The organism is Streptomyces venezuelae (assembly GCF_008642375.1).
In the GTDB taxonomy this organism is placed as follows: domain Bacteria; phylum Actinomycetota; class Actinomycetes; order Streptomycetales; family Streptomycetaceae; genus Streptomyces; species Streptomyces venezuelae_G.
The window spans coordinates 2,957,674-3,073,016 of sequence record NZ_CP029194.1 but is presented as its reverse complement, the minus strand read 5'-3'; the positions used below and the strand labels follow the sequence as shown (position 1 = coordinate 3,073,016).

101 protein-coding genes (2 of these 101 only partly in view) are annotated in these 115,343 nt (G+C 72.3%); 64 read left to right on the top strand and 37 right to left on the bottom strand.

Annotated features, from left to right (window positions below):
- The 3 genes from DEJ46_RS13595 to DEJ46_RS13585 all read left to right on the top strand — a co-directional run.
- Positions 1 to 57 carry the end of a (deoxy)nucleoside triphosphate pyrophosphohydrolase gene (locus DEJ46_RS13595; RefSeq protein ID WP_150266422.1) on the top strand. It extends 417 nt beyond the left edge of the window, so only the last 57 of its 474 coding nucleotides appear in the window; its start codon lies beyond the left edge, outside the window; it ends in the stop codon at positions 55 to 57.
- 143 nt (positions 58 to 200) lie between these two features.
- Positions 201 to 623, top strand: coding sequence for an ATP-binding protein (locus tag DEJ46_RS13590; protein ID WP_150266420.1), 423 nt, complete (start codon positions 201 to 203; stop codon positions 621 to 623).
- A 144-nt stretch (positions 624 to 767) separates the two neighbouring features.
- Positions 768 to 3,335 (top strand): SpoIIE family protein phosphatase, encoded by a 2,568-nt coding sequence (locus DEJ46_RS13585; protein WP_150266418.1) that lies wholly within the window; start codon positions 768 to 770, stop codon positions 3,333 to 3,335.
- Positions 3,336 to 3,358: 23 nt separating this feature from the next.
- On the opposite strand, the gene DEJ46_RS13580 is transcribed toward DEJ46_RS13585, so the two are convergent.
- On the bottom strand, positions 3,359 to 4,066 hold the full coding sequence (locus tag DEJ46_RS13580) for a PspA/IM30 family protein (RefSeq protein WP_150266417.1): 708 nt from the start codon (positions 4,064 to 4,066) through the stop codon (positions 3,359 to 3,361).
- Positions 4,067 to 4,128: 62 nt separating this feature from the next.
- A complete protein-coding gene (locus DEJ46_RS13575; protein WP_150266415.1) occupies positions 4,129 to 6,246 on the bottom strand; it encodes a TPM domain-containing protein in 2,118 nt (705 codons plus the stop codon).
- A 201-nt stretch (positions 6,247 to 6,447) separates the two neighbouring features.
- Between DEJ46_RS13575 and DEJ46_RS13570 the strand changes: the two genes are divergently transcribed.
- On the top strand, positions 6,448 to 7,467 hold the full coding sequence (locus DEJ46_RS13570; protein WP_223834610.1) for a hypothetical protein: 1,020 nt from the start codon (positions 6,448 to 6,450) through the stop codon (positions 7,465 to 7,467).
- A 508-nt stretch (positions 7,468 to 7,975) separates the two neighbouring features.
- On the opposite strand, the gene DEJ46_RS13560 is transcribed toward DEJ46_RS13570, so the two are convergent.
- From DEJ46_RS13560 to DEJ46_RS13545, 4 genes are read right to left on the bottom strand one after another with little or no spacing between them, the layout of a single operon-like run.
- On the bottom strand, positions 7,976 to 8,752 hold the full coding sequence (locus tag DEJ46_RS13560) for a succinate dehydrogenase/fumarate reductase iron-sulfur subunit (RefSeq protein ID WP_150266413.1): 777 nt from the start codon (positions 8,750 to 8,752) through the stop codon (positions 7,976 to 7,978).
- Positions 8,749 to 10,644, bottom strand: a complete 1,896-nt coding sequence (locus DEJ46_RS13555) for a fumarate reductase/succinate dehydrogenase flavoprotein subunit (RefSeq protein WP_150266412.1) — start codon at positions 10,642 to 10,644, stop codon at positions 8,749 to 8,751. Before DEJ46_RS13555 ends, DEJ46_RS13560 begins: the two co-directional genes overlap by 4 nt.
- A 17-nt stretch (positions 10,645 to 10,661) precedes the next feature.
- The gene (locus DEJ46_RS13550; RefSeq protein WP_150266410.1) at positions 10,662 to 11,492 is read right to left on the bottom strand and encodes a hypothetical protein; all 831 of its coding nucleotides are present in this window, start codon (positions 11,490 to 11,492) and stop codon (positions 10,662 to 10,664) included.
- A 16-nt stretch (positions 11,493 to 11,508) separates the two neighbouring features.
- Positions 11,509 to 11,736: a hypothetical protein gene (locus DEJ46_RS13545; protein WP_150266408.1), complete on the bottom strand. Its 228-nt coding sequence runs from the start codon at positions 11,734 to 11,736 to the stop codon at positions 11,509 to 11,511.
- A gap of 250 nt (positions 11,737 to 11,986) precedes the next feature.
- Between DEJ46_RS13545 and DEJ46_RS13540 the strand changes: the two genes are divergently transcribed.
- Together DEJ46_RS13540 and typA are read left to right on the top strand one after the other, a co-directional pair.
- Positions 11,987 to 14,404: an ABC transporter family substrate-binding protein gene (locus DEJ46_RS13540; protein WP_150266406.1), complete on the top strand. Its 2,418-nt coding sequence runs from the start codon at positions 11,987 to 11,989 to the stop codon at positions 14,402 to 14,404.
- Positions 14,405 to 14,718: 314 nt separating this feature from the next.
- Entirely contained in the window at positions 14,719 to 16,620 is a 1,902-nt protein-coding gene (gene typA / locus DEJ46_RS13535) for a translational GTPase TypA (RefSeq protein WP_150266404.1), read from the top strand.
- Between the two features lie 277 nt (positions 16,621 to 16,897).
- On the opposite strand, the gene DEJ46_RS13530 is transcribed toward typA, so the two are convergent.
- Complete coding sequence (locus DEJ46_RS13530) at positions 16,898 to 17,482, bottom strand: hypothetical protein (protein ID WP_150266402.1); 585 nt, start codon at positions 17,480 to 17,482, stop codon at positions 16,898 to 16,900.
- 645 nt (positions 17,483 to 18,127) lie between these two features.
- Here DEJ46_RS13530 and DEJ46_RS13525 point away from each other — a divergent pair.
- The 11 genes from DEJ46_RS13525 to DEJ46_RS13475 all read left to right on the top strand — a co-directional run bounded on the left by DEJ46_RS13525 (position 18,128) and on the right by DEJ46_RS13475 (position 31,085).
- A complete protein-coding gene (locus DEJ46_RS13525) occupies positions 18,128 to 19,768 on the top strand; it encodes an ABC transporter substrate-binding protein (protein ID WP_150266400.1) in 1,641 nt (546 codons plus the stop codon).
- A 90-nt stretch (positions 19,769 to 19,858) separates the two neighbouring features.
- On the top strand, positions 19,859 to 20,785 hold the full coding sequence (locus DEJ46_RS13520) for an ABC transporter permease (protein WP_150266398.1): 927 nt from the start codon (positions 19,859 to 19,861) through the stop codon (positions 20,783 to 20,785).
- Entirely contained in the window at positions 20,778 to 21,728 is a 951-nt protein-coding gene (locus DEJ46_RS13515) for an ABC transporter permease (RefSeq protein WP_150266396.1), read from the top strand. The genes DEJ46_RS13520 and DEJ46_RS13515 overlap by 8 nt, the downstream gene beginning before the upstream one ends.
- A gap of 17 nt (positions 21,729 to 21,745) precedes the next feature.
- The gene (locus tag DEJ46_RS13510) at positions 21,746 to 22,804 is read left to right on the top strand and encodes an ABC transporter ATP-binding protein (protein WP_150266394.1); all 1,059 of its coding nucleotides are present in this window, start codon (positions 21,746 to 21,748) and stop codon (positions 22,802 to 22,804) included.
- A complete protein-coding gene (locus DEJ46_RS13505) occupies positions 22,797 to 23,885 on the top strand; it encodes an ABC transporter ATP-binding protein (protein ID WP_150266393.1) in 1,089 nt (362 codons plus the stop codon). The genes DEJ46_RS13510 and DEJ46_RS13505 overlap by 8 nt, the downstream gene beginning before the upstream one ends.
- A gap of 195 nt (positions 23,886 to 24,080) precedes the next feature.
- Positions 24,081 to 25,709, top strand: coding sequence for an ABC transporter substrate-binding protein (locus DEJ46_RS13500; RefSeq protein ID WP_150266391.1), 1,629 nt, complete (start codon positions 24,081 to 24,083; stop codon positions 25,707 to 25,709).
- A 216-nt stretch (positions 25,710 to 25,925) separates the two neighbouring features.
- Positions 25,926 to 26,849 (top strand): ABC transporter permease, encoded by a 924-nt coding sequence (locus DEJ46_RS13495; RefSeq protein WP_150266388.1) that lies wholly within the window; start codon positions 25,926 to 25,928, stop codon positions 26,847 to 26,849.
- Positions 26,842 to 27,828: an ABC transporter permease gene (locus DEJ46_RS13490; RefSeq protein WP_150266386.1), complete on the top strand. Its 987-nt coding sequence runs from the start codon at positions 26,842 to 26,844 to the stop codon at positions 27,826 to 27,828. Before DEJ46_RS13495 ends, DEJ46_RS13490 begins: the two co-directional genes overlap by 8 nt.
- A 6-nt stretch (positions 27,829 to 27,834) precedes the next feature.
- Positions 27,835 to 28,818: an ABC transporter ATP-binding protein gene (locus DEJ46_RS13485; RefSeq protein WP_150266385.1), complete on the top strand. Its 984-nt coding sequence runs from the start codon at positions 27,835 to 27,837 to the stop codon at positions 28,816 to 28,818.
- Entirely contained in the window at positions 28,811 to 29,944 is a 1,134-nt protein-coding gene (locus DEJ46_RS13480) for an ABC transporter ATP-binding protein (RefSeq protein ID WP_150266383.1), read from the top strand. Before DEJ46_RS13485 ends, DEJ46_RS13480 begins: the two co-directional genes overlap by 8 nt.
- A 190-nt stretch (positions 29,945 to 30,134) precedes the next feature.
- Entirely contained in the window at positions 30,135 to 31,085 is a 951-nt protein-coding gene (locus DEJ46_RS13475; RefSeq protein ID WP_223834609.1) for a hypothetical protein, read from the top strand.
- 1 nt (position 31,086) lies between these two features.
- Here DEJ46_RS13475 and DEJ46_RS13470 read toward each other — a convergent pair whose 3' ends face one another.
- Positions 31,087 to 33,246, bottom strand: a complete 2,160-nt coding sequence (locus DEJ46_RS13470; protein WP_150266381.1) for an alpha/beta fold hydrolase — start codon at positions 33,244 to 33,246, stop codon at positions 31,087 to 31,089.
- A gap of 169 nt (positions 33,247 to 33,415) precedes the next feature.
- On the opposite strand from DEJ46_RS13470, the gene DEJ46_RS13465 reads away from it, so the two are divergent.
- The 4 genes from DEJ46_RS13465 (at position 33,416) to DEJ46_RS13445 (ending at position 37,357) form a co-directional block, all read left to right on the top strand.
- Positions 33,416 to 33,610, top strand: coding sequence for a hypothetical protein (locus tag DEJ46_RS13465; RefSeq protein WP_046911704.1), 195 nt, complete (start codon positions 33,416 to 33,418; stop codon positions 33,608 to 33,610).
- A 36-nt stretch (positions 33,611 to 33,646) separates the two neighbouring features.
- Positions 33,647 to 34,537: an N-acetyl-1-D-myo-inositol-2-amino-2-deoxy-alpha-D-glucopyranoside deacetylase gene (gene mshB / locus DEJ46_RS13460; protein WP_150266379.1), complete on the top strand. Its 891-nt coding sequence runs from the start codon at positions 33,647 to 33,649 to the stop codon at positions 34,535 to 34,537.
- Complete coding sequence (locus tag DEJ46_RS13455; protein ID WP_150266378.1) at positions 34,534 to 34,971, top strand: DUF6113 family protein; 438 nt, start codon at positions 34,534 to 34,536, stop codon at positions 34,969 to 34,971. Before mshB ends, DEJ46_RS13455 begins: the two co-directional genes overlap by 4 nt.
- A 73-nt stretch (positions 34,972 to 35,044) precedes the next feature.
- Positions 35,045 to 37,357: a hypothetical protein gene (locus tag DEJ46_RS13445; protein ID WP_223834608.1), complete on the top strand. Its 2,313-nt coding sequence runs from the start codon at positions 35,045 to 35,047 to the stop codon at positions 37,355 to 37,357.
- Between the two features lie 99 nt (positions 37,358 to 37,456).
- Here DEJ46_RS13445 and DEJ46_RS13440 read toward each other — a convergent pair whose 3' ends face one another.
- The 6 genes from DEJ46_RS13440 to DEJ46_RS13415 all read right to left on the bottom strand — a co-directional run bounded on the left by DEJ46_RS13440 (position 37,457) and on the right by DEJ46_RS13415 (position 43,404).
- Entirely contained in the window at positions 37,457 to 37,681 is a 225-nt protein-coding gene (locus tag DEJ46_RS13440) for a hypothetical protein (protein ID WP_150266375.1), read from the bottom strand.
- Positions 37,682 to 37,793: 112 nt separating this feature from the next.
- Positions 37,794 to 38,156 carry a DUF1304 domain-containing protein gene (locus tag DEJ46_RS13435; RefSeq protein WP_150266373.1) on the bottom strand — a complete coding sequence of 121 codons (363 nt, stop codon included), beginning with the start codon at positions 38,154 to 38,156 and terminating at the stop codon, positions 37,794 to 37,796.
- A gap of 100 nt (positions 38,157 to 38,256) precedes the next feature.
- On the bottom strand, positions 38,257 to 39,825 hold the full coding sequence (locus tag DEJ46_RS13430) for a serine/threonine-protein kinase (RefSeq protein WP_223834607.1): 1,569 nt from the start codon (positions 39,823 to 39,825) through the stop codon (positions 38,257 to 38,259).
- On the bottom strand, positions 39,822 to 41,387 hold the full coding sequence (locus DEJ46_RS13425) for a serine/threonine-protein kinase (protein ID WP_150266371.1): 1,566 nt from the start codon (positions 41,385 to 41,387) through the stop codon (positions 39,822 to 39,824). Before DEJ46_RS13425 ends, DEJ46_RS13430 begins: the two co-directional genes overlap by 4 nt.
- A gap of 123 nt (positions 41,388 to 41,510) precedes the next feature.
- Entirely contained in the window at positions 41,511 to 42,395 is an 885-nt protein-coding gene (locus DEJ46_RS13420) for a transglutaminase-like domain-containing protein (RefSeq protein ID WP_150266369.1), read from the bottom strand.
- 7 nt (positions 42,396 to 42,402) lie between these two features.
- Complete coding sequence (locus DEJ46_RS13415; RefSeq protein WP_150266368.1) at positions 42,403 to 43,404, bottom strand: GNAT family N-acetyltransferase; 1,002 nt, start codon at positions 43,402 to 43,404, stop codon at positions 42,403 to 42,405.
- A gap of 112 nt (positions 43,405 to 43,516) precedes the next feature.
- Here DEJ46_RS13415 and fdxA point away from each other — a divergent pair, with 112 nt between their 5' ends.
- Together fdxA and DEJ46_RS13405 are read left to right on the top strand one after the other, a co-directional pair.
- Entirely contained in the window at positions 43,517 to 43,837 is a 321-nt protein-coding gene (gene fdxA, locus DEJ46_RS13410; protein ID WP_015035968.1) for a ferredoxin, read from the top strand.
- Positions 43,838 to 43,922: 85 nt separating this feature from the next.
- Positions 43,923 to 45,017, top strand: a complete 1,095-nt coding sequence (locus DEJ46_RS13405) for a bifunctional succinyldiaminopimelate transaminase/glutamate-prephenate aminotransferase (RefSeq protein ID WP_150266366.1) — start codon at positions 43,923 to 43,925, stop codon at positions 45,015 to 45,017.
- Positions 45,018 to 45,124: 107 nt separating this feature from the next.
- On the opposite strand, the gene DEJ46_RS13400 is transcribed toward DEJ46_RS13405, so the two are convergent.
- The gene (locus DEJ46_RS13400) at positions 45,125 to 45,577 is read right to left on the bottom strand and encodes an ATP-binding protein (RefSeq protein ID WP_150266364.1); all 453 of its coding nucleotides are present in this window, start codon (positions 45,575 to 45,577) and stop codon (positions 45,125 to 45,127) included.
- A gap of 302 nt (positions 45,578 to 45,879) precedes the next feature.
- Complete coding sequence (locus DEJ46_RS13395; RefSeq protein WP_150266362.1) at positions 45,880 to 46,878, bottom strand: hypothetical protein; 999 nt, start codon at positions 46,876 to 46,878, stop codon at positions 45,880 to 45,882.
- A 29-nt stretch (positions 46,879 to 46,907) separates the two neighbouring features.
- Between DEJ46_RS13395 and dapE the strand changes: the two genes are divergently transcribed.
- Together dapE and DEJ46_RS13385 are read left to right on the top strand one after the other, a co-directional pair.
- Positions 46,908 to 48,002 carry a succinyl-diaminopimelate desuccinylase gene (dapE, locus tag DEJ46_RS13390; RefSeq protein ID WP_150266360.1) on the top strand — a complete coding sequence of 365 codons (1,095 nt, stop codon included), beginning with the start codon at positions 46,908 to 46,910 and terminating at the stop codon, positions 48,000 to 48,002.
- An 84-nt stretch (positions 48,003 to 48,086) separates the two neighbouring features.
- Positions 48,087 to 48,836, top strand: a complete 750-nt coding sequence (locus DEJ46_RS13385; protein ID WP_017239929.1) for a TIGR00730 family Rossman fold protein — start codon at positions 48,087 to 48,089, stop codon at positions 48,834 to 48,836.
- A gap of 121 nt (positions 48,837 to 48,957) precedes the next feature.
- Here the strand turns inward: DEJ46_RS13385 and folP are convergent, their stop codons facing one another.
- Complete coding sequence (gene folP / locus DEJ46_RS13380) at positions 48,958 to 49,818, bottom strand: dihydropteroate synthase (protein WP_150266358.1); 861 nt, start codon at positions 49,816 to 49,818, stop codon at positions 48,958 to 48,960.
- Positions 49,819 to 49,920: 102 nt separating this feature from the next.
- On the opposite strand from folP, the gene DEJ46_RS13375 reads away from it, so the two are divergent.
- Both DEJ46_RS13375 and DEJ46_RS13370 read left to right on the top strand, forming a co-directional pair.
- Positions 49,921 to 50,247 (top strand): hypothetical protein, encoded by a 327-nt coding sequence (locus tag DEJ46_RS13375; protein ID WP_150266357.1) that lies wholly within the window; start codon positions 49,921 to 49,923, stop codon positions 50,245 to 50,247.
- Positions 50,244 to 50,831: a DNA-3-methyladenine glycosylase I gene (locus DEJ46_RS13370; RefSeq protein WP_150266355.1), complete on the top strand. Its 588-nt coding sequence runs from the start codon at positions 50,244 to 50,246 to the stop codon at positions 50,829 to 50,831. The genes DEJ46_RS13375 and DEJ46_RS13370 overlap by 4 nt, the downstream gene beginning before the upstream one ends.
- Positions 50,832 to 50,864: 33 nt before the next feature.
- Here the strand turns inward: DEJ46_RS13370 and DEJ46_RS13365 are convergent, their stop codons facing one another.
- A complete protein-coding gene (locus DEJ46_RS13365; protein WP_150266353.1) occupies positions 50,865 to 51,668 on the bottom strand; it encodes an enoyl-CoA hydratase/isomerase family protein in 804 nt (267 codons plus the stop codon).
- A 312-nt stretch (positions 51,669 to 51,980) separates the two neighbouring features.
- Here DEJ46_RS13365 and DEJ46_RS13360 point away from each other — a divergent pair, with 312 nt between their 5' ends.
- On the top strand, positions 51,981 to 52,148 hold the full coding sequence (locus tag DEJ46_RS13360; protein WP_017239934.1) for a DUF3117 domain-containing protein: 168 nt from the start codon (positions 51,981 to 51,983) through the stop codon (positions 52,146 to 52,148).
- A 92-nt stretch (positions 52,149 to 52,240) separates the two neighbouring features.
- Here DEJ46_RS13360 and DEJ46_RS13355 read toward each other — a convergent pair whose 3' ends face one another.
- The gene (locus tag DEJ46_RS13355) at positions 52,241 to 52,906 is read right to left on the bottom strand and encodes an O-methyltransferase (protein WP_150266352.1); all 666 of its coding nucleotides are present in this window, start codon (positions 52,904 to 52,906) and stop codon (positions 52,241 to 52,243) included.
- Between the two features lie 142 nt (positions 52,907 to 53,048).
- On the opposite strand from DEJ46_RS13355, the gene sigE reads away from it, so the two are divergent.
- The 5 genes from sigE to DEJ46_RS13330 all read left to right on the top strand — a co-directional run bounded on the left by sigE (position 53,049) and on the right by DEJ46_RS13330 (position 57,819).
- Positions 53,049 to 53,807, top strand: coding sequence for an RNA polymerase sigma factor SigE (gene sigE, locus DEJ46_RS13350; protein ID WP_150266350.1), 759 nt, complete (start codon positions 53,049 to 53,051; stop codon positions 53,805 to 53,807).
- A 29-nt stretch (positions 53,808 to 53,836) separates the two neighbouring features.
- On the top strand, positions 53,837 to 54,700 hold the full coding sequence (locus DEJ46_RS13345) for an anti-sigma factor family protein (protein WP_411757748.1): 864 nt from the start codon (positions 53,837 to 53,839) through the stop codon (positions 54,698 to 54,700).
- 77 nt (positions 54,701 to 54,777) lie between these two features.
- Entirely contained in the window at positions 54,778 to 56,553 is a 1,776-nt protein-coding gene (locus DEJ46_RS13340; RefSeq protein WP_150266346.1) for a trypsin-like peptidase domain-containing protein, read from the top strand.
- A 91-nt stretch (positions 56,554 to 56,644) separates the two neighbouring features.
- Positions 56,645 to 57,118, top strand: coding sequence for a sec-independent translocase (locus tag DEJ46_RS13335; RefSeq protein ID WP_150266344.1), 474 nt, complete (start codon positions 56,645 to 56,647; stop codon positions 57,116 to 57,118).
- Between the two features lie 74 nt (positions 57,119 to 57,192).
- A complete protein-coding gene (locus tag DEJ46_RS13330; protein WP_150266342.1) occupies positions 57,193 to 57,819 on the top strand; it encodes a hypothetical protein in 627 nt (208 codons plus the stop codon).
- Positions 57,820 to 57,942: 123 nt separating this feature from the next.
- On the opposite strand, the gene DEJ46_RS13325 is transcribed toward DEJ46_RS13330, so the two are convergent.
- The 3 genes from DEJ46_RS13325 to DEJ46_RS13315 are packed head-to-tail and all read right to left on the bottom strand — an operon-like array spanning position 57,943 to position 60,963.
- Positions 57,943 to 59,076 (bottom strand): Mrp/NBP35 family ATP-binding protein, encoded by a 1,134-nt coding sequence (locus tag DEJ46_RS13325; RefSeq protein WP_055641473.1) that lies wholly within the window; start codon positions 59,074 to 59,076, stop codon positions 57,943 to 57,945.
- Between the two features lie 44 nt (positions 59,077 to 59,120).
- A complete protein-coding gene (locus DEJ46_RS13320; RefSeq protein WP_150266341.1) occupies positions 59,121 to 59,690 on the bottom strand; it encodes a DUF1003 domain-containing protein in 570 nt (189 codons plus the stop codon).
- On the bottom strand, positions 59,680 to 60,963 hold the full coding sequence (locus tag DEJ46_RS13315) for a magnesium transporter MgtE N-terminal domain-containing protein (RefSeq protein WP_150266339.1): 1,284 nt from the start codon (positions 60,961 to 60,963) through the stop codon (positions 59,680 to 59,682). Before DEJ46_RS13315 ends, DEJ46_RS13320 begins: the two co-directional genes overlap by 11 nt.
- Before the next feature lie 296 nt (positions 60,964 to 61,259).
- On the opposite strand from DEJ46_RS13315, the gene DEJ46_RS13310 reads away from it, so the two are divergent.
- A complete protein-coding gene (locus DEJ46_RS13310; RefSeq protein WP_150266337.1) occupies positions 61,260 to 62,021 on the top strand; it encodes a hypothetical protein in 762 nt (253 codons plus the stop codon).
- 16 nt (positions 62,022 to 62,037) lie between these two features.
- Here the strand turns inward: DEJ46_RS13310 and DEJ46_RS39115 are convergent, their stop codons facing one another.
- Positions 62,038 to 62,544, bottom strand: a complete 507-nt coding sequence (locus DEJ46_RS39115) for a hypothetical protein (protein WP_190622617.1) — start codon at positions 62,542 to 62,544, stop codon at positions 62,038 to 62,040.
- 52 nt (positions 62,545 to 62,596) lie between these two features.
- Complete coding sequence (locus DEJ46_RS13300) at positions 62,597 to 63,724, bottom strand: magnesium and cobalt transport protein CorA (RefSeq protein ID WP_150266335.1); 1,128 nt, start codon at positions 63,722 to 63,724, stop codon at positions 62,597 to 62,599.
- A 428-nt stretch (positions 63,725 to 64,152) separates the two neighbouring features.
- Between DEJ46_RS13300 and DEJ46_RS13290 the strand changes: the two genes are divergently transcribed.
- The 4 genes from DEJ46_RS13290 (at position 64,153) to DEJ46_RS13275 (ending at position 67,451) form a co-directional block, all read left to right on the top strand.
- Positions 64,153 to 64,737, top strand: coding sequence for a suppressor of fused domain protein (locus DEJ46_RS13290; RefSeq protein ID WP_150266333.1), 585 nt, complete (start codon positions 64,153 to 64,155; stop codon positions 64,735 to 64,737).
- A 109-nt stretch (positions 64,738 to 64,846) separates the two neighbouring features.
- Positions 64,847 to 65,485, top strand: coding sequence for a DUF6758 family protein (locus tag DEJ46_RS13285; protein ID WP_150266331.1), 639 nt, complete (start codon positions 64,847 to 64,849; stop codon positions 65,483 to 65,485).
- Between the two features lie 96 nt (positions 65,486 to 65,581).
- Positions 65,582 to 66,445, top strand: coding sequence for a PHP domain-containing protein (locus DEJ46_RS13280; protein WP_150266330.1), 864 nt, complete (start codon positions 65,582 to 65,584; stop codon positions 66,443 to 66,445).
- 400 nt (positions 66,446 to 66,845) lie between these two features.
- Positions 66,846 to 67,451: a MarC family protein gene (locus DEJ46_RS13275; RefSeq protein WP_150266328.1), complete on the top strand. Its 606-nt coding sequence runs from the start codon at positions 66,846 to 66,848 to the stop codon at positions 67,449 to 67,451.
- An 88-nt stretch (positions 67,452 to 67,539) separates the two neighbouring features.
- Here DEJ46_RS13275 and DEJ46_RS13270 read toward each other — a convergent pair whose 3' ends face one another.
- A complete protein-coding gene (locus tag DEJ46_RS13270) occupies positions 67,540 to 67,692 on the bottom strand; it encodes a hypothetical protein (protein WP_099054331.1) in 153 nt (50 codons plus the stop codon).
- Positions 67,693 to 68,023: 331 nt separating this feature from the next.
- Between DEJ46_RS13270 and DEJ46_RS13265 the strand changes: the two genes are divergently transcribed.
- Positions 68,024 to 68,857, top strand: coding sequence for an NYN domain-containing protein (locus tag DEJ46_RS13265; RefSeq protein WP_223835462.1), 834 nt, complete (start codon positions 68,024 to 68,026; stop codon positions 68,855 to 68,857).
- A gap of 21 nt (positions 68,858 to 68,878) precedes the next feature.
- Here DEJ46_RS13265 and DEJ46_RS13260 read toward each other — a convergent pair whose 3' ends face one another.
- Together DEJ46_RS13260 and DEJ46_RS13255 are read right to left on the bottom strand one after the other, a co-directional pair.
- Complete coding sequence (locus DEJ46_RS13260; RefSeq protein WP_150266326.1) at positions 68,879 to 69,769, bottom strand: alpha/beta fold hydrolase; 891 nt, start codon at positions 69,767 to 69,769, stop codon at positions 68,879 to 68,881.
- Between the two features lie 136 nt (positions 69,770 to 69,905).
- A complete protein-coding gene (locus DEJ46_RS13255; protein ID WP_150266324.1) occupies positions 69,906 to 72,587 on the bottom strand; it encodes a DEAD/DEAH box helicase in 2,682 nt (893 codons plus the stop codon).
- Between the two features lie 488 nt (positions 72,588 to 73,075).
- On the opposite strand from DEJ46_RS13255, the gene DEJ46_RS13245 reads away from it, so the two are divergent.
- Positions 73,076 to 73,798: a ferritin-like fold-containing protein gene (locus DEJ46_RS13245; protein WP_150266320.1), complete on the top strand. Its 723-nt coding sequence runs from the start codon at positions 73,076 to 73,078 to the stop codon at positions 73,796 to 73,798.
- 157 nt (positions 73,799 to 73,955) lie between these two features.
- Here the strand turns inward: DEJ46_RS13245 and DEJ46_RS13240 are convergent, their stop codons facing one another.
- From DEJ46_RS13240 to DEJ46_RS13225, 4 genes are all read right to left on the bottom strand, one after another.
- Positions 73,956 to 74,225 carry a hypothetical protein gene (locus DEJ46_RS13240; RefSeq protein WP_055641460.1) on the bottom strand — a complete coding sequence of 90 codons (270 nt, stop codon included), beginning with the start codon at positions 74,223 to 74,225 and terminating at the stop codon, positions 73,956 to 73,958.
- Positions 74,226 to 74,402: 177 nt separating this feature from the next.
- Entirely contained in the window at positions 74,403 to 74,630 is a 228-nt protein-coding gene (locus DEJ46_RS13235; RefSeq protein WP_150266319.1) for a DUF3107 domain-containing protein, read from the bottom strand.
- Between the two features lie 168 nt (positions 74,631 to 74,798).
- Entirely contained in the window at positions 74,799 to 75,458 is a 660-nt protein-coding gene (locus DEJ46_RS13230; protein ID WP_150266317.1) for a TetR/AcrR family transcriptional regulator, read from the bottom strand.
- A gap of 146 nt (positions 75,459 to 75,604) precedes the next feature.
- Positions 75,605 to 75,820: a hypothetical protein gene (locus tag DEJ46_RS13225; RefSeq protein ID WP_150266315.1), complete on the bottom strand. Its 216-nt coding sequence runs from the start codon at positions 75,818 to 75,820 to the stop codon at positions 75,605 to 75,607.
- Between the two features lie 141 nt (positions 75,821 to 75,961).
- On the opposite strand from DEJ46_RS13225, the gene DEJ46_RS13220 reads away from it, so the two are divergent.
- The 12 genes from DEJ46_RS13220 (at position 75,962) to moeZ (ending at position 90,720) form a co-directional block, all read left to right on the top strand.
- Positions 75,962 to 76,927, top strand: coding sequence for an alpha/beta fold hydrolase (locus DEJ46_RS13220; protein WP_150266314.1), 966 nt, complete (start codon positions 75,962 to 75,964; stop codon positions 76,925 to 76,927).
- Positions 76,928 to 76,935: 8 nt separating this feature from the next.
- Positions 76,936 to 78,480, top strand: a complete 1,545-nt coding sequence (locus tag DEJ46_RS13215; RefSeq protein ID WP_150266312.1) for a DUF3152 domain-containing protein — start codon at positions 76,936 to 76,938, stop codon at positions 78,478 to 78,480.
- Positions 78,481 to 78,626: 146 nt separating this feature from the next.
- Entirely contained in the window at positions 78,627 to 78,722 is a 96-nt protein-coding gene (locus tag DEJ46_RS40760; RefSeq protein ID WP_317598890.1) for an Ms4533A family Cys-rich leader peptide, read from the top strand.
- 201 nt (positions 78,723 to 78,923) lie between these two features.
- Complete coding sequence (locus DEJ46_RS13210) at positions 78,924 to 80,657, top strand: ABC transporter substrate-binding protein (protein ID WP_150266311.1); 1,734 nt, start codon at positions 78,924 to 78,926, stop codon at positions 80,655 to 80,657.
- Complete coding sequence (locus tag DEJ46_RS13205; RefSeq protein WP_190622614.1) at positions 80,654 to 81,628, top strand: ABC transporter permease; 975 nt, start codon at positions 80,654 to 80,656, stop codon at positions 81,626 to 81,628. Before DEJ46_RS13210 ends, DEJ46_RS13205 begins: the two co-directional genes overlap by 4 nt.
- Positions 81,629 to 81,653: 25 nt before the next feature.
- Positions 81,654 to 82,643, top strand: coding sequence for an ABC transporter permease (locus tag DEJ46_RS13200; RefSeq protein WP_150266309.1), 990 nt, complete (start codon positions 81,654 to 81,656; stop codon positions 82,641 to 82,643).
- Entirely contained in the window at positions 82,640 to 84,292 is a 1,653-nt protein-coding gene (locus tag DEJ46_RS13195) for a dipeptide ABC transporter ATP-binding protein (protein ID WP_150266307.1), read from the top strand. Before DEJ46_RS13200 ends, DEJ46_RS13195 begins: the two co-directional genes overlap by 4 nt.
- Before the next feature lie 190 nt (positions 84,293 to 84,482).
- Positions 84,483 to 86,144, top strand: coding sequence for a glycosyltransferase (locus tag DEJ46_RS13190; RefSeq protein ID WP_150274386.1), 1,662 nt, complete (start codon positions 84,483 to 84,485; stop codon positions 86,142 to 86,144).
- A 13-nt stretch (positions 86,145 to 86,157) separates the two neighbouring features.
- A complete protein-coding gene (locus DEJ46_RS13185) occupies positions 86,158 to 87,627 on the top strand; it encodes a hypothetical protein (RefSeq protein ID WP_190622612.1) in 1,470 nt (489 codons plus the stop codon).
- Between the two features lie 145 nt (positions 87,628 to 87,772).
- Entirely contained in the window at positions 87,773 to 88,744 is a 972-nt protein-coding gene (locus DEJ46_RS13180; protein WP_150266305.1) for an NAD-dependent epimerase/dehydratase family protein, read from the top strand.
- Positions 88,732 to 89,478, top strand: a complete 747-nt coding sequence (locus tag DEJ46_RS13175) for a spherulation-specific family 4 protein (RefSeq protein WP_150266303.1) — start codon at positions 88,732 to 88,734, stop codon at positions 89,476 to 89,478. The genes DEJ46_RS13180 and DEJ46_RS13175 overlap by 13 nt, the downstream gene beginning before the upstream one ends.
- 63 nt (positions 89,479 to 89,541) lie before the next feature.
- Positions 89,542 to 90,720: an adenylyltransferase/sulfurtransferase MoeZ gene (gene moeZ, locus DEJ46_RS13170; protein ID WP_150266301.1), complete on the top strand. Its 1,179-nt coding sequence runs from the start codon at positions 89,542 to 89,544 to the stop codon at positions 90,718 to 90,720.
- 84 nt (positions 90,721 to 90,804) lie between these two features.
- Here the strand turns inward: moeZ and DEJ46_RS13165 are convergent, their stop codons facing one another.
- From DEJ46_RS13165 to DEJ46_RS13155, 3 genes are all read right to left on the bottom strand, one after another.
- On the bottom strand, positions 90,805 to 92,373 hold the full coding sequence (locus DEJ46_RS13165) for an alpha/beta hydrolase (protein WP_190622610.1): 1,569 nt from the start codon (positions 92,371 to 92,373) through the stop codon (positions 90,805 to 90,807).
- A gap of 69 nt (positions 92,374 to 92,442) precedes the next feature.
- On the bottom strand, positions 92,443 to 94,017 hold the full coding sequence (locus DEJ46_RS13160) for an alpha/beta hydrolase (RefSeq protein ID WP_150266299.1): 1,575 nt from the start codon (positions 94,015 to 94,017) through the stop codon (positions 92,443 to 92,445).
- An 81-nt stretch (positions 94,018 to 94,098) separates the two neighbouring features.
- A complete protein-coding gene (locus DEJ46_RS13155; RefSeq protein WP_150266297.1) occupies positions 94,099 to 96,831 on the bottom strand; it encodes a lysylphosphatidylglycerol synthase transmembrane domain-containing protein in 2,733 nt (910 codons plus the stop codon).
- A 174-nt stretch (positions 96,832 to 97,005) separates the two neighbouring features.
- On the opposite strand from DEJ46_RS13155, the gene DEJ46_RS13150 reads away from it, so the two are divergent.
- The 7 genes from DEJ46_RS13150 (at position 97,006) to nudC (ending at position 108,849) form a co-directional block, all read left to right on the top strand.
- Positions 97,006 to 97,371, top strand: coding sequence for an MGMT family protein (locus DEJ46_RS13150; protein WP_150266295.1), 366 nt, complete (start codon positions 97,006 to 97,008; stop codon positions 97,369 to 97,371).
- A gap of 242 nt (positions 97,372 to 97,613) precedes the next feature.
- Positions 97,614 to 101,081: an ATP-dependent helicase gene (locus DEJ46_RS13145; RefSeq protein WP_150266293.1), complete on the top strand. Its 3,468-nt coding sequence runs from the start codon at positions 97,614 to 97,616 to the stop codon at positions 101,079 to 101,081.
- Positions 101,082 to 101,209: 128 nt separating this feature from the next.
- Positions 101,210 to 101,965, top strand: a complete 756-nt coding sequence (locus DEJ46_RS13140; protein ID WP_150266291.1) for a hypothetical protein — start codon at positions 101,210 to 101,212, stop codon at positions 101,963 to 101,965.
- An 80-nt stretch (positions 101,966 to 102,045) separates the two neighbouring features.
- Positions 102,046 to 102,942 carry a hypothetical protein gene (locus DEJ46_RS13135; RefSeq protein WP_150266289.1) on the top strand — a complete coding sequence of 299 codons (897 nt, stop codon included), beginning with the start codon at positions 102,046 to 102,048 and terminating at the stop codon, positions 102,940 to 102,942.
- Between the two features lie 63 nt (positions 102,943 to 103,005).
- A complete protein-coding gene (locus DEJ46_RS13130; protein ID WP_150266287.1) occupies positions 103,006 to 106,419 on the top strand; it encodes an ATP-dependent DNA helicase in 3,414 nt (1,137 codons plus the stop codon).
- Positions 106,420 to 106,429: 10 nt separating this feature from the next.
- Complete coding sequence (locus DEJ46_RS13125) at positions 106,430 to 107,848, top strand: dipeptidase (protein ID WP_150266286.1); 1,419 nt, start codon at positions 106,430 to 106,432, stop codon at positions 107,846 to 107,848.
- A gap of 35 nt (positions 107,849 to 107,883) precedes the next feature.
- A complete protein-coding gene (gene nudC / locus DEJ46_RS13120; protein ID WP_223834606.1) occupies positions 107,884 to 108,849 on the top strand; it encodes an NAD(+) diphosphatase in 966 nt (321 codons plus the stop codon).
- 68 nt (positions 108,850 to 108,917) lie between these two features.
- On the opposite strand, the gene DEJ46_RS13115 is transcribed toward nudC, so the two are convergent.
- Positions 108,918 to 109,160, bottom strand: a complete 243-nt coding sequence (locus DEJ46_RS13115) for a mycoredoxin (RefSeq protein WP_055641439.1) — start codon at positions 109,158 to 109,160, stop codon at positions 108,918 to 108,920.
- 147 nt (positions 109,161 to 109,307) lie between these two features.
- Here DEJ46_RS13115 and DEJ46_RS13110 point away from each other — a divergent pair, with 147 nt between their 5' ends.
- The 5 genes from DEJ46_RS13110 (at position 109,308) to DEJ46_RS13090 (ending at position 113,146) form a co-directional block, all read left to right on the top strand.
- Entirely contained in the window at positions 109,308 to 111,485 is a 2,178-nt protein-coding gene (locus DEJ46_RS13110; RefSeq protein WP_190622608.1) for an ATP-dependent DNA helicase UvrD2, read from the top strand.
- Between the two features lie 176 nt (positions 111,486 to 111,661).
- Positions 111,662 to 111,988, top strand: coding sequence for a hypothetical protein (locus DEJ46_RS13105; protein WP_223835461.1), 327 nt, complete (start codon positions 111,662 to 111,664; stop codon positions 111,986 to 111,988).
- 172 nt (positions 111,989 to 112,160) lie between these two features.
- Complete coding sequence (locus tag DEJ46_RS13100) at positions 112,161 to 112,529, top strand: WhiB family transcriptional regulator (RefSeq protein WP_055641437.1); 369 nt, start codon at positions 112,161 to 112,163, stop codon at positions 112,527 to 112,529.
- Positions 112,526 to 112,849: a hypothetical protein gene (locus DEJ46_RS13095; protein ID WP_150266282.1), complete on the top strand. Its 324-nt coding sequence runs from the start codon at positions 112,526 to 112,528 to the stop codon at positions 112,847 to 112,849. Before DEJ46_RS13100 ends, DEJ46_RS13095 begins: the two co-directional genes overlap by 4 nt.
- Before the next feature lie 114 nt (positions 112,850 to 112,963).
- Complete coding sequence (locus DEJ46_RS13090) at positions 112,964 to 113,146, top strand: hypothetical protein (protein WP_150266280.1); 183 nt, start codon at positions 112,964 to 112,966, stop codon at positions 113,144 to 113,146.
- A gap of 21 nt (positions 113,147 to 113,167) precedes the next feature.
- On the opposite strand, the gene DEJ46_RS13085 is transcribed toward DEJ46_RS13090, so the two are convergent.
- Positions 113,168 to 114,529, bottom strand: a complete 1,362-nt coding sequence (locus DEJ46_RS13085) for an ABC1 kinase family protein (RefSeq protein WP_150266278.1) — start codon at positions 114,527 to 114,529, stop codon at positions 113,168 to 113,170.
- Positions 114,530 to 114,570: 41 nt separating this feature from the next.
- Positions 114,571 to 115,343, bottom strand: partial view of a TOMM precursor leader peptide-binding protein gene (locus tag DEJ46_RS13080; RefSeq protein ID WP_150266276.1) — the 3' portion only. The gene runs 478 nt beyond the window's last position; only the last 773 of its 1,251 coding nucleotides appear in the window; its start codon lies off the right edge, out of view; its stop codon occupies positions 114,571 to 114,573.

Below are 115,343 nucleotides of genomic sequence, written 5' to 3'. Positions count from 1 at the left end.
GTCGCCGAGGCCGCGCTGCGGCTCCCGGAGGCTCCCGCCGACGGGGCGCGCGACTGAGTCTCTACGCCGTTCGTGCCACCGTGCGCCCATGGCTGCGCCCGACACGATATCCCGCACCAAATAGCGGGTATGTCCTGATTGATCCCCTGGAAGGGGACGTGGGCCTTCCTGCTGACGCACGGCTGGGGAAGTGATCGGGTGTGATCGACACCGACGGCGACTGTGCCGAGTGGACCTTCCCGGCAGAGGCCAATGCCGTGCGCACCGCCCGCCACGCGGTGCGCGAGACCCTGCGGGCCTGGGAGCTCGACGCGGCCCTCGGCGATGTGACCGTCCTGCTGGTCAGCGAGCTGGTGACCAACTCCCTGCGGTACGCCTCCGGACCGATCGGCGTCCGCCTGGTCCGCCCCCGCCTCGACGGCGCCGAGCCCGCCCCGCACTCCGCGCTGCTCGTGGAGGTTTCGGATCCACTTCCGGATCCCCCGACGGAGCGGCCCGCCGGACCGGAGGACGAGGGGGGCCGCGGACTCGGTCTGGTGGCCTGTTCCGCACGGCGCTGGGGGACCCGTAAAGGAAGGACGGGCAAAACCGTATGGTTCGAGCTGGCTCTCCCTGGTGAGTAAACAGGGTGGGACAACGATCACCGGCACTCGGCCCGAAGCGAACGAGACCACCCTGTGATCGTGAACGTCGTGCCGTCGGGGCCTGCCGTATTGAATACTGCGGGCATGGCCGGTCCGGTGCGGTGAGCTGGAGGGGACGGTCGCGTGAGCGAGATATCCGAGACGGCGAGCGGCTTCGTGTGGCAGAGCAGCCCGCCCGGCTCCATCTATGACTACATCCGGGTCGCATCCTTCTCGATCGGGCCCGACGGCCTCGTCGAGCAGTGGAGCAGGCGAGCCGTGGACCTCTTCGGTGTCACCGCCGAGGAGGCCAGGGGCAAGGACCCGGTCGAGGCCTTCATGCCCGCCGACCTGCGCGAGCGCGGGCACCGACGGGTCAAGGAGATCCTCGACGGCAAGGAATGGACGGGCCTCGTCCCCTTCCGGATGCCCGGCGAGGAGCAACCCCACGGCATCGCCGAGATGTACGTCATGCCGAGCGAGACCGAGTCCGGTGAACGGGCCGCGCTGTGCATCGTCGTCGACGTGCGCGCACTCCGCCGCATCGAGACCGACCTCGCGGCCTCCCAGGCGATTTTCGGCCAATCCCCCTTCGGCTTCCTCCTCTTCGGCACCGACCTCACCGTGAAGCGGGCCAACCAGCGCTTCGCCACCGTCTTCGGCGGCTCGGCCGACGACCACCGCGGCCGGACCGTCCACGACTACCTCGCCCGCTCCGAGGCCGACCGGATGACCGGCGCCCTCCGCCGGGTCCTGGAGACCGGGGAGTCCGTCACCGACCTCCAGATCGTCGGCGCCGCCCCCGGCGCCCGGGACCGCCGGCACTGGTCCATCAACCTCTACCGCGTCCACAGCGGCTCCGGCCGGCCGATCGGCGTCGCCGGCCTCGGCATCGACGTCACCCGCCGCCACAACGCCGCCCGCGAGGCCGCCAGCGCCCGCCGCAACCTCGCCCTCCTCAACGAGGCCGGTGCCCGCATCGGCAACTCCCTCGACCTGGAGGCCACCGCCCGCGAACTCCTCGACGTCGCCGTTCCCGGCTTCTGCGACCTCGCCTCCGTCGACCTCTACCAGGGCCTGCTGACCGGCGACGAGGCACCGCCGGGCCGCTGGGGCAGCTCCCACGACGTCGGCTACGGGGCGGGCAGTGCCGAACTCCGCAGGGTCGCCTTCGCCAGCGCCGTCGCCGACACCCCCCTCAGAACCGACGAGGGGCACGGGGCCGGCGGCGGCTGTTGCGGACCCGTACCGATCGAGGTCGGGGCCGTCCACCGCTACCCCTTCAACTCGCCGTGCGCCGGTGCGCTGCGGACGGGACGGATCCGGACGGTGCCGGGCACCGAGGGCGAACTCGCCCAGTCCACCCTGGTCGTCCCGATGGTCGCCCACGACACCGTCGTCGGCCTCGTCCAGTTCTCCCGGGCGAAGGGCAGCGAGCCCTTCGGGGAGCGCGACCGGGCCCTCGCCGTCGAACTCGCGGCCCGCGCCGCCGTCTGCATCGACAACGCCCGCCTCTACCGCCGCGAACACGAGCGGGCCCTCATCCTCCAGCGCAGCCTGCTCCCGCCCGGCGACCCCGAGGCCGCGGGACTCGACATCGCCTGCCGCTACCTCCCCGGCACCACCGCCACCGAGGTCGGCGGCGACTGGTTCGACGTCATCGAACTGCCCGGCCACCGCACCGCCCTCGTCATCGGGGACGTCATGGGCCGCGGCCTGCGCGCCGCCGTCGCCATGGGCGAACTGCGCACCGCCGTCCGCACCCTCGCCCAGCTCGACCTGGAACCCGCCGAGGTCCTCTCCCACCTCGACGAGATCGCCCGCGGCCTCGGCGCCCCCATCGGCACCCAGCAGTCCCGCACGCACAAGTCCCGGGGCCCGGAACTCTCCGAGGTCTACCTCGCCACCTGCGTCTACGCGGTCTACGACCCGGTCACCCGACGCTGCACCTTCGCCAACGCCGGCCACCTCCCGCCCGTGCTCGTCGAACCAGGCGAGGAGGCCCTGCTGCTCGACGTACCTCCCGGGATGCCGCTCGGCGTCGGCGGCGAACCCTTCGAGGAGGTCGAGGTCGAACTCCCCGAGGGCGCCCTCCTCGCCCTCTACACCGACGGGCTCGTCGAATCCCGCGACCACCCCCTGGACGAGGGGCTCAGCGCCTTCCGACGCGCCCTCACCGACCCCGCCCGCCCCCTCGAAGACGTCTGCGACCGGGTCCTGAACAGCCTCGACACCGGACACGGCGAGGACGACATCGCCCTCCTCATGGCCAGGATCCAGGGCCTGCCCAGCGAGGCCGTGGGCGACTGGTCGCTGCCCAGGGAACCCCGCTCGGTCGGCCGGGCCCGCGAACTGGCCCGCGCCCAGCTGAAGGCCTGGGACCTCGAACCGCTCGTCGACACCGTCGAACTCCTCGTCAGCGAACTCGTCACCAACGCGCTCCGCTACGGCGAGGGAGAGATACGGCTGCGCCTGCTGCGCGACCGCACCCTCGTCTGCGAGGTCTGGGACGCGGGCCTGGTCCAGCCCCGGCGCCGACGGGCCCGGGACACCGACGAGGGCGGCCGCGGCCTCCAGCTCGTCGGGCTGCTCAGCTCCTCCTGGGGGTCGCGCCGCACCCCGCGCGGCAAGACCGTCTGGTTCGAACTGGCCCTGCCCGACGGCGACGACGCGGGGGAACCCACGGTGGAACAGCTCCTCAGCATGTTCTGACCAGCGCGCGAGGAGACGCCCGATCAGCCCTTGAGCGCGGCCAGTCGGGCCTCGATCTCCGCGCTGTCGCCGAGCGCGTCCAGCTGCTCGAACTGGGCGTCCAGCGAGGAGGCGGCGAGCTCCTGCTTGCCCATCGCCTTCGCCTCCTCCCGGCGCACCTTGTCCTCGAAGCGGCTCAGCTCGCTCGTCGGGTCGAGGACGTCGATGCTCTTCACCGCGTCCATCATGCGGTTCTGCGCCTGCGCCGACTTGGCCCGCGCGACCAGTTCGTCGCGCTTCGCCCGGAGCTCGCCGAGCTTGGCCTTCATCTGGTCGAGACCCGCCCTGAGTTTGTCCACCACCTCGGTCTGCGAGGCGATCGTCGGCTCCGCCGTCCGCGCCTCCTTCTCCGACTGGAGCTGCCGGCCCAGCGCCACCTTCGCCAGATTGTCGAACCGGTCCGCCTCCGCCGCCTGCCCGCCGGCCCGCAGCTCGTCCCCCTTGCGGCTGGCGGTCAGCGCCTTGCCGCCCCACTCCTTCGCCGCCTCCACGTCCTCCTGGTGGTCCTGCTCCATCAGCCGGAGGTTGCCGATCGTCGCGGCCACCGCCTCCTCGGCCTCCGAGATGTTGCTCGAGTAGTCGCGGATCAGCTGGTCCAGCATCTTCTGCGGATCCTCCGCCTGGTCCAGCAGCGCGTTGATGTTGGCCTTCGCCAGCTGGGTGACCCGGCCGAGAATGGTCTGCTTGCTCATGGCACTTCTCCTTGAGAGGGACAGAGAGAGGGACAGAAAACGGGACGCGGAACGTGCGGTCCTCAGAACCGGCCGCCTCCGCCCAGCCGGCCGCGCGTGCCGCTGCCGCCGAAGCTGCCGGGCCCGCCGCCGAAACCTCCGCCCCCGAAACCCCCGCCACCCCGCCCCGAACCGCCACCGAAGCCCCCATGTCCGCCTCCCCTTCCCCCGCCGAACAGTCCGCCGAGGATGATGCCGCCGAGCACGGCCCCGCCGAGCCCGCCGCCACCACTTCCTCCCACCCCTGTTACACCGCCCAGGCCGTTCGGGTTCCCATACGTCCGGACGTCCTGCTCGGCGAGCTCCTGCGCACGCCGGGCCAGCGCGTCCGCCCGCTGGGCCTCCGCGAGGGCGGCCTGCGGGTCCTCGGCACCGGCGAGGACCCGCGCCTTCTCCCAGTGGCGCTGGGCCTCGGCCAGGCGCGTACGGGCCTCGGAGCCCACGGCGCCCCGATGCGTGGTGATGTAGTCGGCGGCCGCTCCGATCGTCGACCGGGCCGTCAGCATCGCCTGATCGAGGAGCGCGCGGGCGCGCCGAGTGCCCGACTCGCGCTCGCGTGCGCCCTCCAACGACTCGTCGAGGGCCGCATCGGCCTCCTGGACCCGGCGCAGCGCGTCGATCGGGTCGTACCGCCCGGCCTCCACCCCGCGCCGCACCTCGGCGACCACCGACTCGGCCCGGGCGATCCGGCCCTGGAGGTCGGCGGTGGAGACCCCTTCGGCGGTGCCCTTCAACAGGCCGCGGGCATCCGCGAGATCCGCGTCCGTCTCGGACAGCGCGCCCGGCAGCTTGCCCACCGCCTCGGCCAGCTCCTGCGCCCGTCGGTCCACGGCCTCGACGAGCCGGGCCGCCTGGTCCACCGCGCCCTCGGCCGCCCGGATGTGCACCGCGGCCCCGCCGTTGTCTCCCGCGTCGATCTGCTGGCGCGCCTGGTTGATGTGGGTCGTCGCGAACACGAGCCGGTCCTTCGCCTGCTCGATGTCGCCCGCGACCGGGGCCGCGGCCGAGTCCGCGTACCGCTCGCGCATCGCGGTCAGCGCCGCCTCGGCCAGGCCCATGCGCCCGGTCCGCTCGCGGAAGGCGGCCTCGACCGTGGCCAGCGCCTCGGGAGCGGTCCGCTCCAGATCCCGGAGCCGGTCGAAGGCCTCGCTCTCGGCGTCGAGCCGGGCGTCCGCCTCACCGCAGCGCCGGAGGATCTCGTCGAGCATGCCCCGGCGGGTCTGGTCGTCCTCGGGAAAGGAGTCGTCGAGCTTCTGCCGCAGCCGGAACGAAGCCGTCAGCTGCTCCTTGGCGAAGGCGACCGCCTCGGTGAAGGGCCGGACCGCCTCCTCGCCGAACTGGGCGGTCGCGAAGCCGAGCTCCTCCTTGCTGGTGCGGACCGCGTCGTCGGTGGCGACCAGCGTCAGCCGCGCCTGCCCGTCGAGTTCCTCCAGGGACGGCGGCGCGGGCTCCCTCGGCCGCCCCCAGCCCTGACCGCCCTGCGGAGTCGTGCGGGTCTCGGCCCGCTTGCGCCGCTTGGTGTACGCGTAGGCCGCCACGGCACCCGCGCCGCCGACCAGCACCACCGGCAGGACCAGATCGGTGGCCGAGGTGCCCTGGTCGGCCGGGCCGCCGGGGTCGGCGGGCCCGGGGGTGATGTCAGGAACGGGGACGGGCAGGCCGGCGAGGACGGCGCCGTAGCCGTCGGCCGCGCCGATGGCGGCGCCCGCCCAGTCGTTCTGCCGCAGGGCCGGTTCGATCGCGGTCCTGGCCACGTCGTCCAACTGGTCCTGGGTGAAGCGTGAGGCCGGGTCGGCCGAGTAGCCGTACTGCCGGTCGTGGGTGGCGACGGCGAGCAGCAGGTCCTCGACGCCGAGACCGTTGCGCTCCGCGGTGGCGTCGGCCCAGCTCTGCGCCGGGCTCCCGGAGAAGTCCCGTACGTACACGACGAAGAGCTGCACGCGCCGGTCGTCGTAGAGGCGGTCGAGGGCCTGGACCACGGAGGCGCGGCGATCGCCGAGTGCCCCCACGCGGTCGGTGATCTGCCCCTCGCGGGACAGGACGACGGGGTCGTCGGCGTGGGCACCGTGAACGGCGGGCACGAGGAGCCACCACGCCGCCACCAGTACCGCGAGAAGGGCTCGGGTGGCTATTCGCGTCACAAAGGGGAGGTTATGTCCCGCTATGCAGCTCCGCGACCGGGCCGACGGGGCCGAACGGACCGACAGGGCCGACCGGCCGACGGGGCCGAACGGACCGATGCCATCCGGAAACCGTTCGAAGCCGTCCGGCGTCACTGTCTGTGGTCGCCTCTACGGTGGCAACAGCGGCATGAGTGATACGACGGCTCTTGGGGGGCTCGCGTGAACGGACGGTTGAAGGGCATCTGGAGGCGGGGACGCTGGTTCGTCCTCGGGCTCGTCCTGGTGCTCGTCGTGCCCCTGGTCACGGGAGCGGTCGCGCTGCGCCTCAACTTCACGGGCGACGTCAGGGAGGACGCGCGGACCCGGGGCAAGGACGCCATCTGGCTCGGCCACGCCTGGGTCGACGGACGGAAGAAGGACGCCGACCTCGCGGCCTTCGCGACCCGGATCAAGGGCACCGGCATCCGCGACCTGTACGTCCACGCCGGACCGCTGCGGCACGACGGCACCCTGCCGGCGGCCAAGTACCCCCGGGCGAAGTGGCTGATAGACGCGGTGCACCGCACGATGCCCGGCATACGCGTGCAGGCGTGGCTGGGCGACGTCCTCGTCACCGAGGGGTCGAACGGACTGCGCCTGGACAAGGCCGGGTCCCGGGCGGCCGTGGTCACCTCGGCCCGGCAGATCCTGGACGCCGGCTTCGACGGGGTCCACTTCGACCTGGAGCCGCTGCTCTCCGACGACGCGAACTACCTGTCGCTCCTCGACGACCTGGGGGAGCTGACCCGCGCCCGGAAGGTGCCGCTCTCGGTCGCCGCCCACCAGATCGACCCGGTACCCGCCGCCCACTCGGTGAACAGCGTGATCACCGGCAAGGAGAAGTGGTGGTCGCAGGAGTTCTTCGGGCAGGTGGCCCGCCGCGTGGACCAGATCGCCGTCATGTCGTACGACACCTGGATGCCGCTGGAAGGCCTGTACGGCGGCTACGTCGCCCAGCAGACGAGCCTCGCCCTCGAGGTGACGCCCGAATCCACCGACCTGCTGATGGGGCTCCCCTTCTTCCACGAGGACGACCTCGGCCACCACGAGAACGCGGAGACCGTCGCCGCCGCGATCCGCGGCACGCGACTCGGCCTCGGGCGCACGGACCACGACCGTCAGCGGTTCGGTGTCGCGCTGTACGTCGACTTCGCCGCGGAGGAAGGGGACTGGACGGCCTACCGGGAGGGCTGGCACTGACCCGCCCCCGGGCGCGCACGGCGCCTCCCCGAGGAGGAGGATGAGGCCGTCGGCCCGTTGTGCGGCCGCGCCCAGGGGGGAGTGCGTCATGACCAGCCGCCTGCTGATGCCCGTCAGGACCGCCGGTGCGGGCAGGGGCCCCGGCCTCACGCCAGAGTCCACCGGGTCCACCGGGTCCACCCGGCCCACGCCGATCCTGGACCTGGAGCACCCGCGGGTCGTCGCCTTCGTGGCGAGGGTCCTCCGGGAGGCGGACGAGCGGGGCGCGGTCACGGCGCGCGACCGGCTCCGGACGGCCCACGGGATCATCGTCCCGACCGTCAGGCCGGTGTACTCCGTGGAGGACCGGCGCCGCGTGTCCCGGACGCTGCGGCTCGGCCGCGGCTCGTGCAGCCTTCGACTCGCGCGACGAGCTGTTCACGCGCCACGGCCAGACGCTGTGCCGCCCCGCCCGCACCCTCGCCGAACCCGTACTCGGCCGATGGAGCGCGGGCGCGGTGGCCTGACGTCAGGGCCTTCGCCGCCTGATCGTGTTGCCCAGCCACACCAGCGGGTCGTACTTCCGGTCCACGACCCGCTCCTTCAGCGGGATCAGCGCGTTGTCGGTGATCCGGATGGACTCCGGACACACCTCCGTGCAGCACTTGGTGATGTTGCAGTAGCCGAGCCCGTGCTCCTCCTGCGCGCTCCGCCGCCGGTCGATGCCCGCTTCCTCCGCCGCGTCCAGCGGGTGCATGTCGAGCTCCGCGACCCGCATGAGGAAGCGGGGCCCGGCGAAGGCCTCCTTGTTCTCCTCGTGGTCACGCACCACGTGGCAGGTGTCCTGGCACAGGAAGCACTCGATGCACTTCCTGAACTCCTGTGAGCGGTCCACGTCCTCCTGCCGCATCCGGTACTCGCCGGGCCCGACCCCGGGCGGCGGCACGAAGGCCGGGATCTCCCGCGCCTTCGTGTAGTTGAAGGAGACGTCCGTGACCAGGTCGCGGACGATCGGGAAGGCACGCATCGGGGTCACGGTGATCACCTCGTCCCGAGCGAAGACCGACATCCGGGTCATGCAGAGCAGCCGGGGCCGGCCGTTGATCTCGGCCGAGCACGAACCGCACTTGCCCGCCTTGCAGTTCCAGCGCACGGCGAGGTCCGGCGCCTGGGTGGCCTGGAGGCGGTGGACGACGTCGAGGACGACCTCCCCGTCGTGCACCTCGACCGTGTAGTCGGTCAGTCCGCCGCCGTCGGTGTCGCCCCGCCACACCCGGAACCGCGCGTCGTACGTACTCGTACTCATCGGCCCAGCTCCCCTTCCAGCTCCGCGTCCGCGAGGTACTTCGCCAGCTCCTCCTGCTCGAAGAGGGCGAGCAGGTCCGCCCGGATCGGCTCGGTGCGGACGCGTTCGAGCCCGATGCCCTCGCCCTCGGCGTGGCACAGCAGGTTCACCGGGCGCCACTCCCGCACCATCGCGGGGTGGTCCTCCCGGGTGTGCCCGCCCCGGGACTCGGTGCGCTCCAGGGCGGCCCGGGCCACGCACTCGCCGACGAGGAGCATGTTCCGCAGGTCGAGGGCGAGGTGCCAGCCCGGATTGAACTGCCGGTGCCCCTCGACGGCGATCCGCCGTGCCCGCTCCCGCAGGGCGGCGATCCGCTCCAGGGCCTCGGCCATCTCGCCCTCCCGCCTGATGATCCCGACGAGGTCGTTCATCGTCTGCTGGAGCTCCTGGTGGAGGGTGTACGGGTTCTCCGGCGTGCCGCCCGACGGCCCGCCGAACGGCGCGAGGGCCTCCGCCGCCGCGGCCTCGATGTCGTCCGCCACGACACTGGAGCCGGCCCCGGACACCGCGTACTGCGCCGCGTAGAGCCCGGCCCGCCGGCCGAAGACGAGCAGGTCGGAGAGCGAGTTGCCGCCGAGCCGGTTGGAGCCGTGCATGCCGCCCGCCACCTCGCCGGCCGCGAAGAGCCCCGGCACGCCGACCGTGGCCGCCGTCTCGGAGTCGACCGCCACACCGCCCATCACGTAGTGGCAGGTCGGCCCGACCTCCATGGCCTCCGCCGTGATGTCGACATCGGCCAGCTCCTTGAACTGGTGGTACATCGAGGGCAGCCGCCGCCGGATCACCTCGGCCGGCATCCGCGTCGACACGTCGAGGAACACCCCGCCGTGCGGCGAGCCGCGGCCCGCCTTCACCTCGGAGTTGATGGCCCGCGCCACCTCGTCACGGGGCAGCAGCTCGGGCGGGCGCCGGTTGTTGTCCGGGTCCTCGTACCAGCGGTCGCCCTCCTCCTCCGTCTGCGCGTACTTCTCCTTGAAGACGTCGGGGACGTAGTCGAACATGAACCGCCGGCCCTCGGAGTTCCGCAGCACCCCGCCGTCGCCGCGTACGGACTCGGTGACGAGGATCCCCTTCACCGACGGCGGCCAGACCATCCCCGTCGGATGGAACTGCACGAACTCCATGTTCACCAGCGGCGCGCCCGCGAGCAGGGCCAGCGCGTGGCCGTCGCCCGTGTACTCCCAGGAGTTCGAGGTCACCTTGAAGGACTTGCCGATGCCGCCGGTCGCGAGGACGACCGAGGGCGCCTCCAGGACGAGGAAGCGGCCGCTCTCGCGCTCGTAGCAGAAGACCCCGGCGACCTGGCCGTCCGCGCCCTTCAGGATCCGGGTGACGGTGAACTCCTGGAAGACCTTCAGCCGCGCCTCGTGGTCGCCGGTCTCGCGGTGGTCCTCCTGCTGGAGGCCGACGATCCGCTGCTGGAGGGTCCGGATGAGTTCGAGGCCGGTCCGGTCGCCGACGTGCGCGAGCCGCGGGTACTCGTGCCCGCCGAAGTTGCGCTGCGAGATCCGGCCGTCCGCGGTCCGGTCGAAGAGCGCGCCCCAGGTCTCCAGCTCCCAGACCCGGTCCGGAGCCTCCTGGGCGTGCAGCTCGGCCATCCGCCACTGGTTGAGGAACTTCCCGCCGCGCATGGTGTCGCGGAAGTGCGTCTTCCAGTCGTCGTGCTCGTTGGCGTTGGCCATGGAGGCGGCGATTCCGCCCTCGGCCATGACGGTGTGGGCCTTGCCGAAGAGGGATTTGCAGATCACGGCGGTACGGGCGCCCGCCCGGCGCGCCTCGATCGCGGCCCGCAGCCCGGCCCCGCCGGCCCCGACCACGACCACGTCCCACTGCTGTCGTTCCACCACTGCCATCTCAGAAGAACCTCACGTCAGAAGAACCTCGGGTCGTCGAAGGTGCCGGTCGCGAGCAGGTACACGTACAGGTCACACACGGCGACGCTGATCAGCGAGGCCCACGCGAGCTGCATGTGCCGCCGGTTCAGCCGTCCGGTCCAGGTCCACAGCCGGTAGCGGACGGGGTGCTTCGAGAAGTGCCGCAGCCGGCCGCCGACGACGTGCCGGCAGGAGTGGCAGGACAGGGTGTACGCCCAGATGAGCGCGATGTTCACGAGGAAGATCAGCGTCCCGAGCCCGGCGTGCCCCCAGGCGTACGAGGCGTCGCGGAAGGTCAGCACGGTGTCGTACGTGAGGATGCCGGCGACCGGCACCGCCGCGTAGAAGAAGTACCGGTGGAGGTTCTGCAGGAGCAGCGGGAAGCGGGTCTCGCCCGTGTACGTCCGGTGCGGCTCGGCGACCGCGCAGGCCGGGGGAGACGCCCAGAAGCCCCGGTAGTACGCCTTGCGGTAGTAGTAGCAGGTCAGCCGGAAGCCGAGCGGGAAGATCAGGATCAGCAGGGCGGGGGAGAGGCCCCACCAGCTGCCGAAGATCTCCCAGTTCGGCCCGCCCTTCATGGGGACGCAGTTCGACGCCAGACAGGGCGAGTAGAACGGCGAGACGTAGGGGGCCGCGTAGTAGTCGGCGGCGGCGAAGGCCCGCCAGGTCGAGTACGCGACGAAGGCGAGCAGTCCGGCGGCGGTGGCGGCCGGCGAGAGCCACCACCGGTCGGTCCGTAGATGGCGGGCGGCGATGGCGGCGCGCCCCGGGGAGCGCACCCCCGTCGCAGATCTGTGGCTCGTCGGGGGTTCTGTACCTGTGGCCAACAGGGCCTCCTCGGCTCTACGGCGCGTGGCGGTCGCGTGCTCCCAGTCCCTCGTCGTCGGTGTCCGTCCACAGCCCGGAGTCGTACGGGGTGTCGGGGATGGTCACCAGGCTCTCGGAGCGGTCCCCGGACGGCGGCCGGGGCGCGCCCCGCTCCGTCCCGACGCGGCGTTCCAGCTCTTCGACCGTGCTCTCCAGGTCTTGCAGGCGACGCTTGACGGCCGCCAGATCGTCCTGAACGGACATGGTTGCCCTCACTTCCGCGAGCGCGGGTCACACGCGAGTGTCGCGCGTCACATCCCGCTTGTGAAGCCGTGCGTACGTGATTCCACTCGTCCGGAGCGCCCCGGTCTCCGGCGGGTTGGGCCGCACGAGTGGGGTTTCCCGGACGTGCCGCCGTGTCGCCGTGGCCGGATCCGCTCCGTCCTTTTCAGTGTATGAGCAATAGGTCTGATCATCTCCAAATGGAATAAATCTGGACGAAGGGGTACAAGTCATGTCCCAGTTCGGCGCCCCTCGCGGGAGGACATGCTCCAGGAGCCCCCGCTCCCGCACGCTCCGCTCCGTCGCCACCCTCACCAGTGCGGTCCTCGCCGTCACCGTGCTCGCCGGCTGCAGCTCCGACGGGGCCGACGAGGCCCCGGCCGCCGCGCAGGACAACGCCCCCGCGGCACGCGACAAGGTGGCCGACGGGGGCACCCTCCGCTGGGCCGTCGACGCGCTGCCCACCACCCTGAACACCTTCCAGGCCGACGCCGACGGCACCACGGCCCGCATCGCCGGGGCCGTGCTCCCCTCCCTCTACACGCTCGACGGGCGGGGCCGGCCGCAGCTGAACCCGGACTACCTGGAGTCCGCGCAGGTCGTCGAGACCGAGCCCAAGCAGGTCGTCCTCTACAAGCTGCACCAGCAGGCGGTGTGGAGCGACGGGCGCGAGATCGGGGCCCCCGACTTCGTGGCCCAGTGGCGGGCGCTGAGCGGCCGCGACACCGCGTACTGGACCGCCCGCAACTCCGGCTACGAGCGGATCGAGAAGATCGAGCGGGGCAAGGACGACCTGGAGGTACGGGTCACCTTCTCCAAGCCCTACGCCGACTGGAAGTCCCTCTTCACCCCGCTCTACCCCAAGCAGGTCATGGGGTCCCCGAACTCCTTCAACGACGGGGCGCGCACCACCCTCAAAGCCACTGCAGGACCGTTTCTGCTGAAGACGATCGACCGCAAGAGCGGCGACGTCACCCTGGCCCGCAACCCCCGCTGGTGGGGTCAGTCCGCCAAGCTCGACAGCCTCGTCCTCAAGGCCGTCCCCCGCGCCGACCGGGCCACCGCCCTCGCCGCGGGCAAGCTCGACCTGGCCGAGATCGACCGCTCCACGGCCGAGCGGATCGCCCTCGCGCTCAAGGACGCACGCGCGGGCAGGAACGGCGCGCAGGCGGCCCTCGCCCACGGCCCCGGCTCGGCGATCACCCCCTCCAAGGCCCTGAAGTCCTGGGCCCTCGCCCACGGCTCCGACGAGGAGAAGGCGGAGGAGGTCCAGGCCGCCCGCCAGAAGAACCAGCAGGCCGTCACCCGGTACGCGAAGGAGCAGGACGTCCTCGCCGGCTTCGTCGTCCGCAAGTCCCTGGAGCCCGCCTACACCCAGCTGTCGCTGAACGGCGAGTCCGGCGCGCTCGCCGACGAGCGGGTACGCCGGGCCGTGGCCCGCGCCATCGACCGCCAGGAACTGGCCGAATCCGTACTCAAGCCCCTCGGCCTCCCGGCGACGCCCCCCGGCAGCCACCTGGCCCTCGCCGGGCAGGCGGCGTACGCGGACAGCAGCGACGCGCTCGGCGACCAGGACACCAAGGAGGCGCGGGCACTCCTCGCCGACGCGGGCTGGGTCCCGGGCGGGGCGGTCAAGAAGCCGGCCGGCGCGAAGGACGGTGCCGAGGCCGGGAGCGAGGCGGAGAAGGACAAGAAGGGGAACAAGGAGAGCAAGGGGAAGGAGAAGGAGAAGGGGCAGTCCGGCGCGAAGGCCGACACCTCCTCCACCGACGCCAAGAAGAAGGCGGACACCGCGTCCGACGAGGGCCTCTACATCGTCGGCGACGACAAGCCGGGCGCCCGCAAGGCCCTCCCCGCCCCCGTCATCGGCGCCGCCGGCCCCGAGAACGGCACCGACATCCTCGCCCCGGCCCCCGCCGCCGCCCGCCAGAGCGCCGCGCTCCTCGCCCGCGCCGAGGCGCTCGACACCGGCACGGGACCCGGCCGCGCCGCCCACTCGGTCACCAAGCCGGACCGGGGAGTGGCCGGGGCCTACGCCCCGCGCGGCACCGCGGCCCCCGTCACCGCGCCCGAGGCGTCCCAGGTCCTCGGCAAGGACGGCAAGGCGCTCAGCCTCCGCTTCGTCCTGCCCTCCGGGCCCGGCTCGGAGTCGCTGCGCGCCGTCGGCGACCGGATCGTCCGGATGCTCGACGCGGTGGGGATCCGTACGCAGGTCACCAAGGTCGCGGACGACAGCTTCTTCAAGGACCACGTCGCCGCGGGCGAATACGACCTGGCGCTCTACTCCTGGCCGGCCTCCGCCTTCCCGGCGACCGACGCCCGGCCCATCTTCGCCAAGCCCGAGCCCGCCTCGGACGGCTCGCTGCTCGTCGAGCAGAACTACTCGCGGGTCGGCACCGACCGCATCGACCAGCTCTTCGACCAGGCGGCCGGGACGCTCGACGAGGAGGAGGCCCGCGAGCTCGTCCGCCAGGCCGACGCCCGGATCTGGGCCGCGGCCGGTTCCATCCCGCTCTACCAGCGTCCGCAGCTCGTCGCGGCGAAGGCGGAGATCGTGAACGCGGGAGCCTGGGGCCTCGCCGCACCCCGCTACGAGGACATCGGCTTCAAGAAGCCCGAATCCTCCAACGGAGCAGAGCGAAACCGCTGAAAGCTCCAAAGGCACCGAAACCGCTGGTCACAACCTCAGAAGCAGCTCAATTTCCTTGCCCGCCGGTGATCCCGGCGGGCAGGATCGCGTCGGCCGCGTGACCCGGCCAGTCCACTGTCCTACCGAGGTGCCCGGGGCGTCCCCCACGCCACCGGGCACACACCGAAAGTTCCCAGTAGACCCTCTCGGATCCGGGCGGGGAAGCCCCTTGCGCGGCTGCCCCGTACCATAGGACATAGCCGTGGCGCGTCCGCCCGGCGGGCGTAAGAGGAATTGACGCCGCATCCCACGATCCGAGAGAAGCGCAAGCACCCATGCCCACGCGCCACGACATCCGTAACGTCGCCATCGTCGCCCACGTCGACCATGGCAAGACGACCATCGTCGACGCCATGCTCAAGCAGGCCGGTGCCTTCGCCGCCCACCAGCAGCTCGACGACCGCATGATGGACTCGAACGACCTGGAGCGTGAGAAGGGCATCACGATCCTCGCCAAGAACACGGCGGTGAAGTATCACCCCAAGGACGGCGGGGCCCCGATCACGATCAACATCATCGACACCCCCGGCCACGCCGACTTCGGTGGCGAGGTCGAGCGCGGTCTGTCGATGGTCGACGCGGTCGTCCTCCTCGTGGACGCCTCCGAGGGTCCGCTCCCGCAGACCCGCTTCGTGCTGCGCAAGGCGCTCCAGCAGCGCAAGCCCGTCATCCTCTGCATCAACAAGACGGACCGCCCGGACTCCCGGATCGACGAGGTCGTCAACGAGACCTACGACCTCTTCCTCGACCTGGACGCGGACGAGGACCAGATCGAGTTCCCGATCGTCTACGCCTGCGGCCGTGACGGCATCGCCTCGCTGACCAAGCCGGAGAACGGTACCGTTCCCGCGGACAGCGACAACCTGGAGCCGTTCTTCTCCGCGATCCTGGAGCACGTCCCGGCCCCGGTGTACGACGAGGAGGCGCCGCTCCAGGCCCACGTCACCAACCTGGACGCCGACAACTTCCTCGGCCGTATCGCGCTCCTCCGCGTCGAGCAGGGCGAGCTGCGCAAGGGCCAGACGGTCGCGTGGATCAAGCGTGACGGCACGATCTCCAACGTCCGCATCACCGAGCTGATGATGACCGAGGCGCTCACCCGCAAGCCGGCCGAGGTCGCGGGCCCCGGTGACATCTGCGCCGTCGCCGGCATCCCCGACATCATGATCGGCGAGACCCTGGCCGACCCGGAGAACCCGATCGCGCTTCCGCTGATCACGGTCGACCAGCCGGCCATCTCCATGACCATCGGCACCAACACCTCGCCGCTCGTCGGCCGCGGTGGCACGGGCAAGGGCGCGGACGCCAAGGCCGCGGTCAAGAACCGCAAGGTCACCGCCCGCCAGGTCAAGGACCGTCTGGACCGCGAGCTGATCGGTAACGTCTCGCTCCGCGTCCTCGACACCGAGCGCCCGGACGCCTGGGAGGTCCAGGGCCGTGGTGAGCTCGCGCTCGCCATCCTGGTCGAGCAGATGCGCCGCGAGGGCTTCGAGCTGACCATCGGCAAGCCGCAGGTCGTCACCAAGCTCGTCGACGGCAAGGTCCACGAGCCCGTCGAGCGCCTCACGGTCGACGTCCCCGAGGAGCACATGGGCGCCGTCACGCAGCTCATGGGCGTCCGCAAGGGCCGCATGGACAACATGTCGAACCACGGCTCCGGCTGGGTCCGCATGGAGTTCGTCGTTCCGTCCCGTGGCCTCATCGGCTTCCGTACGGAGTTCCTGACCAACACCCGCGGTACGGGCATCGCCCACTCGATCCACGAGGGTCACGAGCCCTGGTTCGGCACGCTGACGACCCGTAACAACGGTTCGCTGGTCGCCGACCGCGCCGGTGCCGTCACCGCCTTCGCGATGACGAACCTCCAGGAGCGCGGCGTCCTGTTCACCGACCCCGGCACCGAGGTGTACGAGGGCATGATCGTCGGCGAGAACTCCCGCTCCGACGACATGGACGTGAACATCACCAAGGAGAAGAAGCTCACCAACATGCGCTCCTCCTCGGCCGACTCCTTCGAGGCGATCGTCCCGCCGCGGAAGCTCTCCCTGGAGCAGTCCCTGGAGTTCTGCCGCGACGACGAGTGCGTCGAGGTGACCCCGGAGGCCGTGCGTATCCGCAAGGTCATCCTCGACCAGAACGCGCGTGGTCGTGCGACCTCCCGCGCCAAGAACGCCTGATCCGGCCCACCAGCCGGTGAAGCCGCCTCTGCGGGATCTCCCGTAGGGGCGGCGCCCTGAGCGTCCACGCCGAACGCCCGGCCGGAGATTCCCGGCCGGGCGTTCGGCGTGCGTGCTGATGTGCTCATGTGCCTACGTGCTCATGTGCTGACGTGCGTGCGGCGAGGCGTCCCCCGCCTTGTGGTGCTGTGCTTTCCCCCTGCCGGTGGTGCATCCCCCTGTCGCCGGATGGTCGGTCCGGCTCGACGCGTCGGGTGGTCGGCCCGGCGCGCCGTGGTCAGCAGTAGCGCTTGGCGTACGCGGCGAGGCTGCCGGCCGGGACGGTGGTGCCGCACTTGAGGCCGCCCTCGGTGGCCACGGTGAAGCTGATCGCCTTGCCGTAGTTACCGGTGTTCACCCAGCGGGTGCCGCGGTCGCAGCGGAACTGGGTGTAGTAGCCCTGGGTCTTGACGGTGCCCGCGTACAGGACGTACTTGCCGCGGGAGGACAGCCGGTGAGTGATGGACTCGGCCGTGGTCTTGGTCTTCGACCCCTCGGCCTTCAGCTCGAGGCCGACCTTGCCGCTGAGGCTGGCCATCGCGACGCTGCCGCTGACCTCGACACCGGAGGTGGCGGTGACGGAGGCCGTGATGCTGGTGACGGACGAGGCGCTGACGGTCTTGGTCACGACGCCGCCGGTGTAGTGCTCGATGGCCTTGCGGTGGGTGACGACCGGCGCCTTGCTGACGGTGGACCACGTGTACTTGATGGATCCCGGGCTGCACATCATCTCGGCGGCCTGCGCGTTGCCGGCGGGCAGCAGGGCCAGCGTGGCCGCCGACAGACAGGTGGTGACGAGGCCCGCCGTGAACTTGTTGCGCATGATGTTCCCCTCGTGTAGTGCCGCCCCGTCGGAGCGGCTGTGCGACCCGTGGTCAGCGGGTCGGAGGGGAGTCTTGCGGCTCGACCGAGACATAGGACACAGTTTTGAGCAACTTCTGAGCTTCGCAGGCGTGTTGGGGAGTTGCCGTGGCCCGGCGTGGGCAAGCATGGGGCCGGGATCACCGGCCCGGGGGAGCCGGGACCGACGGCTCGGGGGAGCCGGGACCGACGGCTCGGGAGGCTGGGAGCGACGGCCCTGGAGGCTGGGAGCGACGGCCCTGGAGGCCGGGATCGATCGCCCGGCCGAGTCAAACCGATTTCCCTGCGAGACGTCCGGATTTCGAACGTCGCTCTCCGGTACGTGTGTTAACAGTCCGTTTCGGGTGTGTCTGTCTGTGCTCGCTTTGTCCGGATTTCGGTCACCCACGGCTTGGTGATGTTGTCAAACCGAGACCACTTAAGTGTGGTTTACAGCCCGGACGTACTTAATAGTTGGCTCCATTGAGCTCGGGTCAATGGGTCACGCACTGTGGGGAGTGCCGACTCACGAGCACACTCGGGGCACTGGAGTCCCGGACCGTCAGGGGTGTCGGTCCGCTCCGTAAGCCCCTCTCGTAGTGACAAGTGGACTCATGAGGAGGAACCCATGCGTGGTGCCAAGAGCGCCAAGTGGGTAGCGGGCGCGATCGTCGTCGCCCTGGCAGCAACCGCCTGTGGCGGCAAGGACAAGGCGGAGGAGGGTGAGGGCAAGGCCAAGGCCGGCGGCGCGGTGAGCGTCGGTATCTCCGAGCCGAAGCGCCTCATCCCGCAGACGACGACCGAGTCCGAGGGCTCGCAGGTGCTGGACGCGCTGTTCCGTCCGCTCGTCAGCTACGACGCCAAGAACCAGCCGGTCGAGGACGCGGCGGAGTCGGTCACCACGACCGACAACCTGACGTGGACCATCAAGATCAAGCCGGGCCAGAAGTTCCACGACGGCACCCCGGTGACCGCCAAGAGCTACGTCCAGGGCTGGAACTGGGGCGCCTACGGCCCGAACGCGGCCGACGGCAACTACTTCTTCGCCACCATTGACGGCTACGACGCCCTCAACCCGGCGGACCCGGACGGCGAGGAGGGCCCGAAGAAGGCCCCCGAGCCGACCGCCAAGGAGCTCTCGGGTCTGAAGGTCGTCGACGAGACCACCTTCACGGTCAAGCTGGCGAAGCCCTTCGCCGACTACAAGACCGTCCTCGGCTACACCGTGTTCTACCCGCTGCCGGACGCCGCGATCGCCAACATCAAGGCGTACGAGCAGGCTCCGATCGGCCAGGGTGCCTTCAAGATCGAGGGCAAGTGGGACCACAACAAGTCGATCAAGGTCGTCAAGAACCCTGACTACACGGGCACCAACAAGCCGCTCGTGGACTCGGTGACGTACAAGATCTACCAGAAGCAGGAGACGATGTATAAGGACGTCGTCGCCGGCGCCCTGGACGTCATCCCGCAGGTTCCGAGCTCCGAGCTCGCGAACGCCCCGAAGCAGTTCGGTGAGCGCTTCAAGTCCTCCCCGGCCTCGACCTTCCAGTTCGTGTCGTTCCCGACGTACGACAAGAAGTACTCGAAGCCCGAGGTCCGCAAGGCGATCTCGATGGCCATCGACCGCGAAGAGATCACCAAGGTGATCCTCAACGACTCGCAGTCCCCGGCCCGTTCGTTCGTCTCCCCGGTCGTCGGCGGCTACCGCGACAACACCTGCGGTGACTCCTGCAAGTTCGACCCGGCGGCTGCCAAGGCTCTCCTCGCGAAGGCCGGCGGCATCGAGGGCAACAAGATCAACATCGGCTACAACGGCGATGGCGGTCACAAGGAGTGGGTGGACGCCACCTGCAACCAGGTCAAGAAGAACCTCGGCGTCGAGTGCGTCGGCCAGGCCGTCCCGCAGTTCGCCGAGCTGCTGACCCAGGTCGAGCAGAAGAAGTTCTCCGGCATGTTCCGCATGGGCTGGATCATGGACTACCCGTCCATGGAGAACTACCTCGGCCCGCTGTTCACCACCGGTGGTTCCTCGAACTACTACGGCTACAGCAACAAGAAGTTCGACAAGCTGGTCGAGGACGGCCGCGCCGCGAAGACGTCCGCCGAGGCCATCAAGCTGTGGCAGCAGGCCGAGGACGTCCTCGTCCAGGACATGCCCGTGATCCCGCTCCGCTTCGGCAAGAACGTGTTCGCGCACAGCAAGAACGTGTCGAACGTCGAGATGGACCTCTTCAACCGGGTCGACGTCACCAAGATCTCCAAGGCCTAACGGCCTCAGGCATCTGACCCACTTTTAAGAGTCGAGAACGGCGGCGGGGGCCGGCACACCAGCCCCCGCCGCTTCTCGCGAGGAGGATCCATGGGCCGGTTCGTCATCCGACGAATCCTTCAGATGGTGCCCGTCTTCATCGGCACCACGTTGATCGTCTACTTTCTCGTCACGCAGATGGGTGGCGATCCCATCCAGAACCTGTACGGCGAGAAGCCCGTACCCGACAACATCAGAGCGACGCTCACCGCTCAGTACCACCTGGACGAGCCGTTCTTCGTCCGCTACTGGTACTACTTCAGTGGGCTGCTCCAGGGCGACTTCGGCGAGTCCATCGCCCAAGGCCGGCCCATCTCCGAGCTCCTCGTCGAGGCTTGGCCGGAGACGCTGAAGGTCGCCGGTGTGGCCTTCGTCTTCGAGCTCGTCATCGGCGTCGTCGCCGGTGTGCTCGCGGGCATGCGCCGCGGCAGCTTCATCGACAACCTGGTGCTCGTCTCCACCCTGACCGTCATCGCCATCCCGATCTTCGTGCTCGGCAATGTCGGCCAGACCTTCCTGGGACAGGAATGGGGACTGTTCCCCGTCGCCGGTACCGACGACGGATTCATCAGCTACATGCTTCCGGGTATGGTGCTCGGCTCGGTGTCGCTCGCCTATATCGCGCGCCTCGCACGGGCCTCGGTCGCGGAGAACCTCCGCGCCGACTACATCCGGACCGCGAAGGCCAAGGGCCTGCCGAAGAGCCGGGTCATCGGCATCCACGTGCTGCGCAACTCGCTGATCCCCGTGGTCACCTACCTGGGCGCCGACCTCGGCACCCTCATGGGCGGCGCGATCGTCACCGAGGGCATCTTCAACATCCCCGGCGTGGGCTTCCAGCTGTTCAGCTCGCTGAACGTGGAGGACGGTCCGGCCGTCGTCGGATTCGTCAGCCTGCTGGTGCTGGTCTACCTGATCACCGCACTCGTCGTGGACATGCTGTACGCCGTGCTGGACCCGAGGATTCGCTATGAGTAACACGACCAAGTCGCCCGAAGAGGCCTTTGCCGAGGGCATGGCCGGGACCGTCATGCCCGACGTGTCCGCCAAGCAGGACAAGACGCGCAGCCTTGCCCAGGACGCCCTCCGGGACCTGATCCGCCGTCCGATGTTCATCGTCTCGGGGGTCCTGATCCTCGCGATCCTGACCATCGCGACCTTCCCGACCCTCTTCACGAGCGTCGACCCGCTCGCGTGCGACCTGAAGCACTCGATGGAGGGTCCGAGCGGCAGCGCCTGGTTCGGCTACAACTTCCAGGGCTGCGACGTCTACTCGCAGACCATCTACGGCACCCGCAACTCGATCATCGTGGGTGTGCTGACGACCATCTTCTCCCTGATCATCGGCGGTCTCGTCGGTGTTCTCGGTGGCTTCTTCGGCAAGTGGACGGACGCCCTCCTCTCGTTCGTCACCAACGTCTTCTTCGGACTGCCGCTGCTGCTCGCCGCGATCGTCATCCTGAACAACTTCCGTGACGAGAAGGGCATGCGCAACGCCGGCGTGATGGCCGTGGTCCTGACGCTGAGCGTGGTCGGCTGGATGTCCATGGCCCGCGTCATGCGAGGCGCCGTCATGCAGGTCAAGCAGGCCGACTACGTGGCCGCCGCTCGCTCGCTCGGTGCTTCCACCTCGCGGATGATGTTCCGTCACGTACTGCCGAACTCGATCACCCCGCTCATCGTGGTCGCCACGATCTCGCTGGGTGCCGTCATCGGCGCCGAAGCAACCCTGAGCTTCCTGGGTATCGGCATCAGGCCCCCGGCCATCTCCTGGGGCGTGATGATCTCCGAGGCGCAGGGACGTATCTCGCAGGGTCTGCACCCGCTGCTGTTCCCGTCCGGAATGCTCACCATCACGGTCCTCGCCTTCATCATGCTCGGCGACGCGGTCCGTGACGCCTTCGACCCGAAGCTGCGCTGAGAGTAAGGACGAACGCAGTGACCACCATCGACAAGACCGCGAGCGTTCCCGCGCCGCGTGACGGCGCGACCTTCGACGGTCCGCTCCTCGACGTGCGCGACCTCCACGTGGAGTTCCGCACCCGTGAGGGTGTCGCGAAGGCCGTGAACGGTGTCTCGTACTCCGTCAAGGCCGGCGAGACCCTGGCCGTCCTCGGCGAGTCCGGTTCCGGCAAGTCCGTGACCGCTCAGGCCATCATGGGCATCCTCGACACCCCGCCGGGGTTCGTGACCAAGGGAGAGATCGTCTTCCGTGGTCAGGACATGCTCAAGATGTCCGACGAGGAGCACCGCAAGGTGCGCGGCAGCAAGATCGCGATGATCTTCCAGGACGCGCTCTCCTCGCTCAACCCCGTGCTCAGCGTCGGCTACCAGCTCGGCGAGATGTTCCGGGTGCACCAGGGCCTCTCCAAGAAGGAGGCCAAGGTCAAGGCGATCGAGCTGATGGACCGGGTGAAGATCCCGGCCGCCGCCGCTCGCGTCAACGACTACCCGCACCAGTTCTCCGGCGGTATGCGCCAGCGCATCATGATCGCGATGGCGCTCGCCCTGGAGCCGGACCTGATCATCGCGGACGAGCCCACCACGGCGCTCGACGTGACCGTTCAGGCCCAGGTGATGGACCTCCTCGCGGAGCTCCAGCGCGAGTACAACATGGGTCTGATCCTGATCACCCACGACCTCGGCGTCGTCGCCGACGTCGCGGACAAGATCGCCGTGATGTACGCGGGCCGGATCGTCGAGCAGGCGCCGGTGCACGAGCTGTACAAGCGCCCGGCCCACCCCTACACCAAGGGGCTCCTCGAGTCGATCCCGCGCCTGGACCAGAAGGGCCAGGAGCTGTACGCGATCAAGGGCCTGCCGCCGAACCTGCTCAAGATCCCGTCGGGCTGCGCCTTCAACCCGCGCTGCCCGAAGGCGGACGACGTCTGCCGTACGGACATTCCGGCCCTCGTGCCGGTCACCGAGCAGGACGGCACGGATCTCCCGGGTCGCGGCAGCGCCTGCCACTTCTGGAAGGAGACGATCCATGGCTGAGCTCAGCAAGAACGACGAGGCCGTGGCCGCCGCTGTCGAGGCCCCTGTCGGCCGTGGCGAGCCGATCCTCCAGGTGCGCAACCTGAAGAAGCACTTCCCGCTGACGCAGGGCATCCTGTTCAAGCGCCAGGTCGGCGCGGTCAAGGCCGTGGACGGGGTCTCCTTCGACCTCCACCAGGGCGAGACCCTCGGCATCGTGGGCGAGTCCGGCTGTGGCAAGTCCACGGTCGCCAAGCTCCTGATGAACCTGGAGAAGGCCACCGCCGGCGAGGTCTTCTACAAGGGCCAGGACATCACCAAGCTGTCCGGGCGCGCGCTGAAGGCCGTCCGCCGCAACATCCAGATGGTGTTCCAGGACCCGTACACCTCGCTGAACCCGCGCATGACGGTCGGCGACATCATCGGCGAGCCCTTCGACATCCACCCCGAGGTGGCTCCGAAGGGCGACCGGCGCCGCAAGGTGCAGGAGCTCCTCGATGTCGTCGGTCTGAACCCCGAGTACATCAACCGGTACCCGCACCAGTTCTCCGGCGGTCAGCGCCAGCGCATCGGCATCGCCCGAGGCCTCGCGCTCAACCCGGAGATCATCATCTGCGACGAGCCGGTCTCGGCCCTGGACGTCTCCGTCCAGGCGCAGGTCATCAACCTGATGGAGAAGCTCCAGGACGAGTACAACCTGTCCTACGTCTTCATCGCGCACGACCTGTCGATCGTCCGGCACATCTCGGACCGCGTCGGCGTCATGTACCTCGGCAAGATGGCCGAGATCGGTACGGACGAGCAGATCTACGAGCACCCGACGCACCCGTACACGCAGGCGCTGCTCTCCGCGGTGCCCGTGCCGGACCCGGAGGCCCGCGCGCACCGCGAGCGGATCATCCTCACCGGCGACGTCCCCTCGCCGGCCAACCCGCCGTCGGGCTGCAGCTTCCGCACCCGCTGCTGGAAGGCGCAGGACAAGTGCTCCCAGGAGGTTCCGGTCCTCGCGATCCCGGAGGTCTTCCAGGGGAAGGACACCCAGGCGGCGCACTTCTCGGCGTGCCACTTCGCCGAGGAGAAGAACGTCGTCCACTCCGGATGACGATCTGACGCTCTGACGTCCCGTCGGATGTCTTGACGTGCGAAGAGGGGCCCGGCCGTTTCGGCGGGGCCCCTCTCTCGTATGCCCGCGCCTCGGGCGTCCGGTCCACCGATGGGTGCCGACAACATGCACGCCTCCTGATTTCGGGTCATATTGAGCCCTAAGTCACACTTAGGGACATATGGGAGGCACTCCATGCGCGGAGCCACGCACGCCAAGTGGGCCGCTCTGGCCACAGCAGTCGCCCTCGCGGCGACCGCTTGCGGCGGCGGCGACGACAGCGGCGGCGGCGGAGGGGCCGACGGCATCGTGACCTCCTCGTGGGGAGACCCGCAGAACCCACTGGAACCCGCCAACACCAACGAGGTGCAGGGCGGCAAGGTCCTCTCCATGATCTTCCGGGGGCTCAAGTACTACGACCCGAAGACCGGCGAGGCCAAGGACATGCTCGCCGAGAAGATCGAGACCACCGACTCGACCAACTTCACCATCACGGTCAAGGACGGCTGGACCTTCTCCAACGGCGAGGCGGTCACCGCCAAGTCCTTCGTCGACGCCTGGAACTACGGCGCCCACCTGAAGAACAACCAGAAGAACGCCTACTTCTTCGGCCAGATCGAGGGGTACGACAAGGTCCACCCCGACACGGGCGAGCCGACGGCCGAGACCATGTCCGGCCTCAAGGTCACGGGCCCCCAGACCTTCACGGTCAAGCTCACCCAGAAGTTCTCGACCTGGCCCATCACCCTGGGCTACGCGGCCTTCTCACCGCTCCCCAAGGCCTTCTACGACGACCACGCCGCCTGGCTCTCGAAGCCCGTCGGCAACGGCCCGTACACCATCGACTCCTACACCAAGGGCTCCGAGATGGCCCTCAAGCGGTGGGACGGCTACCCCGGCACCGACAAGGCGCAGAACGGCGGCATCACCCTCAAGGTCTACACCGACAACAACACCGCCTACACCGACCTGACGGCCGGAAACCTCGACCTCGTCGACGACATCCCCGCCGCCCAGCTCAAGAACGTCTCCGCAGACCTCGGCGACCGGTACATCAACGTCCCCGCCGGCATCATCCAGACCCTGGCCTTCCCGTTCTACGACGCGGCCTGGAACAAGCCCGGACAGGAGAAGCTCCGCCAGGGCATCTCCATGGCGATCGACCGGAACCAGATCACCGAGACGATCTTCCAGAAGACCCGCACCCCCGCCGTCGACTGGACCTCCCCGGTCCTCGGCGAGGAAGGCGGCTTCAAGGACGTCTGCGGCGACTTCTGCAAGTACGACGCGGCCGAGGCGAAGAAGCTCGTCGCCGAGGGCGGCGGCATCCCGGGCGGCACGATGAAGATCTCGTACAACGCCGACACCGGCTCCCACAAGGAATGGGTCGACGCGGTCTGCAACTCCATCAACCGCGCCCTCGGCAACGACAACGCCTGCGTCGGCAACCCGATCGGCACCTTCGCCGACTACCGCAACCAGGTCACCACGCAGAAGCTCAAGGGCCCGTTCCGCGCCGGCTGGCAGATGGACTACCCGCTCATCCAGAACTTCCTCCAGCCGCTGTACTACACCAACGCCTCGTCCAACGACGGCAAGTACACCAACCCCGAGTTCGACAAGCTGGTCGACCAGGCCAACGCCGAGTCCGACATCCCCAAGGCCGTCGGACTCTTCCAGCAGGCCGAGGGCATCCTCCGCGACGACATGGGCGCCGTCCCGCTCTGGTACCAGAACGGCAGCGCCGGCTACTCGGAGCGCGTCTCCAACGTGACGCTGAACCCGTTCAGCGTTCCGGTCTACGAGCAGATCAAGGTCAACTGACGCCGTAGGAGGTCGGCGGCGTACGGCCCGGCCAGCGGACACCACCGCGCCGGGCCGTACGCCTTCCCCACAGCCCTCCCCGGAGCCGGCCCCTCCCCGGAGCAGCTCTTCCCCGGAGGGCCTTCTCCCCGGAGCGCCTTCTCCCCGAGCGCCTCCTCCCGGAGCGCCTCCTCCACGGAGTCCACCCCTACCCGGAGCCAACCCCCGGAGCCCCCCATGGGTCGTTATGTGATCCGGCGACTGCTGCAGATGATCCCGGTCTTCTTCGGCGCCACGCTGCTGATCTTCCTGATGGTGAACGTGATGGGCGACCCCATCGCCGGTCTGTGCGGCGACCGCCAGTGCGACCCGGCGACCGCGGCGCAGCTCGAAAAGGAGTTCGGGCTCGACAAGCCCGTCTGGCAGCAATACCTGACCTACATGGGCAACGTCTTCACCGGCGACTTCGGCACCGCCTTCAACGGCCAGGAAGTCACCGAGCTGATGGCCAGCGCCTTCCCGGTCACCATCCGCCTCACCATCGTCGCCATCTTCTTCGAGATCGTCATCGGCATCAGCCTCGGCGTCCTCACCGGCCTCAAGCGCGGCCATCCCATCGACACCAGCGTGCTGCTGCTGACCCTGATCGTCATCTCCATCCCGACCTTCGTCACCGGCCTCATCCTCCAGCTCCTCCTCGGAGTCGAGTGGGGCTGGATCAAGCCGGCCGTCTCCAGCGACGCACCGCTCAACGAACTGATCGTCCCGGGCCTCGTCCTCGCCTCGGTCTCCCTCGCGTACGTCACCCGGCTCACCCGGACCTCGATCGCCGAGAACAAGCGGGCCGACTACGTCCGCACCGCCGTCGCCAAGGGCCTGCCCCGCCACCGGGTCATCACCCGCCACCTGCTGCGCAACAGCCTCATCCCCGTCGTGACGTTCATCGGGACCGACGTCGGCGCGCTGATGGGCGGAGCCATCGTCACCGAGCGGATCTTCAACATCCACGGTGTCGGCTACCAGCTCTACCAGGGCATTCTCCGCCAGAACACCCAGACCGTGGTCGGCTTCGTGACCGTCCTCGTCCTGGTCTTCCTGGTGGCGAACCTGCTCGTCGACCTCCTGTACGCCGTCCTTGACCCGAGGATCCGCTATGCCTGAGCAGCCTCAGCCGTTCGACGACGGCCGCGCGATCAACCACACCGGAGCCGGAGGCGGGACCGACCTCGCGATGGACGAGGGGGAGAGCCTGGAGAAGACCCCGGGCGGCCCCGAGGGCACCGGCCCCGACAAGAAGCCCCGCTCCCTCTGGTCCGACGCCTGGCACGACCTGCGCCGGAACCCGATCTTCATCATCTCCGGCCTGATCATCCTGTTCCTCGTGGTCATCGCCATCTGGCCGCAGCTCATCGCCAGCGGGAACCCCCTCGACTGCGACCTCTCCAAGGCGCAGGAGGGCTCCCAGCCCGGCCACCCCTTCGGCTTCAACGGCCAGGGCTGCGACGTCTACACCCGTACGGTCTACGGGGCCAGGGCCTCCGTCCAGGTCGGCGTCTTCGCCACCCTCGGCGTGACGATCCTCGGCTCCGTCCTCGGCGGGCTCGCCGGCTTCTACGGCGGCGCCTGGGACGGCGTCCTCTCCCGGATCACCGACGTCTTCTTCGCCATCCCCGTCGTCCTCGGCGGCCTCGTCCTGCTCTCCGTCGTCAGCAGCAACAGCGTCTGGCCCGTCATCGGCTTCATGGTGCTCCTCGGTTGGCCGCAGCTCTCCCGCATCGCCCGCGGCTCCGTCATCACGGCCAAACAGAACGACTACGTGCAGGCCGCCCGCGCGCTCGGCGCCTCCAACAACCGCATGCTGCTCCGGCACATCGCGCCCAACGCCCTCGCGCCCGTCATCGTCGTCGCGACCATCGCGCTGGGCACGTACATCTCGCTCGAGGCCACGCTCTCCTTCCTCGGCGTCGGTCTCAAGCCGCCCACCGTCTCCTGGGGCATCGACATCTCCTCGGCCGCCGCCTACGTGCGCAACGCACCGCACATGCTGCTCTGGCCCTCCGGCGCGCTCGCGATCACCGTGCTCGCCTTCATCATGCTCGGCGACGCCGTCCGCGACGCCCTCGACCCGAAGCTGAGGTAGGGACCCATGCTGCTCGAAGTGCGCGACCTGCACGTGGAGTTCCACACCCGGGACGGGGTGGCGAAGGCGGTCAACGGCGTCAACTACTCCGTCGACGCGGGGGAGACCCTCGCCGTCCTCGGCGAGTCCGGCTCCGGCAAGTCCGTGACCGCCCAGGCCGTCATGGGCATCCTCGACATCCCGCCGGGCAAGATCAGCGGCGGCGAGATCCTCTTCCAGGGCCAGGACCTCCTGAAGCTCAAGGAGGACGAGCGGCGCAAGATCCGCGGGGCCAAGATGGCGATGGTCTTCCAGGACGCGCTGTCCTCCCTCAACCCCGTCGTCAGCGTCGGCGACCAGCTCGGCGAGATGTTCCAGGTCCACAAGGGCATGTCGCGCAAGGACTCCCGCGCCAAGGCCGTCGAGCTCATGGACCGGGTCCGCATCCCCGCCGCCAAGGAGCGCGTCGGCCAGTACCCCCACCAGTTCTCCGGCGGCATGCGCCAGCGCATCATGATCGCGATGGCGCTCGCCCTCGAACCCGAACTGATCATCGCCGACGAGCCGACCACCGCCCTCGACGTCACCGTCCAGGCCCAGGTCATGGACCTCCTCGCCGAGCTCCAGCGCGAGCTCAACATGGGGCTCATCCTCATCACGCACGACCTCGGAGTCGTCGCCGACGTCGCCGACAAGATCGCCGTCATGTACGCGGGCAAGATCGTCGAACAGGCGCCCGTCCACGAGATCTACAAGGCGCCCGCCCACCCCTACACCCGAGGCCTGCTCGACTCCATCCCGCGCCTCGACCAGAAGGGCCAGGAGCTCTACGCGATCAAGGGTCTCCCGCCCAACCTCCTCGCCATCCCGTCCGGCTGCTCCTTCAACCCGCGCTGCCCGCTCGCCCGGGACCGGTGCCGCACCGACGAGCCCCCGCTGTACGACGTGACCGAGTCCCCGGTACCGCGCGCCAGCGCCTGCCACTTCTGGAAGGAGTGCCTCCATGGCTGAGGCGATTCTCGAAGTCCGGGACCTCCACAAGCACTACCCGCTGACCCAGGGCATCCTCTTCAAGAAGCAGGTCGGCGCGGTCAAGGCCGTCGACGGCGTCGACTTCGACCTCGCCGCCGGCGAGACCCTCGGCATCGTCGGCGAGTCCGGCTGCGGCAAGTCGACCGTCGCGAAGATGCTGGTCAACCTGGAGCGGCCGACGTCCGGAACGATCCGCTACAAGGGCGACGACATCACCAAGCTGTCCCCGCGCGCCCTCAAGGCCGTCCGCCGCAACATCCAGATGGTCTTCCAGGACCCCTACACCTCGCTCAACCCGCGCATGACGGTCGGCGACATCATCGGCGAGCCGTACGAGATCCACCCCGAGGTCGCGCCCAAGGGCGACCGGCGCCGCAAGGTCCAGGACCTCCTGGACGTCGTCGGCCTCAACCCCGAGTACATCAACCGCTACCCGCACCAGTTCTCCGGCGGGCAGCGCCAGCGCATCGGCATCGCCCGCGGCCTCGCGCTCCAGCCCGAGATCATCGTCGCCGACGAACCCGTCTCCGCCCTCGACGTCTCCGTCCAGGCCCAGGTCGTCAACCTCCTGGAGAACCTCCAGACCGAGTTCTCCCTCTCGTACGTGTTCATCGCCCACGACCTCTCGATCGTGCGGCACATCTCCGACCGGGTCGGCGTCATGTACCTCGGCCGGATCGTCGAGATCGGCACCGACGCCCAGATCTACGACCACCCGACCCACCCCTACACCCAGGCCCTGCTCTCGGCCGTCCCCGTCCCGGACCCGGAGGCGCGCGCCCACCGCGAGCGCATCATCCTCACCGGCGACGTCCCCTCCCCGGCCAACATCCCCTCCGGCTGCCGCTTCCGCACCCGCTGCTGGAAGGCCCAGGAGCGCTGCGCCCTGGAGGTTCCCCTGCTGGCCGTCCCCGCGGTCTTCCGGCTCACGGACAGCCCGGCGAAGCACGACTCGGCCTGCCACTTCGCGGAGGAGAAGCACGTGGTCCCCACGGAGGAGAACGGCGGGAACGGCGGGAACGGCGGGAACGGCAGGGAAGGCACGGAGGTGAACGGCGCGGGAGGCAAGGAATCGAACGGCGGGGAAGGTCCCAAGTCGCTTTAACCCGCGGGCAATCCGGCCGACTCGCCTCCGATATACGGACACGGCACGATCGTCGACGTACGGCCGTGCGGGTGCCGTGAGCCGGCCGGGGCGCACCATGCCGCCCCGGCCGGCTCTTCACACACCCCCGTCACCCCCGCCCATGCGGAACCGCTTGTTTCGGCGGGTCGCGACCGTGAGTATCGAGTCCGTGACTGTGACCCGACCGGCACGACTCACGGGCGCCGCGCTCTGCGCCGCGCTCGCCCTCATAGCCGCCGTGTGGATCCTCGAGGACCTCGCCGAGCTCGGCTCGCCCGCCGACCTCGCGTGGTCCTGGACCGGGGACCCCGGCTCCCAGTACTTCGTGAGGGGGCGGGTCGCCACCTCCCTCGCCGACCCCCTGCTCCTCGCCGTCTGCGCCGCCACCGCCGTCGCCGCGCTGCGCTCCCGCCACGCGGCCTCCGCGCTCGTCGCCACCGGCGCCGTCACCCTCGCCCTGCGCCTGCCCGGACTCTGGGCGCCGGGGAGCGGCGCGCTCGTCACCGCCCTTCTCGAACTGGCCCTCGCCGCCGGCCTCGTCGTCACCGCCGCCGCGGGCCGCCGCCGGGCCGACATCCCGCACGAACAGCTCCCCACCCGCCCCCGCACGGGCCCGGCCGTCACCGCCGGACTCCTTCTCCTCGCCGGGATCGTCCCCGTCGTTTCGTGGGAGGTGCACACGGCCGCCCAACTGCCCCCGGAGATCACCGTCGACCGGTTCCTCGGCGGCCGGTCCCTCATGGGACCGGCCCTCGCGCCCCCGCCCGGCTGGGTGGCGGTGATCCTCGTCGCGCTGTACGGCACCGCCGCCGTCTCCGCCTTCGCCCGCGCCCGCCACACCCGGGCCTTCGGACTGCTCGCCGGGGCGTTCCTGACGGCGACCGGCCTCGCCCTCCTCGCGAGGGTCGTCCGCTTCGAGGTGATCCCGCACTTCGCGGAGGCCCGCACCATCGAGCAGATGTACGTCCTCACCGCCGTCTTCGGGGTGTTCGGCGGCCTCGCGGTGCTCGTCCTCCTCGCCGGGCGCGGCGTCCCGGTCGCCGCGCCCGCCCCCTACGGCCCCTACGGCTCGTACGGACCGCCCCCGGCCCCGCCGTACCCGCCGCCGCCCGGCTGGTGACTCACAGCGCCATGCCCAGCGCCCTCTTCAGGAAGTCGACCTGGAGCAGGAGCAGGTTCTCCGCCACCTGCTCCTGCGGCGTCATGTGCGTGACCCCGGACAGCGGCAGCACCTCGTGCGGCCGGCCCGCCGCGAGCAGCGCCGAGGAGAGCCGCAGGGCGTGCGCGAACACGACGTTGTCGTCGGCGAGACCGTGCACGACCATCATCGGCCGCGCCGGCTCCTCCGGGGCCGTCAGACCGTCGTCGCCGAGCAGCGACTGCGCCGCGTACACCTCCGGATCGTCCTGCGGGGTGCCGAGGTACCGCTCCGTGTAGTGCGTGTCGTACAGCCGCCAGTCCGTCACCGGCGCCCCGGCGACCGCCGCGTGGAAGACGTCCGGCCGCTGGAGCACCGCCCGGGCGGCGAGGTAGCCGCCGTAGGACCAGCCGCGGATCGCCACCCGGTCCAGGTCCAGCGGGAGGTGCTCGGCCAGTGCGTGCAGCGCCTCCACCTGGTCGTCGAGCGTCGGCGACAGATCGCGCAGGATCGCCTTCTCCCAGGCGGGGGAGCGGCCGGGCATGCCGCGCCCGTCCGCCACGATCACCGCGAAGCCCTGGTCGGCGAACCACTGGGACGTCAGGCAGGCCTGTTGCGCGGCGAGCACGCGCTGCCCGTGCGGACCGCCGTACGGATCGAGGAGCACCGGAAGCGGCCCGTCCCCCTCCGCGTACCCCGTGGGCAGCAGCACCGCGCACGGGATCCGCCGGGCGCCCGCCTCCGTGAGCCGCACCCGCGCGGAGATCACCGGCTCCTGCGCGTACGAGCCCACCACGGCGGCCTCCTCGCCGTCCCGCAGCACCCGCGCCACGCTCCCCGGCGCGTCCGGCCGCGCCGAGACCAGCACCGTCACCGGACCCGAGGCCACCGCCCGGTGCACCCCGGCTCCCTCGGAGAGCCGCTCCACGCCCCCGTCGGTCACCCGGTACACATGGATCTCGCCGGTCTCCGGAGTCTCGGCCGCCTCACCCGCCGAAGCCGATACGAGGATCTCGCTCTCCCCGAAGCCGAGCACCGCCCTGACGTGCAGCGTCCCGTCGGTGAGGAGCCGCTCCCCGACGGCGAGGGCCCGCACCCCGCTCTCGTCCGTGACCCGGACGAGCTCCCCGTCCGGCGACCACGCCGGCACCCCCGGCAGCAGCTCCAGCCAGGCCGGATCCTCCTCCGCCCGCACGGTCGAGGTCTTCCCTGACTCCGGGTCCACCGCGAGGTTCAGCTGGGACCGCTGGTCCCGCGCCTGGACGAGCAGCAGCGGAGCCCCGGCCGCCGACCAGTGCACGCGCGCGAGGTACGGATACCGCTCCCGGTCCCACACCACCTCCGTACGCGCTCCGTCGAGACCCACGAGGAAGAGCCGCACGTCCGCGTTGTCCGTCCCCGTCGCGGGGTACGCGACCTCGTGCGGCGCCCGCCCGGGATGCGCCGGGTCGGCGATCCACCAGCGGCGTACGGCCCGGTCGTCCGCGCGGGCGACGAGCAGCCGGTCCGAGTCGGGGGACCACCAGAAACCGCGGTCCCTTCCCATCTCCTCGGATGCGATGAATTCGGCCAATCCGTAGGAGACGTGCCCGTCATCCGGAACGGCAAGCTCCCGATCGCCGGAACCATCCGCTCCGACCACTCGCAGCGCACCCTCCGCCACATACGCGACGAGCCGCCCGTCCGGCGAGGGACGCGGGTCGATCACCGGCCCCGGCACCGGGAGCTCCCGCGCCGTCCCCGCCCGCAGCTCCGCCGTGAAAAGCCGCCCCGACAGGGCGAACGCCGCCAGTTCCACGGCCGCGTCCACCGCGTACGCCACGATCCCGCCCGAGCCCTCACGGCTCCGCTCCCGGCGCGCCCGCTCCTCCGGAGACAGCTCCTCCGCGGCTCCCGCGAGCAGCGTCGAGGGATCGGCGGCCACCCGCTCCACCGGCGTACCGGCCGCCGGAAGATCGAGAACCCACAGCTTGTGCGAACGATCGGTCCCGGAGGCGGATCTGACGAACACGACGCGTTCCCCGTCGGGAGAGACCGAGAAACCGCGCGGAACGCCCAGCGTGAAGCGCTGGGTCCGGGCCTGCTGGCGAGGGAAGGAGAGCGCGGCCCGGGGTGCGGCCGAAGGCTGTCGAGGCGAGGTCATGCGGCTGAAACTAGCGCCGTGCGCCCCCCTCGTGCCCCTGTCCGCCGATCGATGCGATGGCACGGATAGTTATGATCCGTAGCGCTAGGTGGGTATGTACCCGACTGGCACATGCTCGTTGACCGAACCGCTCGAATATCCGACCGAAGAAGTGTGGAGGTGGACCGCCGTGGCACTCTCGATTTCGGTGGTGGTGCTGCTGGCGATCGTCGTCTTCCTGCTGATCCGGAAATCGGGACTGAAGGCAGGACACGCGGCGATCTGCGCGCTCCTCGGCTTCTACTTGGCGAGCTCCTCCATCGCCCCGTCCATCAGCACGCTCACGACGAACGTGGCGAGCATGATCGGCGGCCTGAAGTTCTGACCTCGTAGGCCGCGGCGGGTCTCGTAGGCTGGGGCCATGACCGATCTTCCCGCCCGTCGTCTGCTCCTCGTGCACGCGCACCCGGACGACGAGTCGATCAACAACGGCGCCACCATGGCCAGGTACGCGGCCGAGGGCGCCCTTGTCACGCTGGTCACCTGCACACTCGGCGAGGAGGGCGAGGTCATCCCGCCCGCCCTCGCCCACCTGGCCCCCGACCGCGAGGACCGGCTCGGCCCCCACCGCGTCGGCGAACTCGCCGCCGCGATGGCCGAGCTGGGGGTCACCGACCACCGCTTCCTCGGCGGCCCCGGCCGCTTCCGCGACTCCGGAATGATGGGCGCCGAGCAGAACAAGCGCGAGAACGCGTTCTGGAACACGGACGTCGACACCGCCGCCCCCCACCTCGTCGAGGTGATCCGCGAGACCCGCCCCCAGGTCCTCGTCACCTACGACCCCGACGGCGGCTACGGCCACCCCGACCACATCCAGGCCCACCGGGTCGCCACCCGCGCCGCCGAACTCGCCGCCGACCCGGACTACCGCCCCGACCTCGGCCCCGCCCACGCGATCGCCAAGATCTACTGGAACCGCGTCCCCCGCCCCGTCGCCGAGGCCGGCTTCGCCAGGCTGCGCGCCGAGGGCTCCGTCTTCCCCGCCGTCGCCGCGATCGACGACGTCCCCGGAGTCGTCGACGAGGACCGGATCACGACCGAGATCGACGCCGGCCCGGAGCACACGGCCCGCAAGAGCGCGGCGATGGCCGCGCACGCCACCCAAGTCGCGGTCGACGGCCCGTTCTTCGCCCTCTCCAACGACCTCGGCCAGCCGATCTTCACCACCGAGTACTACGAGCTGGTCCAGGGCACCCCGGGCGCCCCCGCCGGCGTCCGCGAGACGGACCTCTTCGCGGGGGTGACCGCGTGAGCGCCGCCTCCCGCGCCCCCCGGGCCTCCTCGGGCGGCTCCCCCCGGACCCCCGCCCAGGCCCCGGCACCGGCCGCCCTCCCGACCTCCCGAGGCGCCCGATACGCCTGGTACGGCGCCCTGGTCGCCCTCGGCGCCCTCGTCGGCACCGCCGGAGCCCTCGTCCAAGCCGCGTGGTTCCCCGCGGGCTTGCTCCTCGCGCTCCTCGCCAGTGCCGCCGTCTTCTACGGAGGGCTCCGCGCCACCGGCACCCAGGTCGGCGTCGTCGCCGCGGGCGTCGGCTGGCTCGTCGCCGTCATCCTGCTGAGCTTCGGACGCCCCGAGGGCGACGGGGTGTTCGGCGGAGGCGGCGGAGAGCTGCTCTTCCTCTTCGGCGGCATGGCGATCGCTGTGATCTGCGCCACGTTGTCCCGGCTCTCGCGACCGACCCCGTGAACAGGACGACTTGAGGCCGGGGACGCCCTGACTTCGGCCGGATTGCCCGTCGTCCGTCACCCAGGGGTCGGGTATGCGGCGGCGCTGCCCAGTATGGTGGTGCGCGCCGCCGAACCGCCCGGGTTACACGAGCATCTGCAAGAGCGGGCGGTGGAGCCAACCGGGAGATCCTGCTTTGAGTCGTGAAACTGGTCGAGAGACTGACAGTTCGTCCTCCGGCGCCCAGGGGCGCGGTGGAGCCGCGTACCCCTCGGGTACACCGCCGTACGGATCCCGCCAGTATCCGTCGCTCCACCCCTCGCAGGACGCGCCGGAGGGCACCCCCGCCGCGCCCGCGCCGCCGGAGGAGCCCAAGACCGAGACGACGCTGACGACCCGGATCCGGATCAACATTCCGGGTTCGCGTCCGATCCCGCCGGTCGTCGTCCGCAAGCCGGTCGCCGAGACGCCCGCCGCGGAGAAGGCACCGGAGCCCGCGCCCGTGGCCGCGCCCGTCGCGGAGGCCGTGCCGACGGCAGCGCCCGAGCCGGTCGCCGCTCCGGAGCCGTTGAGCGCCGAGGAGGCGCCGAAGGGCAAGGGGACGAGCGACTGGTTCGCCCCGCGCAAGGCGTCCGCCGCCCCCGCTCCGACCCCGGCCCCGCCCGCCGCCCCGGCGACGCCCGGCCCGCTCACCGCGGCGCCGGACGCCCCCGGCACGGGCTTCGCGGGCTCCGCCACCTCCGGTGTCCCGACGGTCGGCACGACCCCGTCGAGCCGGCCGGTGACGGCGCACCCCGGCGCCGGCAACCCGCTGTACGAGAGCGGCACCCCGGCCGGCGGCACGCCCAGGTACGAGGGAACGCCCGGCTACGACGGCCCGCCCACGGGCGGCATGCCGATCTACGACGGCACGCCCTCGGCCGGGACACCCATGTACGACGGGACCCCGGCGGCGGCGGGCACGCCCCAGTACGACGGGACGCCCTCGGGCGGCACGCCCGCGTACCGCGGCCCCTCCGGCCCCACCACAGGACCGGTCACCGGCACCGCCTCCCTGGGCGGCCCGGCGCCGGCCGCGCCGTTCCCGGGCGCACCTCGCGTACCCGGCACGCCCGGCGGCGCCCCGCGCATGTCGGACGACACGGCGATCCTGACCCCGCAGCCGCCCGCCCCGAAGCCCGCCCAGGGCCCGGGCCAGGGCCAGGGTCCGGGCCAGCGACCCGTGCCGGGACCGATGCGCCCGCAGAACCCCGGCGGCCAGGGCATGGCACCCGGCCAGGGCATGGCCGCCGACGGCAGTGGCCATGTCTCCGGCGACACCCTCACCAGCGGCATCCCGGTCGTCCCGCCGTCGGCGGCCCGTCCGAACCTCACCCCGCGCATCGAGGAGGCCCCGGCCCCGGCACCCGCGCCCGCCGCTCCCCGCCCCGCCCCCGCGCCGAGCCGCGCCCAGGCGAAGAAGGGCCGCTCCAAGCTCGTCCTCGCCGCCGTGGGCGTCGTCGGCCTCGCGGGCGTCGCCTACGGCGCCGGACTGCTCCTCAACCACTCCGACGTGCCCAAGGGCACCACGGTGCTCGGCGTGGACATCGGCGGCGGCACGAAGGAGGAGGCCGTCAACAAGCTGGAGGCCGCCCTCGGCAAGCGCGCCGCCGCGCCGCTCCAGCTCAGCGTCGGCGGCAAGAAGGTCCAGATGCCGCCCGAGAAGGCGGGCCTGGCCCTCGACAGCCAGGAGACCGTCCGCGCCGCCGCAGGCAGCGACTACAACCCGGTCTCCGTCATCGGCTCCCTCTTCGGCGAGGAGCGGATCGCCAAGCCGGTCTTCCCCGTCGACGAGGAGAAGCTCGCCGTCGCCCTCCGGGACCTGGCAGGCGCCTCCGCGTCCGCCACCGAGGCGACGATCCGCTTCGCGCCGAACAAGGTCACCCCCATCGAGGGCAAGCCCGGCAACGGCATGGACATCCAGCGCTCGATGATCTTCGTCCGGGACGCCTTCCGCGCCCAGGTCGAGACGGGCCAGGGCAAGGTCGTCGAACTCCCCGTCACCACGCTCAAGCCCTCGGTCTCGAAGGCCGAGCTGGACCGGGCGATGAGGGAGTTCGCCCAGCCGGCGATGTCCGACCGCATCACCATCAAGGCGGGCGGCAAGGAGATCCAGTTCGGCCCCGCGAGGTCGCTGCCGCAGATCCTCTCCATGAAGGCGGTCGACGGCCGCCTGGTCGAGGTCTACGACAAGAAGGCGATCGAGCGGCTCCTCGACGGAGCCTTCGACGGCATCATGATCACCAAGGGCGACGGCACCAAGCACCAGGTCTCCGCCGACGACGTGGCCTTCGTGATGCGCGACGCCCTCATGGGCAAGACGAAGGCCGAGCGCACGAAGACGATCGACCTGTCCGGCAACGGCTGACGCCTGAGCCGTGACCTCGGCCCCGCACCCCCGTCCGACGACCGCCGGACGGGGGTGTCGCGCGTTCGGACCGCCGACGCGGGAGACCCGCGGGCGCGGTCACCAGTCGCCCCCGTACCGCTGCTTCCTGGCACGCAGCCAGGCCTGGACCTCCCGCGTCTCGGCGGGGGACGCCGAGCGGAGGTCGTCGGCGGGGATCGTCGCCACGAACCGCGTGAACCGCACCCGCCGGTGCGCTCCGTCCACGCCGATGACCTTGCCGGGGCCGTAGACGTCGGTGCCCGTGTGGGCGACGAAGGCGCCGGGGCCGTGAGGGGTGTGCATCGCCAGCCTTTCGCTCTGTGTGTTGCCTCGGTCACACAGTGCCGTGGCTCACGTTAGCGCCGACAGGGGTGCCCGCGTGACAACGCGACCGGCACGCGGGGCCCTAATGGCTTCAGCCCGCGACGATGACGGCGGAGAGGGCGAGCGCGCCGGGCAGGGCCTGGGCGAAGAGGATGCGGCGGTTCGCGGTGACGGCGCCGTAGAAGCCCGCGATGACGACGCAGGACAGGAAGAAGATCTTGACGTGGTAGCCGGTGGGGTCGTCGGCGACGATGCCCCAGACGAGCCCCGCGGCGAGGAAGCCGTTGTAGAGACCCTGGTTGGCGGCCATGGGGGCGGTGGCGCGGGCCATCTCGGCGTCGAAGCCGGAGAAGCCGCGACCGGTCTCCTTCTCCCACAGGAACATCTCCATCACCAGGATGTAGAGGTGGAGGAGGGCGATCAGGGCGACGAGGATGTCGGCGGTCAGATCCATGGGCGCATTGTGTCGCCGGGGGCGGGGAAAGACGGCTTGCGACGCGGTGGCCGGGCCTGACGGCCTCCTGCGCGGTCGCCTCCGGCCGCCCCGGCGGTGCTCACGCGCTCGGCATCGCCGCGAAGGCCTCCTGCGAGATCGTCCTGGCCTCCTGCTCGCACGTCTCGGCCGGGTGCCGCTCGCCGCCGAGGGACACGAACACGATCAGGTTTCCCTTGCGGGCGTAGAGCGTGCAGGTCGTGTCGCCGCTGCTCGGGGCGCTCCAGAAGGCCTCGTCGGCGAAGGGGAGGCTCGTCTCGCGTTCGCCCTCCGCGACGTCCGCGAACTCGTCCTCCTGGCGCTTCGTCGCGTTCTCGTCCGTGCCCGCGCTGCGGCGCAGTTCCCAGCGGACCATGGCGTGGGAGTAGAAGCTCCAGCCGTCCTTCTGCGTCTCGTCCTTGTCGTTCCAGGAGCAGCTGGTCGTCGCCGAGTCCGAGTACTCGGTGTACGTGTCCCGGGTCGGGTTGCGTCCCGGGAGCGGGATCCTCGGGGCGACCTCCGCGCAGACCGGCATCACCAGGTACGTGTCCGGCGGGCCGGCCACCAGCTCGGTGTCCTTCAGGGACCACCACGCGCCGGCGCCGAGGACGCACAGGGCGACGGCGGCGGCGACGGCGACCGGGCCCCGGCTGCGCCGCCCGGGGATCGTGGGGGTGACCTGGGTGACGACCGCCGTCGGGGTCGCGGCCCTGCCTCCGCGGGGCGGGACGACCACCGTGCGCTCGGGGTCGTCGTGGTCGGCGAGCAGGTGGCCGACGGAGCGCTGCTGGTCGTCGATCATCGCGTGGACGGCGGGCGGCCACGGCCGGGTCGTCGGGGCCGCCGGTCCGAGTGCGGCGAGGAGTTGCGCCGGGGTGGGACGGGCCGCCGGGTCCTTCGCCAGACACCGGGCCAGGAGGCCGGCCAGTTCCGGCGGTACGGCGGCGAGGTCGGGTTCCGTGTGGACGACGTTGTAGAGGGACTGGAGGGTCGAGGGGGCCGCGAACGGGCTCGTGCCCGTCGCCGCGAGCGCGAGGACCGATCCGAGCGAGAACACGTCGCTCGCCGGGGTCAGCTCCTTCCCCTCGGCCTGTTCGGGCGACATGAAGGCGGGGGAGCCGACCACGAGGCCGGTGCCCGTGAGCTCGGTGACGTTCCCCGTCTCGGCGATCCGGGCGATGCCGAAGTCGATGACCCGGGCGCCGTCCCCCGAGAGCAGGACGTTCTCCGGCTTCAGGTCGCGGTGGACGATCCCGGCCCGGTGGATCTCGTCCAGGGCCGTCGCGAGCTGCACGGCGAGGCGACGCACGGTCTCGACGGGCAGGCTGCCGGACCGTTCCACGGCCGCCCCGAGAGAGGGGCCGGCGACGAAGACGGAGGCGAGCCAGGGGACGGGCGCGTCGGCGTCGGCGGCCAGCACGGCCGCAGTGCAGGCGCCGGACACCTTCCGCGAGGCGTCGACCTCGCGCCGGAACCGGGCGCGGAAGTCCTCGTCGTGGGCGAACCGGGCGTGCACCTGCTTCACGGCGGCGAGCCGCCCGTCGGGCGCGGCGCCGAGGTAGACGCGGCCCATGCCGCCGCGGCCGAGCTCGGCGAGAAGCCGGTAGGGGCCCGCGTCGCGGGGGTCGGTGGGGCTCAGGGGCCTCGTCACTGTGCCGCCGCCTTCGTCGCCACGAGCGCGAGGGCCTGCTTCGCGCTCTTCTCGGTGAGGGCCTCACAGGTGCCCAGGGGGTAGCCGGGGCCCTTCACCTGGACGAAGAGCTCCAGGTTGACGTCCCGGGCGTACAGCACGCAGTGGCCGTCGGGCTTGTACCAGAGGGCCTCCTCGACGAAGTCGAGGTGGGAGACCCGCTGGGTCTTGCCGCGCATGTACATGCCCTCGTAGTGCCTCTTCGAGCCTTCGGCGCCGGTCGGGCCGCCCGGCTTGCTCCGGTAGAGGCTCCAGACCACGACGATCTGGTCGCCGGAGCGGGTGCTCCAGGTGCACTGGTTCGACACGGTGCCGTCGTCCTGGGTGTGCGGGGGCCCGCCGTCCTGGACCGGCTGCCGGGTGAACCCGGCAGGCGCCTTCATCTTCGGGGCCAGCGCCTCGCAGGAGGGGAGCGTCCCCGTGTACGTGTCGGTCACCTGGCTCAGCGGAACGTTCCCCGGCGTCGGGACGGGCTCGTCGACGAACGCGTAGTACGCGTCGGCCGCCCAGCCGTTCACCGCGAACACCACCCCGGTGACCGCGAGGACCCCGGCGGTGACGGCGGCGGCCGTCCAGCGCCGGCGGCCCCGGCTCCGTACCCGGGGGAGCGCGGGCGGCGTGGGGGCGGCCACCGGCGGCGCCGCGCTCACCAACCGGGCGGTCTCCGCCGCCCGCTCCGCGATCCGCCGGTGCACGGCCTCCGGCCACGGCCGCGCCGAAGGCGTCAGCGGCCCGATGAGGGCGAGCAGGTCCTGCGGGGAGGGGCGCGCCCCCGGGGCCTTCGCGAGGCAGGCCGTGAGCGGTCCGCGCAGCCCCGGCGGTACGCCGTCGAGGTCGGGTTCCTCGTGGGCGATGCTGTACATCAGCGCGGGGGCCGAGGTGCCGTTGAACGGTGTCTTCCCCGTACAGGCCACGGCCAGGGTGGCGCCGAGCGCGAAGACGTCGGCGGCGGGCGTGGGTGTCCCGCCGGTGATCTGCTCGGGCGCCATGAACGCGGGGGAGCCGATGAGCGCGCCCGTGTGCGTGAGCTTCGTCAGGTGGTCGCCCGCCCGGGCGATGCCGAAGTCGATCACGCGGACGCCGTCGTCGGTGAGCATCACGTTCGACGGCTTCAGGTCCCGGTGGACGAGGCCCACGCGGTGGATGTCGGCGAGTGCCTGGGTGAGGCCGGCGGCCAGCTGCCGTACGGCCGCCTCGGGCAGCGAGCCGTCCGCGAGGACGTCGCTCAGCGGGAGCCCGGGGAGGAAGAGCGAGGCGAGCCAGGGCGTCGGGGCGTCCGGGTCGGCGTCGACCACGGGCGCCGTGTAGGCGCCGGACACCCGCCGCGAGGCGTCGACCTCGCGGCGGAACCGGGACCGGAAGCCCTCGTCGTCGGCCAGCTCGGCGTGCACCTGCTTGACGGCGACCAGGCTGCCGTTCGGCGCGACACCGAGCAGGACCCGGCCCATGCCGCCCTGCCCGAGCACCGCGACCGTACGGAACGGCCCCACCTGTGGCGGGTCGTTCGGCGTCGATGGACGCATGTGATCACCTCCCCCGTGAACGGGAAGGGATCCTAGTCGCGGCGGTCGCGGATCACTGCGGAATCCCTGCGTGATCCGCAAGACACCCACGGGCGTGGCCAGTTCGGCGCAAAATGGTCGTGTTCAGTTCAGACGGGCCCTCGCCGCCTGGGCCCGGCGGCGGATCGTCGTCGCCGACTCCGGGTCCACCGCGTCCATCACCCGCGCGTACGCCTCCATCTCCGCCGCCCCCGAGAGGAACTCGCCGCGCTGGACGAGCAGTTCCGCGCGCTCGTAGCGCAGCCGCGCCGGGTGGGAGGGCAGCAGCAGCGCGAGCTCCACGGCCCACAGGCCCACGTCGGAGCGCTCGGGGCGGGGGGCCGCCCAGGCGCGGATGTTGTTGAGGACGCGCAGCACGATCGCGCCGGGCTCGGCCGGCCGGAGCATGGAGCGGTCGAGGGCCTCGCCCGTCGCGCTCGCCACGAGCAGCTCCGCGTCCGCGCCCGTCAGGGGCCGGCCGCCGGAGAAGGGGTCGGCGAGGTTCAGGTCGGCGGGGTCGCCGAACCCGACGACGAAGTGACCCGGGAGGCCGAGCCCGTACACAGGGGCACCGGCCCGGCGGGCGACCTCCATCCAGACGACGGAGAGCAGGATCGGCAGGCCCCGGCGGCGGCGCAGCACCTCGTGCAGGAGCGAGGACTCCAGACGCTGGTAGTCGGCGGGCACGCCCTCGAAGCCCTCCCGGTGGCCGAGGAGCGCGGCGAGCTCGGCGGCCCAGGCGCCGGTGCTGCGGGTGGCGTACGGGATGAGCCCGGCGAGCCGGTCGAGTTCGATCTCGGCCTCGTCGATGACGTGCCGGGTGACGGTCGGGTCGGCCACCGCTCCGACGAGCAGACAGAGCCGGGCGAGGTCGGGCCGCTCGGCCCGGGCCTCTTCCGCGAACTCCCGACGCCAGTCGGGTTCGTCCTCCGGCGGTCCGTCGCCCGCCCGTGCGTCCGGTCCGTCGGACCCGGCTCCGTGCTCGGTCACGCCTCCGTCACGCCTCCGCCCATCGGTAGTGGTGGTAGTGGTGGTGGACCGCGAAGCCCATCCCGTCGTACAAGGCCCGGGCGCCGTCGTTGTCCGCCTCCACCTGGAGCCAGGCCGCCGACGCGCCCTCGTCGAGCGCCTGCCGGGCGAGTGCCGTCATGACGGTCGTCGCCAGGCCCTGCCGCCGGAGGGCGGGGTCGACCTCGACGGCCATGAAACCCGCCCAGCGGCCGTCGACGACGCAGCGCCCGATGGCCGCCGGTACCTCTCCCGTGCCCGCCACGGACGCGAACCACACACTGGGGCCGGAGGTGAGGACGGGCCGCACCGCCGGGCTCGGCTGCCCGAAGCGCTGGTAGCGGCCCAGCCACGGCTCGTCGAGCGTGCGGGAGAGGCGTACGGCGGAGACGTCGGCGTCCTGGTCGCCGATCGGGGCGAGCGCCGCGATCCGGACCTCGGCGGATACCTCGCGCCGCCAGCCGTGCCGGTCGAGCGCCGCGCCCAGCAGCTCCTGCGTGCCCTCGGCGCCGGTCGCCGTCTGGACGTACGCGGGGAGGTTCCGGGCCGCGTACCACTCGCGTACGCGGGTCAGGGCGTCCGCCACGGGGAGTCCGGGATCGCCGAGCGGCAGCGCGGAGTTGGCCCGGCGGGTGAAGCCGCCGGCGGCCCGCAGGGTCCACTCGCCGAGCGGCTCGCTCTCGACCGGCTGCCAGGCGCGCGCCGTGGCCCGGGCCAGCTCGGGGAAGGTGGCCGAAGGGCCCCTGCGGCGGGCCGGGGCGGGGGGTACGACCTTCCCCGCGACGAGTGAGGTTTCCGCGATACGGACGGTTTCCCCGCTCTTTCGTGTGATCACCGCCACACCGGAGTGCCACGATGTGAGCACTCCGACTGCGTCGGTGAACGTCGCTCCACCGGCGCTCGAGTCTGTCACGTACCGAACGGAGACACGTTTTCCCACGTCAGCGCTGGTGATTCGGACCTTGAGAAGTCCTCCGCCGGTCAATTCCACAGCTTCTCCGCCCCTCCTGTTCGGATCGCCCCCAAGAACGGAGATACTAGGTGCGGGCATCGACGACGCCGCGCTCCCGCGCAGACCAGCCCTATCGAGGAGGAACGACAGCGTGACCTACGTCATCGCGCAGCCTTGTGTCGACGTGAAGGACAAGGCGTGCATCGAGGAGTGCCCCGTCGACTGCATCTACGAGGGCAAGCGGTCCTTGTACATCCACCCGGACGAATGCGTCGACTGCGGGGCCTGTGAGCCGGTCTGCCCGGTGGAGGCGATCTTCTACGAGGACGACACCCCGGAGGAGTGGAAGGACTACTACAAGGCGAACGTCGAGTTCTTCGACGAGCTCGGTTCGCCCGGTGGTGCCTCCAAGCTCGGCGAGATCGAGCGTGACCACCCCTTCATCGCCGCCCTGCCGCCGCAGAACGGCTGATCGACCGCTTCCGGTCCCGTACGGCGTCGGTCGCTGTACGGGACCGAGGCGTTTCCCGTACGTAAGAGGAAGTGAGAGCCAACCCGTGAGCGCAGTCTCTTCGCGCCTGCCCGTCTTCCCCTGGGACAAGCTGGAGCCGTACAAGAAGACGGCCCTGGCGCACCCGGACGGAATCGTGGACCTCTCGGTCGGCACGCCCGTCGACCCGGTCCCCGCGCTGATCCAGGACGCCCTGGTCGCGGCGGCGGACTCGCCGGGCTATCCCACGGTGTGGGGGACGAAAGAGCTGCGGGACGCGCTCACCGGCTGGTGCGAGCGGCGTCTCGGCGCGGTCGGCTTCGCCCACGAGAACGTGCTGCCGGTGGTCGGCTCCAAGGAGCTGGTCGCCTGGCTGCCGACGCAGCTGGGTCTCGGTGCCGGGGACAAGGTGGCGTACCCCCGCCTGGCCTACCCGACGTACGAGGTCGGCGCGCGGCTCTGCGGCGCCGAGCCGGTCGTCTACGACGACCCCACGGAGCTCGACCCGGCGGGCCTGAAGCTGCTCTGGCTGAACTCGCCGTCCAACCCGACCGGCAAGGTCCTGGGCAAGGACGAGCTGACCCGGATCGTGGCCTGGGCGCGCGAGCACGGCGTCCTCGTCTTCTCCGACGAGTGCTACCTGGAGCTGGGCTGGGAGGCCGACCCGGTCTCCGTCCTGCACCCGGACGTCTGCGGCGGTTCGTACGAGGGGATCGTCGCCGTCCACTCGCTCTCCAAGCGCTCCAACCTGGCCGGCTACCGCGCCGCTTTCGTCGCGGGCGACGCGGCGGTCCTCGGCGAGCTGCTGCTGATCCGCAAGCACGGCGGCATGATGACCGCTGCCCCGGTGCAGGCGGCGACGGTCGCGGCGCTCGGCGACGACGCGCACGTGGCCGAGCAGCGCGAGCGGTACGCGGCCCGGCGGGCGGCGCTGCGGGCGGCCCTGGAGGCGCACGGCTTCCGGGTCGAGCACAGCGAGGCGAGCCTGTACCTGTGGGTGACCCGGGACGAGCCGTGCTGGGAGACCGTGGCGTACCTGGCGGACAAGGGCATCCTGGTGGCGCCCGGTGACTTCTACGGCGAGGCCGGGGAGCGGTTCGTGCGGGTGGCGTTCACGGCGACGGACGAGCGCGTCGAGGCGGCCGTGAAGCGCCTCGGCTAGGACGTGCACGCGGGAGGGCCCGGGGAGCAGATGATGCTCCCCGGGCCCTCGTGCGTTCCGTGCGGAGTCCGGCCGTACCGGTGCGGGCCGGCCGTCCCCGTGCGGGGTCAGCCGCCGAGCGGCAGGCCGCCCAGCGACGGGGCGGCCGGGAGGCCGCCGCCCAGGGCACCGGCGGCCGGGCCCTGCGCGCTCTCGCCGGCGGCGCCGGCGGTCTTGCCGACGACCTCGCCGGTGCTGCCGGCGGCCTCGCCGGCCACCTGCTGCGCGGCCGGGGTGGCGGTCTTGCCGGCCGCGCCGACGGTCTTTCCGGCGGCCGGGACGGCCGTGCCGACGGCCTCGCTGCCGGTCGCGCCGACGACGCCGGTGGTGGTCTGGGAGGCGCTGTCGACGGCGGTGCCCGCACCGGCGGCGTCCAGGGCGGTGACGCCGCCGAGGGCGCCGGTCGGCGCGATGCTGTGGTCCAGGGCGCTCGCGGAACCGGCCGCACCGACCACGGGGGCTGCGCCGGCCGCGATGAGGAGGGCGGCGCGGGCGATCCGACGGGTCAGGGGGAGGGACATGGTGCTCCTTCGACGGGGTGCGACGAGTGGTGTTCGGACGCAGTGACAACCGGCCCCGGGGTGGGAGAGGTTGCGGCGGTCGAAGGTAAAGGATTGGTAATGCGTCGTATTGTCGGGTGGGGAGGAAAACGGACGAACGCGTCATTGCGAGAACGTCTGGTGAACCGTCACTTCCCTTGCGTGACAAGGGAGTTGGGGTGTCCATGAAGGGTGAGGAAAAACCCGCTCGAAGTGCGCGCGAATTTCCCGGGATTTCTTCCGGGTGCATGCCACGGGCGGGTGAACGACCGTACGCGTGATCGCTACCGTGCGAGCCGGATGCGGACCGATTCCGCCTCCGGGGCCGTGCCGGAGCCGGCATCGGAAGCCGCGCCGGCCGAGGTCGCGGAGGACTTCTCCCAGCCGCCGGACGGTTCGCTCGCGCGCCAGACCCGGCCCCCGTACGAGACCTCCGTGACGCGCAGCTCGTCCGCCCGCGCCACGGCCCACTGCGCCAGCTCCCAGCCGCGCCGCTCGTCCGCACCGGCCACGGGCGCCGTGCCCGTGTCCGCGGTCGCCCGGACCGGCACCACGAGCACCGGCGGCTCCGAGGCCGACCGGCCCGCGCTCGACCCGCCGGTGACCGCCTTGGGCGCCGCCGTCTTGCCGAAGGCCCGCACCAGCTCCTTGCGCACCTTCTCCGGATCGCCGGGCGGGCCCTCCAGATCGCTCGCCGTACAGGTCAGCGCGGCCGGCGACCGCCCGGTCAGCGCCGCCGAGAGCAGCGTCGCGTCCGGCTCGTGCTTCGCGTACGCCGTCGGGAAACCGCTCTTCTGCACCTTCTGCGCCGCCACCGTCAGCGGCAGCCTCGAGTACCCCGGAACCTTCTCCAGACCCTCGTAGAACTTCCCCGCCGAGTACACCGGGTCCATGATCTGCGCCGGAGTCCCCCAGCCCATCGAGGGCCGCTGCTGGAACAGACCGAGCGAGTCACGGTCGCCGTGCTCGATGTTCCGCAGCGCCGACTCCTGGAGCGCCGTCGCGAGCGCGATCGTCACCGCGCGCTCGGGGAGCCCCCGGGCGGTGCCGACCGCCGAGATCGTCGCCGCGTTCGACGCCTGGTCCGGCGTGAACTCGTACCGGTTCTCGCCACTGCCGACACTGCACCGCGGCGTGCCCCGGCTGCCTGTCACCTGGTGGAAGGCCACGTACGAGGCCAGGCCGAGGAGCGCGGCGAAGGCGGCCGCGGAGCGGGCGAGACGGCCGCGGCGGGCGGGGCGGCCGCGACGGACGGGGCGGGTGGGCTCGGACACGGGGCCCACCGTACTGGAGGCCGGGTTAGGGTCGGCACATGGCTGACATCACTCCGTACGAGACCCGGCTGGACCTCTCCCAGGACGGTGCCGCGCTCACCGCCACCCTCGTCGACTTCCCGTCCGTCAGCGGGACGGAGCAGCCGCTCGCGGACGCCGTCGAGCAGGCCCTGCGCGCCCTGCCGCACCTCACCGTCGACCGCTACGGCAACAACGTCGTCGCCCGTACGCACCTCGGCCGCGGCGAGCGGGTCGTCCTCGCCGGCCACATCGACACCGTGCCGATCGCCGACAACCTCCCGTCGCGGCTCGACGAGAACGGTGTCCTGTGGGGCTGCGGCACGACGGACATGAAGTCCGGCGTCGCCGTCCAGCTCCGCATCGCCGCGACGGTGCCCGAGCCCAACCGCGACCTCACCTTCGTCTTCTACGACAACGAAGAGGTCGCCGCCGACCTCAACGGCCTCGGCAAGATCGCCGCCGCCCACCCCGACTGGCTGGAGGGCGACTTCGCCGTCCTCCTGGAGCCCTCCGACAACCAGATCGAGGGCGGCTGCCAGGGCACCCTGCGGGTCATCCTGCACACGGCCGGGGAGCGGGCCCACTCCGCGCGCTCCTGGATGGGCTCCAACGCCATCCACTCCGCCGCCCCGATCCTCGCCCGCCTCGCCGCCTACGAGCCGCGCAAGCCGGTCATCGACGGCCTGGAGTACCACGAGGGCCTCAACGCGGTCGCGATCCAGGGCGGCGTCGCCACCAACGTCATCCCCGACGCCTGCACCGTCACGGTCAACTACCGCTACGCCCCCGACCGCTCCCCGGCCGAGGCCCTGGCGCACGTGCGCGAGGTCTTCGCCGACTGCGACATCGCCGAGTTCGTCGTCGACGACGAGAGCCCCGGCGCCCTGCCCGGCCTCTCCCACCCGGCGGCCGAGGCCTTCATGAAGGCCGTCGGCGGCAGCGCGCACCCCAAGTTCGGCTGGACCGACGTGTCCCGCTTCAGCGCCCTCGGCGTGCCGGCCGTCAACTACGGCCCCGGCGATGCCTTCTACGCGCACAAGCGCGACGAGCACGTCGTCGTCGACAAGATCCACCACTGCGAGGCGCGTCTCCGCGACTGGCTGACTGCCTGACTTCCGTAATTTCGCGTTTCGTCACCTGTGTCGTCCTACTCTGACCGGACCAGAAGATCAGTGGATCGGCGGAGGGAGCAGGCCATGGGCATTCCCGAGGGAATGGCGAAGCCCGAGGAACAGCGTCTGGGGCCGGTGCTGAGGCGCAGGGACCAGGTCCAGCCGGGCACCACGGACCAGCGGCTGCTCGACACCGAGGGCGACTCGGAGTGGGTGCACACGGACCCCTGGAGGGTCATGCGCATCCAGTCCGAGTTCGTCGAGGGCTTCGGAGCCCTCGCCGAACTGCCGAGCGCGATCAGCGTCTTCGGCTCGGCCCGCACGAAGCCGGACTCGCCCGAGTACGAGGCGGGAGTCCGGATCGGCCGGGCGCTCGTGGAGGCCGGCTTCGCGGTCATCACGGGCGGCGGCCCGGGCGCGATGGAAGCGGCCAACAAGGGCGCCAGGGAGGCCAAGGGCGTCTCCGTGGGCCTCGGGATCGAGCTCCCCTTCGAGCAGGGGCTCAACCAGCACGTCGACATCGGCGTGAACTTCCGCTACTTCTTCGTCCGCAAGACGATGTTCGTGAAGTACGCGCAGGGCTTCGTCGTCCTGCCCGGCGGACTCGGCACCCTCGACGAGCTCTTCGAGGCGCTCACCCTGGTCCAGACCCGCAAGGTCACCCGCTTCCCGATCGTCCTCTTCGGCACTGAGTACTGGAAGGGACTCGTCGACTGGCTCCGCGACTCGGTCGTCGCGGGCGGCAAGGCGAGCGAACGAGACCTCCTCCTCTTCCACGTCACGGACGACGTGGAAGAGGCGGTGGCCCTCGTGACCAAGGAGACGGGTAAGTAGGAGAAACCAGCCCGTCCGGCGTTTGAGGACCGGGGTCCGGGGCAGAGCCCCGGTTTCGGGAAGGGGCGGGGTGGGGGAGCGACCACCGCGGGGGCCCCCACCCCCTCCCGCACCGGCCCGACTACGCCAGCCCGCGCCGGGCCACGGCGGGCGGCCGGTGCCCCGCGATGGACGCCACCATGTCGAGCACCTGACGGGTCTCCGCGACCTCGTGCACCCGGTACACCTGCGCCCCGAGCCACGCGGACACGGCGGTCGTCGCCAGCGTCCCGAGCACCCGCTCCTTCACCGGGCGGTCCAGCGTCTCCCCGACGAAGTCCTTGTTCGACAGGGACACCAGCACCGGCCACCCCGTCTCCGCCATCTCCCCGAGCCGCCGCGTCGCCTCCAGGCTGTGCCGGGTGTTCTTCCCGAAGTCGTGCCCCGGGTCGATCATGATCGCGTCGCGCCGGACGCCCAGCGCCGCCGCACGCTCCGCGAGCCCGACCGTGACGCGCAGGATGTCGGCCATCACGTCCTCGTACTCGACCCGGTGCGGCCGCGTCCGCGGCTCCGCGCCGCCCGCGTGCGTGCAGACGAGCCCCGCGCCGTACTTCGCGGCCACCTCCGCGAGCCCGGGGTCGACCCCGCCCCACGCGTCGTTCAGGACGTCCGCCCCGGCCTCGCAGACCGCCGCGCCGACATCCGCCCGCCAGGTGTCCACGCTGATCACCACGTCGGGGTGGCGCCTGCGGACCTCGGCCACGAAACCGACCGTCCGCCGGGCCTCCTCCTCGGCCGTGACCTCCTCGCCGGGGCCCGCCTTCACCCCGCCGATGTCGATGATCGCCGCGCCCTCGGCCACGGCCTGCTCCACGCGGGCGAGCGCCGGCTCGTCGCGGAAGGTGGCGCCCTGGTCGTAGAAAGAATCCGGGGTCCGGTTCACGATCGCCATGATCACCGGCTCGTGCGGCCCGAATTCACGCCGTCCCAAGCGCAGCATCCCTTTTGTCCTCCCTCGCGTACGTTCGCTGCGACCCTAACCGTCAGTGGCGCATGGCACGATCGGCACGGGACGAATTCCACTCCGGGAAGAGGCGCGCAGGTGTTCTGGTTTCTGCTCATCACGATGGTCGTGGTCGTGGCCGCGGTGACTCTGGCGGTGGTCGGCGGAGGCGACAGCGAGGTGCTGCCGGAGGTGGCGCCCGAGCAGCTCGTCGACCCCCTCCCGGTGGCCCGCCCGGTCGACCGCGCCGACGTCGAGGCGCTCCGCCTCCCCGTCGCGGTCCGCGGCTACCGGATGGCGGACGTGGACGACGTCCTGGTCCGCCTCGGCGCCGAGCTCGCCGAGCGGGACGCGCGGATCGCCGAGCTGGAGGGCGCGCTCGCGGGCGCCGCCGGCGGCGGTGACGGAGAGGACGACCACTCATGACGGAGGGCGGGGCCGTCCCCGGCCCGGACGGGCGACCGCGCTGCCCCTGGGGCCTGTCGACCGAGGACTACGTGGCGTACCACGACGAGGAGTGGGGCCGCCCGGTCCACGGCGACGACGAGCTCTTCGAGCGGCTCTGCCTGGAGGCCTTCCAGTCCGGCCTGTCCTGGATCACGATCCTGCGCCGCCGCGAGGGCTTCCGGCGCGCCTTCGACGGCTTCCGCATCGCCTCCGTCGCCGGCTTCGGCGAGTCCGACCGGGAGCGGCTCCTCGCCGACGAGGGAATCATCCGCAACCGCGCCAAGGTCGACGCGACCCTGGCCAACGCCAAGCTGCTCGCCACATGGTCCCCGGGCGAGCTCGACGCCCTGATCTGGTCGTACGCCCCCGACCCGGCGGGCCGCCCCGCCCCGCGCTCGGTCTCCGAGGTCCCGGCGGTCACGGACGAGTCCACGGCCCTCGCCAAGGCCCTCAAGAAGCGCGGCATCCGCTTCGTCGGCCCCACCACGGCCTACGCCCTGATGCAGGCCTGCGGCCTCGTCGACGACCACGTGGAAGGGTGCGTGGCCCGGGGCGGCAAGTAGCCCCCGGGCCAGGCGGGACTTTCCGGACACCCTTTAGCGGCCCAGGTACTTCGGCTTCTCCTTGGCGATGAAGGCGCTGACCGCGATCGTGTGGTCCTCCGAGGCGCCCGCGAGGGACTGGAGCTCGTCCTCCTTCTCCAGGGACTCGGCGAGGGAGTGGTCCGCGCCGTAGGCCAGGGACTCCTTGAGCGCCGCGTACGCCACCGTCGGGCCCTCCGCGAGCTTGCGGGCCACCTTCGCGGCCTCGGCGGCGAGGTCGGCGGCCGGGACCAGGCGGTTCGCGATGCCGAGCTCGTACGCCTCCTGGGCGGTGATCGAGCGCGGGAAGAGCAGCAGGTCCGACGCCCGGCTCGCGCCGATCAGCCGGGGCAGCGTCCAGGACATGCCCGAGTCCGAGGTGAGCGCGACGCCCGCGAAGGACGTGTTGAAGGCGGCCGTGTCCGCGACGACCCGGTAGTCCGCCGCGAGCGCGAAGCCGAAGCCGGCACCCGCCGCGACGCCGTTCACGCCCGCCACGACCGGCTTCCGCATGCCGGTGAGGGCCCTGACGATCGGGTTGTAGTGGTCGCGGACCGTGTTCATGGTCTCGCGCGTGCCGGACTCCCGGTCCGCCATGAGCAGCCCGACGTGCTCCTTGAGGTCCTGGCCGACGCAGAACGCCCGGTCGCCCGCCGCCGTGAGCAGGACGGCCCGTACGGCGGTGTCCGCCGCGGCCGTTTCCGCGGCGTCCCGGAGAGCGACCTTCGCCGTCACGTTCATCGCGTTCATGGCCTCGGGCCGGTTGAGCGTGATGGTGGCGAGCCCGTCGCTCACCTCGTACAGCACCGTGTCGGCCATGGGGTTCCCTTCGCCTCTTTGCGTGGTTGACGTGCCCAGCATGGCGGAGATCACCGGCACCGCACATGTGAGCTGCGTCAAAGAAATCCGGCCGTCGCTACGATCCGAAGCGGCGCAGTATCGCAGCCGGATCCCCGAAATGTGGGGTTTTGAGAGAGCGCGTTGCGCAAGCGATGCAGATCGATGTTGGTCATCGGGTCCTGCGATGCGGGATAATGACCTGGAAGCAATGTGTTCGAAGCCGGTGAAGCGTGCTCCGCATCAAAGAGCTGCCCGGCTGACGATGAGCTGGTTTCAGGAAGGGGAACAAGCATGGCGGCCATGAAGCCGCGGACGGGTGACGGCCCGCTCGAGGTGACCAAGGAGGGGCGGGGCATCGTCATGCGCGTTCCGCTCGAAGGCGGCGGTCGGCTTGTCGTCGAGCTGACCCCGGGTGAGGCCGAGGCGCTGGGCGACGCCCTGAAGAAGGTCGTCGGCTGACCTGACCCTCGATGATTCCTCGCCACTGCCCCGGACGGTCCCGACCGTGCCGGGGCAGCGGTGTGTCCGGGGCGGGGGAGGAGGAGCGGCCGTCAGCCTCGGCGCACGGCGCAGAGCAGGCCGTCGCCCACCGGCAGCAGCGAGGGCAGCAGCTCCTGGCTCTCCCGCACCGCGCGCAGCAGCTCGCGGACCCGCAGGACCTCCGCCGGCTGGGCCGCCGAGTCGACCGTCCGGCCGTCCGCGAAGACGCCCTCGAAGCAGACCAGACCCCCAGGTCGCAGCAGGCGCAACGATTCAGCGAGGTAGTCCAGGTACTCCAGACGGTCGCCGTCGCAGAAGACGAGGTCGTATCCGCCGTCCGCGAGCCGCGGGAGGACGTCGAGGGCGCGGCCGGGGATGAACCGGGCCCGGTTGCCGGCGAAGCCCGCCGCACGGAACGCCGTCTTCGCGAGCTGCTGGCGCTCGGGCTGGAGGTCCACCGTCGTCAGGACGCCGTCCGGCCGCATCCCCAGCAGCAGGTAGATGCCCGACACGCCCGTGCCGGTACCGATCTCCGCCACCGCCTTGGCGTCCGCCGTCGCCGCGAGCAGGCGCAGCGCGCCACCGGTGCCGGGCGACACCGAGGGCAGCCCTGCCTCCCGGGCCCGGTCCCGGGCCCAGCGCAGAGCTTCGTCCTCGGCGACGAAGGCGTCGGCGAACGACCAGCCCGTCTGCCGGTTGGCGGTAATGGCCCTCTCCTGTCCCCGTAGTTGACGCAACGGTGACTGTATCCGCTGTCAGCGGGAACCCGCAGATGGGACCGCGCGTTCACCAGGGGCGGGACGCGACCTGCGGCAGCCGGGCGAGCGGGTTCCAAATTCGCGTAAAGATTCTTATCCGGAGCTAACGGGCGAGGTGGCTATGGTAGGGGCTCCACTGGACACCACCAGAGCCGACAGGGGAGGTGCGGCTGCGCCTGTGGATCGGGGAGGAGTGCTTCGGCGTCTTCTCAGGTCGGCGGGTGAGCCGAAATCCGTGACCGACACCGCTGACCGAAGCCGCTCCACCGACTCCGCTCCCACCACCGCGACCTTCGCATCGGATGCGGAATCGCAGGCGTGGACTCCGCCCACCTGGGAGGAGATCGTCAGCACGCACAGTGGCCGGGTCTACCGCCTCGCCTACCGCCTCACCGGCAACCAGCACGACGCAGAGGACCTCACCCAGGAGGTCTTCGTCCGCGTCTTCCGCTCGCTGTCGACGTACACGCCGGGCACCTTCGAGGGCTGGCTCCACCGCATCACCACCAATCTCTTCCTCGACATGGTCCGCCGCAAGCAGCGCATCCGTTTCGACGCGCTCGCCGACGACGCCGCCGAGCGGCTCCCCAGCCGTGAGCCGTCGCCGCAGCAGGTGTTCAACGACACCCACTTCGACGCCGACGTGCAGCAGGCCCTCGACACGCTCGCGCCCGAGTTCCGCGCCGCGGTCGTCCTCTGCGACATCGAAGGACTGTCGTACGAGGAGATCGCCGCGACCCTCGGCGTGAAGCTCGGCACCGTCCGCAGCCGGATCCACCGCGGGCGCTCCCATCTGCGCAAGGCGCTCAAGCACCGCTCGCCCGAGGCCCGGGCGGAGCGTGCGTTCGCCTCCGTGGGCTGGGAGGCGGGGACAGCGTGAGCAGCACCCGACCCTCGTCGCGGCCCCCCGTGGAACACCACCTCGGGGACCGGCTCGCGGCACTCGTCGACGGCGAGCTCGGCCACGACGCCCGCGAGCGCGTGCTCGCGCACCTCGTGACCTGTGCGCGCTGCAAGGCCGAGGCCGACGCGCAGCGCACCGTGAAGAGCGTCTTCGCCTCCGCGGCGCCCCCGCCGCCCTCTGAGGGCTTCCTCGCCAGGCTCCAGGGGCTCCCCGGGGGGCCAGGTGAGCCTTCGGGCGGCTCCGGCGGGCCCGGAGCGCCGCGAGGGCCCCTCGAAGAGCTTCTCGGCGCGGCGGCGCTGAAGTCCGACGGCTTCGCCACCGCGGCGGTCGTCACCCCGAGCTCCCCGCACACCGGCACCGGCTTCCGCATCCACGACGTCGGCGACCGCACCTCCGGCACGTCCGGGCGCGGCCGGCGTTTCGCCTTCGTGGCGGCGAGCGCGGTCTCGTTCGCTGCGATCGCCCTCGGCGGCACGATGCCGGTCGAGACCTCGGTCAGCGCGAGCGGACGCGGCGGCCAGGGCACGGGCAGCGCGGTCACCCCGCTGCGCGCCACGGCCACGGGCGGCGCCGCCGGCACCACCGGCGCCACACGCGGTACGCGCTCCGGGGAGCGTTCGGGCGCCCAGTCCGTCGCCGAGGAGCCGCTGACGCCGTCGAAGCCGCTCGCGGCCCGTACCGGCACCCCCGCCGACCGGGCTCCCGCAGGGCCGCTGGTGGCGGTGCGCCTCCAGAACCAGGCCATGCAGTCGTTCTTCGCGCTCTCGCCGTTCATACGACCGACGGGCCCGGCCCTCGATCTGGCGGTCGCCCCCGGTCCCAGCCCGGCGGCGAGCCCGACGAACGCACCGCTCGGCTCCCACCGCTGACCCGCGACCTGGTTGAATCCAGGGACAGGGGCGCCCGAGCCAGGGGCGCGGACGGGTCAGCGGGTTGCGGGGAGAGCATGAACGACGGGAAGCCGAACTGGTGGAGCCGGCCTTCGACGACACCGGAGGCGGCGCGGATACCCTCGCCGCCTCCGGCCGACAGAGGTGACGACGGCGACGGTGACTTCCCCCTGCCCGCGCCCCAGCCGCAGGCCGAGGCCGACGTCGTGGCCGAAGCCGATGCCGGCACCGGCACCGCGGAGATGTCCGACGCGCCCCGCCCGGAGACGCCGGAGCCGGAGACCGTGACCGCCCCCGGGCCCGCGCCGACCGTCCTGCTGACGAAGGACGAGCCGGCCGCCGCGCCCGCCACCGAGGCTCCCGTTTCCGAAGCTCCCGTGGGCGACGTGCCCCCGGCCGCCGCCCCGGAAGCGGTCGCGCAGCCCGCCCCCCAGCCCCTGCACGCGCCCGACGAGTACCGGACGCCGCCCTACGGCGAGCCCGGCCCGTGGGCGCCCGCACCGCCCGTGCAGCACCCGGCGGCCTCCGTGCCGCCCCAGGCCCCCGTACCGCCGCAGGCCCAGCCGCAGGGCCCCGTGCCCCCGGTAGCCCCGCAGCAGGCCGCCGTGCCCCCCGTACCGCCGCAGCACGGCGGGACCGCCCCGTGGATGCAGTACGACCCCTGGGGCGGGGCCGTCGGTGGCGTCGGGCTCGCTCCGGCGCCCGTGAAGAAGAAGTCCCGGAAGGGCCTCGCGCTCGCCGGAGCCCTGGTCTTCGCCCTCGTCACCGGCGTCATCGGCGGCGGCATCGGCGCCTACGTCGAGCGGAACGGCGGGCTCACCACGGTCGAGCTGCCCCAGGCCGACGGCGGGGACACCGACCGCGCCCCCGAGAGCGTGGCCGGGATCGCCGCCGCAGCGCTGCCCGGCGTCGTCACCCTGCACGTCAGCGGCGGCGGCTCCTCCGGCACCGGCACCGGCTTCGTCCTGGACACCAAGGGCCACATCCTCACCAACAACCACGTGGTCGACGCGGCCGAGTCCTCCGGGGACATCACCGTGACCTTCTCCAGCGGTGAGACCGCCGACGCCAAGATCGTCGGCAAGGACACCGGCTACGACCTCGCCGTCGTCCAGGTCACCGGCGTCTCCGGCCTCAAGGCGCTGCCCCTCGGCAACTCCGAGAACGTCCGCGTCGGCGACCCCGTCGTCGCCATCGGCGCCCCCTTCGACCTCTCCAACACCGTGACCTCCGGGATCATCAGCGCCAAGGAGCGCCCGATCACCGCCGGCGGCGAGAAGGGCGACGGCACCGACATCAGCTACGTCGACGCCCTCCAGACCGACGCCCCCATCAACCCCGGCAACTCGGGCGGCCCGCTGCTCGACTCCAAGGGCCGGGTCATCGGCATCAACAGCGCGATCCGGGCAGCCGGCGGCTCCGGTGACGGCGACGGCGGCAGCGCCGGCCAGGCCGGCTCGATCGGCCTCGGCTTCGCCATACCGATCAACCAGGGCAAGCGCGTCGCCGAGGAGCTCATCAACACCGGCAAGGCCACGCACCCCGTCATCGGTGTGAGCCTCGACATGCAGTTCAACGGTGACGGCGCCCGCGTCGGCGAGAAGGGCAAGGACGGCGCCGCCTCCGTCACCCCCGGCGGCCCGGCCGCCCTGGCGGGTCTCCGTCCCGGCGACGTCATCACCAAGGTCGACGGCCAGCGCGTGCACAACGGCGAGGAGCTGATCGTGAAGATCCGCGCCCATCGCCCCGGCGACAAACTGCGGCTCACCCTCACCCGTGACGGCAAAGAGCTGACAAAGACGCTGACACTTGGTTCGTCGCAGGGCACCTGAGTGCCACACGGCGGACACCGGGAGGTACCCGTCCGACAGTTTGGGCGGGTACCGTGGACCGGGCCCTGGACCGGCGTGAAGGAGCTACTAGGTGTTCAGCGACATAGGCGCACTCGAGCTGGTGGCCCTCGTGGTCCTCGCCGTGCTCGTCTTCGGGCCTGACAAGCTCCCGAAGGTCATCCAGGACGTCTCGCGTTTCATCCGGAAGGTACGTGACTTCTCGGACAGCGCGAAGGAGGACATCCGCAGCGAGCTGGGGCCGGAGTTCAAGGACTTCGAGTTCGAGGACCTCAACCCGAAGACGTTCCTCCGCAAGCAGCTGGAGGGGAACGAGGACCTCAAGGAGCTCAGGGAGCTGCGCGGCTCGTTCGACCTCAAGAAGGAGATGAACGACGTCGCCGACGCGGTCCACGGCCGCGAGGCCGCGCCCGCCGCGGTTGGGGGCACCTCCCGTGCCGAAGGCCACGGGGGAGGTTCGACGGCCGCCGGCACCCCGGACCTCCTCAAGAAGCAGGACAAGCCGGACGCCGGAGAGCGTCCGCCGTACGACTCCGACGCGACCTGACGACGGGCTGTCACCGACCCGACGCGTCCCGGTGGCTATCCTCCCTCTGTTGACGTTACGAGGAGGCGGCCGAGTTGGAGACCACGAGTCGGGTGGAGGGCGTGCCGACGGCGCGGCGTACCCCCGAGGGATATCTGCGGGCACCCTTCGCCTGGTACGGCCTCGACGAGGCGTTCACCGGGCCGCGCTGGCTGATGCAGGTCGGTACGGCGGCGGACGGCAGTGTGCAGCACGGGTCGACCGGGCACGGTGACACGCCGTCCATAAAGTCGGACGCGACCGCCGCGGAGAAGGAGCGGTTCGCGGTCGTCGTGACCGTGGCCGCGAGCCCCGTCCGGCGGACGGGGGACGGGACGGGCGTCCTCGACGCCACCACGGTCTCCTCGGCCGCCTGGCTGGCCGGCTCGGGGCTCCTGCTCCACACCTGGCCCGCCTCGCTCGACCACGGGCTGCGCGACAACTGGCTGGACCAGCAGACGGAGACGGCCTTCGAGCTCGCCGACGACCTCGACGGGCCCGCCTGGTCGACGCTGTCGCTGCCGGTGGACGGGGTCCCGATGCCGTTCCACTACCGCGAGTCGGAGTTCGGCTGGGTGCTCGCCGGGTCGGCCGCGGGGGTGCACCTCGGGGCGTACGGGCGGGGGATGAGCGCGTACGGTCTGGGGTTCTCGCAGATCAAGGACCTGGAGGCGTACGCGTAGACGCGGGTACGGAAAGGGCGCCCCTGCCTGGGGGCGCCCTTCACGCTGTGCGGCCACTGCGGGCCGGTGGTGGGGCGTGCCCACCCGTTCCGCCCTGCGGAACGATTGCCCACACCCGGGTGTCTAGAACTTGTTGCGCGGGGTGATGCCCAGGCTCATGCCCGACAGGCCGCGCTGGCGGCCGCCCAGCTTGCCCGCGATGGCGCGCAGGGCCGCGCCCGCCGGGGAGTCCGGGTCGGACAGGACGACGGGCCTGCCCTCGTCGCCGCCCTCGCGCAGCCGCACGTCGATGGGGATCGAGCCGAGCACCGGGACGGTCGCGCCCGTGGTCTGCGTCAGGCCGTCCGCGACACGCTGGCCGCCGCCCGTGCCGAAGACGTCGACCATCTCGTCGCAGTGCGGGCACGGCAGGCCCGCCATGTTCTCGACGACACCGACGATCTTCTGGTGCGTCTGCACGGCGATCGAACCGGCCCGCTCGGCGACCTCCGCGGCGGCCTGCTGCGGGGTCGTCACGACCAGGATCTCCGCGTTCGGCACGAGCTGCGCGACCGAGATCGCGATGTCGCCCGTGCCCGGGGGCAGGTCGAGCAGGAGGACGTCCAGGTCGCCCCAGTACACGTCCGCGAGGAACTGCTGGAGCGCGCGGTGCAGCATCGGGCCGCGCCACACCACCGGGGCGTTGCCCGGGGTGAACATGCCGATGGAGATGACCTTCACGCCGTTCGCCGACGGCGGCATGATCATGTTCTCGACCTGGGTCGGACGGCCGTCCGCGCCCAGCATCCGCGGCACGCTGTGGCCGTAGATGTCGGCGTCGACGACACCGACCTTCAGACCGTCCGCGGCCATCGCCGCGGCGAGGTTCACGGTCACGGAGGACTTGCCGACTCCGCCCTTGCCGGAGGCGACCGCGTACACCCGGGTCAGCGAGCCCGGCTTCGCGAACGGCACCTCGCGCTCCGCACCGGTCCCGCGCAGCGCCGCCGCCAGCTCCTTGCGCTGCTCGTCGCTCATCACGTCGAGCGTGACGTCGACACCGGTGACGCCCTCCACCCGGGAGACGGCCTCGGTCACGCGCTGCGTGATCGTGTCCCGCATCGGGCAGCCGGAGACGGTCAGGTAGACCGTGACGGCGACCTTGCCGTCCGGTTCGATCTCCACCGACTTGACCATGCCGAGCTCAGTGATCGGTTTGTTGATCTCGGGGTCGTTCACCGTCGCCAGTGCTTCGAGCACCGCGTCTTCCATAGCCATACCGACGATGGTACGGCGCCGACCACCGGCCCATGAAAGGGCTGTCAACGGTCGGGTACGTCACTTCCGTGTCCTTCGCCGGACGGGAATAGATCCCGGCGCTCCTCCAGCTCCTTGATCAGGTCCTGGAGCTCCGAGCGGATCCAGTCGCGCGTCGCGACCTCGCCGAGGCCCATGCGGAGCGCCGCGATCTCCCGGGTCAGGTACTCGGTGTCCGCGATCGACCGCTCGTTCTGCTTCCGGTCCTGCTCCAGATTGACCCGGTCCCGGTCGTCCTGCCGGTTCTGGGCGAGCAGGATCAGCGGCGCCGCGTACGAGGCCTGGAGGGACAGGGCGAGCGTCAGGAAGATGAACGGGTACTCGTCGAACCTCAGCGACGGGGGCGCGAAGATGTTCCACCCGATCCAGACGACGACCGTGAGGGTCATCCAGACCAGGAAGCGCCCCGTCCCCAGGAAGCGGGCGATCCGCTCCGACAGCCGGCCGAACGCCTCCGGGTCGTACTCCGGCAGGAGCCTGGCCCGGCGCTCGCGCGGCAGGTCGAGCCGGATGCGTGCGATCGGCCGCTCCCGCTCCCGGTCCCGTTCCCGCTCCTGCCCCCGCTCAGCGGCCATGCGCGGTCCCCTCCTCGTGGAACTCGGTCTCCCGCCAGTCGTCCGGCAGCAGGTGGTCGAGCACGTCGTCTACGGTGACCGCGCCGAGCAGCGAACCGCTCTCGTCCACGACGGGCGCGGCGACCATGTTGTACGCGGCGAGGTAGCTGGTGACGGCGGGCAGCGGGGTGTCCGGGCCCAGCGGCGGCAGATCGCTGTCCACGAGCGAGCTGACCAGCGTGAAGGGCGGGTCCCGCAGCAGCCGCTGGAAGTGCACCGTGCCCAGGTACTTCCCGGTCGGGGTCTCGTCCGGCGGCCGGCACACGTACACCTGCGCGGCGAGCGCAGGCGACAGGTCCTGCTGACGCACCCGGGCCAGCGCGTCCGCGACCGTGGCGTCCGGCCGCAGCACGATCGGCTCGGTCGTCATCAGACCGCCGGCCGTGCGCTCCTCGTACGACAGGAGGCGGCGCACGTCGGCGGCGTCGTCCGGCTGCATCAGGGTGAGGAGCCGCTCCTGGTCCTCCTCCGGCAGCTCGGACAGCAGGTCGGCCGCGTCGTCCGGGTCCATCGCCTCCAGGACGTCGGCGGCCCGTTCCTCCTTCAGCTTGCCGAGGATCTCGATCTGGTCGTCCTCCGGCAGCTCTTCGAGGACGTCGGCGAGCCGGTCGTCGTCGAGAGCCGCGGCCACCTCGGCGCGCCGCTTGGGGGAGAGGTGGTGCAGGGCGTTGGCGAGGTCGGCCGGGCGCAGCTTCTCGAAGGTGGCGACGAGGCTCTCCGCGCCCTGCCCCTCCTCCTCCAGGGAGAAGCCGGTGACGGCCGACCACTCGACGGTCAGCGTCTCGCCCTTGCGGCTCAGCACCCCGCCCTTGCCCTTGCGGACGAAGACCTTGTCGATCTCCCAGTCGCGGCGGGCGGGCAGCTGCTGGATGGCGACGTCGAGGACGGTGACCTCCTCGCCCTCCTGGCCGTCGGCCCCCACGAGCCGGACGCGCCGGTCGAGGAGCTCGCCGAGGACGAGCCGCTCGGTGGGCCGCTGCTCGAAGCGGCGCATGTTGACCACGCCCGTCGTGATGACCTGGCCGGACTCGACGCCGGTGATACGGGTCATCGGGACGAAGACGCGGCGGCGGCTCAGCACCTCCACGACCATGCCGAGCAGCCGGGGCGGCCTGCGGCCGACGCGGAGCATGGCCACCAGGTCGCGGACCCGGCCGACCTGGTCGCCGACGGGGTCGAAGACGGGGACCCCCGCGAGATGGGAGACGAAGATCCGGGGGGCGCCTGCCGCCATGCCACGCGCCTCCTCGGTGCCGCACGATTCGAGTCGTGGCAAGAGCTCTGCCGTTCTCGCGGAGCTTTGCCTGGTTCAGGCTAGCCCGTGCCGTTCCGCCCCGCTTCGGCAAGGACTCCGTACGGCTGCCTGCGGGGCCCGTCACCCGGCCCGGGTACGCTGCGGTCTGCCGTCCCCCCTCCTCGGTCCCGGCACCGGACCCGGCCATTCCGCCGGCCCGGCCCGCGGCCGTCCCAACGGCACCCCGTACGGGCCACGGCCCGGCATGCCCCCCCACGACACGAGAGGCAGCGCAGATGGCTGTTCGTACCCCGTCGTCGCGTATCCGCAGGGTCGTCGCGCCCCTGGCGCTCTGCGCCGGACTGACGGTCGGACTCACCGCCTGCGGCGCCGATCCGGACGAGGGGACCAACGGGGTCGGGAGGCTCTCCGCGCCCGAGATCGAGCAGAAGGCGCAGTCGGCCGCCGATGCGGCGAAGGCCGTACGGCTGTCGGGCACGCTCGTCAGCAAGGGCGGCACCTTCAAGCTCAACATGCGGCTCAAGCAGGACGGCGCCGCCGGCTCGGTGACGACGAAGAACAGCACCTTCGAGCTGCTGCGGATCGGCGACGCGCTCTACCTGAAGGCGGACGCGGACTTCTGGGCGCACGACGACGACAAGGCGACCGAGGAGCCCTCCGAGGCGGACACCGAGGCCGCCGACAAGCTCGACGACATGTACGTGAAGGTGCCGCAGGGCGACCCCTCGTACAAGCAGTTCCGCGGCTTCACCGACATGGACGTGCTCCTCGGCGGGCTGATCGGCCTGCACGGGGAGAAGGTCAAGGGCGACCGCGACCAGATCGGCGGGGTCCGCACGATCAAGGTCAAGGGCGGCGCCGAGGGCGAGGGCGGCACGCTCGACGTGTCCCTGGAGGGCTCCCCGTACCCCCTGCAGTTCGCGCGGGGCGGGGGAGCGGGCGTGGTCGTGCTCTCCGAGTGGAACAAGGACTTCCCGCTCGCGGAACCGTCCAAGGAGGAGACCCTCGACTACGGCAAGCAGCTGCCGCGCACGTAGCCGGTCCCGGGCGGTCCTACTTGCGGCGCTTGCGGAACAGCAGCTTCGGGAGCGCGGCCGGCACCGGCCGGCGGGTCGTGGCCTCCGAGGGCAGCGGTACGGCGGCCAGGGAGCCGTCCGGCAGCTCCGTCGTCGAGGAGCGGGGGTCGAGCCGCACCACGCGGCACTCGCGCGCCCAGCGCCCCGGCATGGCCTCGCCGTCGAGGGCGTTCAGCCGCTTGCCCTTCAGCTCGGCGACCGCGGCGTCCCACTCCTCCGTGCCGGGGGAGAGCTCGCGCACCGAGGCCGTCCAGGCGACGAGCCGCCCGCCCTTGTCCTTGCTGCGGACCGTGACCTCGACCGTCCCGCCGTCCACCAGGCCCGGCAGCGGCTGCTCGCCTGGCCCGTCGCCGACGACGTGCGCGGCGCCGTCGTGCCAGACGTGCCAGAGCGCGCGGGCCGGACCGGTCCCGCGCACCCAGACGAGGCCGGACTTCTTGGTGGCCTCCTCGACGAGGGCGGACCCGAGCAGCTCTTCAGTCATGGCGTGAAGCTTAGGGGTTTCCTGCCGATCAGGCCGGGCTCGCGGGGTGTCCTCACAGCCAGCCGTTGCGCTTGAGCATGCGGTGGATGCTGAAGCAGACCACGATGATGCCGGTGAGCACCATCGGGTAGCCGTACTTCCAGTGCAGCTCCGGCATGTGGTCGAAGTTCATGCCGTAGACGCCGCAGACCGCCGTGGGGACGGCGACGATCGCCGCCCACGAGGTGATCTTGCGCATGTCCTCGTTCTGCGCGACGGTCGCCTGGGCCAGGTTGGCCTGGAGGATCGAGTTGAGGAGCTCGTCGAAGCCGACGACCTGTTCCTGGACGCGGGCGAGGTGGTCGGCGACGTCCCGGAAGTACTTCTGGATGTCGGGGTCGACCAGCCGCATCGGGCGCTCGCTGAGCAGCGTCAGCGGACGCAGGAGCGGTGTGACGGCCCGCTTGAACTCCAGCACCTCACGCTTGAGCTGGTAGATCCGGCCCGTGTCCGTACCGCGGGTGGAGCCTTTGGCGCTCGGCGAGAAGACGTCGATCTCCAGCTGGTCGATGTCCAGCTCGACGGCGTCGGCGACCGCGATGTAGCCGTCGACGACGTGGTCGGCGATGGCGTGCAGGACGGCCGAGGGGCCTTTGGCGAGCAGCTCGGGCTCGCCCTGGAGGCGGTGGCGGAGGTTGCGCAGGGAGCCCTGGCCGCCGTGCCGGACGGTGATGACGAAGTCGGGGCCGGTGAAGCACATGACCTCGCCGGTCTCGACGACCTCGCTGGTCGCCGTGAGCTCGGCGTGCTCGACGTAGTGGATCGTCTTGAAGACGGTGAAGAGGGTGTCGTCGTACCGCTCCAGCTTGGGCCGCTGGTGGGCGTGGACGGCGTCTTCGACGGCGAGCGGGTGCAGCCCGAACTCGGCGGCGATACCGGCGAATTCGGCCTCGGTCGGCTCGTGGAGCCCGATCCAGGTGAAGCCGCCGCTCTTCCTGACCTGGCTCATCGCGCCGCGGGGCGTGAGGCAGTCGCGGTCGTCGACCCGGCGCCCGTCGCGGTAGACGGCGCAGTCCACGACGGCGCTGGAGGCCGAGTGGTCGCGGGTGGGGTCGTACGAGGTGTACGTGGTGGGGGTCTTGCGCAGGGTGTGCCGCAGGCTCGGCCGGACGGCGGCGCGCAGGTCACGGATCATCGACATGGGCATGCTCCTTCACGGAGAGGCCGTCGCGGCGCGATGCGTGGCACAGCCCGGAATGGGGACGTGGAGCTACGTCGTCCACAAAGCGGGCGGCACCGGGGGATCACGGTGACGGCGTTCGCTACAGACAGGCAAAGGCGAAATGCTCTTCCGTCGTGCGAGATGCCGGAGAAGGCAGGTCCGAACGGGACCTGGGGTCACCGGAGGGAGAAGCGCACCGGGCTCGGGTGCGGGGCGGAAGAGCGACTGGTACTGCCCGACCGACTTCGGTCCATCGCAGCCCCACCTCCTCCGGCCGGTCCCCCTTGAGGGATGACGTGTGACGAGTAATCAGGAGTTCGTGACTCCCGACCAGCGGCCAAGACTATCAGCCGACAGAGGGTCAATCCCTGACTTTGCCCGTTCCATACGCGCTTTATGCTCAGGTCATGGGAGAAGTTCTTGCTCTGGTCGAGGCCCGGCTGCGGACGGCGCTCGGCGAACCGGACGCGCGGGCCGCGGTGACGTTCCTCGGCACCGATCGGATCGAGGTGCTCCGCTTCGTCGACGGCGATCTCGTGCGGTACGCGACCCTCGGGATGTCCGCCTCGCCGATGGCCGATCCGACCGCCACCCTCGCCGACCCCGTGAAGGGCCCGCGCGCGGAGCTCGTCCTCACCGTACGGGCCGGCCTCGCCGACACCGACAAGGTGCTGCGCCCGCTCGCCGTGCTCGCCTCCACCCCGCAGGTCGAGGGCGTGGTCGTGGCCCCCGGCGCCTCGCTCGACGTGGGTGAGCCCCTCTGGCCCGGCGCCTCCTTCAGCTCGGTCCTGGTCGCCGGGTCCGGCGGCCTCGTGGAGGACCTGGAGCTGGACGAGCCGCTCGACCCGGTCCGCTTCCTGCCGCTGCTCCCGATGACCCCGAACGAGGCGGCGTGGAAGCGGGTGCACGGGGCGCAGGCGCTGGAGGAGCGCTGGCTGGCCCGGGGCACGGATCTGCGCGATCCGCTGCGGGGGTCCGTGAGCCTGGACTGAGGCCGGGCGGCGCGGCGGGTGAGCGGCGGGTGAACGGCCCGGGCCGGACGGGTGATCGTCCGCGGGCCGTCCTTGACGCGGGGCCCGAGGGGTAGGACCGTTGAGCCCTATGAGGGGCGAACCCAGTTGTCCGAAGTGCGGTGGCAGGGTCAGAGCGCCCGGTCTCTTCGCCGACTCCTGGCAGTGTGACGTGCACGGCTCGGTGCACCCGCTCCAGCCCGTGATCCCACCCAGCGTCGAGGCCCTCGGTGTCGTGGTGGCCCGGTCCCACGTCCCGGTGTGGATGCCGTGGCCCCTGCCCGTCGGCTGGCTCTTCACCGGAGTCACGTACGCGGGCGACGACCGCAGCGGCGGACGCGCGACCGCCGTCGCCTGCTCGGGCCCCGGCCCGCTCGGCGGGATCGGTGAGCTGCTCCTGGTCGCCGAGGAGCTCGGCGTCGGACTCGGCGCGCGGTACGCCGGCATCGACGGCCTCGATCCCGGCTCCGGCATGGCCATCGACAAGCCGCCCCAGGCGAAGGTCCTCGCCGCCGGACGCCCCACCCCGCTGTGGCACGTCACCGGTACCCCGCAGGACCGGGCGGTCTTCGCGGGGGAGGCGCGCGGCCTCTGGCTGTGGGCGATCGTCTGGCCCGAGCAGTCCGGCCTCCTGATGTACGACGAGCTGGTCCTGACGGACCTGCGGGACGCGGGCGCCGAGGTCGAGCTCCTGCCGTGCGGCGCGCTCACCCCGAGGCTGCTGAAGTAACGGGCGACCGGGGGGCCGGATCCGTACAAGGCTGTTCGATTCGCCCGTTATGCTGAAGCGTCCCTCGTCCGTGTCGAGCCCCCGGAGTACCGCGTCGTGCGCATCGATCTGCACACCCACTCCACGGCTTCCGACGGCACGGACTCGCCGGCCGAACTCGTCAGGAACGCGGCCGCCGCCGGGCTCGACGTCGTCGCGCTGACGGACCACGACACCACCCGCGGCCACGCAGAGGCGATCAGCGCACTGCCCGAGGGGCTGACCCTCGTCACCGGCGCCGAACTGTCCTGCCGGCTCGACGGCGTCGGGCTGCACATGCTCGCGTACCTCTTCGACCCGGAGGAGCCCGCGCTCCTCGCCGAGCGTGAGCTCGTCCGGGACGACCGCGTGCCGCGCGCCCGCGCCATGGTCGGCAAGCTCCAGGAGCTCGGCGTCCCCGTCACCTGGGAGCAGGTCGCCCGGATCGCCGGCGACGGCTCCGTCGGCCGCCCGCACGTCGCCGAGGCGCTCGTCGAGCTCGGAGTCGTACGGGACGTGTCCGGGGCCTTCACGCCCGACTGGCTCGCCGACGGCGGCCGGGCCCACGTCGGGAAGCACGAGCTGGACCCCTTCGAGGCGATCCGCCTGGTCAAGGCCGCCGGCGGGGTCACCGTCTTCGCGCACCCGCTCGCCGTCAAGCGCGGCGAGGTCGTGCCGGAGACGGCGATAGCCCGGCTGGCAGACGCCGGACTCGACGGCATCGAGGTCGACCACATGGACCACGACGAGGCGACGCGCGCCCGGCTGCGCGGGCTCGCGAAGGAGCTCGGGCTGCTGGTCACGGGCTCCAGCGACTACCACGGCAGCCGCAAGACCTGTCGCCCCGGCGACTGCACCACCGACCCCGAGATCTACGGCGAGATCATCCGCCGTGCCACAGGGGCCTTCGCGGTCCCCGGCACGGGGGGAGCCGCCGCCTAGCCCCTGGGGGGCCTGAGGGGCCGAGCTCCGAGGCCGGAGGGCTGATGCCCGAGGGCCGCGAGGCCCCACGGCCTTCGCCGGCTGTCCGGAACGGATGGCCACGGAGGTCCGTCCGGTCCGGTCGGGCGGTCCGGTCCGTCCGGTCCGATCCGGTCGTGACGATCCGCACGACCCGCGCCCGCGCCGGCCCCGCCAGGGCGGTGCGGAGTCCCGCGCCCCGACCCGGTCACCGGGCCCCGAGAGGGTCCCGGGCGGCCCCCACCCGTACCCGTTCACGTCACCCCGCGCGGCTCCGCGCCCCGTGGGGGACGTACCCGCGTCGGCCCGCTGACGGAACACCACATTCCGGCAGCGGTGACCCACACCCCACCGTTCGACCTCTCCCGCAAGGCACCCCACCGTGTTCGACGTCGCCGTCTTCGGCTCGCTGTTCCTGACCCTCTTCGTGATCATGGATCCCCCGGGGATCACGCCGATCTTCCTCGCCCTCACCTCCGGCCGGCCGGCCAAGGTCCAGCGCCGCATGGCCTGGCAGGCCGTCGCCGTGGCCTTCGGCGTCATCACCGTCTTCGGCCTGCTCGGGCAGCAGATCCTGGACTACCTGCACGTCTCCGTCCCCGCGCTGATGATCGCGGGTGGTCTGCTCCTGCTGCTCATCGCGCTCGACCTGCTGACCGGCAAGACCGACGAGCCGAAGCAGACCAAGGACGTGAACGTCGCCCTGGTGCCGCTCGGCATGCCGCTGCTCGCCGGGCCGGGTGCGATCGTCTCGGTCATCCTCGCGGTGCAGCACGCCGACAGCGTCGCCTCGCAGGTCTCCGTCTGGGCCGCCATCGTCGCCATGCACGTCGTGCTCTGGCTGACCATGCGCTACTCGCTGGTGATCATCCGGGTCATCAAGGACGGCGGCGTGGTCCTGGTGACCCGTCTCGCCGGCATGATGCTCTCCGCCATCGCGGTGCAGCAGATCATCAACGGCGTCACCCAGGTCGTCCAGGGGGCCTGAGCCGCGGGAGGAACCACTGCGCCCCCGTACGGATTCCGCTGCTGCGGAGTCCGTGCGGGGGCGCGGTGCGTTTGGTGGACCCGGCCTGTTACGAGGCCGAGGTCTCGGCGGGGCGGATCCAGATGCGCTGGCCGATCGCGGCGGCCTGCTGCACGATCCGATTGACGGAGGCGGCGTCCACGACCGTGCTGTCGACGGGCGTGCCGTCGATGTCGTCGAGGCGCAGGATTTCGAAGCGCAAGGGCTTCTCCCTTCGTCTGAGTTGATCCTCCTGTTGGAGAACTGCGTTACGTAGGTGTCCAACGAGGTGCAGGTGGAAAACATTCCCTACGCTAAAGAAAATTTTCGGATGGCTAACTACTGGCGGGTAGGAGGGTGTGGCGGCAGGGCCCGGGGCGGCGGAGAATGAGCCCCGTATGAACGACGCAGAGACCACCCCCGCACCCGCCGAAGCACCCGCCGACGTCACCACCGGCGCACTCGCCGACGTGCCCACCGACGCCCATGCGCTCGACGCCCGCCTGAACACGCTCGACGCCCGTGTGGAGCGCACCAACGAACTTCTCCAGCGGATGCTGGCCGAGGTGGCCAAGACCCCGTCCACCCACGCCATCTTCGTCGACGCGGGTTACGTCCATGCTGCGGCCGGGTTGCTGGTGACGGGCACCGAGGACCGGCGCTCTTTCGACCTCGACGCCGAGGGCCTGATCGAGGCCTTCATCGACAAGGCCCGCACGATCTTCGCGGACAGCAGACTGCTCCGCGTCTACTGGTACGACGGCGCCCGGCGCCGTATCCACACCCCCGAGCAGCAGGCCATCGCAGAGCTGCCCGACGTCAAGGTGCGCCTCGGCAACCTCAACGCCAACAACCAGCAGAAGGGCGTCGACTCCCTGATCCGCACCGATCTGGAGTCCCTCGCCCGCCACCGCGCCATCAGCGACGCCGCCCTCGTCGGCGGCGACGAGGACCTCGTCTCGGCCGTCGAGGCCGCGCAGGGCTACGGGGCCCGCGTCCACCTCTGGGGCATCGAGGCGGCCGAGGGCCGCAACCAGGCCGAGGCACTGCTCTGGGAGGTCGACAGCCAGCGCACCTTCGAGCTCGACTTCTGCCGCCCGTACGTCACCCGCCGCCCCGTCACGACGTACGAGAACGAGGGCGAGCCGCCGCCCTCCCGCGAGGAGGTCCGCTTCGTCGGCGCCCAGATCGCCGCGACCTGGCTCGCCGAGCGCGGCCGGGACCGCCTCGCCGAGCTCCTGCCCGGCGCCCCCTACCTCCCGGGCCCCGTCGACCAGGACCTGCTCGTCGAGGCGGAGCGCCTGCTCAGCCGCTCCCTGCGCGGGCACGCCTCCCTGCGACGCGCCTTGCGGGACGGCTTCTGGCAGCACCTCAAGACGCAGTACTGAAGGACGGGGCGGGGGCCTTCCCTACGGTGCTGCGGCGCCGGCTTCCGCGCGGGCTGCGGCCCGCTCCCAGAAGCCGGTGAGCCGGTCCGTCAGCTCGCGCGGGTGCGACACGTTCGGGGAGTGGCCCGCGCCCTCGACCACCGTGTGGTGCGCGCCGGTGCGGGCCGCCGCCGCGGCCAGCTCCGCCGGGGGCCAGACCATCTCGTCCGCCCCGTACGCGATGTGCAGCGGCATCCGCAGTGCGAGCAGCTCCGCCGTGCCGTCCGGGTCCTTCAGGAGCAGCCGGCCGGCGCCCGAGAGCTGGGCGATCCGGGTCCGCATCCAGCGCCGCCGCAGGAAGCGCACGAGCTCCGGTGCGTCGACCGCGCCCGGCTCCTCGCCCCGGCTGTCCAGCCAGCGCGTCGCCTGCCAGACCCGCTCCTTCGACAGCAGCGCCAGCGAGCCGCGCAGCACCCGGACCCGGATCCGCTGGGGTCGCGCGACCCGGCCGGGCCCCGAGGAGAGCAGGGTGAGCGAGCGGAACGCCCGGGGCGCGAGCGTCGCCGCGGCGCGGGCGACGAGGCCGCCGAACGAGTGGCCGAGCAGATGGACGGGGCCGTCCCCGAGGGCGGCGGCCTGCGCGACCACGTCGAGCGCGAGCGCCCTGCGCCGGTAGGCGGCCCGGCCGCGCGGGCCCGGGCTCTCGTGCTGGCCCCGCCCGTCCACCGCGACGGCACGGTACCCGGCCTCGCTCAGCGGCCCGAGCAGTGCCAGGAAGTCCTCCTTGCTGCCGGTGTACCCGGGCAGCAGCAGCACCGTCCCGCGCCGCTCGCCCTCGGGAGTCGCGTCGAGGACGGCGAAGTCGCCCCGCGCGGTCACCAGGCGGCGGGCACGGGTGCGAGGCGGCAGTGCGAGGGAACGGGGCTTGCTCATATCTGGACTGTAACGGCGTGAGCGGGGACGCGACGCAGGCGCCGGGGACCGGCGGCCGTGCGGAGCGGCCGACGAGAACGGCCGTGCGGCCCGGCCCCTGGGAGGGACCGGGCCGCACGGCCGTGAGGGGGCGGGGTCAGCTCTCGGGCTGAGCCGCCGCCGCCTTCTTCGTGGTGCGGCGACGCGGAGCCTTCGGGGCCTCCTCGACGGCCGGGGCGTCGACGGACGCGGCGACGACCTCGGCGGCAGCGGCCTTCTTCGTCGTACGGCGACGCGTCGGCTTCTTCGGCTCCGAGGCGTCGGGCGCCTCGGCGGCGACGGCCTTCTTCGTGGTGCGGCGACGGGGAGCCTTCGGGGCCTCCTCGGCGACCGGCTCGGCCACGGGGGCCTCGACGGACTCGGCGACGACCTCGGCGGCGGCCTTCTTGGTCGTACGGCGGGCACGCGGGGCCTTGGCGGCCTTGGGGGCCTCCTCGACGACGGGCTCGACGACCGGCTCGGCCACGGGGGCCGCGACCGCCTCGACGACGACCTCGGCCACCGGGGCCTCGACCGTGACGGGGGAACCGGCGGGCCTGCGAGCGGTACGGCGGGCACGCGGGGCCTTGGGAGCCTCCTCGGCCACCGGGGCCGCGACGGACTCGACGACGATCTCGGCCACCGGGGCCTCGGCCGTGACCGGCGAACCGGCGGGCCTGCGGGCCGTGCGGCGGGCGCGGGGAGCCTTGGGGGCCTCCTCGGCGACCGGCGCGGCGACGGGCTCGACGACCGGCTCGGCGACCGGGGCCTCGGCCGCAGGCGCCTCGACGGTCACCGTGTCATTGGTGGCCTTCCGGACCGCGCGGCGACGGCGCGGGGCGGGAACCTCGGCCGTGACCTCGGCGACGGCCTCGACGGCGACGACCGGCTCGGCCACCGGAGCGGCGACGGCCTCGACGACCGGCTCCGCGACGGCCTTCTTGGCCGTCCGGCGACGCGGCGCCTTCTTCGGCTCCGCCGGGGCCTCCACGGGGGCCTCGACGACCGGGGCGGCAGGCGCCTCGACGGCCCGGGCGTTCCGCAGGGCGGCTGCGGCGGTCTCGACCGTCTGGAAGGAGACGGTGTCCTCGACCGGCCGCACACGCGGACGGCGACGACGCGGGGCCGGGGGAGCCTCCTGGACCACGGGGGCCGGGGCGACGGGCGCGGCCGTCACGGCCTCCGGACGGGCGGCGCGGGCACGGCGACGGGGAGCCTTCGGCTCCTCGGCGACGGGGGCCGGATCGGCCTTGGCGACCGGGGCGGCCTCCACGACCGGAGCGGCCTGGGCCACGGGAGCCACCTGGGCCACGGGAGCGGCCTGGGCGACCTGCGCGATGCCGGGGCCGCCCGGACGGGTGCGGCGACGGCGACGCGGGGTGCGCGGACCGGACTCGGCCGGGGCGTCCTCGGTCACCGAGGCGACCGCGGCGACCGAAGCGGCCGGAGCGGCGGACACGGCGGTGGCCGGAGCCGTCGACGCCGGGGCGTCACCGAGTTCGCTGCCGCCACGGGTGCGCCGGCGCTGACGCGGGGTCCGCGTACGAGCCGGACGCTCCTCCGTCTGCTCGGGCCGGTCGGTCTTCGGACCGCGGCCACGGCGTCCGCCGGGCTCGCCCAGGTCCTCCAGCTCCTCCGCGCCCAGACCCGCACGGGTCCGCTCGGTGCGGGGCAGGATGCCCTTGGTGCCCGCCGGGATGTCCAGCTCCTCGTAGAGGTGCGCGGACGAGGAGTACGTCTCGACCGGGTCGTGGAAGTCCAGCTCCAGCGCCTTGTTGATGAGCTGCCAGCGCGGGATGTCGTCCCAGTCGACCAGCGTCACGGCCGTGCCCTTCGCACCGGCGCGGCCGGTGCGGCCCACGCGGTGGAGGAAGGTCTTCTCGTCCTCGGGCGACTGGTAGTTGATGACGTGGGTGACACCCTCGACGTCGATGCCGCGGGCGGCGACATCGGTGCAGACGAGGACGTCCACCTTGCCGTTGCGGAAGGCGCGCAGCGCCTGCTCGCGGGCGCCCTGGCCGAGGTCGCCGTGGACCGCGCCGGACGCGAAGCCGCGCCGCTCCAGCTGCTCGGCGATGTCGGCCGCCGTGCGCTTCGTACGGCAGAAGATCATCGCGAGCCCGCGGCCGTTGGCCTGGAGGATGCGGGAGACCATCTCCGGCTTGTCCATGTTGTGCGCGCGGTAGACGTGCTGCTTGATGTTGGCGACGGTCGCGCCCTCACCGTCGGGCGACGTGGCGCGGATGTGCGTCGGCTGCGACATGTAGCGGCGGGCGAGGCCGATGACCGCGCCCGGCATGGTCGCCGAGAACAGCATGGTCTGGCGCTTCACCGGAAGCATGTTCATGATCTTCTCGACGTCGGGCAGGAAGCCCAGGTCGAGCATCTCGTCGGCCTCGTCCAGGACGAGGACCTTGACGTGCGAGAGGTCGAGCTTGCGCTGGCCGGCCAGGTCGAGCAGGCGGCCGGGGGTGCCGACGACGACGTCGACGCCCTTCTTCAGCGCCTCGACCTGCGGCTCGTACGCACGGCCGCCGTAGATGGCGAGCACGCGGACGTTGCGCACCTTGCCGGCGGTGAGGAGGTCGTTGGTGACCTGCTGGCACAGCTCACGGGTGGGGACGACGACGAGTGCCTGCGGGGCGTCGGTCAGCTGCTCGGGCTTCGCCCGGCCGGCCTCGACGTCCGCGGGAACGGTCACGCGCTCCAGGATGGGGAGACCGAAACCGAGGGTCTTGCCCGTGCCGGTCTTGGCCTGGCCGATGACATCGGTGCCGGTGAGGGCGACCGGGAGGGTCATCTCCTGGATGGGGAAGGGGTTGACGATACCGACGGCCTCAAGGGCCTCGGCCGTCTCGGGAAGGATTCCGAGCTCTCGGAAAGTCGTAGTCAGGGTGCTGCCTCTTCTGTGGACGCGGTACGAGGCGAACGCTGGGGGTCGTACCGTGCCGGAACACTGGCTGCCGGATCTGGGGAGATCACAGCCGGCCAGGTGGCACGGGACCACTGCCGTCGCTCGAGCGTCGTACCGCTGAGGTGACCCTTCCGCGGGTCCGCCGGAAGGGCTGTCGGGCCGGAGCCGATCGGGCCACCGACCGGGCATCCTCATTCATGAGTCGGCCCACCGTGTACGTCCGAACGTGCGAAAGCATGTCCGCATACTCAGCAGGCGCTTTATCACTGTACCCCGGAATCGTGCATGTGTGTTGGGAGAAAACGTGATGAGGGCACGGTCACACTGACTGACCAGGGCCTTCCCGGCGGCGGGAGCGGGCTATTGTGCGCTCCATGGAGACGCCTGACAACGCCACACCGACCGGGATCGCCGCCGAGGACTGGGCCACGGCATCCGCCGAGCCCCAGTACCGCGCCGCCGTGATCGACCTCCTCGGCGCGCTGGCCTACGGAGAGCTGGCGGCCTTCGAGCGGCTCGCCGAGGACGCCAAGCTGGCGCCGACCCTCGCGGACAAGGCGGAGCTGGCGAAGATGGCCACCGCCGAGTTCCACCACTTCGAGCAGCTGCGGGACCGGCTCGCGGCCGTCGAGGCCGAGCCGACCGCCGCGATGGAGCCCTTCGCCAAGGCGCTCGACGACTTCCACCGCCAGACCGCGCCGTCGGACTGGCTGGAGGGCCTCGTCAAGGCGTACGTCGGCGACTCGATCGCCAGCGACTTCTACCGGGAGGTCGCGGCCCGGCTCGACTCCGACACCCGCGGGCTCGTCCTGTCGGTGCTCGACGACACCGGCCACGGCAACTTCGCCGTGGAGAAGGTCCGTGCGGCGATCGACGCCGACCCCCGCGTCGGCGGCAGGCTCGCCCTCTGGGCGCGCCGCCTGATGGGCGAGGCGCTCTCGCAGGCCCAGCGTGTGGTCGCCGAGCGCGACGCGCTGTCGACGATGCTGGTCGGCGGTGTCGCGGACGGCTTCGACCTCGCCGAGGTCGGCCGGATGTTCTCCCGGATCACCGAGGCCCACACCAAGCGCATGGCCGCCCTCGGCCTGGCCGCCTAGGGCTCTCCTGTACGTCCGGAGCTTCTCGTACGTCCGAGGCCTCTCGTACGTCCGAGGCCTCTCGTACGTCCGAGGCCTCTCGTACGTCCGAGGCCTCTCGTACGTCCGAGGCCTCTCGTACGTCCGAGGCTTCCTCTACGTCGCCGAGCGGCGCTGCTCACGCCGCCGCTGATCGCCGCAGCCTGCGCGAGGCCGGGCGGATCAGCAGGGAGAGCAGCACCGCCGCGACCGCCACCGCACCGATGAGGGTGGCGAGGAAGTGACCGGGGCCCAGTGCCCCGTGCGTGACGAGCGCGCCGAAGACGCCGCCCAGCGCGCCGGTCATGAGGACGGTCCCCCGGGAGGGGAGGCGGTCGGCCAGCCGGTGCACGGCGGCCCAGGCCAGGGCGAAGCCGAGCAGAGCGGAACCGAGAGCTTCCAGGAACACGGCGGATCACCTCGCGGGTGCTGCGGGGCGGGTGTTGCGGTCGTAGCCCTCCTACCCCCGGCGCTCGGACGGCAATCCTCCCCGTACCCCCTGACGTGGCCGTTCGGCCGCAGGGGGACAGACGAAAGGCCCGGCGGACCGTGACGGTCCGCCGGGCCTTTCCCGTAGATCCGGGACTCAGAGGGCGCCGAAGCCCACCCGACGCACGGCGGGCTCGCCGAGCTCCACGTACGCGATCTTCTCGGACGGGATGAGGACCTTGCGGCCCTTCTCGTCCGAGAGGCTGAGCAGCTGCACCTTGCCGGCCAGAGCGTCGGCCACCGCGCGCTCCACCTCCTCGGCGGACTGCCCGCTCTCCAGAACGATCTCCCGGGGTGCGTGCTGCACGCCGATCTTGACCTCCACGGCTATGTCCCTCCGAACGGTCAGCGTTGCGCGACTTCCGCGCCGTACGCTGCACACATTAGCCCGGTGAGGGGACGCGTACGGCTCAGCGGCGGCACGCCAGGAGCGAACAGCCCGAGGGAATGCCCCGGGACCGGGACCGGGACGGGGAGGGGCCGGTGACGCGGCTCAGTGGCCCTCGGCGCTCAGCTGGCCCTCGGCCGGGTGCAGCGGGAAGCCCGCGATGCCGCGCCAGGCGAGCGAGGTCAGCAGGCCCACGGCCTTCTCGCGGGGGATCTTGGACTCGCTGGACAGCCAGTAGCGGGCGACGACCTGGGAGACTCCGCCGAGCCCCACGGCGAGCAGCATCGACTCGTCCTTGGAGAGCCCGGTGTCCTCGGCGATGACGTCGGAGATCGCCTCGGCGCACTGCAGGCTGACCCGGTCCACGCGCTCGCGCACCGCGGGCTCGTTGGTCAGATCGGACTCGAAGACGAGCCGGAAGGCGCCGCCCTCGTCCTCGACGTACGCGAAGTAGGCGTCCATCGTGGCCGCGACGCGCAGCTTGTTGTCGGTGGTGGAGGCCAGGGCCGTGCGCACCGCCAGGAGGAGGGACTCGCAGTGCTGGTCGAGCAGGGCCAGGTAGAGCTCCAGCTTTCCGGGGAAGTGCTGGTAGAGCACGGGCTTGCTGACGCCCGCGCGCTCGGCGATGTCGTCCATCGCGGCCGAGTGGTACCCCTGGGCGACGAAGACCTCCTGGGCCGCGCCGAGCAGCTGGTTCCGTCGGGCACGTCGCGGCAGGCGCGTGCCCCGAGGGCGTGCTGCCTCTGTCTGCTCGATGGCGCTCACGCGGCCTCCCAAGAATCGATCCATGCGCGCTGTCGCGCCGCGTCGCCATCGTACTTTTGGGTAACCCGGCTGTGCGCGGTGCGAACGCAGAATTTCATGGACCGGACGCCCTGGTCGACAGTCGATTCAAGATTAAACCGAACAAATCAGCGGTAGTCGTCCTCGTCGAGCGCGACGACACGCGCCTGATCGGACGCGTCGGCCTCGGTCGCCGACTCGTGCTCGATATGAGTGGGGTGCTCGTCCTCGCGCTGCTGCAGTTCGGTGTGCTGCTCGGCCGCGTCGGCCTCGGGGATTTCCTGGTCGAGCACGGCGTCCTCTTCCTCGGCGAATGTGTCCGGCTCGGTCGGATCGACAGTCATGCGGTTCCTTCCGGCGCGCGGGGTCGCGGTCCTCTCCGATGGCCCTCACTTCGAGCGTAGGAGCACACGCGCCCCGCCGCACACGCACTTGTGACGGCACCCACACACGCCCTCGCGTGATCGTCTCGTAATATTGCGGCCATGCCCTCGACCGAGCTGCCGGAAACCCGGACCGCCGCCGCACCGCAGGCGCCGCGGATCCGCCCCGTACGGGTCGCCGACGGCGAGGAGCTCCGCTCCGTCGCCCTGCCCGGACTCACCCTCACCGTGCGCGCCCGCCCCGGCGCCCGCGCCGGTCTGCCGCCCGCGCTGTACGTCCACGGCCTCGGCGGCTCCTCGCAGAACTGGTCGCCGCTCATGCCGCTGCTCGCGGACCAGGTCGACGGCGAGGCCGTCGACCTGCCCGGCTTCGGCGACTCCCCGCCGCCCGACGACGGCAACTACTCCGTCACCGGGCACGCCCGGGCCGTCATCCGGCTCCTGGACGCCGGCGGACGCGGACCCGTCCACCTCTTCGGCAACTCGCTGGGCGGCGCCGTCGCCACCCGCGTCGCCGCCGTCCGGCCCGACCTGGTCCGCACCCTCACGCTGATCTCCCCGGCCCTGCCCGAGCTGCGCGCCCAGCGCACCGCCTGGCCCACCGTGCTGCTCGCGGTGCCCGGCGTCGCCTCGCTCTTCGCGAAGCTCTCCCGGGACTGGACGCCCGAGCAGCGGGTCCGCGGAGTCCTCTCGCTCTGTTACGGGGACCCCGGCCGGGTCACCGACGAGGGCTTCCTGCACGCCGTCGAGGAGATGGAGCGGCGCCTGGAGCTCCCGTACTTCTGGGACGCGATGGCCCGCTCCTCGCGCGGCATCGTCGACGCCTACACGCTCGGCGGTCAGCACGGACTGTGGCGGCAGGCCGAGCGTGTGCTCGCGCCGACGCTGCTCGTCTACGGCGGACGCGACCAGCTCGTCTCGTACCGGATGGCCCGGAAGGCGGCCGCCGCCTTCCGTGGCTCGCGCCTGCTGACCCTGCCGGAGGCGGGGCACGTGGCGATGATGGAGTACCCCGAGACGGTCGCCCAGGCCGCGCGGGAACTGATCGCCGAAGACGGCGGGAGCTGATCCGGGGCGTGGGACGACATAGTCGCAAGGGCCCCGCGCCCTCGGTGCCCGGCACCGAGCAGCGCGCGGCGGCCGGACGGACGGCGGGGACGGCGGCGCAGGGCGCGGCCGGACAGCCCCGGACGGCGGGTACCGGGCAGACCGGGGAAGCACCCGGACAGGCCGGGGGGACGGGACGCCGGCGCAGGGCGCCGGGCGACGGCCAGGACGCCACCGGCACGCCGGCGCACGGGACACCGCAGTACGGGACACCGGCGCACGGGACCCCGCAGTACGGGACCCCGCAGTCCGGGGCGCCTCAGTACGGACCCCAGTCGTACGGCCGGCAGCCGTCCGGACCCCAGTCGTACGGCGGTCAGGGCTACGGCGGTCGGACCTCCAGCGGTCAGGGGTACGGCGGCGGGGTCTTCGACACCCCCGCGCACGGCACCCCGGGCACGCCCGCGTACGGCATCCCCGCCTACGGCACCACTCCCGTACGCGGCGGCCATCCGCAGCACGACGAGGGCGCCGGGCCGCGGCCCGAGGGCTACGGCCACCGGCGCGGCTCGCACCGGGCCGCCGCGCCCGAGCAGGACACGCATGTGGCCGAACAGGCCGACCCTCAGGGGCCGTTCATCCCCGGACCCCGGCGCGAGAGCGCGGCCGGCGCGGACGACGGCACGGAGAACGGCGACGGGACCCCGGTCGACGGGTCCGCCGGCCGGACCTTCAAGGGCCGCACCCTGACCGGTATCGCGGCCGCCGCCGTCACCACCGTCCTCGCCGTCGTCGTCGCCGGACAGGTCGCCGACCGGGCGGACGCGCCGAGCGTCGCCCACGCGGCCGACGGGCCGGCCGAGCGGGCCGAGGGCGACGACTCCGCCTCCCGCTCCGACGACCGGGTCACCCCGTCACGCCCGTCGACCGCCGCCCCTGCCGCGCCGTCCGCGTCCGCTTCGGCCCCGGCGCCGACGTACGAGCAGCTCATGACGCGTCAGTTCCCGATCGACCCGAAGTTGACCGGCTCCGGGGACTTCGAGGCCGTGCCGGGCTTCCAGAAGGCGCCGGGCAAGGGGCGCCTCGTCCGCTATCGGATCGACGTCGAGAAGGGGATCGGGCTCGACGCCCGGCTTTTCGCCTCGGCCGTGCACAAGACGCTCAACGACGAACGCAGTTGGGCCGGTCAGGGCGCGATGACCTTCGAGCGGATCTCCTCCGGGGAGCCCCAGTTCGTCATCACCCTCGCGAGCCCCGGCACCACCGGGGAGTGGTGCCGGAAGTCCGGACTCGACACGACGGTCGACAACGTGTCCTGCGATTCCGCCAGCACCGAGCGCGTGATGATCAACGCTTTCCGCTGGGCGCAGGGCTCGGAGACCTTCGGGCCCAAGGCCATGTACGCGTACCGCCAGATGCTCATCAACCACGAGGTCGGGCACCGGCTCGGGCACGGGCACGTGAGCTGCGCGACTCCCGGCGCGCTCGCGCCCGTGATGCAGCAGCAGACGAAGTCGCTGAAGGTCGACGGAATCGCCTGCCGCCCCAACCCCTGGGTGTATCCCGGAAGTTGATGTTCCGTCCGGTCCCACGGTCATCGCGCGCCGGGCGGCGTGCCGAGCGCGCGTCCGCCGAGCGATGATCACATGGTGAGACGCGCGTCTCGGGAATCCCGTATTGCGCGTTGACATCGCTCGTGCGTTCGTTCATATTTCTCGGCATGTCGCACCGTCACGTCGCCTTCGATCGCGCCGCCATTGAGCTGGCGCTCATCGGCGTGACCCGGCACGCCGTGGCCGACATTCTCTGTAGCTGACGCCAACCCGAGCGCACGTCGGCCCTCTTTCGCATTCACGTCACCGCCGACGCCTTTCCGCGCCCGGGTGTTTCCTCCCGCAGGCGCGGCTTTCCCCTGTGCTGTTCCGGTGCTCCGTCATTTCTCCCGGAAGTCGCCGCTCGCCGCTGCCTGCGCGGAATTCCCTTTTCCCGCCCGCAGTTCTCCGAGAGGTCTTCTCCGATGCGTCAATCGTCCGTCATTTCGCGCCGCGTGGCAGCGGCCGCCGTCAGTCTCGTCCTGGCCACGGGCGCCGCCGCCTGCGCGGGACCCGAGGACACCGGCGCCAAGGGAGGCGCCGCCGGCAAGGCGGCCGCGGGCACCCCGCAGAAGGGCGGCACGCTCACCGTCCTCAACAGCGAGGCCCAGTCCGACTTCGACCCCGCCCGCCTCTACACCTCCGGCGGCGGCAACGTCCCCTCCCTCGTCTTCCGCACGCTCACCACCCGCAACCGCGAGGCGGGCGCGGCCGGCAGCAAGGTCGTCCCCGACCTCGCCACCGACCTCGGCCGGCCCAACAAGGACGCCACGGAGTGGACGTACACCCTCAAGGAGGGCCTCGAGTTCGAGGACGGCACGCCCATCACCAGCGCCGACGTCAAGTACGGCATCGAGCGCTCGTTCGCCGCCGAGCTCTCCGGCGGCGCCCCCTACCTGCGTGACTGGCTCGTCGGCGGCGACACGTACGAAGGCCCGTACAAGGACAAGAAGGGCCTGGCCTCCGTCGTCACGCCCGACGACCGGACCATCGTCTTCAAGCTGCGCAAGCCCGAGGGCGAGTTCCCCTTCGTCGCCACGCAGACCCAGTTCGCCCCCGTCCCCAAGGCCAAGGACACCGGCGCGAAGTACGAGGAGCACCCCGTCTCCTCCGGCCCGTACAAGGTCGTCAAGAACGAGAACGACGGCGAGCGGCTCGTCCTGGAGCGCAACGAGCACTGGGACCCGAAGACCGACGAGGAGCGCAAGGCCTACCCGGACCGCGTCGACGTCCGGTCCGGCCTCGACGAGGCCGTCATCAACCAGCGCCTCGCCACCTCCTCCGGGGCCGACGCCGCCGCCGTCACCACCGACACCAACCTCGGCCCGGCCGAGCTCGCCCAGATCGGCTCCGACAAGGCACTGGCCGCCCGCGTCGGCACCGGCCGCTTCGGCTTCACCAACTACATCGCCTTCAACCCGAAGGTGAAGCCCTTCGACAACCCCAAGGTCCGCCAGGCGATCTCGTACGCGGTCAACCGCACCAGCGTCGTCAACGCGGCCGGCGGCTCCGCGCTCGCCGAGCCCGCCACCACCTTCCTGCCCGAGCAGAAGTCCTTCGGCTTCACGCCGTACGACCACTTCCCGGCCGGGAAGACCGGCAACCCGGAGAAGGCCAAGCAGCTCCTGAAGGAGGCCGGCTTCCCGAACGGTCTCACCGTCACGCTGCTGCACTCCACCGCCCAGAACCGGACCACCAGCCCCGAGATCGCCACCGCGGTCCAGGAGGCCCTCGGCAAGGCCGGCATCACGGTGAAGCTCGACGGCCAGGAGCCCAACTCCTTCAACGAGAAGCGCTGGAGCGTCAAGGACGCGCCCGGCTTCTTCCTCTCCCGCTGGGGCGCCGACTGGCCGGCCGGCGGTCCGTTCCTCGCGCCGATCTTCGACGGCCGCCAGATCGTCTCCAACGGCTCCAACTACAACCACGCGCAGCTGAACGACCCGGCGGTCAACAAGGAGATCGACGAGATCAACAAGCTGACCGATCTCAAGGCCGCCGCCGTCCGCTGGGGCGCCCTCGACAAGAAGATCGGCGAGCAGGCCCTCGACGTGCCCCTCTTCCACCCGGTCTACAAGCGGCTCGTCGGCAAGGACATCAAGAACGTCGTCATCAGCGACTGGACCGGCGTCCTCGACATCTCGCAGGTCTCGGTCAAGTGACCGCTCCGACCGACACGTCGGCGCCCGTGGCGGGCATCCCCGCCACGGGCGCCGCCCGGCAGGTCCGGCAGCGGCTCCGCAACCGCCCCGCCGCCCTCGTCTCCGCCGGAGTCCTCCTCCTGCTCGTCCTCCTCGCCCTCGCCGCGCCGCTGCTCGCCGCCCTCGTGGGCCAGGACCCGTACGCGTACCACGACGACCTCGTCGACTCGGCCCGCGGCGGCGTCCCGTACGGCTCCTTCGGCGGAGCGAGCGCCGACCACTGGCTCGGCGTCGAACCCGGCACCGGCCGTGACCTCTTCGTCCGCCTCCTCTACGGAGCCCGGATCTCGCTGCTCGTCGCCGTCGGCGCCACCGCCGTCCAGGTCGCCCTCGGCGTCGTCGTCGGCCTGGCCGCCGGGCTCGGCAGCCGCTGGGTCGACGGTCTCCTCGGCCGGATCACCGACGTGCTCGTCGCGCTGCCGATGCTGGTCCTCGCCATCGCGCTGACCGCCGTCGTCCCCCGGGACTTCCCCCGCCCGCTGCTGCTGATCCTCGTCATCGGCCTGCTCGGCTGGGCGGGCACCTCCCGGATCGTGCGGGCCCAGACGCTCACCCTCAAGAGCCTCGACTTCGTCGCCGCCTCCCGGCTCGCGGGCTCGGGACGCCGGCGGACCGCCCGCCGCGAACTGCTGCCCGCGCTCGCCGCGCCCGTCATCACCTACGCGGCGATCCTCGTCCCCACCAACATGGTCGTCGAGGCGTCCCTCTCCTTCCTCGGGGTGGGCGTCACCCCGCCCACCCCGTCCTGGGGACAGATGCTGTCGACCGCGCAGACCTGGTTCCGCGCCGACCCCGCGTACGTCCTGCTGCCCGCCGGACTCCTCTTCGTCACCGTGCTCGCCTTCACCGTCCTCGGCGACGCCGTCCGCACGGCCCTCGACCCGCGCGAGGCGAGCCGGCTGCGCGTGGGCACCCGTAAGGAGACCTCCTGATGACCACCCCCGGGGAGAACTCCCGATGACCCGCTACATCCTCAAGCGGCTCGCGGGTGCCGCGCTCGTCCTCCTGGCGCTCTCGGTCCTCGTGTACGCCCTCTTCTACCTGGCGCCCGGCGACCCCGCGCGGCTCGCCTGCGGGGAGCGCTGCAACCCGCAGCAGGTCGCCCAGGTGCGCGAGCAACTCGGCCTGAACGAAGGCGTCTTCGCGCAATACCTGCACTTCCTCCAAGGCGTCTTCGTCGGCCGCGACTACTCCACCGGCACCTCCGTCGCGCACTGCGGCGCACCCTGCCTCGGGCTCTCGTACCAGAGCGACCAGCAGGTCACCCAGCTCGTCCTGGAGCGGCTCCCCGCCACCGCCTCGCTCGCCCTCGGCGCCCTCGTCGTCTGGCTCGTCGTCGGCGTCGGCACGGGACTGCTCTCGGCGCTGCGCCGAGGCGGCCCGACCGAGCGGATCCTCACCGTCCTCACCCTCGCCGGCACCGGCACGCCCGTCTTCATCCTCGGACTCCTGCTCCTCATGCTCGTCTGCGCCCACCTCCAGTGGCTGCCCTTCCCGAGCTACGTCCCGCTCGGCGAGGACCCCGAGCAGTGGGCCTGGAACATGCTGCTGCCCTGGCTGACCCTCGGCTTCTTCGAATCCGCCAAATACTCGCGGCTCACCCGGAGTTCGACCCTGGAGACGCTCGCCGAGGACCACATCCGCACCTTCCGCGCGTACGGCGTGGGGGAGCGGGCCGTCGTCACCCGCCACGCCCTGCGCGGCGCCGTCCCGCCCGTCATCGCGATCAGCGCCGTCGACCTCGGCTCGATGTTCGGCGGAGCCGTGCTCACCGAGTCCCTCTTCGGCATCCCCGGACTCGGCAAGACCCTCATCGACGGCGTGCGCGAGATCGACCTGCCGGTGGTGGTCGGCGTGGTCATGGTGATGGGCGTGGCCGTCGTCCTCGCCGGTGTCGTCGCCGACCTGCTGTACGCCGCCGCCGACCGAAGGGTGGTCCTGAAGTGACCCCGCACAGCGAAGACCGCCTGGTGGAAGTCCGGGACCTCACCGTCGAGTTCGACCGGGACGGCGATCCCGTACGGGCCGTGGACGGGCTCTCGTTCAGCCTCGGCGAAGGCCGCGCCCTGGCCCTCGTCGGCGAGTCCGGCAGCGGCAAGTCCACCGTCGCGGGCGCCCTCCTCGGCCTCCACCGGGGGACGGGAGCCCGGGTCACCGGCTCCGTACGCGTCGGCGGCATCGACGTCGCCACCGCCGGGCCGGGCGAGCTGCGCAGACTGCGCGGCGGCGTCGCCGCCATGGTCTTCCAGGACCCGCTGTCCGCCCTCGACCCCTACTACGCCGTCGGCGACCAGATCGCCGAGGTCCACCGGATCCACTCCGGGGCCACCCGCCGGGACGCCCGGGCCCGCGCCGTGGAGGTCCTCGACCGCGTCGGCATCTCCGACGCGGCCCGCCGCTCCCGCTCCCGCCCGCACGAGTTCAGCGGCGGCATGCGCCAGCGCGCCCTCCTCGCCATGGCCCTCGCCTGCGAGCCGCGGCTCATCGTCGCCGACGAACCGACCACCGCCCTCGACGTCACCGTGCAGGCCCAGATCCTCGACCTGCTCCACGAGCTCCGGCGCGAGACGGGCACGGCGCTGCTCCTCGTCACCCATGACGTCGGCGTCGCCGCCGAGAGCGTCGACGAGTTGCTCGTCATGCGCGGCGGCCGGGAGATCGAACGCGGGCCCGTCGACGGGGTGTTGGGTGCGCCGTCGGAGCCGTACACGCGAAGGCTGCTCGGCGCCGTGCCCCGGCTCGACGGGCCGCTGCGGCCCGCCGTCCCCGCGCCCACGGGCGAGCCGCTCCTCGAAGCGGTCGACCTGCGGCGGGAGTTCGGGCGCGGCAAGCGCGCGGTCACCGCGGTCGACGGTGTCTCGCTCACCGTCCACGCCGGCGAAACCCTGGGCGTCGTCGGGGAGTCCGGCAGCGGCAAGACCACCCTCGGCCGCATGCTCGTGCGGCTCCTCGACCCGACAGGGGGCCGGCTCCGTTACGGGGGCAAGGAGATCGGCGCCCTGCCGGACCGGGAGCTGCGTCCGTACCGCCGCGAGCTCCAGATGGTCTTCCAGGACCCCGTCTCCTCCCTCAACCCGCGCCGCTCCGTGGGCGAGTCGATCGCCGACCCGCTGCGTGCGGCGGGGGAGCGCGACGAGACCCGGATCCGCGCCCGGGTGCGGGAGCTGCTCGACCGGGTGGGGCTCGAACCCGACCGGCACGCGGCCTACCCGCACGAGTTCAGCGGAGGCCAGCGGCAGCGCGTCGGCATCGCCCGCGCGCTCGCCGCCGGCCCCCGGGTCGTCGTCTGCGACGAACCCGTCTCCGCGCTCGACGTCACCACCCAGGCCCAGGTGACCGCGCTGCTCGCCGAGCTCCAGGCCGAACTGGGCCTCGGGCTCGTCTTCATCGCCCACGACCTCGCCGTCGTCCGCCAGGTCAGCGACCGTGTCGCCGTCATGCGCGGCGGCCGGATCGTCGAGCAGGGCACGGTCGAGGAGGTGTACGGCGCACCCCAGGATCCGTACACGCGCCGGCTCCTCGCCGCCGTCCCGTCCCTCGACCCGGTCCTCGCGGCAGAGCGCCGGGGAAGGCGTCGGGAACTGGCCGTCGCCTGACACTCCGTAACCGATCCGTCTCGTATCGCGACCGAACGCGACCGGGGTGGGAAAGTTACGTGCATTCACCCCTTCCGGTGGTGCGACGGACAACCGTCCGTCGCACCGCCGGTATCTCCGCTTACGTTCTTCCCGCTGCGAGTCGCCGGGCCAACGGTGGCCGTCGTCAAGGGAGATCGGGGGTGTGCTCGTGCGGATCGGACTGCTCACGGAAGGTGGCCACCCGTACGCCACCGGTGAGGCCGGACTCTGGTGCGAACGGCTCGTGCACGGGCTCGGGCAGCACCAGTTCGACCTCTATGCCCTCGGCCCCACCGGCACCCCGCCGCCCTCGTCGCGACCGTTGCCCCTGCCGCCGAACGCCCGGACCGTCCGCACGGGGGACGTCGCCGACCCCGACGCCGAGACCGTGCCGAGCCGCATCGAGCGGGCCGCCTTCGGCGACGACCGCGCCTCCCGCCGCGCCTACGGCCGCCGCGAGCGCCGCCGCTTCACCGAGGCCTTCCACGCCCTCGCCACCGGCCTCTGCGCCGAACACGACGAGACGTCCTTCGCCACCGGCCTCTACGCCCTCGCCGACCTCGCCCGCGAGAGCGGCGGACTGCCCGGCGCGCTCCGCTCCGACGACGCCGTCCGCGCCCTCGAATCCGCCTGCCGCGCCCCCGGCGCACGCCGGACCGCGGCGGCGGCCGTCCTTCCCGACCATCTCGCCTTCGCCGACCACCTTGAGCGCGCCCTGCGCCCGCTCTCCCTCGACTGGTACGAGGAGGAGGCGCTCGGCGCCGTCGACCTCTGCCACGCCACCGCCGGCGGCACGACCGCCCTCCCCGGCCTCCTGGCCAAACGCTTCTTCGGCACACCGCTCCTCGTCACCGAGTACGGCGTCCGGCTCCGCGCCCACTACCTCTCACCGGCCGCCGCCGACCGCTCCGCCCCTCTGCGCGCCCTCCTCGCCGGCCTCCACGGCCGGCTCGCCGCCGAGACCTACGGGCAGGCCGCGCTCCTCACCCCCGGCAACGCCCACGCGCGCCGCTGGCAGGAGAAGTGCGGCGCCGACCGCGCCCGCATCCGTACCGTCCACCCCGGACTCGCCGCCGACCGCTTCGCCGAGGTCGGCGAGGACGAGGAGAGCGGCGATCCGGCCACCCTCGTCTGGGTCGGCCGCGTCGAACCCGCCAAGGACCTCGTCGCGCTGCTGCACGCCTTCGCCGACCTCCGCGCCCGGCAGCCCGACGCCCGGCTCCGGATCGTCGCCGTCCCCACCGGCGAGCCGTGCGCCGACACGTACCTCACCCACTGCAAGGGCTTCGCGGCGCAGCTCTTCCCCGACGAGGCCCCGGTCGCGCACGCCGTCGGCGAGAACCCCGTCACCTTCGAGGAGCTCGGCGGCCCCGAGGCCCCCACCCTGGAGGACACGTACGCCTCCGCCGCCGTCGTCGTCCTCTCCAGCGTCGTCGAGGGCTTCCCGACCAGCCTCGTCGAGGCCATGTTCTGCGCCCGAGCCACCGTCTCGACCGACGTCGGCGCGGTCGTCGAGGTCATCGGCGGCACGGGCCTCGTCGTCCCGCCGCGCAACCCGCGCGCCCTCGCCGACGCCTGCCTCGCGCTGCTCAGGGACCCCGAGCGCCGCCACCGGCTGGGCGCCGCGGCCCGCGCCCGCGCGCTCGAACTCTTCACCGTCGAACAGAACCTCGCCGCGTTCCGCGGCATCTACCTGGAACTCCTCTCCCACGCGCCGGTGCGCCACCGCCCCGGGGACGGCGTGCCCTTCGCCCATCCGGCCGAGGCCCACGTGCCCGGCAGCTGGACGCACCAGGCCGTGACCGCGGGCACAGGAGCCCCCGATGCCTGAAGGAGGCACCCCCATGCGCGGCCCCGCCGCACCCACGAGCCCCGGAGCCTGGGACGCACGCTCCGAAGCCCTCCTCGGCACCCCGGCCCTGACCCCGGCCGGCACCACGACCGCCCGGGAGGAACAGCCGGACGCGCCGGTGGCCCTGGACGGGCAGACGGCCCCGGGCGTGCCGGCGGCCCCGGACGCGCCTCCGGCACCGGACGCCCCGGGCCCCCGCGCCGCCGCGCCGGCCGGGATAGCCCCGGTCACCACCGAACCACCACCTGCTGACGCGCCCGCCCCCGGAGGCGCCGACCGACCCGACGCCCCCGAGCGCGGTCTCGCCTGGACGGCCGCGACGGACCGCGCCCCGGCCGCCGTAGGCCTCGCCCCGGCCGTCGAGGCCCCCGAGCCGGCCGAGGGGACGGGTGCGCCGGCGCCCGCCCCCTCGGCCTCCACCCCCAGGCCCCGGCGCGGCACCGCCGACCCCGTCAAGGTGCTCATGCACCGGCACCGGGAGCTCTGCGAGCGCGCCGTCGACCCGCTGGAGATCGCCGCCGGGCTCGAAGCGCAGGGGTTCACGGACCGGACCGCCGCCCGCTTCCGGCACCGCGACGTCTTCTCGCTCGCCGAGGAGCTGTACGCGCGCGTGCCCCGCCTCACCGGCACGCCCCCGGCCCCGGCGCCCGCCGAGCCGGTCCGCGCCCGCTGGGTGCTCGCCGCCCTCGCGCCCGGCGCCGCCGCCGCGCTCGCCGGGCTCGGGCTCACCCTCACCGACGGGTCCGGACGCCTCGCCGCCGGCACCGCCGGGGCCCTCGCGCTCACCGGGGCGCTCGTCCTCGCCGTCCGGCGCGGACCGCTCCGCGCCCCCGGGGGCCGGACCGTGCCCGCCGCCGGCCTCTGGACCCTCTGGCTCCTCGCGTACGCGGTCGCCGGCGACGGACTCCTGGCGCAGGTGCTGACGGGCGGCCCCGACGGGCCCTGGGACCTCACCCCCGGTCCCCTCCTCGCCCTCGCCCTCGCCGTCGCCCCCGCCGCCTGGGGCGCCCACCTCTTCGCGAGCCGGGCCCGCCGCCGGATCGCCGAGAGCCGGGGACTCGCGGACTTCGCCGCCCAGGCCCGGCCCCTGCTCCTCGGCACCGTGACGCTCCAGCTCCTCGCCCTCACGGGGCTCCTGGCCCTCACCGGATTCAGCCCCGGAGCCCTCGCCCTCGGCGCGCTCCTGCTGCTCGCCCGGCTCCTCACCGTGCACGGCTTCCCCGAGACGGCCTCGGCCGCGCTCGCCGCCGCCTGCGCCGCCGAGGCACTCGCCCTCGCGAGCGTCCTCGCCGCCCGTGTCCCCGCCCCCGGCTTCGAGGCGCTCGCCGCCCCCGTGCGCGCCCTCACCGAGGCCGCCGGACCCGGGGCCGTACCCACCCTCGTCTGCGCCGCCGCCGCGCTCGGCCTGCTGGCCCACGCGACCGGCGCCCTCGCCCGGGCCTCGGCCCACGCCACCCCCTGAGGACCCCAGTGACCCCCCCAGCTCACCCGCGGAGCCGACGCCGCGGGCGGGCCCCCTTCCACCTCTCTCATCACCCCGCAAGGAGACCGAAGATCATGACCCCTCCATCCCAAGGACCGGCCGGTCGGCACGTAGGGGCCGCACGATGAGGGTGCTACTGCTCGGAGCCAACGGCTTCATCGGACGCTTCGTCGCCGACCGGCTGCTCGCCGACCCGGCCGTCCACCTCACCGCCCTCGGCCGCGGCGACGACGCCGACGTACGCTTCGACCTCGCCTCCGGCAGCCCCGGCGCGCTCACCCGCTTCCTCGACGCCGTCCACCCCGGAGTCGTCGTCAACTGCGCGGGCGCCACCCGCGGCGGCGCCCGCGAGCTGACCCGGCACAACACCATCGCCGTCGCCACCGTCTGCGAGGCCCTGCGCCGCAGCGGCTGCGGAGCCCGGCTCGTCCAGGTCGGCTGCGCCTCGGAGTACGGGCCGAGCCAGCCCGGCTCCTCCACGGCCGAGGACGCCGTACCCCGCCCCGGCGGCCCGTACGGCGTGTCCAAGCTGGCCGCGACCGAACTCGTCCTCGGCTCGGGTCTCGACGCCGTCGTCCTGCGGGTGTTCTCGCCCGTCGGCCCCGGCACGCCCGCCGGCTCCCCCCTCGGCCGCCTCGCCGAGGCGATGCGCCGCGCGATGCAGGCGGGGGACGGCGAGCTCAAGCTCAGCGGACTCGGTGTGCAGCGCGACTTCGTCGACGTACGGGACGTGGCCAGGGCCGTCCACGCGGCCTCCCTGTCCGCCGCCCAGGGCGTCGTCAACATCGGCACCGGCCGCGCGGTCCGGCTCAGGGACGCCGCCGCCGTGCTCGCCCGGGTCGCCGGCTACTCCGGCAACCTCCACGAGCTTGACGCCCCGCACGGCATCCCGCAGCGCCCCATGATCGGCGCACCCCGCACCGAGGGGACCATCGCCGACCAGCTGGCCTCCGCCCCCTACCCGTACCCCGACGGCTGCGGCCCCTGGCAGCAGGCCGACGTCAGGACCGCCCGCGACCGGCTCGGCTGGCGGCCCCGGATCAACCTGGAGGAGTCGCTCGCCGACATCTGGATGGAGGCGGCGTGTCGCATCTGACGACGACCACGGCCACGGGAGCGGTCCAGGCCCTGGGGGTGGGCGTCCCCGGCTACGCCCACCCGCTGCTCGCCCCCGTCGAGTGGGGCGAGCTGACCCGCCCGGGGACCCCGCTGCACTGGGCCGTGCTCAACGTCGCGGACGGCCCGGGCAGCCGTCCCGACCCGCACTGCCTGGAGGCCGCGGGGAAGCTCCGTAACGCCGGGGTCCGGGTCCTCGGGCACCTGGACCTCGCGCACGGCTCCCGTCCCTTCGGGGAGCTGGTCTCGGACGCCCACCGCTTCCTCGACTGGTACAAGGTGGACGGCTACTACCTGGACCGGGCCCCCGCCGACCGGGCCGACCTGGCCGGGACGCGGCGGCTCACCGCGACCCTGGAGGCCGTCCTCGGCGGTGAGGCCCACCTCGTCCTCGGGCACGGCACCCACCCCCACCCGGGGTACGCGGAGACCGCCGACCAGCTGGTCACCTTCTCCGGCTCCTGGGTGGACTACCGCTGGTCGCAGGTGGCGGAGTGGACCGCCGACTACCCGGAGGCGAAGTTCGTCCACCTCGTGCACGGGGTCCCGCGCACGCACCTCGAAGAGGCGCTGCGGATCGCCCGCTGGCAGGGCGCCGGGACGATCTTCTTCACCGACCGCGCAGGGGGTCCGGGGCAAAGCACCCCATTCCACTCGCTGCCCGGCTACTGGGACGAAATCGTCTCGCGGATCGGAACGGGTGTCTCGGAATGAGGAGGGGCGTGGCAGTGTTACGGGGAGAACAACCGTACTGACATACCGACAACCGGAGTCCCCGTGTCGCTGCCACCCCTGGTCGAGCCGGCTGCCGAGCTCACCGTAGACGAGGTCCGCAGGTACTCCCGCCACCTGATCATCCCGGACGTCGGGATGGACGGGCAGAAGCGGCTGAAGAACGCGAAGGTGCTGTGTGTCGGCGCCGGCGGTCTCGGCTCGCCGGCGCTGATGTACCTGGCCGCCGCCGGCGTGGGCACGCTCGGCATCGTGGAGTTCGACGAGGTCGACGAGTCGAACCTCCAGCGCCAGATCATCCACAGCCAGGCCGACATCGGCCGGTCCAAGGCCGCCTCGGCGCGCGACAGCGTGCTCGGCATCAACCCGTACGTGAACGTGATCCTCCACGAAGAGCGGCTCGAAGCCGAGAACGTGATGGACATCTTCAGCCAGTACGACCTGATCGTCGACGGCACGGACAACTTCGCCACGCGCTACCTGGTGAACGACGCCTGCGTGCTCCTCAACAAGCCGTACGTCTGGGGTTCGATCTACCGCTTCGACGGCCAGGCCTCGGTCTTCTGGTCCGAGTACGGCCCCTGCTACCGCTGCCTCTACCCGGAGCCCCCGCCGCCGGGCATGGTTCCGTCCTGCGCCGAGGGCGGCGTCCTGGGCGTGCTGTGCGCGTCCATCGGCTCCATCCAGGTCACCGAGGCCATCAAGGTCCTGGCCGGCGTGGGCGACCCGCTGGTCGGCCGCCTGATGATCTACGACGCCCTGGAGATGCAGTACCGCCAGGTCAAGGTCCGCAAGGACCCCGGCTGCGCGGTCTGCGGCGAGAACCCCACCGTCACCGAGCTCATCGACTACGAGGCCTTCTGCGGCGTCGTGTCCGAGGAGGCCCAGGAGGCGGCGCTCGGCTCGACGATCACTCCCAAGCAGCTCAAGGAGTGGATCGACGAGGGCGAGAACATCGACATCATCGATGTCCGCGAGCCGAACGAGTACGAGATCGTCTCGATCCCCGGCGCGCGACTGATCCCGAAGAACGAGTTCCTGATGGGCACCGCCCTCCAGGACCTCCCGCAGGACAAGCGGATCGTCCTGCACTGCAAGACGGGTGTCCGCAGTGCGGAAGTCCTCGCCGTGCTCAAGTCCGCGGGCTTCGCGGACGCGGTGCACGTCGGCGGCGGCGTGATCGGCTGGGTCCACCAGATCGAGCCCGAGAAGCCGGTCTACTAGACCGGTCTCCCAGGCGGCACAGGGAAGGGCCCGGACCTCGACACGAGGTCCGGGCCCTTCCCCGTGCTCACCCGCGGGTCGCGGTCACCCGCACGTCGTGCCGTACGTCGGGACCGTGCCCCGCAGGAAGTACGCGTCGACCGTCTTCGTCACGCACGGCGAGGTGCCGTAGGCGCCGTGGCCCTCGCCCTTGTTCGTGACCAGGACGCCGACGCCGTCCCCGAGCTCCTTCGCCATCTTCTCCGCGCCCTCGTACGGGGTCGCCGGGTCGCCGGTCGTGCCGACGACGAGGATCGGGGCCGCGCCCGGGGCGGTCGCCTCCGGCGTCTTCCGCTCGCCCTTCACCGGCCAGTTCGCGCACCAGCCGGCCGTGTCCCAGGCGAGGAAAGCCCCGAAGACGGGGGAGAGCCCGCGGAACTCCGGGATCAGCGCCTTCGCCTGCGCGGCGGTCGGGCGCTCGCTGGAGTCGGCGCAGGAGATCGCCCGCTGGGAGTGCGACTGGGTCGCGTAGTGGCCCTTCGCGTCGCGGTCGTTGTAGTAGTCGGCCAGCTCCAGCAGGGTGCCGCCGCGGCCCTGCTCGGCCTCCTTCAGGGCCTGCGTGAGCAGGGGCCAGTTGGACTGCCCGTACAGCGTGACCGCGATGCCCGTGAGCGCGAGGCCCTCGGTCAGCCGGCGCTCGCCGACGGTCAGCGGCTCGCGGTCGAGCTTCCGCAGCAGGCGCGCGATCCGCTCCGACCCGGCCTTCGGGTCCTCCCCGGTGCTCTTCAGGTAGTTGTCCAGGGCCCGCTGGAAGCCGATCGTCTGGTGGCGGGCGTGCCCGGTGGAGTCGGCGGTCGGGTCGACGACCGCGTCGAGGACGAGCCGCCCCACGCGGGAGGGGAAGAGGTGGGCGTACGTGCCGCCGAGCTGCGTGCCGTACGACATGCCGAAGTAGTGGAGGCGCTCGTCGCCGAGGACCCGCCGGACCAGGTCCAGGTCGCGGGCGGTGGCGGTGGTCGTGGTGTGCGGGAGGACCGTCGCCGAACGGCGGGCACAGCCGGCACCGAAGGCGGTGTTGTCCTTGAGGTACGCGGCCTCCTCGGCGGCCGTGTCCGGGGTGATGTCCAGCGAGGCCTCGGAGGCGGCCTGTTCGGCGTCGTCCCGGCAGACCACGCCGGCGCTGCGGCCCACGCCGCGGGGGTCGAAGCCGACCAGGTCGTAGCGCTCGCCCAGTTTCGCGTACTCCGCGGCCGCCTGGGGCAGGATCTCCACGCCGGAGGCGCCGGGGCCGCCGAAGTTGAAGAGGAGCGAGCCGATCCGGGCGCGCTCGTCGCCGGCCTCCTTGCGGATCAGCGCGACGGGGATCGTGGTTCCCTCGGGCTTCGCGTGGTCGAGCGGGACCTTGACCGTCGTGCACCGCCACTCCGGACCGGGCCGCGGGCCGCTCTCCGGGGCCTCGCAGCGCTTCCAGTCGAGGCGCTGTCCGGTCAGGGAGGCGGGGAGCGCGGGGGGAGTGGCGGCGGCCGACGGCTTGGCGTCGGTGGTCGGCGACGCCGTCGGGCCGGTGACGGACGGAGCGGCCGTCGTGCTCCCGCCGCCGCTCCCGCCGCTCGTGCAGCCCGCGACGAGCAGACCGGTCACCGCGAGCACCGTCATGCGAACGCGTATGGACATGCGTATGGACATGTGTTCCCCCAGGATCCCGGCAAGGCCGCCCATCCTAGGGGGTGCTCGCCCGCCGGCTCACTTGCAGACGGTCCCCGTGGCCGGCAGCTTCCCGTCCAGGAGGTACGCGTCCACCGCCTTCTTCACGCACGCGTTGCCGCTGTTGTAGGCGCCGTGGCCCTCACCCTCGTACGTCAGCTCGATGCCGACGCCCTTGCCGAGCGCGTTCACCATCGCGCGCGTGCCCTCGTACGGCGTCGCCGGGTCCCCGGTCGTGCCGATGACCAGGAGCGGGGCCGACCCGGGCGCGGAGACGTCCGGGTGCTCCCAGGTGCCGGGCACCGGCCACTGCGAGCAGCTCGCGAGCGCCCAGCCCATGAAGTCGCCGAAGACCGGGGAGGCCTCGCGGAACTTGCCGAGCCGCTCCTTCGCCTGGCCGAGGGTGTAGCGCTCCTTGAAGTCCACGCAGTTGATGGCGGCGTTGGCGGCCTGGATGTTGCTGTACGAGCCGGTCTGGCCGCGCCCGTTCATCGAGTCGGAGAGCGAGAGGAGCAGCGCGCCGTCGCCGCCGTCGGCCGCTTCGAGGCCCTGCTCCAGGTAGGGCCAGTACTCCTTGGAGTAGAGGGCCTGCGCGATGCCGTTGGTGGCCTGCGTCTGGGTCAGTTCGCGGGCGCCGATGCCCGGGATCGGCTTCTTGTCGAGCGAGGCCAGGAGGTCGGTGACGAAGGACTCGACCTCGGCGACGCTCGTACCGGGCAGGGTGCACTCGTCGCCGCGGTCCACGCAGTCCTGGGCGAAGTTGTCGAGGGCGAGCTGGAAGCCCTTCGCCTGGCCGAGCGCGCCTTCCTCGACACCCGCGTCCGGGTCGACGACGGCGTCCAGGACGGCCCGGCCCATGTTCTTCGGGAAGAGATGGGCGTAGACGCCGCCGAGTTCGGTGCCGTACGAGATGCCGAAGTAGTGGAGCTTGTCGTCGCCGAGGACCTGGCGCATCAGGTCCAGGTCCCGGGCGGCGTTCTCGGTGCCGACGTGGGGGAGCGCAGGCCCCGCGTCCTTCTCGCAGCCGGCCGCGTACTTCTTCTGCGCGTCCGACAGGGTCCGCTCCTCGGCCGCGTCGTCGGGCGTGAAGTCGAGGGCGTAGTACGCGTCGAGCTCCTTGTCGGTCGCGCACTCGACGGGGTCGCTGCGGCCCACCCCGCGCGGGTCGAAGGAGACCAGGTCGTAGCGGGAGCGGAGGGACTCGTACTCGTTGGCGAAGCCCGGCAGGCCGGTGATGCCGGAGCCGCCGGGCCCGCCGAAGTTGAAGACGAGCGAGCCGATGCGGGCCTCGGGGTCCCGGGCCCGGGCCCGGATCAGGGCCAGCTCGATGGTCTCGCCGGCCGGCTGCGCCCAGTCCAGCGGCGCCTGGAGGAAGGAGCACTCCCAGGCGGTGCCGCCGGGCAGCGGCGAGGGCGCGGGCCCGCCGCCCTCGGCGGCGGACGGTGCCGTGCAGGGGGCCCAGACCAGCTTCTGCGACGTCAGCGCCGAGAGCCCGGGCGAGCCGGTCGGCTTCGTCGTGTCGGCCGCGTCGTCCCCGCCGTCCGAGCACCCGGCGGCGAGCAGCACGGTCGTGGCGGTGATCAGGGCGGCGCGCTGGGCGGCGGAGATCGGCATAGGCCCATCGTGGGCCGCCGCCCGGACCTCCGCGCGGGGCGGAGGTCCAAGTGGGTGGGCCCGGGCGGGCCGGTCCCCCTCCTACAGCGCTTCGCGTTTCGTCAGCCAGTTGAAGCAGATCCAGCCAGGGAGGACCGGGATGTACAGCGTCAGCAGGCGGTAGAGCAGCACCGCCGGGGTCGCGACCTCGATGGGGAGGCCGACCGCCACCAGACCGAAGGTGAGCGCGGTCTCCACCGCGCCCACGCCGCCCGGGGTCGGCGCCGCCGAGCCGAGCGCGTTGCCCGCCAGGAAGACGACCGCCACGCTCGCGTAGCTGAGCGACTGGTTCTCGTGGTCGAAGGCCCGGATCGAGGCGTCCAGGCAGAACACGAAGGTGGCGGTGAGCAGCAGCATCCCGCCGATGCCGGTGAGCAGCTTCATCGGCCGCTGGAGCACGTCCAGCATGCGCGGCACCACACCGGCGAAGAGCGAGCGCAGCCGCGTCGACACGAACTTCCGCATGAACGGGATCGCCGTCACGACGAGCACGAGCACCGCGACCGTGAGGAGACCGGCGATGACCGTCCTCGACGGGGTGAAGGACTGCGACCGCTCCTGCCCCGTCAGATAGCCGAAGGCGAGCAGCAGCAGGATGTGCGCCCCGAGTCCGAAGAGCTGCGAGGCGCCGACACTGGCCACCGCGAGTCCCGGCCGTACTCCTGAGCGCTGGAGGAAGCGGGTGTTCAGGGCGACACCGCCGACCGCGGCCGGGGCGACGATCTTCACGAACGAGCCGGCGACCTGAGCCACCACCGTCCGCCAGAACCCGACCCGCTCCGGCACGAAGCCCAGCAGGCTCATGGCCGCCGCGACGTAGCTGATCGCGGAGAACAGCACCGCGGCCGTCACCCACCGCCAGTCCGCCTCGCCGATCGTCGACAGCGGCGTACGGGAGATCTGCGCGAGCAGGAAGTACCCGGCGATCACGCCCGCGATCAGACTGACCAGGGTCCGCGGCTTGATCCGCTCCAGCCGGACCGGTTCCACCGGCGCCTGCGGGCGGATGAGCAGGACCTGCTGCCGGATCTGGGCCAGCAGGTCCTCCTCGCGGGCCTCGTCGAGCGCCGTGTCGAGGGCCCGCTTCTCGGCCTTCCTGTCCGCCTTCCTCTCGGCCTTCGTCCCCGCCTTGCTCCCTGCCTTGATCCCTGCCTTGGCCCCGGCCATGGACCCGGCCTGTACGGCCGGTCTGTCCGACGCCGCGTCCGGCAGACCGCCCGAGGCCTCGTCCGCCGTCCGCTCCGCCGCGGCCGCGGCCTTCGCGAGCTCGCGCTCGTGCTTGGCCGCCTCGGACGCCGCGAGCACGGCCTCGCGCTCGCGCTGCGACCGCTCCCGCGCCAGCCGCCGCAGCGTCGCGCGCGTGGAGCGGCTCAGCGCGATCGGCTGGAGGAGCGGCAGGCAGTCGGCGACGCTGTCCGGCCCGAGGATCTCCACGGCCGCCGCGACCGCCCGCTCGGCCCCGACCCGCAGGCCGAGGGTGGTGAGCAGCTGCGCGATGTCCATCCGCAGGATCAGGTCCCCGGCCGCGATCTCGCCGCCCCGCAGGTCGGTCAGGAACACCCTGCCGGAACGATCCACCAAGATCGCGTCGCCCGCGAGCCTGCGGTGGGCGATCCGGCGCGACTGGAGCGCCCGCACCTGCCGCCAGGCGCCGCGTACCAGCTCGTCGGTGATCTCCTTGTCGTCGAGCGAGTCGAGGCTCCGGCCGCCGATGTGCTCGTACACGAGCATCACGGCGTCGGGACCGAGCTCCGAGGTGGCGATCAGCTTCGGCGCGTTCGCCCCGGCGGCGATGGCCGCGTAGGCGAGGAGTGCCTCCTGCTCCAGGGCCTGGCGGAGCGAGACGATCGACCGGCGGGTGGTGATCGTCCGCAGCGTGATCCGCCGCCACACCCGGTAGAAGAAGCCGTGCGCCTGCTGCTCGCGGTCGACGACGGTGACGTCGAGCGGTGGCCCGGCCTCCAGGGTCACGATGTAGCGGCGGCCCCGGTCCCCGATGTCCGAGGCGTCCGGCACGCCCTCGGCACGAAGCGCCGTGACCGGCCGGAAGCCGACCCGGCGCAGGCCGGCGAGGAGCGTCTGGCCGGTGGGTCTGACGTTCGGGGAGCCGACGGCGTACAGCGTGCCGTAGGCCACGGTCCAGCCGATCAGCACGGTCAGCACGATGGAGAGCGCCGTGGTGTAGCCGGCGACCAGCATCGTGAACGCGTCGAGCAGCAGTACCGCCCAGAGCGACACCCGCCAGCGGGGTCTGCGGGCCATGCCGACGGCGGTCATGTACGCGATGACCGGGGCGAGGTAGTTGTGCACCGGGTCGGTGAGCCCGCCCCCGGACTGCGGCTGGGTCAGCGCTTCCTGGATCGTGCTGGGCGCCCCCTGCGCGACCCAGAGGTCGGTGGCGAGGGTGACGCCGTGCGCGAGGACGGCGGCGAGGACGCCGTCGGCGATGCGCAGGCCGTCCCGTTTGATCAGGCGCTCGATGGCGAAGGCGACCGGGACCAGCAGGACGGCGATGGAGGAGACGAGACCGGCGATCTTGACGAAGACGTCGGGGGCCCCGCCGGCGCCCTTGTTGATGTCCTCCTCGAGCCCCGACGTCGTGCCGTGCGCGAAGGCGGCGATGGCGATGACGAGACCGATGGCGAGGAGACCGGCGAGCAGCCGCATCAGGTCGGAGGGCCGGTGCACGCGGGCGGCGAGCAGGGGTTCGTCCCCGGAGACCCGCTCGGGGAGCCCGGCCTCGCCCTCCTCGGGAGGCTGCGTGTCCTGCCCCATCACCCTGTCCGTCTCTGCATGCGCGTCTTGTCGTTCCCGCTCTTGCCGTTGTTCTCGTTCTCGTTCTTGTATTTGTCGCTCTTGATCTCGTATCACCAGTCACCGCCCGGACGATGGTGGCACGAAGAGCTGCCGCGCGGAGGCATCAGGGCCATGTCGGTGGGGTGAGGCAGGATGAGACGGATGAGCGTGGAGGAACCCGTGGGGGAGACCGGAGAACTGCCCGAGTACGCGGAGCGGGTGCTCGACGTCGCCGACGGGATCCCGCCCGGCCGGGTGATGACCTATGGCGACGTCGCCGAATGGCTGGGCGAGGGCGGGCCCCGTCAGGTCGGCCGGGTGATGGCCCTGTACGGCGGGACGGCGCCGTGGTGGCGCGTGGTCCGCGCGGACGGGATCCTGCTTCCCGGGCACGAGCTGCGGGCCCTCGACCACTACCGCGCGGAGGGCACCCCGCTGCGCGAGGCGGGCCGGGCGGCCGAGGGACACGTGCCGAGGATCGACATGCGGCGGGCGCGCTGGGACGGATCTCACACCTGAGTCCGGAGCCCCGGGGGGCATGGGCCGGGCAAGCCGGACGGAGCCGGTGGGGCGGACGCGGTACGGGGTGAGGGACCGCTTCCGGTACGGGGCACGGTGCCGGATCCGGCCCGGAGTACGGCTCGGCGCCGGTCTGTTTCGCGTAACGTCGACGTTCGCGTCTGCCGCGGCGACGGCCGCCGCGGATGGGCGCATCACCCGCATCACACGCACCACCACTTCCCCCAGGACCGGCGAACCACGTGAGCTCCTCCTCCACCACCCGGCACACGCCGCACCAGGGACAGCCGTACCCGGGTCCGGGCCGGCAGCGGACCCCGGGCGCGTACCGACTGGTGCGTACCGCGCCGGCCCCGCTGGATCCCCCTCAGCTGGACGCAGCCCAGCGGGAAGTGGTTGACCACGAGGGCGGACCACTCCTCGTCCTCGCCGGACCCGGCACCGGGAAGACGACGACGCTGGTCGAGTCGGTCGCGGCCCGGATGGAGCGGGGCGCCGACCCCGAACGGCTCCTCGTCCTCACCTTCAGCCGCAAGGCCGCCGTCGAACTCCGCGACCGGATGGCCACCCGGCTCGGCGGCCGGCGCCCGCCGCAGGCGACGACCTTCCACTCGTACTGCTACGCCCTGATCCGCGCCCACCAGGACGCCGAACTCTTCGCCGAACCGCTGCGGCTGCTCTCCGGACCGGAACAGGACCTCGCCGTGCGCGAGCTGCTCGCCGGCCACATCGACCTGGAGAAGGCCGGTCTCGGCAGCATCCGCTGGCCCGACGAACTCCGCGCCTGCCTCACCACCCGCGGCTTCGCCGACGAGGTCCGGGCCGTCCTCGCGCGCTCGCGCGAGCTGGGCCTCGGCCCGGACGCCCTCGCCCGCTTCGCGGAGCGCGTCGGCCGCCCGGACTGGAAGGCGGCGGCCGGCTTCCTCGCCGAGTACCTCGACGTCCTCGACCTCCAGGGCGTCCTCGACTACACGGAGCTCGTCCACCGGGCCGTACCGCTCGCGGGGAGCACCCGCCTGCCCGGGTACGACGCGATCTACGTCGACGAGTACCAGGACACCGACCCGGCGCAGGTCCGGCTCCTGCACGCCCTCACGGGCGGCGGGCGCGGCACGGTCGTCGCCTTCGGTGACCCCGACCAGTCCATCTACGCCTTCCGGGGCGCCGACGTGAACGGCATCCTCGACTTCCCGGACGCCTTCGGCGGCGGGGCCGTCAAGGTCCTGGGCACCTCGCGCCGCGCGGGCGCCGAGCTCCTCGGGGCGACGAGACTGCTCACCCAGCGCATGCCGCTGACCCGGCTCCCCTCCGACAAGGTCCGCGCGCACCGCGAACTGACGGCGGCCCGACCCGGCGGCCGGGCCGAGGCGTACACGTACCCCACGGCATCGGCGGAGGCCGAGAACATCGCCGACCTGCTGCGCCGGGCGCACCTGGAGGACGGCGTCCCCTGGCAGGACATGGCCGTCCTCACCCGCGCCGCCGCCACCCTCCCGTCCCTCCGCCGCGCCCTCACCTCGGCAGGCGTCCCGGTGGAAACGGACGCCGCGGACACCCCACTCCGCCACGAACCGGCGGTGGCCCCCCTGCTCCTGGCGCTCCGAGCGGTGGCAAAGTCCCACCCCGCCGAGCCCACACGTGAATCGGACCCGGTGGTGGGCATGCGTTCCGCCGGGGCTGGGGGTACCTCCCAGGCGGAGCTCCGGGGGAGGGCGGGCACAACCCACGACGGCGCCGCACCGTCGGCGCCCCCCTCGGCAGACGCACCCGCCGAGCCCGGGTCCGGCGGTGAGGCCCCGGCCACGGAGGCCTCGGCCGGCGTCAACGCCACCGCCGGATGGCTCTCCGTCGAGACCGCACAAGAACTCCTCGCCTCCCCCCTCGCCGGCGTCGACCCCGCCGACCTCCGCCGCCTCGGCCGCGCCCTCCGCGACGAGGAGCGTGCCGCAGGCAACAAGGTCCCGCCCCCCTCCGACGTCCTCCTCGCCCGCGCCCTCGCCGAGCCCGAGCGCCTCGTCGCGCACGACCCCGCCTACGCCCGCGGCGCCCAGCGCCTGGGGAGGCTCCTCCAGGAGACCCGTACGCTCCTCGACGCCGGCGGCACCGCCGAGGAGGCCCTCTGGGTGCTCTGGAACGGCACCCCCTGGCCCGGCCGCCTGGAGCGCGCCGCCCTCCGCGGCGGCCCCGCCGGGCGCAACGCCGACCGGGATCTCGACGCCGTCTGCGCGCTCTTCGAGACCGCCGCCCGCGCCGAGGAACGCGTCGGCGGCCGAGGCGTCCTCAACTTCCTGGAAGAGCTCGACGCCCAGGACATCGCCGCCGACACCCTCACCCGCCGCCACACCCGCCCCGACGCCGTCCGCCTCATGACCGCCCACCGCTCCAAGGGCCTCGAATGGGGATTCGTCGTCGTCGCCGGCGTCCAGGAGGGCCTCTGGCCCGACCTGCGCCGCCGCGGCTCCCTCCTCGAAGCCGACCGCATCGGCCGCGACGGCCTCGCCGAGCCCCTCACCCCCGGCGCCCTCCTCGCCGAGGAGCGCCGCCTCTTCTACGTGGCCGCCACCCGCGCCCGCGACCGCCTCGTCGTCACCGCCGTGAAGGCACCGGCGGAGGACGGCGACCAGCCCTCCCGGTTCCTCACCGAGTTCGGCGCCGAGCCGAAGGAGGTGCCGGGCCGCCCCCGCCGCCCCCTCGCCGTCTCCGCCCTGGTCGCCGAGCTGCGGGCGACGACCGTCGACCCGGCCGCCTCGCCCGCGCTCCGCGACGCCGCCGCCCACCGCCTCGCCTCCCTCGCCGCGCTCACCGACGAGGACGGCCAGCCGCTGGTGCCGGCCGCGCACCCCGACCGCTGGTGGGGACTCTTCGAGCCGACGCACAGCACGGTGCCGCTGCGCGACCGCGACGCACCCGTCGCCCTCTCGCCGAGCGCCCTGGAGAACCTCGCCACCACCTGCTCCCTCCAGTGGTTCCTGGGCCGCGAGGTCAAGGCCGCGGCCCCCGCCACCGCCGCCCAGGGCTTCGGCAACGTCGTGCACGTCCTCGCCGACGAGGTCGCCTCCGGCCGCACCCCGGCCGACCTCGACGTCCTCATGGCCCGCCTGGACTCGGTCTGGGACGCCCTCGCCTTCGACGCGCCCTGGAAGTCGGCCCAGGAGAAGGCCCACGCGCGCGTGGCGCTCGAACGCTTCCTGCAGTGGCACGTCATGGACCGCGGCGGCCGCACCCCCGCCGCCTCCGAGCACGGCTTCGACGTGACCCTTGAGGCGGGGGAGTACGCGGTCCGCATCCGCGGCTCCATGGACCGCGTCGAGACCGACGAGCAGGGCCGCGCGTACGTCGTCGACTTCAAGACCGGCAAGTCCGCCCCCACCCGGGACGAGGTCGCCCACCACCCGCAGCTCGCGGTCTACCAGCTCGCGGTCCGGGAAGGAGCCCTCGACGAGGTCTTCGACGGGCACCGGCCGGAGCCGGGCGGCGCCGAACTCGTCCAGCTGAGGCAGGCCGCCCCGAAGAAGGAGGGCGGGGACGCCCTGCCGAAGGTCCAGGCCCAGGAACCCCTGGACGGGGAGTGGGTCGGCGACCTGCTCGCCACCGCCGCGGGCCGTGTCCTCGACGAGCGCTTCACCCCCACGACCGGCCAGCACTGCGCGAACTGCGCCTTCCGCGCCTCGTGCAGCGCCCAGCCGGAGGGCCGCCAGATCGTCGAATGACGATCTGTGCGGAGCGTCACGTTCCGCTTCGTACATCCTTTGTTCGTCTTCACGGGTCAGTCTTCGCGGCGGCCCGCATAAGGGCGCCGTGAAGACAAGCTGTGAATGAACGCTGAGGGAGTACACGCATGAAGGCCAATCGGAAGCTCTGGGCTGCGGCGACGGTCTGCGCGGCGGTGGTCGCGGGCGTCACGGGCTGTGCCCAGGGCGACGACAAGGCCGCGGACCCCTTCGCGGGCCTCACGGCCGACGCCATCGCCGACAAGGCGGTCGAGGCCACGAAGGCGGCCACCGCCTTCCACATGAACGGCAAGGGCAAGACCGACGGAGACGACATGACGGTCGACCTCTCCGTCGACAGCAAGGGCTCCTGCAAGGGCATGATGGAGACCGGCAAGGGCGGCAAGGCCGAGATGATCGGCACCGGCGGCTTCAGCTACATGAAGGGCGACGAGGCCTTCTGGGGCTCCACCGCCGGCGAGGAGGGCGACTCCCCGGAGGAGGCCGGCGCCATGACCGCGCTGCTCAAGGGCCGCTGGATGAAGATGCCCGCCGGAGACGAGGGCCCCGACGCCTTCTGCGACCTCAAGACCATCGTCAAGGACATGGACGAGGACACGCCGCGCAAGGGCCTGACCCGCGGCGACGACGCCGACGTCGACGGCACGCCCGCCGCCGTGCTGACGAAGAAGGGCACGAAGGGCGAGACGACGACCTTCTACGTGGCCAAGGACGCCGCCAAGCCGTTCGTCCTCCGTGTCGTGGAGGCCGGCGGCAAGGAGCCCGGCACGGTCACCTTCAGCGACTACGACAAGCCGATCACGGTCACCGCGCCCCCGGCCGACCAGGTCGTCGACATGGCGGAGCTCGCCGGCGCCTCCTGACCCGCCCCGTCCGGTCGCGGGCACGCGCGCGTGGGGCGACCCTGGTGGACAGGGGCCGGGGAATCCGCGAGGAGGCTCGCATGGCGTCCCACCGAAAGCTCCGCGCCGCGGCCGTCGTCTGCGCCGCCGTCGCCGTCGCGGGACCCGCGTCGGCGGCGGCCTGGGCGGCGCCCCCGACAGCGGTCCGGGCGGCGGCCCAGGAGGCCGCGCCGGTCGCGCCCGCCGCCGCCCCCTCACCATCACCGGATCCCTTCGCGGACCTCACCCCCGACGAGATCGGCGACCGGGCGATCACCGCCACCCAGTCCGCGACCTCGCTCCGCATGGCGGGCCGGGTCACCGCCGACGGGCAGCCGCTCGACATCGACTTCGCCGTCAACGAGCGGGACGAGTGCACCGGCCTGATGAAGATCGGCGGCGGCACCGCCGAGCTGCGCCGCATCGACGGCATCACGTACATGAAGGGCGACGAGGCCTTCTGGCGCGTCTCCATGGCCTCCCAAGGGATGTCCGAGCCACAGATCGGCGCCACGATCGAGCTCGTCAAGGGCCGCTGGCTGAAGATCTCTCCGGGACAGGCCGGCAGCAGCGACCTCAGCGGCGTCTGCGACCTGGAGGGACTCCTCGCCTCCCTGGACGAGGACAGGGCGGAGCCCGGTGCTCTGGTGCGAGGGCCGGACGGCGAGGTGGACGGCACCCCGGTCGCGACCCTCGTGAAGAGGGAGACGGCCGAGGAGACGACCGGCGAAGAGCCGACCGGCACGGCGACGGCCGAACCGGAGGCGACCGAACCGGAGGTGACCACCGTCTCCGTCTCCCAGGAGGGCAAGCCCTACATCCTCAAGATGGTCAAGACGGGCGGCGAGGAGCCGGGCTCCATGACGCTCTCCGACTTCGACGAGCCGGTCGAGGTGGCCGTCCCGCCCGCCTCCGAGACGGTGGACCTGTCCAAGCTGGACCAGGGCACGAGCGCGTGAGCCGGGCCACGGGGAGAGCCGCACCCGGCCGTACTGTCAGCAGGGCGCGTTAGCCTCTTTGAGGTGACCGCACACCTCAGCGACCCCGAGCAGCTCAAGGAGCTCCTCGGCATCCCGTTCACCCCGGAGCAGACGGCCTGCATCACCGCGCCGCTCGCCCCGCAGGTCGTCGTGGCCGGCGCCGGCTCCGGCAAGACGACGGTCATGGCCGCCCGTGTGGTCTGGCTGGTCGGCACGGGACAGGTCGCCCCCGAGCAGGTCCTCGGCCTCACCTTCACCAACAAGGCCGCGGGCGAACTCGCCGAGCGCGTCCGCACCGCCCTCGTCCGCGCCGGGGTCACCGACCCCGACGTCATCGACCCGGACGACCCCCCCGGCGAGCCCCGCATCTCCACGTACCACGCCTTCGCCGGACAGCTCCTCACCGACCACGGCCTCCGCATCGGCCTGGAGCCCACCGCCCGGCTCCTCGCCGACGCCACCCGCTACCAGCTCGCCGCGCGCGTGCTGCGCGAGGCCCCCGGCCCGTACCCCGCGCTGACCAAGTCCTTCCCGACCCTCGTCACCGACCTCCTCGCCCTCGACGGCGAGCTCGCCGAGCACCTCGTACGGCCCCAGGACCTCAGGGCGTACGACTCCGAGCTGCTGACCACGCTCGCCGGCGCCAAGCTCAGCAACGCCGAACTGCGCAAGATCCCCGAGGCCACCGCCGCCCGCCGCGAGCTGCTCGACCTCGTCGTCCGCTACCGCGCCGCGAAGCGCTCCCGCGACCTGCTCGACTTCGGCGACCAGATCGCCCTCTCCGCAGAGCTCGCCACCACCCGGCCCGAGGTCGGCGGCCTGCTGCGCGAGGAGTTCCGGGTCGTCCTCCTCGACGAGTACCAGGACACCTCCGTCGCCCAGCGGCTGCTGCTCTCCGGCCTCTTCGGCCAAGGCCCCTCCGGCCGGGCCACCGGACACGCCGTGACCGCCGTCGGCGACCCCTGCCAGGCCATCTACGGCTGGCGCGGCGCCTCCGTCGCCAACCTGGACGACTTCCCCGAGCACTTCCCGCACGCCGACGGCACCCCCGCGAGCCGTTACTCCCTCTCCGAGAACCGGCGCAGCGGCGGCCGCCTCCTCGACCTCGCCAACGGCCTCGCCGCCCCCCTGCGCGCCATGCACGCGGGCGTGGAGGCGCTGCGCCCCGCGCCGGGCGCCGAGAGGGACGGCAGCGTCCGCATCGCCCTGCTGACGACCCACGCCGAGGAGATCGACTGGCTGGCCGACTCCCTCGCCCACCTCGTCCGCACCGGCCGCGAGCCCGGCGAGATCGCCGTCCTGTGCCGGACCGCCACCGACTTCCCCGCGATCCATGCCGCGCTCGTCGCCCGCGACGTGCCCGTCGAGGTCGTCGGCCTCTCCGGCCTCCTCCACCTGCCCGAGATCGCCGACCTCGTCGCCGTCTGCGAGGTCCTCCAGGACCCGGGGGCCAACGCCTCCCTCGTCCGCCTCCTCACCGGCCCCCGCTGGCGCATCGGCCCCCGCGACCTGGCCCTCCTCGGCCGCCGCGCCCGCCTCCTCGTCCACCGGGGCGGCGACGACCCGGACCCCGAGCAGCGGCTCGCCGCCGCCGTCGAGGGCGTCGACCCGGCGGAGGTCGTCTCGCTCGCCGACGCGCTCGACACCTTCCTGGACTCCGGCGGCGCCGCCGACGACGGCCTGCCCTTCTCCGCCGAGGCCCGGGTCCGCTTCGCGCGCCTCGCCGCCGAGCTGCGCGCCCTGCGCACCTCGCTCGCCGACCCGCTCATGGACGTCCTGCACCGGATCCTCGCCGCGACGGGCCTGGAGGTCGAGCTCTCCGCCTCCCCGCACGCGCTGGCCGCCCGCCGCCGCGAGACCCTCTCGAACTTCCTGGACATCGCCGCCGGCTTCGCCTCCCTCGACGGCGAGGCGAGCCTGCTCGCCTTCCTCGGCTTCCTGCGCACCGCGGTCCAGTTCGAGAAGGGCCTCGACAACGCCCTCCCGGGCGGCGAGAACACGGTGAAGGTCCTCACCGCCCACAAGTCCAAGGGCCTGGAGTGGGACGTCGTCGCCGTCCCCGGTCTGGTCGCCGGAGCGTTCCCCAGCGCCCGCGCCCGTGAGGCGTGGACCTCCCAGCCCCAGGTGCTCCCGCACGCCCTGCGCGGCGACGCGGAGACGCTGCCGGGGATCGACACCTGGGACGCCAAGTCCCTCACGTCGTTCAAGAACGCCATGCGGGACCACCAGCACACCGAGGAACTCCGCCTCGGCTACGTCACCTTCACGCGCCCCCGCTCCCTCCTCCTCGGCTCGGCCCACTGGTGGGGACCGTCCCAGAAGAAGCCCCGCGGCCCCTCGGACTTCCTCCAGGCCCTGTACGAGCACTGCGAGGCCGGCCACGGCGACATCGAGTCCTGGGCGGACGCCCCGGAGCCCGACACGGAGAACCCGACCCTCAAGGAGAACGGCACGGACCGGGCCTGGCCGCTACCGCTGGACGCGGAGTCCTTCAGGCGCCGCCAGGAGGCGGCGGGTCTCGTCCGCACCGCGTTGTGGGCGTACGTTCCGCAGGAGCTGGGGGTCCCCCCTCTGGGCGAGGGCGGGCACAGCCCCCGGAGCACAGCGCCCCACCGTCCGGACCCCGCCCCCGAGGACCTCTGGCCGGACGAGGAGGAACCCGTCTGGGACGAGGACGAAGAGGCCCTCCCCGAGGACACCCACGCGGACGCGGTCCCGGCCCCCCGCGGGGAGGCCCCGTCGCTCACCCCCGAGGACGCGAGGACCATCGCCTCCTGGGACCGCGACCTCACCGCCCTCACCACCGAGCTCCGCCGCGCCCGTGCGACGACCCGGGACGTCCTGCTGCCCGCCTACCTCTCCGCCTCCCAGGTGCTGCGCCTCGCCGCCGACCCCGACGGCTTCGCCCAGGACCTGGCCCGCCCCATGCCCAAGCCGCCGCAGCCCGCGGCCCGCCGGGGCACCCGGTTCCACGCCTGGGTGGAGTCCCGCTTCGAGGAGCTGCCGCTGCCGTTCCTCGGCCCGGAGGAGCTCCCCGGCGGCGAGGACTTCGCCGGAGAGCCCGAGATCCTCGACGAGCGGGACCTCGACGCCCTCAAGGAGGCCTTCGCCCGCACGCCGTACGCCCACCGCTCCCCGTACCGCGTCGAGGTCCCCGTCCACCTCACCCTCGCGGGCCGCGTCGTCCGGGGCCGGATCGACGCCGTCTACCGGGACCCGGACACCGGCGCGTACGAGATCGTCGACTGGAAGACCAGCCACCACCGCACCGCCGACCCCCTCCAGCTCGCGATCTACCGGCTGGCCTGGGCCGAGCAGCACGGCCTCGCGCCCGAGGACGTCACGGCCGCTTTCGTCTACGTCCGGACGGGTGAGGTCGCCCGCCCCGCCCGCCTGCCGGGGCGGACGGAGCTGGAGGCCCTCCTCCTTGCCGAGGCACCCCCCGGCGCCGGATAGGCTCGGAGGCATGAGCGAGACCCCGGACAGCGCCGTCCACGCCGTGCGTACGTACATCGAGCAGCACCGCGCCGCCTTCCTCGGCGACCTGGCCGACTGGCTGCGCATCCCCTCCGTGTCGGCGCAGCCCGACCGCGCGGGGGACGTGCGCCGCAGCGCCGAGTGGCTCGCCGCCAAGCTCACGGAGACCGGCTTCGCCACGGTCGAGGTGTGGGAGACGGACGGCGCCCCGGCGGTCTTCGCGGAGTGGCCCTCCGGTGACCCGGACGCCCCGACGGTCCTCGTCTACGGCCACCACGACGTCCAGCCCGCGGCCCGCGAGGACGGCTGGCACACGGAGCCCTTCGAGCCGACCGTGATCGACGGCCGGATGTACGCGCGGGGCGCCGCCGACGACAAGGGGCAGGTGTTCTTCCACACACTCGGGGTCCGCGCCCACCTCGCCGCGACCGGCCGCACCGCCCCCGCCGTCAACCTGAAGCTGATCGTGGAGGGCGAGGAGGAGTCCGGCTCGCCGCACTTCCGCGAGCTCGTCGAGACCCACGCCGAGCGGCTCGCCGCCGACGCCGTGATCGTCTCCGACACCGGCATGTGGTCCGAGACGACCCCCACCGTGTGCACCGGCATGCGCGGGGTCGCCGACTGCGAGATCGAGCTGTACGGCCCCGACCAGGACATCCACTCCGGCTCCTTCGGCGGCGCCGTGCCGAACCCGGCCACCGTCGCCGGCCGGATCGTCGCCGCCCTCCACGACGAGACCGAGCGCGTCGCGATCCCCGGCTTCTACGAGGGCGTCACCGAGCTCTCCGACGCCGAGCGCGCCCTTGTCGCCGAGCTCCCCTTCGACGAGGACGCCTGGCTGCGTACGGCCAAGTCCCACGGCACGCTCGGCGAGGCCGGCTTCACCACCCTGGAGCGCGTCTGGGCCCGCCCCACCGCAGAGGTCAACGGCATCGGCGGCGGCTACCAGGGCCCCGGCGGCAAGACGATCGTCCCCGCCTCCGCCCAGCTGAAGCTGTCGTTCCGGCTGGTCGCCGGCCAGGACCCGGGCAAGATCGAGCTCGCCGTACGGGACTGGCTCGCCGGACTCGTCCCCGCGGGCATCCGGTACGAGATCGTCTTCGGCGCCCCGACCCGCCCCTGCCTCACCCCCCTCGACCACCCCGCCCTCAAGGCGGTGGCCGGGGCCATGAGCCGGGCCTTCGACGGCGCCAAGGTCCGCTACACCCGCGAGGGCGGCTCGGGACCGGCCGCCGACCTCCAGGACGTCCTGGAGGCGCCCGTACTGTTCCTGGGGATCTCCGTCCCGTCCGACGGCTGGCACGCCCCCAACGAGAAGATCGAGCTCGATCTCCTCATGAAGGGCGTCGAGACCACGGCTCACCTGTGGGGCGACCTGCCCGCCGCCCTCCACGCCGCCGCGCGCTGAACCCACACACCGATCCGGGGGAGCTGGAAGCACCTGTGAGCAACTTGAAGCACGCGTCAACGGTCGGGCCGGACCGGCCGGACCGCCCGATCTCGCTGACCGCACCGACCGGCATCGACCGGGCTGCTCACCACCGCCTCGACGAGGCGTGGCTGGCGGCGGCCTGGAGCCACCCCACGACCCGGGTCTTCGTGGTCTCCGGGGGACAGGTGCTCATCGACGACCGGCCCGACGGCACCACCGAGCTCGTCATGACCCCGGCCTTCGAGGCCCCGGTCACCGAGACCCACCGCTACTTCCTGGGCACGGACGCCGACGGGGTGTCGTACTTCGCGCTCCAGAAGGACTCCCTGCCCGGCCGCATGGACCAGTCCGCCCGGCCCGCGGGGCTGCGCGAGGCGGGCCTGCTGCTCTCGGACAGGGACGCGGGCCTCATGGTGCACGCCGTCGCCCTGGAGAACTGGCAGCGGCTCCACCGCTTCTGCTCGCGCTGCGGCGAGCGCACCGTCATCGCCGCCGCCGGGCACATCCGCCGCTGCCAGGCCTGCGGCGCCGAGCACTACCCGCGTACCGACCCGGCGGTCATCATGCTGGTCACGGACGACCAGGACCGGGCCCTGCTCGGCCGCCAGGTGCACTGGCCGGAGGGCCGCTTCTCGACCCTCGCCGGCTTCGTCGAGCCCGGCGAGTCCATCGAGCAGTCGGTGGCCCGCGAGGTCTTCGAGGAGGCCGGCGTCACCGTCGGCGAGGTCGACTACATCGCCAGCCAGCCCTGGCCCTTCCCGTCCAGCCTCATGCTGGGTTTCTTCGCCCGCGCCACCTCCTCGGAGATAGACGTGGACGGCGAGGAGATCCACGAGGCCCGCTGGTTCTCCCGCGAGGACCTCGCCGCCGGCTTCGAGTCCGGCGAGGTGCTGCCCCCGTACGGCATCTCGATCGCCTCCCGGCTGATCGAACTCTGGTACGGCAAGCCCCTCCCGAAGCCGGGCGACGTGGCCTGACCGACAGGAAACCCCCGGCCGGGCGTCTCGCCCGCCGGGGGTTCCGTGTGTCCGGGGCCGTCCTGGGCTCAGACGCCGATCTTCTGCTTGACCTGCGCGAGCGAGGGGTTCGTCAGGGTCGAGCCGTCCGGGAAGAGGACGGTCGGCACGGTCTGGTTGCCGCCGTTGGCCTTCTCGACGAACGCCGCCGAATCCGGGTCCTGCTCGATGTTGATCTCCGAGTACGCGATGCCCTCGCGGTCCATCTGGCTCTTCAGCCGACGGCAGTAGCCGCACCACGTGGTGCTGTACATCGTCACAGTGCCCTGCATGACCTGGCGCTCCTCTTGTTCGCGGACGGGTGCCGAGAGGGAGAACGTACGTCCTGGCCGTCCCATTCCCCGGATTCGTATGACCGGCGCCGCCCGCCTGTGGACAAGCCGCCGCAGCCCGCTCGCCGGACCTGGCAGCATGGACAGGTGACAGCAGCAACGCACTCCACTCTCTTCCCGCAGGTCCCGGAGACGGCCGACGCGGTGCTCGACGGGCTCGACCCCGAGCAGCGCGAGGTCGCGCGGGCCCTGAGCGGCCCGGTGTGCGTGCTGGCGGGAGCCGGCACGGGCAAGACGCGCGCCATCACCCACCGGATCGCGTACGGGGTGCGGGCGGGCATACTCCAGCCCGGCAGTGTGCTGGCCGTCACCTTCACCAACCGCGCCGCGGGCGAGATGCGCGGCCGGCTCCGGCAGCTCGGGGCCGGCGGGGTCCAGGCCCGGACGTTCCACTCCGCCGCCCTCCGCCAGCTCCAGTTCTTCTGGCCGAAGGCCGTCGGCGGCGACATGCCCCGGCTCCTGGAGCGGAAGATCCAGCTCGTCGCCGACGCGGCGGCCCGCTGCCGCGTCCGCCTCGACCGGAACGAGCTGCGCGACGTCACGAGCGAGATCGAATGGGCCAAGGTCACCCAGACGGTCCCCGCCGACTATCCGGCGGCGGTCGCCAAGTCCGTCAGGGACGCCCCGCGCGACCCGGCCGAGATCAGTCAGATCTACGCGCTGTACGAGCAGCTCAAGCGCGACCGCTCGGTGATCGACTTCGAGGACGTCCTGCTGCTCACGGTCGGCATCCTCCAGGACCGGCACGACATCGCCGAGCAGATCCGCCGCCAGTACCAGCACTTCGTCGTGGACGAGTACCAGGACGTCTCCCCGCTGCAGCAGCGCCTGCTCGACCTGTGGCTCGGCGACCGCGACAACCTCTGCGTCGTCGGCGACGCCAGCCAGACCATCTACTCGTTCACCGGCGCCACCCCCGATCACCTCCTGAACTTCCGCAACCGCCATCCGAACGCCACGGTGGTCAAGCTCGTCCGCGACTACCGCTCCACGCCGCAGGTCGTCCACCTCGCCAACGGCCTGCTCAGCCAGGCCCGCGGCCGTGCCGCCGAGCACCGCCTGGAGCTGATCTCCCAGCGCGACCCGGGCCCCGAGCCCGTCTACACGGAGTACGCCGACGAACCGGCCGAGGCCGAGGGCACCGCCCGCCGCATCCGGGACCTCATCGCCGCGGGCGTCCCGGCCGGCGAGATCGCCGTGCTCTACCGGATCAACGCCCAGTCCGAGGTCTACGAGCAGGCCCTCGCCGACGCCGGAGTGCCCTACCAGCTCCGCGGCGCCGAGCGCTTCTTCGAGCGCCAGGAAGTACGGGAAGCGGGCATCGCCCTGCGCGGCGCGGCCCGCGCCGGTGGGAACGACTCCCTCCTCGACGACGCCGAGGACCTGCCCGCGCAGGTCAGGGCCGTGCTCTCCACCAAGAACTGGACCCCCAAGCCGCCGACCGGCTCGGGCGCCGCCCGCGACCGCTGGGAGTCGCTCGCCGCGCTCGTCCGGCTCGCCGAGGACTTCGCCCGTGCCAAGCCGGGCGCCACTCTCTCCGACCTGGTCGCCGAGCTCGACGAGCGGGCCGCCGCCCAGCACGCGCCGACCGTCCAGGGCGTCACCCTCGCCTCGCTGCACGCGGCCAAGGGCCTCGAATGGGACGCCGTGTTCCTCGTCGGCCTCACCGAGGGCATGATGCCCATCACGTACGCCAAGACCGACGAGCAGGTCGAGGAGGAGCGCCGCCTGCTGTACGTGGGCGTCACCCGGGCCCGTGTCCACCTCTCGCTCTCCTGGGCGCTGTCCCGCGCCCCGGGCGGCCGCGCCTCCCGGCGCCCCAGCCGCTTCCTCAAGGGGCTGCGCCCCGGCTCCGGCTCCCTCGGCTCCGCCACGGTCGCCGGTTCCGGAGGCATCGAGCGGGGCCTCGCCGGCGGTCGGCGCAAGCCGCGCGGCCCGGTCCTGTGCCGGGTCTGCGGGGCGACGCTCACCGAGGCGGGCGCGATGAAGCTCATGCGCTGCGAGGACTGCCCCTCGGACATGGACGAGGGCCTCTACGAGCGGCTTCGCGACTGGCGCTCCGAGCAGGCGCGGGAGCTGGCCCAGCCGGCCTACTGCGTCTTCACCGACAAGACGCTCATGGCCATCGCCGAGCGCGTCCCGACCACCGACGGCGAGCTCTCCTCGATCTCCGGCGTCGGCATCCGCAAGCTCGATCGCTTCGGAGCCGACGTCCTGGCCATCTGCGCAGGTGGGGAGGGAGGGGCGGGGGGCGACGAAGTCTGAGGAAAACTCGTCGCGAAAATAGTTTGCGCCCGCCCCGTCAAGCCCCATAGGTTCTTAACCACGGACACGGCGGCTTCTAAGAAGCCCTGTCTTCGTGCTGTACTTGTCCAAATACATACGAGGGTCCGGCTCGCACCCGAGCCCTCCGAGACGCCGAGAGGAGGCGATTCCCCGTGATCAGCAACATCAAGACCAGCACCGCCGGCTTTGTCACCGCCGCCAAAATGACCGATCGCTCCATCGCCTCCGCCTGCTCGCTCGGCCTCTCCGGCGCTGCGTTCCTTGGCAGTGGTCTGCCCGTCACCGGTCTGTCCGGTCTCGGCACGTCCGCCATCGAGCGCAATGAGCGACCGACCAAGGCACTGGAAGCAGTAGCAGCCGGCAAGGCCACGGCCTATGCCTTTGCAGCGACCGGTGCCGGAATCCAGCAGCGGCAGACGACGACGCACCACCACATGATGTGGGCCTTCCGTGGGCTCGAACCCTGGAGTGATCCAGTCTGATCCATGATCAGACAGGCGCCTTCAGGGCCGCGGAACCCCACCCGGGATCCGCGGCCCTTCTGTTTGTCCCCGAACGGGGATGACGGAGCGAAGGGGCCTCGGGCAGAAAACACCCGGTACCAGCCGAAAGCCCGGCCAACAGGCCGGAACGACCAGACGAGGAAAGACCACCGTGCAACTCGAAGCGCACGCCCCGTCCGTACCGCCTTCCGATTCGATCTCCCTGCCCGGCTCCACGGAGGACCACGCTTTGACCCCCCTCACCGCGCTCACCGCGCTCGACGACGCCATCGAGAACCTCGGCGTCCCCGTCCCGTGTCGCGCCTACGACCCCGAGGTCTTCTTCGCGGAGTCCCCGGCCGACGTCGAGTACGCGAAGTCCCTCTGCCGGACCTGCCCGCTCATGGCGGCCTGCCTCGCCGGTGCCCAGGAGCGCCGCGAGCCCTGGGGCGTCTGGGGTGGCGAGCTCTTCGTCCAGGGCGTGGTCGTCGCCCGGAAGCGGCCCCGTGGCCGTCCGCGCAAGAACCCGGTCGCGGCATGAGCGCCACCGGAACCATCGACCGCCCCTACACGCACGACCCCCGGAATCAGGCCCCGATGACCTCCTCCGCGATCGAGCCCATCGGCTCCGCGACCCCCGACTTCTCCACCACCGCCGCGCACACCGCGCGTCAGAACAGGATCCGCGAAATGCAACTCATCCCAGAAGCCCTGGCTCGTGCCCATATGCATGAGCTGCAGCGTGAGGCCGAGGCGGAACGTCAGGCCATGCGCCTGGTCGCCGCCCGGCGCATGCAGCGCCGCGCCGAGCGCGTGTCGCTGCGCGCCCGCCGCGCCCTGGCCATGGCCGTCATGAACTGAGGGGTTCCCACCCCGCGCCCTCAGGGGCGCCCCCGCGGGGGCCGGTCCGAACGGACCGGCCCCCGCGGTGCGTTGCCCGCGCCGAGGCGCCTTCGCCGGGCTATCGTCACGAGGGTGAACGACGCCCGTATCCCCGAGGCGCCCCTCGCCTGCGCGCGCTGCGGCAAGACCACCGACACCCTCCCGCTGACCTGGACGTGTTCGGTGGAGAACGGCCGGCGCGAGTACTTCTGCGAGGACTGCGCCCGCGCCAACATCCGTGCGATCGAAGGCCGGCTCGACTCCGCCTGGTGGTGACCGGCCTTCAGACCGGCGCCCTCAGGACGCGGCCTCGTCGGTGTCCGGCGCGACGAAGCCGGGCAGCCACGCCTCCAGCTCGTCCCGGAGCCGTACCGTCGCGTTGAGCTGGCACAGCACCCCGATCGTGCTCAACGTCACGCGGTGTATCAACAGGTACGAGGGCGGCAGATTGAGCTGCTTGCCCAGCTGGTGCGCGGGGGAGCGCGGGTCGGCGATCCGGGCGGCCTGGGCGCGCAGCCAGCCACGGGTGAAGAGGTACGCCTCCGCCTCGGCCGGCTCGATGATCGGCAGCAGGTACTCGAGGACCGCGTCCGGGTCGAGGGCGACGGACTCCTTGACGAAGCCCTCCGCGCGAAGCAGGTCGTAGACGGTCTCGGCCTCACCGGCGAGCGTCATCCGCAGACAGACGCCGATCGTCTCCGGCAGCCCGCCCGGAAGCCGGTCGACGGTGCCGAAGTCGAGGACGCCGAGGCGCCAGCTCGCCGGGTCCTCGTCCCCCTCGGCGCCCGGCAGGAGCCGGAAGTTCCCCGGGTGCGGATCGGCGTGCAGCAGGCCCGTGCGCGCGGGACCGGAGAAGAGGAAGCGGGCCAGCAGCTGTCCCGCCCGGTCCCGCTGGTCCGCCGTGCCGTCCGCGATCACCTCCGAGAGCGGGATGCCGTCCATCCACTCGGTCACGAGGACCTGATCCGACTGGTGCACCACGGCGGGGACGACGACGTCGGGATCGTCCGCGAACACCTCCGCGTGCTCCCGCTGGGACGCCGCCTCCAGCGCGTAGTCGAGCTCCTCAGAGACCCGGTCCCGCATCTCGGTGATCAGCGGCTTGATGTCCATCCCCGGCACGAGCGGCCCGAGAAGCCGGGCGAACCGGCTCAGCTGCGCCAGGTCGGACAGCAGTGCCTCCCCGGCGCCCGGGTACTGCACCTTCACCGCGACCTCGCGCCCGTCGTGCCACACCGCCCGGTGCACCTGACCGATCGAGGCGGCCGCCGCCGGCTTGTCCTCGAACTCCAGGAACAACTCACGCCAGTTCTCGCCGAGCCGCTCGGCGAGGACCGCGTGGACCGTGGAGGTCGGCATCGGCGGCGCCGCGTCCTGAAGCTTCGTCAGCGCTGCCCTGTACGGTCCGGCGACCTCCTCGGGGAGGGCCGATTCGAAGACGGACAGCGCCTGACCCAGCTTCATGGCGCCGCCTTTCAGCTCGCCGAGCACCTTGAACAACTGCTCGGCCGTGCGCTGCTGGAGCTCGCGGGCGACCAGCTCGGCGGACTTGCCGCCGATCCGTTTGCCCAGGCCCCAGGTCGCCCGGCCGGCGAAGCCGAGCGGCAACGCGGCCAACTTGGCGGTCCGGGTGACCGCCTTCCGGGGAAGATCAGACATGCGCCCCTCCAATTCCCAGACTGCCGTGTCGCGCAGGGCTGTTACCCCGCCATTGTGTCCTGCGTCCTTCCGGCTGTTGAGGCGCGCTCCCCTTCTGCCCCGCGCGCCGCCCCGCACGGGCAGTCAGGGTGGGGCCTCAGCCGCTCCGCCCGCCACTCCAGCAGCGGCAGCGACACCTCCCAGCGGGCGCCCGTGCTCGCCGGGAGATCCCCGTCCAGAAAGGCCAGCGCGTGCGCGGTGGCGAGGCCAGCCACGGCCGTGGCCAGCGCCAGGTCGCAGGCGGGCAGCGGATGCGGAGCGCCCGACCGCCACTGGGCGAGGAGCCGGGGCCTGACGGGCTCCCGGTCCGTCAGCTCCTCCTGGAGGCAGCGGGCGCAGGCCGTCCCGCCCGGCAGGACGAGCGGCCCGACCGTCCCCGTCGCCTCCAGCACGCCCGCGTACAGGTGGGGTGTGCCGGTGGTGATCCACGGTCCGGCCGGGACGGGATCGGGGACGTACGCGCCGAGACCGTCGCGCGGTGTCACCACGACGAGTGACAACCCGGGCGAGCCCCGCCCGTCACCCTGCCCGGCCGCTCCGCCCGTCGCTCCGCCGCTCGGTCCGGCGCGGGTGCCGCCCCGTGCCCAGCGGCGGACCAGGCGGCGGGCCGCCGTCGCCCGGCGCTCGCCGACGGCCTCGGCCGCCAGCCCGCCCGGGGCGGTCTCCCAGGGTTCGACCCGGCCGGAGTCCAGCACCTCGACCGTGCCCACGCCCGCCGCGGACAGCAGGGCCGCCACCATCGCCCCCACCCGCCCCGCGCCCCGGACCTGGACGC

Bases quoted from the DNA above. Each gene is read 5' to 3' on its own strand.
- DEJ46_RS13580 (WP_150266417.1), bottom strand. From the start codon at position 4,066: ATGAGCAAGCAGACCATTCTCGGCCGGGTCACCCAGCTGGCGAAGGCC.
- DEJ46_RS13560 (WP_150266413.1), bottom strand. From the start codon at position 8,752: ATGAGTACGAGTACGTACGACGCGCGGTTCCGGGTGTGGCGGGGCGAC.
- DEJ46_RS13555 (WP_150266412.1), bottom strand. From the start codon at position 10,644: ATGGCAGTGGTGGAACGACAGCAGTGGGACGTGGTCGTGGTCGGGGCC.
- DEJ46_RS13545 (WP_150266408.1), bottom strand. From the start codon at position 11,736: ATGTCCGTTCAGGACGATCTGGCGGCCGTCAAGCGTCGCCTGCAAGAC.
- DEJ46_RS13540 (WP_150266406.1), top strand. From the start codon at position 11,987: ATGTCCCAGTTCGGCGCCCCTCGCGGGAGGACATGCTCCAGGAGCCCC.
- typA (WP_150266404.1), top strand. From the start codon at position 14,719: ATGCCCACGCGCCACGACATCCGTAACGTCGCCATCGTCGCCCACGTC.
- DEJ46_RS13530 (WP_150266402.1), bottom strand. From the start codon at position 17,482: ATGCGCAACAAGTTCACGGCGGGCCTCGTCACCACCTGTCTGTCGGCG.
- DEJ46_RS13525 (WP_150266400.1), top strand. From the start codon at position 18,128: ATGCGTGGTGCCAAGAGCGCCAAGTGGGTAGCGGGCGCGATCGTCGTC.
- DEJ46_RS13520 (WP_150266398.1), top strand. From the start codon at position 19,859: ATGGGCCGGTTCGTCATCCGACGAATCCTTCAGATGGTGCCCGTCTTC.
- DEJ46_RS13515 (WP_150266396.1), top strand. From the start codon at position 20,778: ATGAGTAACACGACCAAGTCGCCCGAAGAGGCCTTTGCCGAGGGCATG.
- DEJ46_RS13505 (WP_150266393.1), top strand. From the start codon at position 22,797: ATGGCTGAGCTCAGCAAGAACGACGAGGCCGTGGCCGCCGCTGTCGAG.
- DEJ46_RS13500 (WP_150266391.1), top strand. From the start codon at position 24,081: ATGCGCGGAGCCACGCACGCCAAGTGGGCCGCTCTGGCCACAGCAGTC.
- DEJ46_RS13495 (WP_150266388.1), top strand. From the start codon at position 25,926: ATGGGTCGTTATGTGATCCGGCGACTGCTGCAGATGATCCCGGTCTTC.
- DEJ46_RS13490 (WP_150266386.1), top strand. From the start codon at position 26,842: ATGCCTGAGCAGCCTCAGCCGTTCGACGACGGCCGCGCGATCAACCAC.
- DEJ46_RS13485 (WP_150266385.1), top strand. From the start codon at position 27,835: ATGCTGCTCGAAGTGCGCGACCTGCACGTGGAGTTCCACACCCGGGAC.
- DEJ46_RS13480 (WP_150266383.1), top strand. From the start codon at position 28,811: ATGGCTGAGGCGATTCTCGAAGTCCGGGACCTCCACAAGCACTACCCG.
- DEJ46_RS13470 (WP_150266381.1), bottom strand. From the start codon at position 33,246: ATGACCTCGCCTCGACAGCCTTCGGCCGCACCCCGGGCCGCGCTCTCC.
- mshB (WP_150266379.1), top strand. From the start codon at position 33,647: ATGACCGATCTTCCCGCCCGTCGTCTGCTCCTCGTGCACGCGCACCCG.
- DEJ46_RS13445 (WP_223834608.1), top strand. From the start codon at position 35,045: ATGCGGCGGCGCTGCCCAGTATGGTGGTGCGCGCCGCCGAACCGCCCG.
- DEJ46_RS13440 (WP_150266375.1), bottom strand. From the start codon at position 37,681: ATGCACACCCCTCACGGCCCCGGCGCCTTCGTCGCCCACACGGGCACC.
- DEJ46_RS13435 (WP_150266373.1), bottom strand. From the start codon at position 38,156: ATGGATCTGACCGCCGACATCCTCGTCGCCCTGATCGCCCTCCTCCAC.
- DEJ46_RS13425 (WP_150266371.1), bottom strand. From the start codon at position 41,387: ATGCGTCCATCGACGCCGAACGACCCGCCACAGGTGGGGCCGTTCCGT.
- DEJ46_RS13400 (WP_150266364.1), bottom strand. From the start codon at position 45,577: ATGTCCCTCCCCCTGACCCGTCGGATCGCCCGCGCCGCCCTCCTCATC.
- dapE (WP_150266360.1), top strand. From the start codon at position 46,908: ATGGCTGACATCACTCCGTACGAGACCCGGCTGGACCTCTCCCAGGAC.
- DEJ46_RS13385 (WP_017239929.1), top strand. From the start codon at position 48,087: ATGGGCATTCCCGAGGGAATGGCGAAGCCCGAGGAACAGCGTCTGGGG.
- folP (WP_150266358.1), bottom strand. From the start codon at position 49,818: ATGCTGCGCTTGGGACGGCGTGAATTCGGGCCGCACGAGCCGGTGATC.
- DEJ46_RS13370 (WP_150266355.1), top strand. From the start codon at position 50,244: ATGACGGAGGGCGGGGCCGTCCCCGGCCCGGACGGGCGACCGCGCTGC.
- DEJ46_RS13365 (WP_150266353.1), bottom strand. From the start codon at position 51,668: ATGGCCGACACGGTGCTGTACGAGGTGAGCGACGGGCTCGCCACCATC.
- DEJ46_RS13360 (WP_017239934.1), top strand. From the start codon at position 51,981: ATGGCGGCCATGAAGCCGCGGACGGGTGACGGCCCGCTCGAGGTGACC.
- sigE (WP_150266350.1), top strand. From the start codon at position 53,049: ATGGTAGGGGCTCCACTGGACACCACCAGAGCCGACAGGGGAGGTGCG.
- DEJ46_RS13340 (WP_150266346.1), top strand. From the start codon at position 54,778: ATGAACGACGGGAAGCCGAACTGGTGGAGCCGGCCTTCGACGACACCG.
- DEJ46_RS13325 (WP_055641473.1), bottom strand. From the start codon at position 59,076: ATGGCTATGGAAGACGCGGTGCTCGAAGCACTGGCGACGGTGAACGAC.
- DEJ46_RS13320 (WP_150266341.1), bottom strand. From the start codon at position 59,690: ATGGCCGCTGAGCGGGGGCAGGAGCGGGAACGGGACCGGGAGCGGGAG.
- DEJ46_RS13315 (WP_150266339.1), bottom strand. From the start codon at position 60,963: ATGGCGGCAGGCGCCCCCCGGATCTTCGTCTCCCATCTCGCGGGGGTC.
- DEJ46_RS13310 (WP_150266337.1), top strand. From the start codon at position 61,260: ATGGCTGTTCGTACCCCGTCGTCGCGTATCCGCAGGGTCGTCGCGCCC.
- DEJ46_RS39115 (WP_190622617.1), bottom strand. From the start codon at position 62,544: ATGACTGAAGAGCTGCTCGGGTCCGCCCTCGTCGAGGAGGCCACCAAG.
- DEJ46_RS13300 (WP_150266335.1), bottom strand. From the start codon at position 63,724: ATGTCGATGATCCGTGACCTGCGCGCCGCCGTCCGGCCGAGCCTGCGG.
- DEJ46_RS13290 (WP_150266333.1), top strand. From the start codon at position 64,153: ATGGGAGAAGTTCTTGCTCTGGTCGAGGCCCGGCTGCGGACGGCGCTC.
- DEJ46_RS13285 (WP_150266331.1), top strand. From the start codon at position 64,847: ATGAGGGGCGAACCCAGTTGTCCGAAGTGCGGTGGCAGGGTCAGAGCG.
- DEJ46_RS13265 (WP_223835462.1), top strand. From the start codon at position 68,024: ATGCTGGCCGAGGTGGCCAAGACCCCGTCCACCCACGCCATCTTCGTC.
- DEJ46_RS13260 (WP_150266326.1), bottom strand. From the start codon at position 69,769: ATGAGCAAGCCCCGTTCCCTCGCACTGCCGCCTCGCACCCGTGCCCGC.
- DEJ46_RS13255 (WP_150266324.1), bottom strand. From the start codon at position 72,587: ATGACCCTCCCGGTCGCCCTCACCGGCACCGATGTCATCGGCCAGGCC.
- DEJ46_RS13245 (WP_150266320.1), top strand. From the start codon at position 73,076: ATGGAGACGCCTGACAACGCCACACCGACCGGGATCGCCGCCGAGGAC.
- DEJ46_RS13225 (WP_150266315.1), bottom strand. From the start codon at position 75,820: ATGACTGTCGATCCGACCGAGCCGGACACATTCGCCGAGGAAGAGGAC.
- DEJ46_RS13220 (WP_150266314.1), top strand. From the start codon at position 75,962: ATGCCCTCGACCGAGCTGCCGGAAACCCGGACCGCCGCCGCACCGCAG.
- DEJ46_RS40760 (WP_317598890.1), top strand. From the start codon at position 78,627: ATGTCGCACCGTCACGTCGCCTTCGATCGCGCCGCCATTGAGCTGGCG.
- DEJ46_RS13210 (WP_150266311.1), top strand. From the start codon at position 78,924: ATGCGTCAATCGTCCGTCATTTCGCGCCGCGTGGCAGCGGCCGCCGTC.
- DEJ46_RS13200 (WP_150266309.1), top strand. From the start codon at position 81,654: ATGACCCGCTACATCCTCAAGCGGCTCGCGGGTGCCGCGCTCGTCCTC.
- DEJ46_RS13185 (WP_190622612.1), top strand. From the start codon at position 86,158: ATGCGCGGCCCCGCCGCACCCACGAGCCCCGGAGCCTGGGACGCACGC.
- DEJ46_RS13180 (WP_150266305.1), top strand. From the start codon at position 87,773: ATGAGGGTGCTACTGCTCGGAGCCAACGGCTTCATCGGACGCTTCGTC.
- DEJ46_RS13165 (WP_190622610.1), bottom strand. From the start codon at position 92,373: ATGTCCATACGCGTTCGCATGACGGTGCTCGCGGTGACCGGTCTGCTC.
- DEJ46_RS13160 (WP_150266299.1), bottom strand. From the start codon at position 94,017: ATGCCGATCTCCGCCGCCCAGCGCGCCGCCCTGATCACCGCCACGACC.
- DEJ46_RS13155 (WP_150266297.1), bottom strand. From the start codon at position 96,831: ATGGGGCAGGACACGCAGCCTCCCGAGGAGGGCGAGGCCGGGCTCCCC.
- DEJ46_RS13150 (WP_150266295.1), top strand. From the start codon at position 97,006: ATGAGACGGATGAGCGTGGAGGAACCCGTGGGGGAGACCGGAGAACTG.
- DEJ46_RS13140 (WP_150266291.1), top strand. From the start codon at position 101,210: ATGAAGGCCAATCGGAAGCTCTGGGCTGCGGCGACGGTCTGCGCGGCG.
- DEJ46_RS13135 (WP_150266289.1), top strand. From the start codon at position 102,046: ATGGCGTCCCACCGAAAGCTCCGCGCCGCGGCCGTCGTCTGCGCCGCC.
- DEJ46_RS13125 (WP_150266286.1), top strand. From the start codon at position 106,430: ATGAGCGAGACCCCGGACAGCGCCGTCCACGCCGTGCGTACGTACATC.
- DEJ46_RS13115 (WP_055641439.1), bottom strand. From the start codon at position 109,160: ATGCAGGGCACTGTGACGATGTACAGCACCACGTGGTGCGGCTACTGC.
- DEJ46_RS13095 (WP_150266282.1), top strand. From the start codon at position 112,526: ATGAGCGCCACCGGAACCATCGACCGCCCCTACACGCACGACCCCCGG.
- DEJ46_RS13085 (WP_150266278.1), bottom strand. From the start codon at position 114,529: ATGTCTGATCTTCCCCGGAAGGCGGTCACCCGGACCGCCAAGTTGGCC.